Source organism: Aminobacter sp. AP02 (assembly GCF_003148805.1).
Taxonomy (GTDB): Bacteria; Pseudomonadota; Alphaproteobacteria; order Rhizobiales; family Rhizobiaceae; genus Aminobacter.
The window spans coordinates 1-114,592 of sequence record NZ_QGGX01000017.1; the positions used below are offsets into that span (position 1 = coordinate 1).

The window sequence follows — 114,592 nt, forward strand, 5'->3', positions numbered from 1 at the left end:
ACGAGCCCACTCGACAAGCTCGGCCTGTTCAAGCCGGCGGAGATCGCGCCCGATGGCTGAGGCGTGCGCGCCTCCATTGAGGTCGCCGACATCTTTCGTGCTGCCGGGCATTTGAGCCTGCAACAGCTCAAGGTCATGTCGGCGATCGAACAATGTCGCACCGCAGCCCTTGGCGGTCATGTCGAGGCCTGCACAGACTGCGGCCATTGGCGGATCGCCTATAACTCATGCCGCAACCGGCATTGTCCCAAGTGCCAAGGCGCGGCGGCACGGACATGGCTCGCGGAGCGAGAAGCCGACCTGCTGCCGGTCGGCTACTTCCACGTCGTCTTCACGCTGCCGGCCGAGGTCGCCGATATCGCCTTCCACAACAAGACGCTGGTCTACGACCTTCTGTTCAAGGCGGCGTCGGAGACGATGCTGACCATCGCCACGGATCCGAAGCACCTCGGCGCGCGCATCGGCATCACCGCCGTGCTCCACATGACCCGGCATGGGATGATCCAGCCTTCAGCCGCGGGCACTCAGCCTCCGGCAACGGACCCACGCGTATCCATGATGATTGCTGGCGTCGACAGGCGAATGGCCGGACCAGCGCCGGGCCGACAACACCGCGCGATGGAGCAACGAAGCGGCCTGTCCGCATCCACCTCGCGCTTCCCATCGGCGGCCGCGCCAACGCCGGCATCGGCCGCAGATCGAAATTTCCATAGCCGTTGACTGTGGCCCGCGGGTTCCTTCCTCGGGGACTTTCGTACGCCTCCCGGCGCCCGAAACTCTTCACGACTGCGGACTGACAACTATCGGCAGCGAATGTTCACAAGCGGACCTTCACGTTGACGTGGCCACGTCGTGAGTTGAATGCGGCCTTCCGCGCAACGTCGGACGTTTTGGCTATCGCGCGCGCTGATCTGAAGCGATGCTGAAAGTCGGAAAGTGGCGTGCTGAAATGATGCCCCTGACCGCTGACAGGGTCCCGGAGGCGGCATTTGAAATAATTTGGAAACTCCAACCGACCGGTCGCCACTCGCACTGGATGCACATGGGAACGAACTAAACGCCACGGGTGGGAGGTCCCGTGGCGCTTGTCTGCTTGGACGTGGTGGCCGTGCCGACTAGTTCGGCTTCAACACGGTGGTCACGCGGTCTCGTTCGCCGTTCAATTGGATCGATACCCTGTCGCCGGCCTGGAGTGGCGGCAAGGCGACGTCGCGCGGCACCGTAAAGCTCTTGCCGTTCTCGAGCGTGATGACCCGTACGTTGTGGTTGTATTTGGCAACAACGCCGTCACTGGAGGATGCGAGTGCTGCGCCCGCGAGGAAGATGAGCGGTGAAGCAACGAGGAGGATTTTCTTCATTTGGGTGTACCTTCTATTTTTGAACAATGGATGGGCGTTACCCGGCATCGCTGGATGCCTGGATTGTCCACGCCAGTGTTTTTGGTGAAGATCTGACTTCGGTCCGAGGACCGGTGATGCGGGCCTGCAGCCTTGCTGCAAGCCGTTCGATTATCAGTTGAGCATTTCCGTCTCCTGTCTGGTTGGCGGCTTTCGAGCCGTTTTTAAGGCTGTTCTTTCCAGTCACTAGAAAGTCAAGCGTTGTGATGGACGACTGTTTCTGATGGCTTTGCCGGCAGAAATCTCGTCACCGGCGTCATGCTGGAGCGTACAGGTAGCGGGCGCATGCTCGACGGAAACTCCCTGAAAATCGGCGGAAAGCATCCTCGATCTGGCCTTTCGTCGTGAGGGATCGGGCGTGAATGATTCGCTTCAGAAGGCGATTGACCTTCCAGTCACTGGAAAATCTAGCGTTGTCGGAAATCATCCAGCGGCGTCATCACAGACGTCGCGCATTTCACTCGGCGGGGCCGTTTCACATGACTAGGAAGATCAGAATAATAGTGGCCGCAGCGGCGCTGAGTGGCGCCTCATGGTTCGCTTATCCCGATGGCGTACCAACGTATGTTGGGCAGGTTTTGGCGTCGGGCGAGATGAATCAGACTGCACCGACGCCTGCGCCGCCACAGGTGCCTGTGGCTGAAGTGGTCACCCGCGTACTCGCGCCGTCGTCGGAGTTTACCGGCGTGGTGACAGCCGCGAAGACCGTCGAACTCCGCCCTCGTGTCGGCGGAACGATCGAAGCGGTCAGCGTTCCCGAGGGCGGGCTGGTCGAGCGCGGTCAGGTGCTTTTCCAGATCGACCCCAGGCCGTTCGAAATCGCGCTCCAGAATGCGGAGGCCCAGCTGCGGCGGGCCGAAGTTCTGCTAACGCAGGCCAACACCGATCTCGACCGATCGAAGCGCCTGGTCCCGAGCGGGGCGATTGCCGAAAAGACCTTTGACGATGACGCCGCGCGCAAGCGGGAGCGGGAGGCTCAGGTCCAGGAAGCGAGGGCTGCAGTCGCCGCAGCGAGGCTTGACCTCTCCTACACGCGTGTCACCGCGCCGATCTCGGGGCGCGTCGACCGCGTGCTGGTGTCCGAAGGCAACCTTGTCACCGGCGCGTCAGGAGCGGCGACACTGCTCACCACCATCGTCTCCGTTGATCCCGTCCACGTCTATTTCGACATCGATGAGGCGACCTATCTGGGGTTCGGGGGCCAAGGCAGGCCCGAGGCCAAGGGGCGACCTGCATCCCAATTTCCCGTCGCCGTGGGCCTCACTGCGGAGAGCGGTTTCCCCCATGTCGGCCGGCTGGATTTTCTCGGCAATCGCGTCGACCGCACCACGGGAACCATCAGGGCCCGCGCCGTCCTCGACGATCCCCAGGGACAGCTGACACCCGGGCTGTTCGCGCGAGTGAAGCTCGCCACGAGCGCGGCCCGCGAGACCGTACTCATCGACGACCAGGCCATCGGGACCGACCAGGGGCGCCGTTATGTGCTGGTGTTGGGTGCCGGCGACATGGTCGAGTACCGGCCGGTCGAGCTGGGCGCGATGATCGAGGGTCTTCGTGTCGTCGAACACGGTCTCAGCCGCGGCGACTCGATCGTCATCAAGGGGCTCGTGCGGCCGGGCATGCAGGTGACGCCGAACCGGATCGCGATGGCGCCCGATCCAGGCTCGGCCATCGGCGGCACCCAGGAGGCGCGTCGATGAGCCTGCCCCATTTCTTCATCAATCGCCCGATCTTTGCGATCGTGCTGTCAGCTCTCATGCTGATCGCCGGTGCGATGGCTCTGTTCCGGCTCTCTCTGAGCGAATACCCGTCAGTCACCCCGCCGACCGTGCAGGTGACCGCAAGTTATCCCGGCGCCAACCCGCAGGTGATCGCCGAGACCGTGGCCTCGCCACTCGAACAGTCGATCAATGGCGTCGAGGGCATGCTCTATATGAGTTCGCAGGCCGCGACCGACGGTCGGATGACGCTCACCGTCACCTTCGCTCAGGGCACGGATCCGGATATGGCCCAGATCCAGGTGCAGAACCGCGTGTCGCGCGCCCTGCCACGCCTGCCGGAGGAAGTTCAGCGCATCGGCGTCGTTACCCAAAAGACGTCGCCCGACATCCTGATGGTGGTGCACCTTGTATCGCCAGACAAGCGCTATGATCCGCTCTACATCTCCAACTTCGCGACCCTCCAAATTCGCGATACGCTGGCCCGTCTGCCGGGGGTCGGCGACGTCATCATATGGGGCGCTGGCGAGTACGCCATGCGCGTCTGGCTGGACCCCACCAAAGTTTCTGCGCTTGGTCTGACGGCAGGGGACGTCGTCGCTGCCATTCGCGAACAAAACGTCCAGGTCGCAGCCGGCTCGCTTGGCCAGCAGCCGTCGGAGGCAGCCAGCTATGAGGTCACCGTCAGCACGGTGGGGCGGCTCACAAGCGAGGAGCAATTCGGCGAGATCGTCATCAAGACAGGCGATCACGGGCAGATCGTGCGCCTGCGCGATGTTGCGCGGATCGGTCTCGGTGCCGATGCCTATGCCCTGCGAAGCCTCCTCGACGGCGAGCCGGCCGTCGCGATGCAGATCATTCAACGACCCGGTGCAAATGCGCTGGACGTCTCCAACGCCGTGCACGCCGAGATGGAGCAGTTGAAACAGGGCTTTCCAGACGGCCTGGAATACCGGATTGCCTACGATCCGACCGTCTTCGTGAGCGCGTCCCTTGCCGCCGTTATGACGACGTTGCTCGAAGCGATCGTCCTCGTCGTTCTCGTCGTCGTCCTGTTCCTGCAGACGTGGCGTGCTTCCATCATTCCGTTGGTTGCCGTGCCGATATCGCTCGTGGGCACGCTGGCGGTGATGTATCTGTTGGGCTTCTCGCTCAACACCCTTTCGTTGTTCGGCCTGGTGCTGTCGATCGGCATCGTGGTCGACGACGCCATCGTCGTCGTCGAGAATGTCGAGCGGCATATCGGGCTCGGCGAAACGCCGAAGGAAGCGGCCCGCAAGGCGATGGACGAGGTCACCGCACCGATCATCGCAATCACCTCCGTTCTCGCAGCCGTGTTCATCCCTTCCGCCTTCTTGTCCGGCCTCCAGGGCGAATTCTACCGGCAGTTCGCGGTGACGATCGCCATCTCGACAGTGCTTTCGGCGATCAACTCGCTGACGCTATCGCCGGCATTGGCCGCCATGCTCTTGAAGCCGCACAACGCGGGAGCCGGCCGCGATTGGCTGACCCGTGCCATCGACTTCATGTTCGGAAGGTTCTTCGGCCTGTTCAACCGCTTCTTCGACCGAGCGTCGAATGCCTATGTCGGAACCGCGCGCCGCGCCATCCGCGTCAGCGGCGTGGTCTTCGTCATCTATGCGGGGCTGCTGGGTGCGACGTATTTCGGCTTTCAAAGCATCCCGAGCGGCTTCGTGCCTGCGCAGGACAAATATTATCTCGTCGGCATCGCACAGTTGCCCTCCGGCGCCTCTCTCGACCGTACCGAAGCCGTCGTCAAGGAGATGTCCAGGATTGCGCTGGCCGAGCCCGGTGTCGAAAGCATCGTCGCTTTTCCCGGCCTCTCGGTGAATGGCTTTGTCAACCTGCCCAATGCCGCCGTGGTCTTCGCAATGCTCGACCCCTTCGATCAGCGCAAGGATCCGTCGCTCTCGGCCAACGCCATCGCCGGACGACTGATGGGCAAATACAGCCAGATCCCGGACGGCTTCGTGGGCATCTTCCCGCCGCCGCCCGTCCCTGGGCTCGGCACGACAGGCGGCTTCAAGCTACAGGTCGAGGATCGCGCCGGCTTGGGTCTCGAGGCATTGGCCAAGGTACAGGGCGAGATCATGGCCAAGGCGTCCGCGGCACCTGAACTCGCCGGCATGATGGCGAGCTTCCAGGTCAATGCGCCTCAGGTCCATGTCGACCTCGATCGGGTCAAGGCAAAGACGCAGGACGTTCCGCTGACGGGGATCTTCGAGACCCTTCAAGTCAATCTCGGCTCGCTCTACGCGAACGACTTCAACCGCTTCGGCCGCACCTATCGCGTCATCGTGCAGGCCGATGCTCCCTTCCGCGCCCAGGTGGACGATATCGCGCGCCTGAAGGTTCGCAACGGCGCCGGCGAAATGGTGCCACTTGCGGCACTTGCCACCATCGCAACCAGTTCAGGCCCCGACCGTGTGATGCACTACAACGGCTATCCGTCGGTTGACATTACAGGAGGGCCTGCCGCCGGCTATTCGTCCGGGCAGGCAACGGCCGCAATTGAACGGATCATGAGCGAGACGCTGCCAGCCGGAATGGCCTTCGAATGGACCGACCTGACCTTCCAGGAAAAGCAGGCCGGCAACACTGCCATGATCGTGTTCCCGCTCGCAGTCCTGTTGGCGTTCCTGATCCTGGCGGCACAATACAACAGCTGGTCCTTGCCCTTTGCCGTGCTGCTGATTGCCCCGCTGGCTCTGCTCTCGGCCATCGTCGGCGTCTGGCTCTCCGGCGGCGACAACAACATCTTCACGCAGATCGCGTTTGTCGTCCTGGTCGGGCTTGCAGCCAAGAACGCCATCCTCATCGTCGAGTTCGCCCATGAGGAGGAAAAGAAGGGGCGAGATCCCCTGGCGGCAGTGCTCGAAGCCGCGCTCTTGCGCCTGAGACCAATCCTGATGACGTCGCTTGCCTTTATTGCCGGCGTTGTGCCGCTGGTCATCGCCACTGGCGCTGGCGCAGAAATGCGGCAGGCCATGGGCATGGCAGTTTTCGCCGGCATGCTCGGCGTTACAGTGTTCGGATTGGTGCTGACGCCGGTCTTCTACGTCGTGATCAGGCGGCTCGTGCTGCGGCGCGAGCGCAAAATGGGGGCGACGATGGCCGCCTCAGACAGCGATCTCGTTCATTAGGCATCTGGCAGTCAGACGGATCGTCTATGCCGCAGAAATGCGGCTGACAAAAACAGCTGGAGCGGCGGAACTGCATTTGTCACAATGCCCGCCGCTCTAATTTAGATGCTCAGTCTGGGCATTGGCTTAGCAGGCAATGCGCAAGACGACGCTCTTCCCGAACTCCATCAACCTGCGACCAAGCTCTGCGCACTCGCACTGTTCCTGCTATGATTGTCGAGGATCTGCGTCTTCGCAACCATGCGTTGCGCGCCTAACAGCCAAGGCAAGCCCCGCTTGGAAGCCATGAACCCCTACGACTGGCAAAAGCGTGAGCTGGTCCGTCTACATTTCTCCGTCGTCCGACAACCGCGACCTCCGGCGAGTCGTCAGCGATGGTCTACAACCAGGCTTAGGGCGCGGCGATCGACATTTGCGGGGACTTCTCTATGAGGCCGCGGTGGTCATCCTGACACGCAGCTCGATCGACAGTAGCCTGCGCACTTGGGGCAGCTCCGGGAGAGCATCGGCTTCAAACGGGCTGCCGTTGCCGTGGCCCGCAAACTGGCGGTGATAATGCATTCGATGCTCAAGACCGGTGAGTTCTTTGATCGAAATGCAGGCGCGACAGCATGAAATCTCGTGAATAGCGCTCAGGGTCTGAGCGCGTGGGGCGTCCCTGCCGGGACGTGAGCCGAGGCATCCGTTGACGCGGTTGCACCGCTGTCTCAGCAAAGTGCGTCGTCCACATTGAAGGCTCGTTCGCGAAGCTCCATCATGCGGCGACCGATGTCGACCGCGAAGACAACCATGCACCCGGCAAACATGCCTCAGAGATCGAAAAAGGCTTGACCGCAACTCAGCGATTAGACAACCGCATCAAACGCGGACTGGCAGCTTCCAGCCCCAGATCTGTGATTGCGGACGTTAAGGTCGGCGTGGGCATCGTCGCGACCTGACAGGGAGCAGACGACTGGGATATTTTGGTTTGTACGGTAAAAATCAGAAGGGTTTCCTGCCGTTCGACCTGTCGATGTATCGAGCGCATTCATATGTCCATTCTTAACTCATTCGCCGACCAATTTAAAGCGAAGTCACGTCCACTCTTAAGCAAGTGACCGTCAATCTCCAGCCACACAGTCAACACGCTGCCGAATGTGCTCGTCCGTGACTTCCGCCTTGCGCTTGCCGCATCGGTAACAAAGACAAGCGCCGCCGAAAGTACGTTCAACGAGATGGATCAGGTTCAAAGAGCGGCATCGAGGGCGGAACAATAACGGGTGTATGTCGCCGACCGTCGATCCAGGCATCCACCATGTCCGACCATTCCTGCATCATATGGCGGCGCGCAACTCGTATTCGGCCTCGTTGTAGACGCCTCGTGAAGAACGGCCGTCCTCATGCGCGAGGCATTCTTCGATCCAATCGCTGTTGAAGCCCAGTTCATTGAGCAGCGTCGAACCAGTTCGCCTCAGATCGTGCACGGTGAAAGGCTCAAGGGGCATACCGTCCTTCTTCGCCTGCTCGACGACCAAGTAAGTGATCCGGTTAAACGTGGCCCGCGACATTGGCGCGCCAGCATCGTAGCGTGATGGCAGGACATAACGAGAGTTACCAGCGCAGGTCTTCAGCGCGATGAAAATGTCGAGCATTTGACGCGACAGGTAGACATTATGCGCCTTGGACCGTTTCATGCGCTCCTTCGGGATCGACCAGACGGCGTTTCCGAAATCTACCTCGTCCCAGGTCGCATCCTGAAGCTCGCTCTTTCGAACCATCGTGAGCAGAAAGAGCTTCATCCCCAGGCGGATGGTCGGAAGGGTTGCGATCTTCTCCAAGGTCTTCAACATCACACGGATCTCGGCCGGCGAAAGCGAGCGATCGCGTGGCACAAAATGGGCGATCGATGCGGGGCCGACATCGTCCGCGGGGTAGAAACCTTCTCCCCGTGCAGGATGGCAAAGCCAAAGATCTGTTTGAGGATATCGCGAACGTGGATTGCGGTTGCCGGCGCCCCGCGCTCGACGATTTTTGCACAATGCGCACGTAGGTCGTCGGGCGTGATTTCGGTGAGCAGGCGGTTTCGCCAGACCGGCAACAGGTCACGCTCGAAGGATGAGCGGCGCATCGTGCGTGTGCTCTCCGCCATGGGCGCACCTTCCAGCCACTTCGCGCCGAACTCGCCAAAGCTCTTCGCTTCCTCAAACTCATTTTTATTCAATGAGTTAGGTGTCTAAAAGTACCTCACGACCCTCATTGCCCGTGACGGTACTTTCGAAAATCGGGGAAATCAATATGGGGGAGGTCCGTCTGCCGCCCGTCGATTGCTATCGACAGGCGGTGACAGAATTTATTTTTTATTTCAATTAGTTAGATCGCATCGTTGCGTATTTTTGGATGCGCTCGGATGGGCCTGAATCATTCCCACTCGATCGTGCCCGGCGGCTTGGACGTAACGTCGTAGACGACACGGTTGATGCCGCGCACCTCGTTGATGATGCGGGTGGCGGCGGCGCCGAGGAAGTTCATGTCGTAGTGGTAGAAATCGGCGGTCATGCCGTCGACCGACGTCACTGCACGCAGCGCGCAGACGAATTCGTAAGTACGGCCGTCACCCATGACGCCGACCGTCTGCACCGGCAACAGAACGGCGAAGGCCTGCCAGATGGCATCGTAGAGGCCGGCCTTGCGGATCTCGTCGAGATAGATCGCATCGGCCTGGCGCAGGATGTCGAGCTTTTCGCGGGTCACGCCGCCCGGGCAGCGGATGGCGAGGCCCGGTCCGGGGAATGGATGGCGGCCGATGAAGCTGTCGGGCAGGCCGAGCTCCTTGCCAAGCACCCGCACCTCGTCCTTGAACAGCTCGCGCAACGGCTCGACCAGCTTCATGTTCATGCGGTCGGGCAGACCGCCGACATTGTGGTGCGACTTGATGGTGACCGAAGGACCGCCGGTGAAGGATACGCTTTCGATGACGTCGGGGTAGAGCGTGCCCTGGGCGAGGAAATCTGCGCCGCCGAGCTTCTTGGCCTCTTCCTCGAATACCTCGATGAAAAGGCGCCCAATGGTCTTGCGCTTGGTTTCCGGGTCAGCCTGGCCTTCGAGCGCATCGATGAAGCGGTCGGCGGCATCTACGAGGATCAGCGGCAGATTGTAGTGCTCGCGGAACATGGCGACGACATCGGCCGCCTCGTTCTGCCGCATCAGGCCGTGATCGACGAGGATGCAGGTGAGCTGGTCGCCGACAGCCTCGTGGATGAGCAGCGCCGCGACCGAGGAATCGACGCCGCCCGAAAGCGCGCAGATGACCTTCTTGTCGCCGACCTGCTTGCGGATCGCCTCGACGGCATGCTCACGATAGGCACGCATGGTCCAGTCGCTCTCGATGCCGGCGATCTTGTGGACGAAATTGCGCAGTAGTTTTGCGCCGTCGGGCGTGTGCACGACCTCGGGGTGGAACTGCACGGCGTAGAAATTGCGGGCTTCGTCCGCGATGGCAGCGAAAGGTGCGCCGTTGGAGGTGCCGATGACGCGGAAGCCAGCGGGAATTTGAGTGACGCGGTCGCCGTGGCTCATCCACACCTGGTGGCGGGTGCCCTTGGCCCAGACGCCGTCGAACAGCGGACTGTCGTCCTGGATTTCGAGATAGGCGCGGCCGAATTCGCGGTGGTGGCCAGCCTCGACCTTGCCGCCCAGCTGGGCGCACATGGTCTGCTCTCCATAGCAGATACCGAGCACCGGAACGCCGGCGCTGAAGACGGCTTCAGGGGCGCGCGGACTGCCGATGTCGACGGTGGAGTGAGGGCTGCCGGAGAGGATCACCGCCTTGGGGCTGATCCGCTTGAAGGCCTCGGCGGCCGACTGGAAGGGCACGATCTCGGAATAGACCCCGGCCTCGCGGACGCGACGCGCGATCAGCTGCGTCACCTGGCTGCCGAAGTCGATAATGAGGACGGTTTCAGGGTGCTCGGAGTTCTTCATGGCGGGCGTTTAAAGAAAGATTCGAGTCTGCGCAATGGGTTGGTGCGCATGGCTGCCTGTGCGAATTCGCATCTTCATGCAAGGCTGAGACGCTCGTCAACGATTTGAGCCGTCGCCGAGCCTGCGCAACGCTTGCATGAGAGCCTCGAAGCTACCCTGCCCCAGCCTTTCGCGGTAGCCACTTTCAATCTCGAGCTTGATGCGGTCGCCGTCGCGAAGTGCTGCCAATCCAAGTGCGGTGTAGTGCACAAGCTTGCCACGCTTGTCGTCTGGATCGGCCAGGCGTTCGATCACGCCTTCGGCTTCGAGGCCATCGAGAAGCTGCTGCACCGCCTGCTTGGAGATGCCGGCGCGCTCGATCAGGGCGGACTGGCGGGTGCCACGGCGCGGTATATGACCGAGCAGACCCGCGCGGCTTTCACTGAACCAGACGTGGCCGGCCGTCCGCATGGCCGCGGCAAACTCGGCCTGCCAGGCGCGACTTGCCTGCCAGAGTCGCCAGCCGAGATGGTCCGGCAAGGGCTCTTCCGTATTTTCGTCAAGCTGCTTGACCATTTTTCCATTCGCGCATAACGTCAAGATACTTGACGATCTTGATAGCGAATGGAGACGACGATGGCAATTCTCGATCAAGTTACCCTGGCGGTACTGATACCGGGCACAACCCATGTGCTCGACCGTAACGGCAAGGAGGCATACGTCTATTTCGAACAAGGCGAAACAGCGCACATGCTGCTCGAAGACGGCGAGACCCGGAAGGGCGTGTGGAAACTCGCGGACGGCGGATATGTGGTCGACTGGGACAATGGTGCGGTCGGGCGGTGGAAAATCGACCACGAGGCCGGTGCGGCCACCTATATCAACAGGGATCGCGACGTCAGGGTGAGGCTGATCGGCGTCCTGTTCGGCAACGCCAAGGACCTGCCGCGCGCGGCGCTGTAACAAAGGATGGTCGCCCAAGGGACAACCATCCTTTATTTCGTCAGGCGAGTTCTTCGTCGCGCTGGGCAACAAAGACCAGCACAAGCAGAATGGTGATGAAGAAACGGAAGGCGTCGGGAACGCCGTTCCATGTCTTCGACATCCACATGCCGAACCATTCGCCACCTACCGACATGAAGCCGACCTGCCAGACGAGGAAGCCGAGCGTCAGGCCGGCAATCGACAGCGTCTTGGAGGCATTGAAGCTGCGCGCATCATTGCGAAGGTTCGTGGCGAGGCGATACGCCCCGATCCAGCACAGGATGGCGGTCAAGGATTCGGCGGCGATGATCAGAAGGTAGAACAGGTTGTGAAGCGTTGGACTGGTGATCGCGCGGTACTTGATGGCCGCGTCGGGGAAGATCGTGTCCATGCTCATAACATGCTGCACGAAGGCGAAATTGGTGCCGTAGTCGGTCAGATTGCCGAAGGCGACAAGGGTGGAAAACAAGGCCGTGGCGGCAACCGCGGCCGTCTTGGATATGCGGATGATCATCATTTCGTAGGCTACTCCTGAAAAAGCGCGTGCACGCCTCGACGCTGCCACCCCCACGCGACCGAGCAGAATGCTCGGATCAAGCAAAGGCATCAGCGTCGATGAGCGTGCACGACCAGGCGCCGCATACATCAAACAACTTGGCAAAGCTCATGACAAAAGAGCGCAGTCGCAGCCGGAGCGGTTGCTAGAATGCTAGTTCGCCGCTGGTTATCGCCTGGCCCAGCAGGCGCACGGCATGCGCCAGCTTCTCATCGACGACATGGAGGTATTCTGTCCAGTCATCGACATGGCCGATGTCGGTGGCCCCATCGGAGATGCCGCGCAGCGCGATGAGCGGCACGGAAAACATCTGGCAGGCGCGCAGCACGGCAAAGGTCTCCATGTCGACCATGTCTTGTGCAATCGCGTCGTAGCCGGCGCCTGAGATGACAGCGCCGCCGGTCGACAGGCTTGCCTCTTTCACGCCAGGAATTTTCAACGGCAATGTCACGGTGACCGGCAAGTCGAGGAACGGTGTCGCACCTTTTTCGAAACCGAGCGCGGATGCGTCCATGTCGCGATAGCTGACCGAGACGGCCTGATAGACTTCCGTCTGTTCGAGCTTGCGGCTGCCGGCGGATCCAAGGCAGACAACGAGATCGGGCAGGTAGTTGGAGGCAGCGAGCAGCGCAAGTTCACCAGCGACCCTGACGCCTGCTTCAACCGGCCCGACACCCGTCATGACGGGGACGAACAGCTTTTGCAGGTGCGGTCCATATTCGGCATCGGCCGCCATGACAAACAGCACGTTGCGACCGGCGAACTGCGTAACGTCGGGCATGTTGTCAGCCCTCGATACCGTCGCGGCCGGCAATGGCCATCATGGTGCCGGTCATGGTGGCGATCAGCTTGGCCTCGCCGTCGGACGAAATCGCATAGGCCTGGCCGTCGGCGACAACGATGGTGCGGCCGGGCTTGGTGACCGAGCCGCGAAACAGGAATCGCTCGCCCTTGCCGGGCGCCAGAAGATTGACCTTGAACTCGATGGTAAGCACGCTCGAGCTTTCGGGCATGAGCGAAAACGCTGCATAGCCGCAGGCGGAATCAAGGGCCGTCGAAATGACGCCGGCATGCAGAAAACCGTGCTGCTGGGTCAGCTGGTCCGAATATGGCATCTCAATCTCGATGATGCCTGGTGTGACAAGGGTGAGTTCGGCACCAATGGTCCGCATCACGCTTTGGCGCGCGAAGGAAGCCCTGACACGCTCGTCATAATCAGGTGCGGGTACGATCTTGGCAGCCATTTGCAATGTCCTCTTGCCATTGCTTATCGCAAAGCCGGCAAATGCAGGCAATCGGAAATGCTGCAATGCAAAATCATATCAGTTGAGCCACCAGATCGAAGCATTGAGCAGCGTGGCAAAAGCGACCCAAGCCGCATAAGGCGCAAACAGCCAGGCAGCGACGCCATCGACTTTTCGCGCTGTCGCCATGAAACCCAAGATGGCAACGAGCAACGCGACAATGACCAGCAAAGCGAGACCTGTTTGCTGCAGGCCAAAAAAAGTCGGCGACCACAAGAAATTGAGCACAAGCTGGCCGATCCACACCCGCATGGCGACACCGCCGGCATCTGCCAGCCAGACGCGCCAACCGGCGACGGCGACGAGGATGTAAAGGACGGACCAGACCGGACCAAAGATCCAGTTTGGCGGGTTGAAGAAGGGCTTTGCGAGCCCGGCATACCATTCGCCCGGCAATGTCAGGTAGCCGATAAGCGACCCGCCGCCCAGAACGATCACGATGAAAGCAAGTAAAGCGACGTATCTATTCATCCACCCTCCAGCAATGCGAGCCCGATATGGACAACGCATCTGGAGGCAACTGGTTGCACATTTTGCTCCACACCAGATGGAGCAAAATCATCTACCGGCGGATTAGGCAGCCCGGCGCATGGCGGCGAAGTAAAAGCCGTCTGTACCGCTTCTGGCCGGCGTCAGCGACAGACCCTGTGCGCCAAAGCGCACCGCGCCCTCGCGTCCGGGGAACCTTGCCTGCCATAGCGCGCGATGATCGATCGCCGCAAAGCTCTTGTCGCGATCCAGGAACGCCGTGACCTGGTCAGCGTTTTCCTCGTCGAAAACCGAGCATGTGATGTAGACCATCAGGCCGCCCGGCTTCACATAGGCGCTGGCGGTATCGAGGATCGCCGACTGCTCGGCTTTGCGGACGTCGAGCTGCCTCTGAGTGAGACGCCATTTGGCGTCGGGCCGGCGGCGCCACGTGCCGCTGCCGGTGCAAGGCGCATCGATCAAGACGAGATCCATGTGACCGGTGAGTCCGGAAAGTTCCGATGGCTTGGTGACAACTTGGACATTGCGGTTATCCGACCGGCGCAGACGATCGAACATCGGCGCCAGGCGCGACTTTTCCGAATCGTGGGCGAATATCTGGCCGCGATTTTCCATCGACGCCGACAGAGCCAAAGTCTTGCCCCCGGCACCAGCGCAATAGTCGAGCACCTGCATGCCAGGTGTAGCGCCGGCGAGTTCGGCGGCAAGCTGCGACCCCTCGTCCTGGATCTCGAACCAGCCCTTCTGGAACGCCGGCTCGGCCTGGACATTGGGATGGCGGCCGCTGCCGTCGATCGGCGGAATACGCACGCCATGCGGGGCGAGCGCCATCGGCGCTGCCTGGGTGCCTTCGAGTTCGCCGATGACACGGGCGCGGTCGGCCTTGAGCGTATTGGCGCGGATATCCAGCGGCGGACGTGCTGCCAGAGCCGCACCTTCGGCCACCCAGTCGCTGCCGAAAGCGCGCTCGAGCAGCGGCGCGCACCAATCGGGCGAATCAGCGCGGACAACGTCAGGCGCATCGGTGAGCTTGCGTTCGGCGATGGCCTTGAGCTCTTCGGCACTCAGCGGCTCCGGCGCGAACTTGTCGCCTTCGAGCGTCTGGTTGAGTGCTTCGGCCGACTGATCCCACTCAAGCAGCAAGGCGCCGAAGCCGAGCGCACGTGACGTATCCTCGCCAACGAGCCAGGCAGCGGAGCGCTTGCGGCGCAGCGCGTCATAGACAATGTTGCCGATCGCGGCGCGGTCGCCTGCCCCGGCAAAGCGATGCGAAAGCCCCCAATCCTTGAGTGCATCCGCGGCGGGCCGATGCCGCCTCTCGATATCGTCGAGTACCTCGATGGCCGCAGCCAGTCTTCCGCCAAGTCGCATGTTCGGTGTTCCGTTTTCGGTTGACCCGTATCAGGCCTAGCTAAACAGCGAAGACGGTTTGCACAAGCACCGGCAGAAGCTTGCAGGGTAAAAACATCCCCCGAACGGGTCAGGCATGAAACAGGCGCGGATTGCTCCGCGCCTGCCTCGTTCGTTTGATTCCGAATTGTTATTCTGCCGCCTGCCACGTCTCGCCAAGGTCGAAGCGGTCAGCGTTCATCACCTTGGTCCACGCCGCCACGAAGTGCTTCACGAATTTTTCATTGGCGTCCGAGCTGCCGTAAACTTCAGCAAGAGCGCGCAGCTGCGAGTGCGAACCGAAGATCAGGTCAGCGCGCGTGGCGTACCACTTGACCTCGTTCGTTTTCCTGTCGCGTCCCTCGAACACGTCCCTGGCTTCCGAGACCGCCTTCCATTCCGTGCCCATGTCGAGCAGGTTGACGAAGAAGTCGTTGGTCAGGGTTTCGGGCTGCGTTGTGAAGACACCATGCGCGGACTCGTCAGTATTGGCACCAAGCACGCGCAGGCCGCCGACCAGCACCGTCATCTCGGGCGCCGTCAGCGTCAGCAGCTGCGCCCGATCCACCAAGGACTCCTCGGGCGACAAGCGCTGCCTGCCACTGAGATAATTGCGGAAACCATCAGCGGCCGGCTCGAGCGGGGCGAAGGAGTCGACATCGGTCTGCTCCTGCGAGGCGTCCATGCGGCCCGGCGTGAACGGCACCTTGACGTTTTGTCCCGCGTCATTCGCGGCCTTCTCGATCGCAGCGACGCCACCGAGAACGATCAGGTCGGCAAGCGAGACTTTCTTGTTGCCGGTCTGCGAAGCGTTGAACTCCTTCTGGATCGTTTCGAGTTTTGCGAGAACCGACGCCAGCTGGGCGGGCTGGTTTACTTCCCAGTCCTTTTGGGGGCTGAGACGAATGCGCGCGCCATTTGCACCGCCGCGCTTGTCGGAACCACGGAACGTCGAAGCCGAAGCCCAGGCCGTCGAGACCAGCTGCGACACCGAGGGCACCGCTGCGAGTATCTTGGCCTTCAGGGCCTCAACGTCCTGCTCATCGACCAGAACATGATCGACCGCAGGGATCGGGTCCTGCCACAGCAGCTCTTCCTTGGGCACGAGCGGGCCGAGATAGCGCGCGATCGGACCCATGTCGCGATGTGTGAGCTTGTACCATGCTCGCGCGAAGGCATCGGCGAACTGATCGGGGTTCTCGAAGAAGCGCCGCGAGATCTTTTCGTATGCAGGATCGGCCCGCAAGGCGATGTCGCTGGTAAGCATCGACGGTGCGTGACGCTTCGAGGGGTCATGCGCATCCGGCACGGTGCCGGCGCCCATGCCGTGCTTGGGTGTCCACTGATGGGCACCGGCCGGGCTCTTGGTCAGTTCCCACTCGTAGCCGAGCAGGTTCCAGAAGAAGTTGCCGCTCCATTTCGTCGGCGTCGTGGTCCAGGTGACTTCAAGACCGCTGCCGATCGTGTCGCCGCCCTTGCCGGTGCCAAAGCTGCTCTTCCAGCCGAGGCCCTGCTGCTCGATATCGGCGGCTTCAGGTTCCGCGCCGACCAGCGAGGCATCGCCGGCGCCGTGGGTCTTGCCGAAGGTGTGGCCACCAGCGATGAGGGCTACGGTCTCCTCGTCGTTCATCGCCATGCGCGCGAAGGTCTCGCGGATGTCGCGTGCGGATGCGAGCGGATCGGGGGTGCCGTTCGGCCCTTCAGGGTTGACGTAGATCAGGCCCATCTGGACTGCGGCGAGCGGGTTAGCGAGATCGCGGTCGCCGCTGTAGCGCTCGTCGGCCAGCCATTTGCCTTCCGAGCCCCAGTAGATGTCTTCTTCAGGCTCCCAGACATCCGCGCGCCCACCGGCGAAACCGAAGGTCTTGAAGCCCATCGATTCCAGCGCGACGTTGCCGGCGAGGATCATCAGGTCGGCCCATGAGATCTTGCGGCCGTACTTCTGCTTGATCGGCCACAACAGCCGGCGCGCCTTGTCGAGGTTGACGTTGTCTGGCCAGCTGTTGAGCGGCGCGAAACGCTGCTGTCCGGCTCCCGCACCGCCGCGGCCGTCGCCGATGCGATAGGTGCCCGCGCTGTGCCATGCCATGCGAATGAAAAGCGGCCCGTAGTGGCCGAAGTCGGCTGGCCACCAATCCTGCGAGTCCGTCATCAGGGCATGAAGATCCTGGATCACGGCATTCAGGTCGAGGCTCTCGAATTCCTTCGCGTAATCAAATGCTTCGCCCATCGGATCGGACAGGCCGGAATGCTGGTGCAGAACCTTCAGGTCCAGCTGGTTCGGCCACCAGTCACGATTGGTTCTACCGGCAGAGCCGTGCGCGACCGGGCATTTGCCCTCGCTCTTGTCAGTTGCGTCCATGTTCATCTCCGAACGTAGTAATGTCGATGTGATTGCGGTCTGTAGGCCAGATCCGGCCGGAGCAAGCAGCTCTACAGCCGGGCCGGGTAGCGCTCGCCAGCCGCGAGTGATTTGTGATCGTCCGGCGCACCTGCTCTGGTGGTCGTCGTCGGTTTTGTCATGGCTTGCGCCTCCCTCAAGGATCGTACTCGCTAGACCGTCCAGGCAGCAAAAAGGCTGCTGCCCGATTGGAACTATTCCAGTCTAGGACGCGATTATGATAAAGCCAAATTGCCTTTTCTGACAATCTTGATAACTTGTGATTATGATCCGCCTCACAATCCGACAGATGGAATATTTCGCAGCACTGGCCCAGACGCTGCATTTTGGCCGCGCGGCCGAATTCGCCGGTGTCAGCCAGCCGGCCCTATCGGCGCAGATCGCCGAGATGGAAGAGCGGCTGGGATGCACGCTGTTCGAACGTGGCGGCAAGGCGGTGCGCCTGACCGAAGATGCGTTGGAGCTGCAGCCACGGATCGAGAATATTCTGGCCGAAATTCGCGAGGTCGAATCGACCGCCCGGCGTGGCAGGGTGGCGATGGAGGGACGTCTGCGGCTCGGCATCATCCCGACGGTGGCACCTTACCTTTTGCCGCACGTCCTGCCGGCTCTGAAGCGCGAATACCCCAAGCTCAGGCTGGAGCTGCGCGAGGCCATCACGGGGTCGCTTGCCGAGGATGCGCTGAACGGCCGTATCGACGCCTTTGTCGCCGCCCTGCCCCTCGACTATCCCGGCCTGACGTCGCAGGAGCTGTTTTCGGATCGTTTCTATCTGGCGGTGCCCGCCGACGACCCGGATTTCGTCTCACCGCCGGTGCCGCCGGAAAGCCCCGCGCTGGAACGGCTGATGCTTCTCGAAGAAGGCCACTGCCTGCGCGAACAGGCGCTCGCCGTGTGTGGCAGTGTCAAGCCGGTGGCGATGGCCAACTATGGCGCGACCAGCCTGACTACTTTGCTGCAGATGGTGGCGCATGGGCTTGGCGTGACGTTGATACCGGAGATGGCGTCAGGGCCGGCTCATGACCAGCGCGACCTGAAGATCGTGCCGTTCGCCGAACCCGTGCCGGAGCGCCGCATCTGCCTTGCCTGGCGCCGCAACAGCCCCAGGCACAATGAGTGCATCGAGCTTGCGCGGATTATCCGCGGACTGCAGCCGCTATTGCGGCATTGAACTCGGACAGCACCGCATCATCGGCCGCGCTGCGGGTTTTGCGCGATTGCACCAGGCACGCCTGCGAGCGCAGGATGACGCCGTCCGACAGGATCTTCAGATGATTGGCGCGCAGCGTCGAGCCGGTCGAGGTAATGTCGACAATGACATCGGCCGAGCCGGCAGCCGGAGCGCCCTCGGTGGCGCCGAGGCTTTCGACGATGCGGTAGACCTGAATGCCGTGCATTTGGGAAAAGAACTGCTGGGTCAGCCGCCAGTATTTGGTGGCGATACGCAGGCGCCGACCGTGGCGCTGGCGGAAATCGGCCGCGACATCGTCGAGATCGGCCATGGTGTCGACGTCGAGCCAGATGTCGGGCACGGCAACAACGACATCGGCGTGGCCGAAGCCCAGTCGGGCGACGATCTCGGCCTTGCTCTCCCAATCGGCGAGGTTTTCGCGGATCAGGTCCTCGCCCGTGATGCCGAGATCGACATTGCCCTGGCCGATCTCGCCCGAGATTTCGGAGGCCGACAGAAAGGCGATCTCGATATCCGCCCTGCCCTCGATCGAGGCGCGGTAACGCCTGCTGTCATCGGGCAGGGTGACGGCGAAACCAGCCTTGGCCAACACGTCGAGCGCCTGCTCCTTGAGCCGGCCCTTGGAAGGGAGTGCGATCGATATCGCCATCAGTTGGTCTCCCTCAGGGCTTCGATACGGTCGAGCCAGACGGAGAAGCCGACGCCGGGAATGGGCTTTGCCGCGCCGAGCAACGTCAGCAGACGGTCGTAGCGGCCGCCACCGGCCAACGGGCGCTCGGCGTCAGGACCGGAAATCTCGAAGACGAGGCCGGTGTAATAGTCGAGCGGGCGACCGAAGGCCGCGTCATAGCGCACGGAGTTGGCGGCGAGGCCATGGTCGGCAACGGCCTTGGCCCGGGCAGCGAAATTGTCGATCGCAGAACCCAGCGTGAGCCCGGCGCCGGCGGCGAATTCCTTGAGCGCTGCGGGTGCCTCGTCGAGCGCAACGTCGATGGCAAGGAAGCGCTCGAGCGCCTCGAAGGCGTCGCTTGACAGACGTACACTGCGCAGCTCGGCCTTTTCGATGAGACGGCGGGCGATGTCATTGGGCGTGCGGCCGGCGGAAGGCGACAGGCCTGCCTGCTCCATGCCGGTAGCTATATGCGCTGCCAGGGCGTCGCGGTCGCCGTCCGCTACCAATGAAGCAACTGGTTCGCTCAAGGCCGAGGTGCGCGTGGGTGCTGCGAGATCGCCAAGTGCCGCAGCCAGAAGCTCAGCCGAGCCGAAGGCGCGGGCAAGGCGCATGCGCCAGCCGCGCGGCAGGCCAAGGGCCGCCAGCACCGCCTCGAAGATCGCCTGGTCGCCGAGCGTGACGGTGAGGTCATGGCCGGGCAGGCAAAGCGACAGCAGCGCGTACGCGTCGGCCACCGAACGCGCGTCGGCCACCGCCGTGTCGGTGTCGCCCAGATCCTCGACGCCGGCCTGGAAGAATTCGTTGCCGCCTTCGCGGCGCTGGCGGAATACCTCACCGAGATAGGAATAGCGGCGCGGCGTGCCGGACTGGGTGTGGATGTGGTCGAGACAGACCGGAATGGTGAATTCCGGCCGCAAGCAAAGCGACGCCCCCGTCTCACTTTCGGTCAGGAAGATGCGGCGGCGCAAATCCTCGCCGGCCATGTCGAGGAACGGGTCGGCCGGCTGCAGCACCGGCACGTCGACCGCATCGGCCCCGCGCGCGGCGAAGAGTTTCAGGATATCGGACGCGATGGCCGGGTAACGCGCGTTCATGGCCTAAGGAACTCCATGAAAGGGGTGCGCTGCCCCTCACCCTTACCCTCTCCCCGTAAACGGGGCGAGGGGGGCGTCAGCGTTCCAGCCATCCTCCTTCTCCCCGTTCCACGGGGAGAAGGTCCCGGCAGGGGGATGAGGGGCAGCGCGGACCGCTGCATGCATTCGCTAGCCACGGCCGCGCTCTTCTGCCTGAGCGGCCAGGATCTTCTTCACTTCATCAACGAGGCCTGCCTCGGGCACGGTGATTTGTGCCGGACGTGCGGCGCGCCACTCGGCATTATCAGTGATTTCGGCCGACAGGCGCGCGCCCTCGATCAGGTCCTTGATCTGGAGTTCGCCACGGGCGCGCTCGTCGCCGCCCTGGATGATGACCACAGGCGAGCCACGGCGGTCGGCATATTTGATCTGCGCCTTCATGCCGGCGCCGCCGAGATACATTTCGGCGCGGATTTTTGCCGCGCGCAACTCGGCGACCATCTTCTGATAGCGGCCGAGGCTTTCGGTGTCCTTGTCCATGACCAAAACGACGACCGGCGCGATGACATCAGAGGTGTCGAGCTTGCCGAGGTTCTTCAGCGCCGTCATCAGGCGCGAAACGCCGATGGAGAAGCCGGTAGCCGGCACGGGCTCGCCACGGAAACGCGAGACGAGGCCGTCATAACGGCCGCCGCCGCCAACCGAGCCAAAGCGCACGACCTGGCCGTCGTCATTGGGAATTTCAGCCAGCAGCTCGGCCTCGTAGACAGGCCCGGTGTAATATTCGAGCCCACGCACGACCGACGGGTCGATCTTGATGCGGCCATCGTCATAGCCTGCAGCTGCGACCAAAGAGCCGATCTGCGCCAGCTCGTCGACACCTTCGGTGCCACGAACATTGCCGGAAACGATGGCCTTGAGATTCGCAGCAGTGGAGTCGGAATTGGCAGCACCAGCTTCGGTAAAGGCGATGACGGTGTTGATCGCCGCGTCATCCAGCCCCGCACCCTTGGTAAAGTCGCCCTCGCCTTCAGCACCTCCGTCCCAGCGGCCCTTGCCGAGCAGGAGCTTAACGCCCTCGGGGCCGAACTTGTCGAGCTTGTCGATGGCGCGCAAAACAGTTAGGCGGCGGTTGGCGTTCTCGTCGCCGCCGAGGCCGATGGCCTCGAGCACGCCGTCGAGCACCTTGCGGTTGTTGACGCGGATGACATAGTCGCCGCGCTTGATGCCGAGCGCTTCCATGACGTCAGCCATCATCATGGTCATCTCGGCATCGGCCGCGACACCCGGTGTGCCAACAGTGTCGGCGTCGAACTGCATGAACTGGCGGAAGCGGCCGGGACCGGGCTTTTCGTTGCGGAAAACCCAGCCGGAGCGGTAGCTGCGATAGGGTTTGGGCAGCTTCTCGTAGTTTTCGGCGACGAAGCGCGCGGTCGGCGCGGTCAGGTCGTAGCGCAGCGACAGCCACTGCTCGTCGTCGTCCTGGAAGGAAAAGACGCCCTCGTTGGGGCGGTCCTGGTCGGGCAAGAACTTGCCGAGCGCATCGGTGTATTCGATCAGCGGCTGCTCGACCGGTTCGAAGCCGTATAGTTCATAGACCTCGCGGATCGCGACCATCATCTTCTCGACCGCACGGATGTCGTCCGCGCCACGGTCGACGAAGCCACGAGGCAGCCGCGCTTTCATCTTTTCCGATTTGTCGGCCATGGTCGAGATTCCGCTATTTTCCAGATGTTTTGGCCGCGATCACGGCGCGGCGTGTCGTAACCGAAATGGGATGGAGCGGCAAGCGTTTGGCGCGGTGAGCGGCTACTGGGCTGAAAACAAAGCTCGGTCGCAAAGCGTTACCCCCACCCCTAACCCCTCCCCACAAGGGGGAGGGGGACCCTTCAGTACGGCCTTCTCGCACCAACTTTCGAAGACTTTGATGTAGCGGCGGCGCTGGCATTCCCCTCCCCCTTGTGGGGAGGGGTTAGGGGTGGGGGTGCTTTTTTCTACTAACCCGGCCGCTTGAACGCCTTGCGTTCGGCCTCGACCTTGCTCCGGCACATGCAGCCTTCGATATGGTCGTTGACCAGCCCCATCGCCTGCATGAAGGCATAGACGGTCGTTGGTCCGACAAAGCTCCAGCCACGCTTCTTCAGTTCCTTGGAAATGCGCGTCGAGGTCGGCGTCGTCGGATTGGCGATCAGCGTGGGATAGTCGACCACCTCAGGCCGCTCCTGCTCACCCGGCTCGAACTTCCAGAACCAGGCAGCGAGCGAGCCAGCCTCATCGGCCAATGCGCGGGCGCGCCTGGCGTTGTTGATGGTCGAGACGATCTTGCCGCGATGGCGCACGATGCCAGGATTGCCCAGCAGCCGCTCGATGTCGGTCTCGCCGTATTCGGCGACACGGTCGAAGTCGAAGCCGGAAAACGCCTCGCGGAAATTGTCGCGCTTGCGCAAGATGGTCAGCCACGACAGGCCGGACTGGAAACCTTCAAGGCAAACCTTTTCGAACAGCCTGTTATCGTCCGCAACCGGCCGACCCCACTCATTATCGTGGTAGTGCAGATAGTCTGGCAGCACGCCCGGCCAGAAGCAGCGCGTCGCGCCGTCAGCCCCCAACATCAGCCCAGTCTTTTTCTCTTCCATCACAAATCCGTTCGTTAACAGCGACAAGCGCTGATTTACTGGTGCTTTACCAGACTCCTGAACCGGCCGGTAACCACACCAAAAGGTTTCCTGACAATCTCGCATTTTACGCAACCCGATTCACGTTTCGGTGGGTAGGCACAGACAACATGACCCCGAACCGGGGAGCGGGCAGTGCCCTGCCCTCGCGGCGACGATCGAGTTGAGAGTGCGTCCATGAACAGACCTCTGATCCTTCTGGCCTCGGTAGCCATGCTGGCCGAGTTGGTTTCGCCGGCAATGGCCTATGACCGCTACGCCGAGCGGCCCCCTGTGGTGGTGAGCCCCGACCTCTCGGCACCCTGGGTGCTGCAGCTCGGCCGCAAACCCGGCGAAGTGATGCCCAGTCAACAGCGCCAGCAACGCGCCCAGCAGCCGGTCAAGCCCGCCGCACCGCGCTCCGTCCAGCGGCGTCAGGCCCAGCCCGACCGCGTACAAACAGCCGCGCTGCGCGCGCCCGAAAAGCGCACGGTCAAGCCGCAGATCAATCCGATCTACCTGCCCCAGACGGTTGCCTACGAGGGCGGCGAAAAGCCGGGCACCATCATCATCGATACCAACGAGAACTTCCTCTATCACGTGCAGGAGGATGGCCAGGCGCGCCGCTACGGCGTCGGCACCGGCAAGCCGGGCTTCGAATGGTCCGGCACGCACAAGGTGACGTCGAAGCGCGAATGGCCGGATTGGCGTCCGCCGGCGGAGATGATCGCGCGCGAACGCGCCAAGGGCCGCGTGTTGCCTGCAATGATGACAGGCGGCCCGGATAACCCGCTCGGCGCCCGCGCGCTCTATCTAGGATCGACGCTCTACCGCATCCACGGCACCAACCAGCCCTGGACGATCGGCGGGGCCGTGTCATCGGGCTGCATCCGCATGCGAAACGAAGACGTCATGGAACTCTACGAAAAGGTCTCGGTCGGCACCAAGGTCGTCGTCAGGTAATCACGGTTACGGGGGCGGAACCTGTCCCTAGACATGGTTCCCAAGCAAAAGGGCAGCGTGGCGGAAGATCGCGCTGCCCTTTTCGCTTTTCCGGAAACACGAACCCGATCGCCCGGCTCGATCTCTTGGGAAAAATTGTTTAACATGGATGAAATTTGATCCAATCGACCCTTTTCATCCCACGCCTGCCGAAGTATCCGGGAGGCTGTCCCAGGTCGATGACCGCCGAAGGAAGACATATGCCGCCGCTCGACGACAACCGCTATCTCAAAGGCGGCCCCGTTGCCGCCCGTATCATCGCCGAAGTGCGCGCCGCCGCGCAAAAGGCGACCGACGAAGGCTTCCGCCCCAAGCTTGTATCGATCACCGTCGGCGATGTGGCCGCGGTGGACGTCTATGTCCGCAACCAGCGCGCCAAGGCCGAACTCGCAGGTATCGACTTCGAAGAACGGCGCTTTCCCGCCGAGCTGACGGCCGGTGAACTCGAAGCTGCCATTCACGGCATGAATGCCGATCCGCGCATCACCGGCATCATCATCCAGCGGCCGGTACCGGCGCACATTCCGATCAAGGCTATCCAGGCAGCGGTGCATCCGCTGAAGGATGTCGAAGGCATGCACCCGGCCTCGATCGGCAACATCGTCTACAACCAGCTCGACCTGGCGCCGTGTACGGCGGCTGCTTCGGTCGAATTGCTGAAAGCCACCGGGCTCGATCTCAAGGGGCTGGAAGTGGTGGTCGTCGGGCATTCGGAAATCGTCGGCAAGCCGATCGCCTTCCTCTTGATGAGCGAAGGCGCGACAGTGACGGTGTGCCATCACATGACACGTTCGCTCGCAGCCCATGCACGCCGCGCCGACGCGCTGTTCGTCGCCGTGGGCAAGCCGCGCCTGATCAAGGCCGACATGGTCAAGCCAGGTGCTGCCGTCATCGACATCGGCATCAATGCCGAGACCTTGCCGGACGGTTCGAGCCGCATCGTCGGCGACGTCGATACCGACAGCGTCAAGGAAGTAGCGTCGTGGATCACACCGGTGCCTGGCGGCGTCGGCCCGGTGACAGTGGCAATCCTCTTGCGCAATACGATGGTGGCGCTCAACCGCCAGCGCGCGGTCTATCGCGCCACCTTCGGCACTGCCGAAGAAACGCTGGCGGCCGAGTAACCGCGGCTCCTAGAGCCTGACAACGTCACCCGAGATTTGCGATGTTGCCGGCTGACCGCCGGCCGGCAGTCCGCTGGTGACGACGATCGGCGTGCCGTCGGCGACGCGCCCGTACAGGTCGATGATGTCCTGGTTGATCAATCGCACGCATCCAGACGACACCGACTTGCCGATCGATGCCCATTCGGGCGAACCATGCAGCCGGTAGAGCGTGTCCTTGCCGTTCTGGAAAATGTATAGCGCCCTGGCCCCGAGCGGGTTCTGGACGCCAGCCTCCATGCCACCTTCCCATTCGTTGGTACGAGGGATCTGGCGCGCGCGGTATTTTTCCAATTCAGGCTGGCGGTCGATCATTTCATTCGGCGGGAACCAGCGCGGCCACACCTGCTTCCACTCGATCACCCCGCGGCCCGCCCATTCGAAGCCCGCGCGGCCAAGCCCAACGCCATAGCGGATGGCTTCATCGGAATTGGCCACGAAATAGAGGAAATGGGCCGACGTATCGATGACGACCGTGCCTGCCTGCTCGCCCGTTGGGTTGGACACGACCTGGCGATAAAATCGCGGATCGATCTTCTGGTACGGAACGGCAGGAATGTCGTGGCCGTTGTCGGAAACAGCCGCATACATGATGCTCGGGTTGCCGAAGGACGGATCGTTGCTGAGCGACGGCGGCTGAGGAAATGCTGTCCCGGAATAGCCCGACCGTTCGCTGCGTGTCGTGGAGCAGGCCGAAAGGGCAGCAGAGGCGATGCCTGTTGCGCCCAATGCCAGAAGACTGCGTCGGCTGATTCTTGACATTGGGTCCTTTAAGCGCGTTTCGAAACCCAGCAACGCTCGAAACAATCGCATGTTCCACCAGCAGTGTTCAATCCGTGAAGGCAGCAACGACCGAAACTAATTCTCGTTGTGGTCGCTGCGCAACGGCTGCCACATGGAAATGTCTCGTGGCGTGGCCAGAAGCTCCTCAAGGGCAGCATGCCACGCCGCGCGGTACGGCCGCTTGAGCTGCACCACGAGCACGTCCTGGTGATCGGCCCAGGTTTCATGCAGCAGGAAATGGTTGGCGTCGCTTGGATCGCCGTGCAGCGTCGCGCTGACGAACATGTCTTCATGGCGCATCGCATCGAGCACGCCGTTGAGCAGCTTGAGGAAACGGCCGCGCTGCTCCGGGCGGACGGTGAAGCCGATCAGGTAGGTAACGCTCAATTCATTGTCCTCGAAATCGTTGGGCCGACCAGCGACCGCGTGACGAGGAAAATGAATTGAGCGTCTGCCGGTTTCAACGACCCCCGAGGTAATAGAACGACATCATGCTCGGCATTCGCGCTTGCTCAAGTGATGTCCGGAACACCCGCCGGCTTGTCTCCGCCATAGGCCCAGTCGAGCAGCTTGACCGTATGGACCACCGGCAAGCTGGCGCCGGAGGCGATCTGGGTGATGCAACCGATGTTGCCGGTGGCAACGAGTGCCGCACCCGTCGCCTCGATGTTCTTGACCTTGCGGTCGCGCAAGCGAGCCGAAATCTCCGGCTGCATGATGTTGTAGGTGCCAGCCGAGCCGCAGCACAGATGGCCCTCGCGCGGTTCCTTGACGACGAAACCTGCGCGGGAAAGCAAATCCTTGGGTTGGCGGGTGATCTTCTGGCCGTGCTGCATAGAGCACGCCGAATGATAGGCAACCGTCAGGCCTGGCTTTCGCTTGGGTTCCGGCAGATCGAGCGTGGCAAGATATTCGGTGACGTCCTTGGCGAGCGCCGACACCCGCGCTGCCTTTTCGGCATAGGCCGGGTCAAGCCTGAGCATGAAGCCGTAGTCCTTGATCGTCGTGCCGCAGCCCGAGGCAGTGATGACGATAGCGTCGAGGCCGCCATTGTCGAGTTCACGTGTCCAGGCGTCGACATTCTGCCGAGCCGAGGCAAGCGCTGCTTCCTCGCGCCCCATGTGATGGACCAACGCGCCGCAGCAGCCCTCGCCCTTCGGCACCACGACCTCGATGCCAAGCCGGTTGAGCAGCGACACCGTCGCCTCGTTGATGCCGGGCTCGAGCACCGGTTGGGCGCATCCGGTGAGGATAGCGACGCGTCCGAGTTTCGTGCCCTTGGCGGCATGAGCGCCGGGCGAAGCCATTCTGGACGCCGCCGGAATCGAGGCCGGCGCCAGCCTGAGCATCGCCGCAAATGGCTTCAGCGCCGGCACAGCATCGAAAGCCCGGGCAAAAGGCCGGCCGAGCTTTGCGAGCTTCAGCGCCGCGCGGAACCGTGCGGGATAGGGCAACACCGCAGCCAGCACGCCGCGCGTAAAGCGGTTCATCAGCGGCCGGCGATAGGTCCTTTCGATATGGGCGCGGGCATGGTCGACAAGGTGCATGTAGTTCACGCCCGAGGGGCAAGTCGTCATGCACGCAAGGCAAGACAGGCAGCGGTCGATATGTGTGACGATTTCCTTGTCGGCCGGCCGGCCGTTTTCGAGCATGTCCTTGATCAGATAGATGCGGCCGCGCGGCGAATCGAGTTCGTTGCCGAGCGTCACATAGGTCGGACAGGTGGCCGTGCAGAAACCGCAATGCACGCATTTGCGCAGGATCTTCTCCGATTCCGCGACATGCGGATCGGCGAGCTGGGCGGGGGTGAAATTGGTCTGCACGGCGTTTTGGGCTTTCTCAGATAAGCCAGCTGTCAGGGTTCTTGATCGGCTCGCCGCGACCAAGCGCCTGCAGGCCAAGGATGCAACGAACGATGAACCAGACGGCCACGGCGAACATCAGCAGGAAGCCGACGAACAGGAACATCAGGACAAAAGAGACCAGCGCATAGAGCAGGCCGATCCAGAAGGTGCGGATCAGCCAGGTATAGTGCGTCTCGAGGAAACCGCCGGCCTTGCCGCGGTTCATATAGGCAAGGACGATTCCGACCAAACCGCTGATGCCGATGACCAGGCCAGCGAGATAGAGGATGTAGATGACCTGGACATTGGTCTGGCCTGGATCGAGCCAGCGGTCGGTCTGGCGCGGGGTGAAGTTCGGCTGATTGTCGCTCACGGTGTAGCTCCCTCTGATACACCCGCCACGGTAGCAGAGTCGGACGAATGCACCATCCGGCCGGGATTGAGGATGTTCTTCGGATCGAATTCGGCCTTGAGGCGCGCCGAGAGCGCCGCCAGCGCGGCCGGCTGCGGCTCGAAGACCGGGATCGCGGCGCGCCAGGCGGGTGCAGCACGAACCAGCGTGGCGTGGCCGCCGCCGAATTTCCGGATCAGCGCGCGCAGCAGTTCGGCCTCGGGCTCGCCCTCCATGCGCAGCCAGACGAGGCCACCTTGCCAATCGTAGAATGCATCGGCGGCCGCTTGCATGCGCAAAGCCAGCACCATGTGGTGGGCGTCCGCTGGCGGCATCGAAACGCGCCAGACCGGCTTGTCGGTTCCGTCGGCAAAGGGCCTGACATCGCGCACGTCGCGCCAAAGCGTCTTCGACGCCTCGCCCGCGATCTCCTCGATCGGGCCGGCGTTGCCGAGCAAATCGCTGAGATGGGCAACGCGATAGGCAACGGAAGGCCCAAACCCTTCGACGCGGAGAAGCGTGGCGGGATCGCCGCCCAGCTTGCCATCAAGCACGCGCGCGGCCATGCGCTCTGGCAGGTGGGCTGCCGACGACACCTCGCCGCTGGACCCCATGGCCATCGCCATTGCTGCGGCTGCGCTGTCGTCGAGCAGGCCACGTATGGCGAGCGTGGTTTCGGTTTCGGCCGACGGCAGCACCTTGAAGGTGACGTCGGTCAGCACGGCGAGTGTACCCCACGAGCCGGCCATCGCCTTGGAGAGGTCGTAGCCAGTGACGTTCTTGACGACGCGGCCGCCCGACTTGAAGGCCTCGCCACGCCCGGAAACCGCATGGATGCCGAGGATATGGTCACGCGCTGCACCTGCCTTGAGACGGCGCGGGCCTGCGAGATTGGCTGCCAGCACGCCGCCGAGCGTTCCCTTGCCTGTCTCGCCGCCCAGCAGCGGACCGTAGTCCATCGGCTCGAAGGCAAGCTGCTGACCGTTTTCAGCAAGCAGTTGTTCGATCTCAACCAGAGGCGTGCCAGCCTTTGCCGACACCACCAGCTCCGCCGGCTCGTACAATGTGACGCCCGACAGGCCCGACAGATCAAGCGTGTGCTCGGTTTGCAGCGGACGGCCGATACCGCGCTTGGAACCATGGCCGAGGATTTCGAGCGGCGTTTCATCAGCCGTTGCCCATTGGACTGCGGACAGAACTTCAGCGGCGGAGGTGGGCGTGAAGGTGGTCATAGCCGGTGCTCCCGCAGCTTTTCGAGTGCGGCTTCGCCGCGCGGCGACACGCGATAGCCGACATCGAGGCTTTCGGTCAGACCGAGTTCCTTGAGCTTGCGCACGTCCTGCTTGAATTTCAGTTTCTCGACACCGAGGTCTTGGGCAAGCACGGCGGCCGGCGTCGCGGCATGCTTGGCAATCGAGCTCAGGATCGAAGCGAAATAGCCCGGTGCCGTCTTGTCCCAACGTGCGAAACGCGCGGCGAGCTCGTGCCAATCGGCGTCGGACAGCGCCGAGCTGTTGCGCAAGCCAATCCTTGGGTCAGCCTCGATGCCATCGAATACGATCCTGTACAGCGCCGTGTCGCCATCGGCGCGCAGATCGGAGATCAGTGCCGCGCGATCGGTGTAACCGGCAGCGATCGCGTCGGCGTCGGACAGCTCGGCCTCGTCGACCGCCTCCACCTTGCCGATCCGGACGATGCCGGCCGCCGCGCGCAGGCCGGTCCCAGCCTTGACTGTCGGCCGCCGCCAGCGCCGGAAGGCAAGCGTGACGTCGCCGCGCGCGATACCGTCGAGGATGGATTGCTTGAGCAGCATCGCTCAAAACCTCGGAATGTCGGGAAAAGCCATCTGGCCACGATGGACGTGCATGCGGCCAAGTTCTGCGCAGCGGCGGAGTTGGGGAAACACCTTGCCCGGATTGAGCAAATGGTTCGGATCGAATGCACATTTGACCCGCATCTGCTGGTCAAGATCGATCTCGTTGAACATTTCAGGCATCAGGTCGCGTTTTTCGACGCCGACGCCATGTTCGCCAGTGAGCACGCCGCCGACCTTGACGCACAGGCGCAAAATGTCTGCGCCGAAGGCCTCGGCCTTTTCAAGATCGCCGGGCACATTGGCATCGTAGAGGATCAGCGGGTGCAGGTTGCCGTCGCCGGCATGAAAGACGTTGGCGACGCCAAGACGATATTGCCCTGACAATTCGCGCATGCCGGCGAGAACGCGCGGCAGTTCCTTGCGCGGGATGGTGCCGTCCATGCAGTAGTAATCGGGCGATATGCGCCCCACCGCTGGAAACGCCGCCTTGCGTCCGGCCCAGAAGGTCAGCCGCTCCTGTTCGGACTGCGACATGCGGCAGGTGGTGGCGCCGTTCTTGTAGGCGATTGCCTCGACGAGGCCGATCAAATGGTCGACCTCGACACCCGGCCCGTCCAGTTCGACGATCAGCAATGCTTCGACATCGAGCGGATAACCGGCATGGACAAAATCCTCGGCCGCGTGAATAGCCGGGCGGTCCATCATCTCCATGCCGCCGGGAATGATGCCCGCGCCGATGATGTCGGCGACGCACTGGCCGCCCTCCTCGCTGGTCGGGAAGCCGATCAGCAGCGCCCGCGCCGTTTCCGGCTTCTTGAGGATGCGGACCGCAACCTCCGTGACGACGCCCAAGAGACCCTCGGAGCCGGTCATGACGCCCAGCAGGTCATAGCCTTCGGCTTCGAGATGCTTGCCGCCCAGGCGCACGACTTCGCCATTCATCAGCACCATTTCAATGCCGAGCACGTTGTTGGCGGTGAGCCCGTATTTCAAGCAGTGCACGCCGCCTGAATTTTCAGCGACATTGCCGCCTATCGAGCAGGCGATCTGCGAGGACGGGTCGGGCGCGTAATAGAAGCCGTCCTGCTCGACTGCGGTGGTGATACCGAGATTGGTGACACCCGGCTGGGCGACGACGACGCGGTTGGGGTAATCGATCTCGATGATTCGGTTGAAGCGGCTCATCACCAGAAGCACCGCATCCTCGAGCGGCAGCGCGCCGCCCGACAGCGAGGTCCCCGAACCGCGCGGCACGACGCGAATGTTGCGCTCGTTGCAATATTTGAGCAGGCGCGAGACCTGCGCCACCGTTTCCGGCAGGACCACGACCATCGGCAATTGGCGGTAAGCGGTCAGGCCATCGCTTTCGAATGCGCGCATCTCGTTGACGGCATCGACCACACCTTCACCCGGCACGATGATGCGCATGTCGGCAACAATTTCGTCGCGCCGGCTCAGCGTCGCTGCATCTGGTTTGGGCATCAATATGCCGGACATGGATCACCTGCATCGATCAACTGGTAAAAAGCTTTTACCAGTAGTGCCGGCATCCTGTAAACCGCACGCTTTCTCGACGCAGGATGACACCCAAACGAGGTTCACGCAGCGTCAATCTGACGCTGGTGGGATCGGCCCGCCCATTCGGGCAGGCCAGTTCCTGCCGATTACTCGCCGGCAGCCGTTTTGGGCTCTTCGTGGGCGCGACGAACCCGGCGCACGCCCCACCAGACGAGCAGGATCGCGATCGGCACCGAGGCAGCCGTAACGATCTCGGGAGCGAAGAAATGATCCACGGTCGATGCCCCCTTGGCGACATAGCCGATGAGGCCGACGACATAGTAGGACACGGCGGCGACCGACAGACCTTCGACGGTCTGCTGCAGCCGCAGTTGCAGGCGGGCACGGTTGTTCATCGAGGCAAGCAGGTCGCGATTCTGCTTTTCAACCTCGACATCGACCCAGGTGCGCAGAAGCGTGGTGGCGCGGGTCAGCTTGCGTGAAAGATTGGCCTGGCGTTCCTCGACAGAGCGGCAGGTGCGCATGGCCGGCGCCACGCGGCGCTTCAGAAAGCCGGCCCAGGTATCGTAGCCCGGGACAACTTCTTCCTCGAGCGCCTCGAGGCGCTCGCGGACGATGCCGTCATAGGCGCGGCTGGCGCCGAAGCGGTATAGGCTCGACGCGGCGTCCGCCTCGAGTTCGGCTGCAAGCTCGGTGAGATCGGCGAGCAAGGCCTGGCTGTCGCGGGTTTCAGTCGCCTTCATCTCGCGTGTGGCCAAGGCAAGCCGGTCCTCGATGCGGCGAACCCGGCTAGACAGCGACAGCGCCATCGGCAGGCCGAGCATGGCGAGCGTGCGGTAAGTCTCGATATCGATCAGCCGTTGCGACAACGCGCCGGTTCGGGCGGGCGTGAGGCCGCGGTCGAGGATCAGGATGCGAGTGAGCCCATCGCCGTCCTGGCGGAAGTCGGTGACGATGCCGGCAGCGCCGTTCTCGACGAGGGAATAGCACAGGCTGGTCGGGTCGAATCCGGCGATCAGCTTTTCGTTGTCGGCCGTCCACTTGCGGATCTCCAGCCTGATGCCCGATATGACTGTGCCGGGCGGGCTGAAGCCGTTGCCAAACGGAGAATCCTCCTGGGAACGGCCATTGTCGGAAAGTGGCCCTTCCCAGAGATAGGTCGAGAATTCGGTGTGCCGTTCCCAACGCAGCGACCCCTGCCCCCATTTCATGGCGTGATGGCGGGCGTGGCGATCGGGCGATGCTATACCGAGCCGACGCGACAATTCGGAAAGCACCGCGTGATCGACGCTGGAGCCACCCTCGGTCATGAATGAAAGCTGGACCAGCACGCGCGGGGTTTCGACAAGTGGATGCGGCCTGGAATGCACCTCGCCAAGTGCGCCTGGACGGCCCTCATGCGCCGGGAAGCCCATGACGCTGCCAGTGGCGCGGGGAAGGAATTCGAGAGAGGATGGGTCGAGTGTCACCAATGGCTCCATCTGTGCCCGGAATTTTCTGGCTCTAGGTAAATTCGATGCAACAGGCAAACGCCAACTTTAGCGCTGACTGATAAGCAGGCATCGTCGAAAGCCGGCTCCATTCGGCCTGATTGGATAAATAATTTGACCAGTTGCCGAGGCGGCTCCTATCTTCGGCCTCACCGCAGAGGCTTCGGATACGACCTTGAACGACATCTTTTCCCGGATCGAACATTCGCGCACCGCTGACGAGGTGGTGCAGCAGATCGAGAGCCTGATCCTCGAAGGCGTGCTGCGCGCCGGCGACCGATTGCCTGGCGAACGCGAGATGGCCAAGCAATTCGAGGTGTCCCGGCCAATCCTGCGCGAAGCGCTGAAAGTGCTCGAGGGGCGAGGACTGATGGTGACGCGCCATGGTGGCGGCACCCATGTCGCCGATGTCATCGGACAGGTGTTTTCCAAGCCGGTGATGGAGCTGATCGTCCACCACCGCAAGGCTGCGGCCGACTATCTCGAGTATCGCCGTGAAATCGAAGGGCTGGCGGCTGAATATGCCGCGCGGCGCGCAACTCCCGAGGATCTCGCATTGCTCGACGGCATCATGGCGCGGATGGAAGCAGCGCACGCACGCGCCGATTTCGCCGAGGAAGCTGAAATCGACGTCGAGTTCCACCATGCCGTCGGCGAATGCGCCCACAACATCATCCTGCTGCACACGCTGCGCTCCTGCTACCGGCTGCTGTCCGACGGCGTTTTCCAGAACCGGTTGGTAGTGTTTGCCCTGCCCGCCGCCCGTGAGGCACTGCTTGAACAGCACAAGGCGATCCACCGCGCGGTGGCGTCAGGCGACACTGAGGGCGCGCGCAAGGCCGCCATGGCCCACATCACCTATCTCGAACGCGCCATGACCGAAGCGGAGCGAAGCGGCGACTGGCAACGCATCTCGCGATTGAGGCTGCGGCAGCGTACGGACATCAGCGACACGGGTCGCAAGCTATGACAGGCATGCACTATCTCGACGCCAGGGGGCCGGACGGCATCCGGATCTACGCCATCGGCGACGTGCATGGCCACCTCGAACTCCTGACGGAGATGCATGCACGTATCGCCGCAGAGATCATGCGCGACAGACCTGAGGACTGGCGCATCGTCCACCTCGGCGATCTCGTCGACCGAGGGCCGGACTCCAGGGGCGTGATCGAATATTTGATGGCCGCGACCGCCCGCGACAGCCGCAACATCGTTTTGACAGGCAATCACGACGTTGGTTTTCTGGATTTTCTCGCTGCGCCCGATCCTGACGGGCTGTTTGTCCGGCATGGCGGGTCGGAAACCGCCTGGTCATACGGCGTGGTGCTGCGGACAAACGATGCCGGAGGCCTGCGTGCCAGCCACAGCGAGTTGGCGCGTGCCGTGCCTGACAGCCACCGTCAATTCCTGCGCGCGCTGCCCTATTCAGTTTCGTTCGGCGATTTCTTCTTCTGTCACGCCGGCATAAGGCCGGGCGTCGCACTCGACGAGCAGGACCCGCAGGATCTCATCTGGATCCGCAAAGAGTTCCTGAATTATCCGGGACTGCACCCAAAAGTGGTGGTGCACGGCCACACGCCGCAGGCCGAGCCCGAAGTGCTGGCCAACCGCGTCAATGTCGATACCGGAGTGTTCTATTCAGGCGCGCTTACGGCGCTCGCCATCGACGGCACCGAAAAACGGCTGATCTCGGTGCAAATACCTTGGCTTAGCGGGCAGCGGTGACGCCGTAACCATCAACCACGCGATGGTCGGCCGCGGCATCCGCGGCGTAAATCCCAAATCCGCCGAGCACGATTGCCGACAGCATGGCGAAGGACAGGAGCGCTGCTTTCAAGGGAGTCATCTCAGGTTGAGCTTCCTGCATTCTGCATGAGCAGAGTTACGAATAAGTTTCCGAAATGTTTAATCGACACCGTCGACGCGCGGCATCACCGCCGTGCTTCTAGTCTCGTTCTGTATCGGGCTTGTGCCGCGCCGCACTCAGTGGTGGTTCATTCGCGATACCATCACCAGCTGGCGCGGGCTGTCCTTAGAAAGGCTTTCGGGCACAATCCAGCCGCCAAATGGCTATGCACAGCGGATTTTTTTCGACGTGCCAAAAATGTCACGGAACCGCCGGTTGGCTGCTCAGATCGCCGCCACCCAGGCGCGTGCCAGCGCCATACCTACAGCATCGGCCTCCGGGCCGTGGCGGGCAGCCTCGCTATCGTGACGCGCCGGCCAATCGGGATGGCGCTGGGCAATCACTTCCGCGAACGCCTCGTTCCATTGGCGCACCATTGGCCGGTCGGCCTCGAAGTGGAACTGGATGCCATAGCCGGCACGGCCGATGCGAAAGGCCTGGTTGCCGGTGACGGAGCTGCCGGCAAGCCGCACGGCGTCCTCGGGCAAGGTGAAAGTGTCATCGTGCCACTGGAAGATCGGGAAGCGCTGGGGCAGGTCGCTGAAGACCAGATCGTCCTGGGCTTCATCGGTCAAGGTGATGCCATGCCAGCCGAATTCGGTCGAACCGCCGATGCGGTTGTGGCCACCGTATGCGCGCGCCAAGAGTTGGCCGCCGAGGCAGATGCCGAGCACTGCCTTGTCCTTTTCGACAAAGTCGCGGGCGAGCTCCAAAAGGGCGGGGAAATACGGCGAATGCGCATCGTCGCGGGCGTTCTGGCCGCCGCCAAGCATGATCATCGCGTCATGGCCGTCGGCATCGGCAGGCAGCGCGTCGCCGAGATAGGCGTTGCACTGATCGATGACTGCCTCCACTTCGGCGAGGGCGGAACCGACCTGGCCAAGGCCGGTATCGGCAAAATTCTGGACGATCAGAACGCGCATTTCGGCCCTTCCGCAGCAGCGTGACAAAGTTGCGGCGAGCCCTATCATGCGCCGCGCGACGCAGCCAAGAAGGAACAGCTATGCCACTGCAGAACAGGGTCGACCCTTTCGGCGAGATCCATGCCGACCCCGCGCGTGGCATGTTTACCGGCAACCGCGGCATCATCCACGATCCCGAGACCAAACAACTGCTGAAAAGGCGCTGGGCGAGCAAGGCCTGGATCACCTGTGCCTTGGACTACAAGGGCGCGAAACGAGAGCCGATGGGCCGGAACCGTGCCGGCGCCAAGCCAGGCTGGACAGAGCTGTTCTTTCTCGACGAGGTGACCGCTCTCGCAGCCGGACACCGCCCCTGCTTCTACTGCCGGCGCGAAAGGGCACAAGCCTTCAGTGCAGCCTATGCCTGCGCCTTTGAGGCTGAAGATCCGAAAGTTGGCGAAATAGATGCCCGGCTGCATGAGGAGCGACTCGCGTCCGGCGGCAAGGCAATCGAAGTCGACCGGCACGGACTGACGCTCTTGCCCGAGGGCGCTATGGTCTCGGACGGAGAAGCCGACTACGCCATTCGCAACGGACGTGCCCTGCGCTGGTCGTTCTCCGGCTATGGGCCGAGCCTTGGCTTCGACGAATTCGGCGCAACCGAGATGTGCTTGGTTACGCCAGCAACAACCCTTGCGATATTGCGCCAAGGCTATCTACCAACGTGGCATCCGAGCGCCGCGCCAGCATAGATCGCCGGCTCTGCCCTCAAACCAGCGGAATCGATGCCGCGCAGGCGCGGGGCTTGACCGCCGACGTGGCCTGCCGCATTCCTCGCCGATGCGCGCAAACTACAAGATGCAACGGCTTTTCGTGCCTGATGACCTGACCCACGGTGCGGGCTTCGACGCCAGCCCGCAACAAAGCCACTATCTCGGCAACGTGCTTCGCCTCGGCGAGGGCGCGGAGATTCTGCTGTTCAACGGCCGCGACGGGGAATGGTCGGCCAAGATAGCGGCGAAAACCAAGAAGGCTGTGCGGCTCGAAGTGCTGGAACAGCAGCGGCCGCAGCCCGATCACCCTGATCTCGTCTACTGCTTTGCCCCGTTGAAGGTGGGCCGGCTCGACTATCTCGTGCAAAAAGCCGTCGAGATGGGCGCAGGCACGCTGGTGCCCGTCATCACCCAGCATACGCAATTGGCCAGGCCCAGCATCGAGAGGCTGCGCGCCAACGCGGTGGAAGCCGCCGAGCAGTGCGGCATCCTCGCCATTCCGGAAGTGCGAGAAACCGAAAAACTCGAACGGCTGCTCGGCAACTGGGACAAGGAGCGGCGGCTGATCTTTTGCGACGAGGACGCGTCGACCAACAATCCGACGTCCGCGCTGCAAGGTGTCAAGGAACGAAAACTTGCCCTGCTTGTCGGACCTGAGGGCGGTTTTTCCGACGAAGAGCGGCGCATGCTGCGCGCTTTGCCCTTCGTTACTGCCATACCGCTTGGCCCACGCATCCTGCGCGCCGATACGGCGGCCGTAGCGGCTCTCGCTGTGATCCAGGCTGCAATCGGCGACTGGTAGAACGACCGGCGGAGGCGTATTGCTTCCTGTAAATTGACCAAGAAGTGGAATGGGCAGTCCGCAACGGGACAATTCCAAGCATCAACATTTCAATACCGGCTGCGGAATCGATCAATTCCTGTTGACGAAGGCTCAGGATTTTTCGCTTGATCGGCGAGCGCTCGATCGTTCATCAAGCGCCCGCGGTCCTTCCGCCTTCAGGAGAAGCATACATGGCGCGCGACACCACTGATTACCGGCCGATCGAGGGGATGGACGAGCTCGTCGACTATCTCGCCGCCGGCAACAAATCGCGCGACAAGTGGCGGATCGGCACCGAGCACGAGAAGTTCCCATTCTACGTCGATGGCAACGCACCGGTTCCATATGGCGGCGAGCGAGGCATCCGCGCCCTTCTGGAAGGCATGCAGAAGACACTTGGCTGGGACCCCATCGTCGACGCCGGGCGCATCATCGGCCTCGTCGAGCCGACCGGCCAGGGCGCGATTTCGCTGGAGCCGGGCGGGCAGTTCGAGCTTTCGGGCGCGCCTCTCGAAACGATCCACCAGACCTGTCGTGAGGGCAACGCACATCTGGCGCAGCTGCGCGAGATCGCCGAGCCGCTCGGCATCCGCTTCCTCGGCCTCGGCGGCAGCCCGAAATGGACGCTGGCAGAGACGCCGCGCATGCCGAAATCGCGCTACGACATCATGAGTGCCTACATGCCCAAGGTCGGCACCAAGGGCCTGGACATGATGTACCGCACCTGCACCATCCAGGTGAATCTCGACTTCGAAAGCGAAGCCGACATGCGCCGCAAGATGCAGGTTTCGCTCAAGCTGCAGCCCCTTTCTACAGCGCTCTTTGCCAACTCGCCCTTCACCGACGGCAAGCCCAACGGCATGCAAAGCTGGCGCGGCGACATCTGGCGCGACACCGACAACCAGCGCTCGGGCCTGCTCGAATTCTGCTTCTCGCCGGAATTCGGCTTTGCCGATTATGTCGAGTGGGCGCTCGACGTGCCGATGTATTTCGTCATCCGCGACGAGCAGTACCGCAACATGACCCACATCACCTTCCACCAGTTCATGGCGGGTGCGGCGCGCAACGAAATTCCCGACGGCATGCCGACGATGGGCGACTGGGCCAATCACCTGTCGACGCTATTTCCCGATGTGCGGCTCAAGCGTTTTCTTGAAATGCGCGGTGCCGACGGCGGCCCGTGGCGCCGCATCTGCGCGCTGCCAGCCTTCTGGGTCGGCCTGCTCTATGATCCGGCAGCCCTCGACGCCGCCGAGGAATTCACCAGAAACTGGACCTATGCGGAAGTGCTGGCGATGCGCGACGCGGTGCCCGAGCAGGGCATTACAGCGCCGTTCCGCAACACCACGCTGCGAGAGATCGGCCGCGAGGCGCTCGCCATTTCGCGCCAGGGCCTGGTCAACCGCGCCCGCAAGAATCGCGAAGGCTTCGACGAGTCCGGTTTCCTCAACACGCTCGACGAGGTCGTGGCGCGCGGTACCACCAGTGCCGAGGAAATGCTCAACGCCTACCATACGCGCTGGGGCGGTTCGATCGAGCCAGCGTTCCTGGAATACGCATACTAGGGGCTCCGAAAGCCCCTTCAACCGCTTGCCAAAACGCACTACGCTCCTCCTCGGCGAATGACCCGAGGAGGAAGAAATGCTGCCACTGTTCGAGATGCTGGCCAATGCCCAGAACGGCAATGGCATGGAAGCGCTGTCGCGCCAGTTCGGGCTGAGCCAGCAGCAAACGCAATCGGCTGTCGAAGCGCTGATGCCCGCGTTCAGCCAGGGACTCAAGCGCAACGCGTCCGACCCCTACGGCGTGGGGTCGTTCCTGCAGGCCATGGCGAGCGGCCAGCATGCGAAATATTTCGACGACGCTTCGCGCGCCTTCTCGCCACAAGGCGTCGATGAAGGCAATGGTATTCTGGGTCATTTGTTTGGCTCGAAGGACCTGTCGCGAGCGGTTGCCGGCCAAGCGGCACAGGCGACCGGCATCGGCCAGGACGTGCTCAAGCAGATGTTGCCGGTCATCGCCTCGATGATCATGGGCGGGCTGTTCAAGCAGTCGACCGGGCAGATGCAGGCGGCCAGCGGTTTCGGCGGCGGCAACAATCCGCTCGGCGACATCATCGAGCAGATGATGCGGCAATCTGGCGGGATGATGGGCGGAGGAACAGCGCCCCAACAGGCACCGCAGCAAACGCAAGCTCCCGATCCGTTCGACAACCCTTTCGGCAAGGTCTTGAAGGATATGTTCGGCGGCGGCCAGGCGCAGCCTCAGCCTACGCAACGTCAGCAAGCGCCGACGCAAAGCCCTTACGGCGACAATCCGCTTGGCAAGATCTTCGAAGAGATGCTTGGCGCCGGCAGCCAGACCGCGGCGCCGGAACCGCAGGCGCGCCAACAGGCACAGGAACAGGCGAACCCCAGCGGCCGGCCGAAGAACCCCTATGACGACCTATTCGGCAAGATGTTCGAGACGGGCCGGCAGCAGCGCGACGACTACCAAAAAGGCGTCGAGTCGATCTTCGACCAGTTCAACAAGGGTTTGGACCGATATCGCTAGGGGAGCAAGGGAGCAGGGCAATCAAAGCCCAACCTACTGCCCTACTGCCCAAAAAAATGCCCGGTCCTTGGGAGAACCGGGCAAACGTGCAGGCAAGGCCGGCGGGGACCGGCTGGGAGTGGGGAGCCTGCAAAACTCAAGCGACGCGGCGGGCCATGGCCTCGACATTTTCGCTGCGCGATTGCCTGATCGAGCGCAACCGGACGGTCGGATCGCTGGCGAACGGCAGGTCGACGGCGACGTGCAGGTCGCCACGGGTGAGGCCGACATCGGCCAATTCGGCGTCGGTCATCTCGCCGAGGCGATAGAAGGCGCGTCGATTTTTCCAGGCACGCAAGAGATCTGCGGCATAATTGACGATACGCATCGCATTCACCGGCCGAGCCGCGGAACGCGTCGTCTCAGTTGAATGGTCGAGCGTAGTCATTACGATCTCCTCTCAGATCGGGGACAAACGGGTCCCGTTCCGGTCGACGCTCCTTTTGCCGCCGCACCGGTTCCGATTCACATGCCTCATGTGGACGGTGCGAGAATGTCACCGGCGTATTGATTAATCCAACGAATGTTTCTAATCTTTACCATCAATGTTCATGATGGAAACGACGATGGCCGCTCCGCTCGATCTTGACCAGCTTCATACCTTCATCTCGATCGTCGATACCGGCAGCTTCACGCGCGCCGCAGACGAGGTGCACCGCACACAGTCGGCGGTGTCGATGCAGATGCGCCGCCTCGAGGACCGCATCGGCAAGGCCCTTTTCGAGAAGGACGGGCGAATGAACAAGCTGACCGAGGATGGCGAGCGCCTGTTGACCTACGCCAGGAGGCTTTTGCACCTTAACCGCGAAACTCTTGCCGCCTTCGACGACCGCGCTTTGGAAGGCACGATCCGGATCGGCGTGCCGGACGATTATGCCGACCGTTTCCTGCCCGAGATCATGGCGCGGTTCTCGCGCTCCAACCCGCGCGTCGAACTTTCGGTGCTGTGCGAACCCACGGTCAATCTTGCCGACCAGATCCGGCGCGGCAATCTCGACATCGCACTGGTGACCCAATGCGAAGAGACCAGGCCTGCCGAGATCGTGCGCAACGAACCGCTTCTCTGGGTCTCATCGGCGAGTCACATGGTGCATGAGGAAGAAATCCTGCCCATGGCCTTCGGCCGGCCGAACTGCCAGTGGCGGCGGACCGCGACCGAGACTCTCGACGCATCGGGGCGGCAATACCGGGTGTTGTTCACCAGCTGGTCGGCGACGGTCATTGCCGCGGCCGTACTTTCGGGACTCGCCGTTTCGGTGCTGGCCGAATGCGCATTGCGGCCCGGCATGCGCGTGCTGGGCGAAGCCGACGGCTTCAGCCCCCTGCCCGATTGCCGAATCGGCATAATGCGCGGCCATACCAGCCGGCCGGACATCGTCGATGCGCTTGCCCGCCATATCTCGGAAAGCCTCGACAACATTTCGGTGCCGACAACCGAAGAGACCGGCACGTTCGATTTCGCCGCCCTTGCAGCCGCACGTGGCCGCAGGCTGAGACCGAGCCACATCATGCCGGGATGGTAGCCATCAACTGATCGGCAAAGCTTGACGAGGAGTGCCCCCCGGCCCTCAATCGCGCCATGAACGAACTTGCCACCGAATCACGAACCAACGCTGCCGAATATACCGTCAGCGAAATCTCCGGCGCGCTGAAGCGCACTGTCGAAGACGCTTTCGGAAATGTCCGGGTTCGTGGCGAAATTTCCGGCTACCGTGGACCGCATTCCTCCGGCCATGCCTACTTCTCGCTGAAGGACGACCGCTCACGCATCGAAGCGGTGGTGTGGAAAGGCACGATGAGCCGGCTGAAATTCCGTCCCGAAGAAGGGATGGAGGTGATCGCCACCGGCAAGCTGACGACCTATCCCGGCTCTTCGAAATACCAGATCGTCATCGACGGCCTGGAACCGGCCGGCGCCGGCGCGCTGATGGCGCTGCTCGAGGAGCGCAAGCGCAAGCTCGCCGCCGAAGGCCTGTTCGACGACAGCCGCAAGCGACCTCTGCCGTTCATGCCGCTGGTCATCGGCGTGGTGACATCGCCGACGGGTGCGGTCATCCGCGACATCATCCACCGCATCAAGGATCGCTTTCCGCTGCACGTGCTGGTCTGGCCGGTACGCGTGCAGGGCGAGACCTCGGGTGGAGAAGTCGCTGGTGCCGTCAACGGCTTCAATGCACTCGCCGATGACGGATTGATCGCACGGCCCGACCTGTTGATCGTGGCGCGCGGCGGCGGCAGTCTTGAAGACCTGTGGGGTTTCAACGACGAGGCGCTGATCCGCGCGGTTGCCGCTTCGCACATCCCGGTCATTTCGGCCGTTGGCCATGAGACCGACTGGACGCTCATCGACCTCGCAGCCGACAGGCGCGCGCCCACGCCTACCGGCGCGGCAGAGCTCGCGGTGCCCGTCAAAGCCGAGCTTGAGGCGACACTCGCCAATCTTGGCGCGAGGTTGCGCGGCGCCGTTTCTCGGATGATCGACAGGCGCAGCCAGGCCGTACGCGCAGCGGCACGGGCGTTGCCCACGCCCGACCAGTTGCTGGCGCTGCCACGCCGACGCTTTGACGAGGCGACGAGCCGCCTTGGCCGAGCGCTGACGGTTGCCACCGAGCGCAAGCGCGCGCGCCTTTCGGCAGTGCGGCTGTCGCCCGCGACGCTGTCGCGGCGGATCGGCGAAACGCGGCGTCATCTCGACCGTGACATGTTGCGGGCGGACGCGGCACTGCGGGCCATGGTGCGCGAAAGGCGCATCCGCTTTGATCGCACCCAAGGCCGTCTGTCGCCGGAACCTCTGGTTCGCCGCCAGGAGGCCTATGGCCATCAACTCGTGGCACTGGAGCGGCGCGGCACGCTGGCGATCGGGCGCAGGCTCGAACGGGCAAGGACTGGACTATCCCAGGCAGACCGGCTGTTGGCGACGCTGTCGCACAAGGCGGTGCTGGCGCGCGGTTTTGCGCTGGTGCGCGATAGCGACGGTGCCGTACTCAAGCGTGCGGCCGACTTGGCCACGGGCGCCTCGCTGTCGATCGAATTCGCTGACGGTACGGCAAATGCCATCGCCACCAGTGGCGACGCCAAGCCCAGGCAGGTGGCCAAGCCCGCTGCCAAAATCAAGGAACCCGGCAACCAGGGCAGCCTTTTCTAGTCACCTACTGGCTTGGAAAGTACCGGCGCGACGAGCGGCGAAACGAACGGCGCACTCCACGAGCCACCGACGAAGAAGGCTGTAGACTTTGGTGCCGGCGCGGTTGCGGTCGTCGGATCCCTGGCTTCGATGGCCCCCGACAAGGCCAGCCCGCGACCGACATAAGGCACGATGCCTGTCAGCCAGATGCGGTTGGTGGCGGTGCGTGCCTCGGCCTTGTCGATCTTGGCAACACCATTGGCGATCGTCGCCTTAAGCTCCACGCCGTCAACTGGCACCGTGCCGCCTGACACTTCGCCGAGAGAGAAGAAGCCCCCCTGTGAGGTGCGTTTCAAGAACGCCTGAAGATCGAGACCGGCTATGGCGCCGACGCCGAACGTGGCCGCCACAGAACCGTTGGCATTCTCAAGCAGAGCATTCCAGCTCACGCCAGGCCCGTTGAGGATGACAGACACGGTTCCGCGGCCGATAGGCACGATATGGCTCATGCCGGCGGCGGCACCAAAGGCACCACCATCGATGTCGGATGCCAGAAGCCGCATCTCGGCCTGCGTGCCACCGGCCTTGCGGTCAAAGCGAATGCTGGCCTGGACATTGCCGCCGAAGGCTTCGGCGTCGGAAATGTCGAATGCGGCCAACCCACCCTTTACCTGTGCGGTGGCCGCGACCTCGGCAAGAGCGATGGACCCGGCGGTTGCCTTCGTGGCCGAAAGCCGAAGATCGAGATTGACGCGGTCGGCGAAGCTTGTGTCGATCTGGGGCGCGCTGGAGCCATTGGCGGGAACCATTGGCGTAAAGGACGACGCAAAGGTCATGAGGTCGAGCGTGTCGAATGCAAGTGTGCCCGAGACCGACGGTACAGGACCAGCCAGCGACAGATCGAGGACCCCCATGCCCGGGTTTCCGTCGAGCGTGACCTGAGCGTTCTCGACCTTGAGACGCGAAAGGTCTCCAGTCACCTTTGAAGCGACAGAAATAGACCCGATTGGACTGCCCGGCAGGACGCCGGGCTGCGACCATTCCAGCATCCGCCGCAGTGAAGGTGCCGACAGCTTGACCTGACCTTCGACATGCTTGTCAGCCATCAGGCTGGCCGAGCCGTCGAATGAGGCCTCCACCGGCGCTGACTTGACCGAAGCGACGATGGGGGCCGTCCCTCCTGCGAAAAGCACCAGCGGGCGCGGCGAGGAGAGCTCGAGCGCCACCTGTTCGCCGCGCCAGACGCCGGTGGCGGTCAGCTTCCCGGCCTTGTTGAGCGCTGGCAGGCTGGCCTTGCCGGTGAGATCGCTCAGCACTTCGTCCTCGCCCTTGTCCGAGACCGAGACGACACGACCGTCGATGAATTCGACCGTGCCGAACTGGTCGGATGGCAAGCTGCTCAGATCCGGGTCGGCGGGATTTGCCGCAACGGCGGTCTGGGCGCGTTCGATTGCCCGGCTCAGTCGTCCGCCGCGCGAATGGGGCAATTCAAGGCCGCCATCGGCCAGGCGCTTGAGGCGCAGTGTCGGCCTGACGAAATGTGCATCTGAGAAATCGACGTTGCCGCTCAAGGCCGAGAGTGCCGACAGTTCGATCTCGACACGTTCGGCCTCGATGACCGGCGGGCCGCCGGCGTCTTCCCAGTCCGTCAACGTCACGTCGGTGAGGGTTGCCCGGAAGACCGGCCAGATCTCGATATCGGGCGTGCCGTCGATGGAAACGCGAAAGCCGCTCCACGCACTCATCTCGAAGGCGATGCGGTCCTTGACGATCTGGGTTGAAGCGACGAATGGCACGGCCGCAAGAACGATGGCGATCAAGACGGCTATGCCGACGATCGCCCAAATGCTGCGCCTGAACAGTGGTGATGGCATGTTGCCCTTATGCTGCCCGTGCTGCGCCGTTGTGGGAACCGGGTGTAACCGAGCTACACCGCATTTCAAGCCTTTGTGACCTTGCGATGACGTTTGCGCACAGCGCAATGGCGCAATTCGACATTTCCTTGATCTGCTGCAGTGCGACATGCATAACCATGCACGGTTCTGGGAGAGATGCCGATGACTGTTGAAACGCCGCTTTGGGTGCCGTCTGCGGAGCAGATCGCGGAGGCGCCGCTGACGGCGTTCATGACTGAGGCCAGCGAGCGTGCCGGGCAGGAGTTCTCGAGCTATGGCGACCTGCACGCCTGGTCGATCGAAGATCGCGAGGCTTTCTGGGACCTGGTGTGGGACTTCTGCGGGGTGACCGGCGACAAGGGCGGCCGCGTTCTGGTCGATGGCGACAAGATGCCCGGCGCTTCGTTCTTTGCCGATGCGACACTGAATTTCGCCGAAAATCTGCTGCGCCGCTCGGGCAACGCTGAGGCGATCGTCTTTCGCGGCGAAGACAAGGTCGAGCGCCGGCTGTCATGGGACGAGCTTGCGGCCTTGGTGTCGCGGCTGCAGCAGCTGTTTGTCTCGCTCGGCATCAGCAAGGGCGACCGGATCGCTGCGATGATGCCCAACATGCCCGAGACGGTGGCTGCCATGCTGGCCACGGCGTCGATCGGGGCGGTGTGGTCGTCATGCTCGCCGGATTTCGGCGAACAGGGCGTGCTTGACCGGTTCGGCCAGATCGAGCCGAAGATATTCATCGCCCCTGACGGTTACTGGTATGGCGGCAAGCACATCGAGGTCGGCCAAAAGATCGCGGCCGTTGCCGACAAGCTGCCCAGCGTGGCGAAGGTTCTGGTCGTCGACTATCTCGGCACGTCAGGCGATGTCGCAGCCGGCATCGCCAAGGCCGACGCACTCGAGGAGGCTCTGGCTCCGTTCGTGGCCAAGCCCGTCACTTTCGAGCAGCTGCCGTTTTCGCATCCACTCTACATCCTGTTTTCGTCCGGTACGACCGGCATTCCCAAATGCATCGTGCACTCGGCCGGCGGGGCGCTCCTCCAGCATCTCAAGGAGCATCGCCTGCATTCGGGACTGAAGGCGGGCGACCGCTTCTTCTATTTCACCACCTGCGGCTGGATGATGTGGAACTGGCTGGTCTCGGGTCTGGCTTCGGAAGCCACGCTCCTGCTTTATGACGGCTCACCCTTCCATCCCGATGGCAATGTTCTGTTCGACTTCGCCCAAGCCGAGGGCATGACCTATTTCGGCACCTCGGCGAAGTTCATCGATTCCGTGCGCAAAGCTGGCTTGCGGCCAATCGCCAGCCATGATCTGTCCACCGTGCGCACGATTTCGTCGACAGGCTCGCCGCTTTCGCCTGAGGATTTCCAGTTCGTCTACGACGGTATCAAGCGTGACATCCACCTCGCCTCGATATCCGGCGGCACCGACATCATGGGCTGCTTCGTACTCGGCGTGCCAACCGAGCCGGTCTGGGTCGGCGAGATACAGGGCCCCGGCCTCGGAATGGCGGTCGACGTCTGGGACGACAACGGCCACCCGGTGCGCGGCGAAAAGGGCGAACTCGTCTGCACCAAGGCGTTCCCGACCATGCCGATCGGCTTCTGGAACGACGCGGACGGGAAAAAGTACCACGCCGCCTATTTCGAGCGTTTCGACAACATCTGGTGCCATGGCGACTTCGCGGAGTGGACAGCCCATGGCGGCATGGTCATCCATGGCCGCTCGGACGCGACGCTCAACCCCGGCGGGGTGCGCATCGGCACCGCCGAGATCTACAACCAGGTCGAGCAGATGCCCGAGATCCTCGAAGCCATCTGCATCGGCCAGGACTGGGACGACGACGTGCGCGTGGTGTTGTTCGTGCGTCTGGCCACCGACATCGTTCTCGACGAGGAGTTGGAAAAGCGCATTCGCACCAAGATCCGCACTGGCGCGAGCCCGCGCCACGTACCGGCGCGCATCGTCGCTATCACCGACATTCCGCGCACCAAATCCGGCAAGATCACCGAACTTGCGGTCCGCGACATCGTCCATCACCGCGCCGTCAAGAACAAGGAAGCGCTCGCCAACCCCGAAGCGCTGGAGCTTTATCGCGACATCCCGGCGCTGCAGAAATGAGCACGGGACGGCGACATGCTTAATGAAAGATGAAGTGTAAATTTACCTAGACTTCAGGAGTGGTACACTTTCGTAAATTTTTCATTATCGCGGTAAGGAGCTGTTAATGTTCGGCGCCGATATTCGTGGCTAACTTGAGGGAGAAATCCCTTTCCTCGTCTCCGAGGTCAGCTCCTCAGCTCAAGTCCCCGTTGTAAACAGCATCTCCTTAAAGGCGCCCGTTCCGGCGCCTTTTCTTTTTGGGAAGGTGCTTAGAGCGAGGCCTCGGCGTCGCGTACAAGCGCGCCGGAAAGCAGCACCACCGGCACCATGGCCGTAATGATGATGACTATCGCCGCGACAGCCCCCTCCTCCGGCACGCCGCGCGAGGCGTTTTCATAGACATGGGTGGCAAGGGTGCTGAAGCCGAAGGGCCTGAGCAGGATCGTCGCCGACAACTCCTTGACGGTATCGACAAAGACCAGCACCGCAGCCGTCATGATGGCTGGCTTGAGCAGCGGCAGCAGCACGCTCGTGGCACTTTGCGCCGGCGTCTTGCCCAGGCTCCGCGCTGCTTCGTCGAGGCTTGCGGGCAGCTTTTCCATGCCCGAGCGAACAGCACCTTCGGCGAGCGCGACAAAGCGGATGGTGCAGGCAAGGATAACGGCTGCGGCCGAACCGGTGAGCAAGAGTCCGGTTGAAAAGCCAAGATAGGCGCGCGCGAAAGCGTCGACCGAATTGTCAAAGCGCGCGAGCACAAAAAGCAGACCGAGACCGAGAATGCCGCCGGGCAAGGCATAGCCCACGGAGGCCAACCGCACCGTGGCGGCCATGGCGCGGGTTTTCGACAGGCGCTGGGCGTTGAGCAGGAACAGTGCGATGGCGACGGTCAGCGTTGCCGTCAGCGAGGCCGTCATCAGGCTGTTGCCGAAGGCGCGCCCGACATCAGGCGAGGCGAACTGCTCAAGGCGGCGCGAGGCATATTGGCCGAATATTGTGATCGGCACGCCGAAGCCGCTGAGAATCGGCAATGCCACGGCAACTGGCATGGCGAAGCGCGTCCAGCCCTTCAGCGCCACCCGTGGCGGGTGAACCTTGAGATGGGTGCCGCGGCCGGCGTGAAAGCGCTGGCGCCGGCGTGCCCACTGCTCGGCGACGAGCAACAGCACCACGAGAACGAGCATAAGAAGCGCGATCTGCGCCCCGCCTTCCAGGCTGCCGCGGTTGAGCCAGGTGGTGTAGACCGCGACCGTCAGCGTGCGGACGCCGAAATATTCGGCAGCACCAATGTCGTTGATCGTCTCCATCAGCACCAGCGCCACGCCGGCAACGATGGCCGGACGTGCGACCGGCAGAAGTACGCGCCAGAACACCCGGCGCGGCCGCGCACCGAGCGTGCGCGCGACATCGGCGATGTTGCGGCCCTGCATGAGGAAAACGATGCGCGTGGTGAGATAGACGTAGGGATAGAGCACCGAGGCGAGCACGAAGGCGGTGCCCCAGGTCGAGCGGATGTCGGGGAACCAGTAGTCGCGGATTGTCTGGAAGCCGAAAATCGTCCGCACCAGGCTCTGAACCGGCCCCTGGTAGTGGAAGAATTCACCGAAGGCGTAGGCGGCGAGATAAGGCGGCACGGCAAGCGGCAGCACCAGCGCCCATGACAGGATACGACGGCAGGGGAAATCATAGGCAACGACAGCCCAGGCGCAGGCAACGCCCGCGACCGAGGTGAGCGCGGCAACCATGGCAAGAAGTGCAAGCGTCGTGCGCATTGCGCCCGGCAGGACGTTTGCAATCAGATGCGGCCAGTCCTCGCCGGTGCCGGAAAGCGCAACGAAGACAAGCGAAATGACCGGCAGGATGACAACGATTCCGACAGCAAGCGCCAGCGCGCCGATCAGGGGATGGCGCAGGCGCTTGACGGGCAAGGCTCGGGCGTTCGCGGCAAATGCCGTGTCTGAAACTCCACCTGCTCCGCCCGTTGTCGGCACGGCAAATCCCCTGTAACGCGGAAAAGCCGGGCCGATTGCCCGGCCCGGCTCTTCCTCAGTTCATGACCCGGCCTATCAGCTGCTCGGGCCGTCGTCGAGACCGACGCGGTCAACCATTTCGGACGCCGCCTTGCGGCCCTTGGCGATGTCGACCAGCGGCAGCGTGTCTGCCTTGAGCGTGCCGAACGCCTTGACCGTCTCGGACGGCTCCAGGCCCGGCTCGACCGGATACTCGTAGTTCTTCTCGGCGTAGACCTGCTGTGCTTCATGGCTGGCCAGGAAGCGGATCAGCTTTACGGCGTTGTCGCGGTTCGGCGCGTTCTTGGCGAGCGCGGCACCCGAGATGTTGACGTGGGTCAGGCCGTTCTCGAAGGTCGGGAAGAGGACGTTGATGGCGTTGCCCCATTCCTTTTCCTTCGGATCCTTCTCGTTGTTGCGCATCAGGCCGACATAGTAGGTGTTGCCAATGGCGATGTCGCATTCGCCGGCGGCAATTGCGCCAGCCTGCGGACGGTCGCCACCGTCCGGCTTCTTGGCCAGATTAGCCTTGAGACCCTTCATCCACTCTTCGGTCTTTTCCGGACCCCAATGCGCGATCGCGGCGGAGAAGAGCGCGAGATTGTAGTCGTGCTGGCCCGAGCGAATACAGATCTTGCCCTTCCACTTGGGATCGGCGAGGTCGGCATAGGTGATGGCGGTGTCCTTGACGCGGTCCTTCGAGGCATAGACGACGCGTGCGCGCTTGGTCACGCCGAACCAGTTGCCTTCAGGATCGCGATACTCGGCGGGCAGCAGCTTGTTGATCTCTTCATCGACCAGCGGCTGGGTGACGCCCTTTTCCTTGGCCGAGGTGAGACGGGCGATGTCGACGGTCATGATGACGTCGGCAGGCGAATTCTGCCCCTCAGCCTGGATGCGCTCCTCAAGACCCTTGTCGAGGAACAGCACTTCGGTCTTGATACCGGTGTCGGCCGTGAAGGCATCGAGAACCGGCTTGATCAGGTCGGGCTGACGATAGGTGTAGATGTTGACGACACCATCGGCGAGCGCCGACGTGGTGAAGAGCGCCGCAACCGCAAAAGCGTAGCCGGCAATCGCCGAGCGGGCGTTGTTGATCTTCATTTCTCTCTCCTGGCCAAAGGGGTCAAATTCCCTCGAGGAATAAGTCAAAGCCTCAGTTTGGAGGCTGCTTCCCCTATGGTCATTGTGAGGTATCCAGTCAAGTTTAAAGGTCAACCTTTTCAATAGTTTAGAACCGTTCTAAACTGGAATGTTTCGCACCGGATTCAATGACTTGTTCAACAAATGCTAACACAGCCGGGACCCGTTCACGCTATTGTGCGCAAAATGTCGCACCCGCCGGCAAACTGCTACTCGGCGAGAACCCGCGTCGAAGGGAATGTCACCTCCACCAGAGTGCCCTCGCCCGGCGTCGAAGCGATGGCAAAACGGGCGCGATTGGCCTCTACCATGGCCTTGGTCAGAGGCAGGCCGAGACCGGTTCCGTCGCCACGGGTGCGCTTGAGCGAATTGATCTGCTTGAACGGCTTCAGCGCCTGCTCGATCTCCGCCTGGCTCATGCCGATGCCGGTGTCGCGCACGCGCATGACGATATCACCAGAAGTCTCGTAGGCGGTGGAGACGATGACCTGGCCGCCAGCCTGGGTATAGCGCACCGCATTGGACAGGATGTTGAGCGCGATCTGGCGAATGCTGCGCCGGTCTGCAACGATCTCGGGAAGGCGCGAGGCGAAGCTTGAGCGGATGATAACACGTTCCCGGTTGGCCTGGGGCTGCATCATGGCCACGGTTTCGGCCAGCGTGTCGTTGAGTGACACTGCCTCGTAGTCCATCTCCTGCTGGCCAGCCTCGATCTTGGAAATGTCTAGCAGGTCGTTGACCAGATCGAGCACGTGGTTGCCCGAGCGGTTGATGTCGCGGAGATAGTCGCGGTAGCGGTCGTTGGCGACTGGGCCGAACTTCTCGTCGACCATCAATTCGGAAAAACCAATGATCGCGTTAAGCGGCGTGCGGATTTCGTGGCTGATGCGGGCAAGGAAGTCGGTCTTCTGCGACGACGAGCGCTCGGCCACGGCGCGCGCCTGGGTCAGTTCCTCCTCGGCCCGCTTCCATTGGGTGATGTCGCGAACCACCGCGCAAAAGCCGCTGTCGTTGGGCAGGCGGCCAATGGTCATGAACAGCGGTATGAAGCGCCCTTGCGCCTCGCGGCCGATGACCTCGCGGCCGTCGTTTAGCACGCTTGCGACGCCGTGTTCGGAAAGGCCAACAAGATAATCGCGCGCGGCGCGTTGGCTTTCGATGGCGAAAAGCGAATGGAACGGCTTGCCGGTGACCTCGTCGCTGTCGAAGCCGAACAGGGCTTCCGCTGGACGGCTGATCGAGCGGATTCCGCCGTCACGGTCGATCAACACGACGCCGTCAGTTGCCGTGTCGATGATGGTGCGCATTTCGGCAAGACGTTCTTCGAGTTCCGCGATCTGTTCGGAAGCATCCTCGACATCGTCATCAGCACTGATGCGACGCACGACCAGCATCAGCGCCTTGCCATCCTGCCACGGCACGGAACGCAGCACCGCCTCGATCGGAAATTCCTCGCCGGCGCGGGTCTTCAATCTGAGGTCATGATCGGAGCCCGGCTCGTCGCCGTAGCTTTCGGCAAACAACGCGTCGAGGCCACCGGCCTTTTCCAACTCGTCGACCGATTCGTAGCCGGTCAGGTCGAGAAACTCGGCGTTGGCATAATGCAGCACATCACCGGCATGAATGAGTACCGGCACGGGCAATTGTTCGAGAATTGGCGCGTCGACAGGCGTATCGCGACCGGCGGCGAAGGAAGGGATGACGTCTTCGGCACGCAACGGCGGCTTCTCGGGCTCGTCGCGTTCAACATCGGCTAGCTCGACGGTGGGACCGACCGGACGTATTGATGACAGCGCCACGACCTCGGCGGTCTCCAGTTTTTCTGCCGGCATCGCCCCACTGGAGCCTGGTGCCACGGTGGCGGCCGGCTCAGCTATCGCGTCATGGGCCTCGGACTCAGCGGACACATGCTCGGCGATCTCAGCCGCGGCGGCTTCCGAATAAGCTGCGATCTCGGCTGATGCCGCTTCGCCGTTGTTCTCTGCGATGGGCTCCTCAGCAGCATCGACATCAGTGGGCACTGACTGTTGCCTGGCGGCGACGATCTCGCTCGCGCGCTTCAACTTCTCGCCGATTTCGCGGAATGCGCTGCGCTCGACGCTGGAAAGCCCCTTGCCGTTGGCAGGCTCCTCGGCAGCGGCTGGCCGATGCTCGGCAAGCCGGATCACCTTGTCTGAATAGCGGCGGTCGTGCGTAGGCCCAACCTCTAGAGCAGGCACTTCCCCGGCGAAAGGATCGGTCTGAGGCTCGGTCCCGGCGGGAAGCTCCTCGGCAGGCTGTTGCGGAACTTCAGGCTGACTTGTTTCGAGTTGCTTGGCCTCAGGCTGTGCGACATCAGGCGGGCTGGCTTCTGTGACGGGCGATTCGGTCGCTACTGGCACAACCGAAGCAGGCTGCTCAGCGGTGCCCTCGCCTTTCGGCTCGGCCTCTTCGGGATGCTTGCCGTTGGGCACCAGCGCCAGGCCGATACGCTCATGGTCAAGCACGGCTTCGCCGGGGCGCGCCACCCCAAAGCCGCGGAACCCTTCAAAGCTGCGGTCCCGGCCATAGACAGGCAAAGCTGCCAGGTCGACGGGAATACGCTTGTCGGATCCAGCGACTGGCCAAAGCACCGAGCGACCCGACCAGGTGTCGCGCCGTTGAAGCAGGCCTGCTATTTCGCCGGATGGGTCGAGTTCGAACGTGTTCGACACGTCCTGGAAGCGGCGTCCGACGACATCGGCGGCATGTTCGCCAACGACTGCGCCAAATTCCGGGGAAATCGCGCTGAAGCGGCCTTCGGCGTCGGTGCGCCAGACGAAGCGCACCGGAGCGGTGGAGCGCTCAAGCGCCGGCGCGGCTTGTGCCGGCTGGGCTTGCGCCGGCGAGGACTCGACAGGCTCAACTACGGTTGCCGGCACTTCGACCGGCTCCGGCGCAGCAACCAGTTCCGCAATCGGCTCTGCGTCAGAAGCCCGCTCGTCGGCCGGCGCCCCTGTCAGTGCTGAATTGACAGGTGTTTCGGCCTGCTTTGCAGCCATCGCCCGAATGGTCGCACCGGCCTGGCTTTCGCGCTCTTCGGGGCTGAAGTACCAATGATCGTGATCACCATCATCCTGAGGACGTGGCGTTTTTGGCGACGGCGCTTCGTCGCGTGGGCGTTCCGAGGCCGGCAGGGCTGGCGGGGTCGGGGTGATGGCTGCAGGCGCGACGATCTCTTGATCGGTTTCTTCAAACGCGTCGAGGCGCTCGTCGACGACCACCAGCAGATGCCGCGCCGGATCGTCAGCCAGCCGCGCCAGCCCGGCCGGCAGGTAGCCGCCGGTTGCGGGGATGGCCCGTTTGATGATGCGGTCTTGCTCGCGAGCGACGGCGGAAACCAGTCCGGCTAGCGTCGACGTGGCAATGCCGAGCTGGTCAAAGCCTTCGGTCGCGGCCTCGACCTCGCCGCCGCCATCTACGAAAGCGAGAAAGTGTCCCGGCTCGGTGAAGCCGCTGATGGCGTTCGCGGCAATGTTCTTGGTCCCGTGCAGGCCGGCTTGAGCTGCGGGAACGGCAAGCATGATCGCCGTTTCGCTGTCCGGCAGCCGGACCGCGCTCGCCACGAAGGCGACGGCGCTGCTGGTCATGCCCGAGGCAACGCGCACCATTATCGAGCGGTCGCGGCCAATGTCGGGGAATCCAGACGTGGCGGCAATCTGGCGGCGCGCAGCCATGCCCAGGCGCGACGGCGCACCGATCACCGCATCGATGTCGTCATAGCCAAGCACGGCAGCGCCGGGGCCATTGGCCCACAGCACCTGCTCGAGATCGACGGACAGCACGACGATAGCGTCACCGGCAGCGAAACGCTGCCTGACACGATCGACGACCGCGACGTCGATGAAGGAATAGGCTGCTGACGGCATTCACATAACCCGCAAGGCACGCATTCTCACAATTAATGCTTTGTTAATAAAAGCCGTCATCGCCAAGGTCTAGCAAACAGGTGGGTCCTAGCGGCATTATTCTCGCCACGTGGTTAACCCCATCGGATTAAAATGGTGCACTGCAACATTGATATTGCAATGCAGCATAATATGCCCTATATCGAGGATGCGAATAAACGAGACGGGTGACAACACCCCGTCCAGTCCACAGGGTGAGACAATGTCCAAGACCAAGACCGCAGAATTCGCAGATACCATTGAATTGCCGAGCTTTGACGTTTCCAAGGCAACCGACCAGTTCCGCGTCTTCGCCGAGAAGGGCGTCGAGCAGTCCAAGGAAGCCTACACCAAGCTCAAGTCTGGTGCCGAAGAGGCTCAGAAGACCCTCGAGAGCAGCTACGAGACCGCCCGCAGCGTGACCAACGAGTTGTCGCTCAAGGCTATTGCTGCGCTCCGCACCAATGCCGAGGCTGGTTTCTCCCATCTTGAAGCCCTGGCCGGCGCCAAGACGCTGTCGGAGATCGTCGAATTGCAGACCTCTTATCTGCGCAGCCGAGTCGAGCAGACCGTCGAGCAGGCCAAGGAATTCCAGGCAGTTGCCTCGAAGGCCGCCGAAGACGTTTCGAAGCCGGTCAAGACCGCTTTCGAAAAGGCACTGAAAGATCTCAAGGCCGCTTGATAGCGCCTGAACAGATACCCGGCGGGCGGTTCCTCCTCCCTCTGCCTGTCGGGCGAAGCGGCCAGCACCTCCTCCCGCTGGTCATCACAGGAAAAGGCCGGCTCCTCCCGCCGGCCTTTTTCTTTTTCCACGGCCGATTTCATCAGGCTGAAAGGCCCTGTAATCAAGGACTTCGCGACCCAGGCATAAATCGCCGCAGTGGAATATGCGCAAAGCTCTTGAAATGGGATGGAATTGTCCGTATGGACGCGGCATCAAAGCAAGGCACGCGGTTGTAGCTCAGTTGGTTAGAGCGCCGGATTGTGGATCCGGAGGTCGGTGGTTCGAGCCCACCCAACCGTACCATTTCTTCTCCAAATAGAATCAGCACCTGAGAGCGACGTCATGTGCCTGCAGTAGGCTCGTCGTGTCGAATTCATGTTGCAAGCCGATTCCCTTGGTTTCCAAGGGTTCCCGCAAGGCGACGGCTAATCCATGCGACATGGACGCAACATGGAACGTGCCGGCGGGAAAATGTTCCAGGCAGAGACAAAATAGCCTGAGCCGTGATTCGCCGTTGGCGTTGCCATACGAAAAGCCATCATACTAAAACGCAGAAAAAGCCCCGCCACTTTTGGGCAGCGGGGCGATCGCATGGCGGTAAGGCGGCACATTCCCTAGACCTTGAGCCAATATGCAGCTGCTGATACCGTTTCCAGCGCGGCCGCATTCTGTCCGCAGGCCGGCGCAGCTTTGGAAGACTCAGCCGGGAGGCGCCGGCCAAGTTGGGAGCCTTGGATGCAAGATCGCACCCCATCTGCCAGATTGATCGTCGTGGCGGCGTTCAATCGAGATACCGAAGGCGACCTTCAGCCTGCGTTCGATACCCGAAAAATGCAGAGCGAAGATGCCGCTGTGCGCTTGGCCAAGATGGTCGAAAGCGAGCATGCCGGCGTCATCGCCTAGTCTCGCGATGCCTGACATGGAACAAGGTTGCCTCGAAACGTATCCCGGTGTCCCGGCGACGCTCAGTTTCCCGTTCAAAGTCGCCCGGTTTCCAGCTGGTGTGGCGAGCGCCAGCGCGACTGCGATCGCAGAGATCGATGTTCAAAGCATACAAATTTCCTTTGCTGCAAATAGTGTCTCTGACCAGGGAATGGTTTGGTCGTCGGGACGTGAACCGGTCAGGTCCCGACGGCCATTTCTGAGCTACTGGATTTTTTCCAGGTCGCCGGGCTTCCAGCTCTGGTCAAAGAACGGTTCCTTCGGCCCATAAAGCCGGAGGATGGCGAAGAAGCCTTCGCCCGGCACCGTCTTCAGCCAGTTCTTTTCGTGTCCCTTGGGCGCTTCGGGTCCGAAATACATGTCGATCGAACCGTCGGCATTGGCCTCGGGCTTGTCCATCGTGTTGATCGAGGGGAACGCCTGCCCGTTCGCGAGGCCAGATGCCGTCTCGGGCCGATAGACGGTGACCGACCAGAAAATCCCGGCTGGAATATCCTTGGGCAAATGCAGCTTGTAGGCCTTGCTGCCCGACAGGGGATCACCGTCCGCATCGGTGAAGGCGACGGGGTATTTCGCACCCATGCCCGCCATGTTGACGGCCATCGCGGGACTTGCCGAATAGGCCAAGGCGAAGAAACCGGTCCGCAGATCAAGGTACTTGAACGACGGTCCAGTGAACTCGGTGTTTGCGGGGAACGGGTTCACCCACTGCCTGTCGCTGTACCAGCGCGTGTTCGGCACGATCTTGGGGGGATCGTAGGCAATGGCGCGGCCGATGCGGAACGCTGTCTTGCCGGCCTTGTCGAGGATTTCACGCGTATGTGCGTCGGGATTGAAAGGCTGGCCCTTGATGATACCGATGCTGGCAAGCATGCCGCGCATGTCGGCATCCACGGGGTCGGCATATTCGCTGTCGATGAAGCGCGATAGCATGTCGAACGCGCTGCCGTCGGTCGGATATAGCATGTTGGGCGACGCCTTGGACCCGTCGGGAAACTCCATGGGCTTGGCGCTGTCTTTTTTGCCCAGCGGATAGATCTTGGTCTTGGTGACGAGGTCGACAGGCTCGGACAGGTTTGCCGGATCCTTGAAAAATGCGCGCCAGAAGACGAAGACGTTATAGGTCCGCGACTTGTAGACGATGAAATCTTTCGGGATTTCACCCGTGTAGTCGGGCGGAATGATGAGATAGTTGGCACCTTTGCCCTTGTCCGGGCCGGGCAATCCCACATCGCCGCACCAGATGTCCTTGGAATAGGGCTCCGGATACCAGGTCTTCTCGGCCACGGGCTCGGGATTGCAGATCGGCCGCTGGAAGAAATCGTCGAGAATGCCCTGAAGGCCGGGCGGCACCTCAAGCACCATGGGCCCATCCTGCTTCAGGTCGAGATAGCCCATGGCGTAGATGACGTCGGAATTCGGGGTGGTGACTTGCGTATTGGCGTTGAGGCGCTCCTTCCACACCGGCAAGACATTGTAACCCTTGCCGAAGAGTTTTTCGGACCCTTCCTTCATGGCATAGATGTTTAGCGCCGGCTGCGCCCAGAGGTAGCTCTGGACCGCCCGCTGAAACAGCAACTCATCCTTGAGCTTGGCATTGTCTTCTTTCGAAAGATAACCTTCCGTCAGCGGAATCTTCGACAGGTCGTCGTATCTTGACGACTGTGCGTGCGCGGCTGCACTGGCACCGATCGCCACCAAGGCGAAAACCGCCCCCCGCAAGGCTTTGAACATATTGGCTTCCATACCTCATCTCCTGCTGCACCCCTAGGAGTGTCAGAGTAGATGGAGGCGCGCAACAACGACAAGCCAGTTACGGTTACACAGGGGTTATCGATAGACATTCATGATTTGCTCTTGCACGCCCGCTGGCCGACAAGCGAAGAGGGCGAATCGATTCGCCCTCTTCGCCACTCGCGCCCTTATTGCGGCATCAGCCGCTCAAGTTCGCCAAGTCGTTTCATTGCAGCCTGCTGCTGCAACCAGCCATAATTGATACCGCTGGCATTCAGCGTGCTGCCCGCCTGGAACGGGAACTTGTCGAAGTCGGTGAAGAAGTCCTTGATCTTGCCCTGAATGGGCACCAGCAGCCAGATGTTGCGCGCCAGGAATTCGGTGGCGCCGCCACCTTCGTCCATGCCTCGCTCGTAGGGATCCATGCGCAGATTGGCGATCAGGGCCCAACTCGGCACCTCACGCGTCGCCGTGGCAATGTTGCCGTGGCTGGCGATCGCGAAACTCAGTTTCCAGTCGTTCCAGCGGATAGCGTTGAGATTGCCGCCCTGGTCGAAATAATAGACGGTATCCCGCGGCGGCTCCTTCGCCTCGCCTTTCAGCAGAGCGGTCAAGTCATAGCCGTCGAGGTGGACCTTGAATGTCTTGCTCCCGGACTGGAAGCCCGTCTTCATCTGCTCCTTGATATCGGTGACGCCGACTGCCGTCGCAAAGGTCGGCATCCAGTCCATCAGTGTCACAGGTTCGTTGATCTCAGTACCCGGCTTCACCACGCCCGGCCAGCGCACCATCATCGGGATGCGGAAGCCGCCTTCCCAGGTCGTGCCCTTTTCGCCGTGGAACATCGTCTGCGCGCCGTCGGGCCACAGTGCGAGTTCGGCGCCGTTGTCAGTGGTGTAGAGCACGATCGTGTCGTCGGCGATGCCGAGGTCGTCAAGTTGCTGGAGGAGTTGGCCGACGTGCCCGTCATGCTCGACCATGCCATCGGCGTGGATGCCCTTCCCCGTTTTGCCAAGCGACTCCGGCTTCAGATGGGTGAAGACGTGCATTCGGGTCGAGTTGAACCATACAAAGAACGGTTTCTCGGCCTTGTGCTGACGGTCGATGAAATCCTTGGCGGCGGCGAGGAATTCTTCGTCTACGGTTTCCATGCGTTTGGTGTTGAGCGGCCCCGTATCTTCGATCTTTCCATCCGCGCTGGACTTGATGACTCCGCGGGGACCGAATTTCTTCAGAAATTCCGGGTCTTTCGGATAGAAGTAACCCTCCGGCTCCTCTTCGGCATTCAAGTGGTAGAGGTTGCCGAAAAACTCGTCGAAGCCGTGATTGGTCGGCAGGTGCTCGTCATGGTCACCGAGATGGTTCTTGCCGAACTGGCCCGTGGCATAGCCTTTGGACTTCATGACATCTGCAATGGTCGGCATCCACTCCTGGATACCGTGCGGATCGCCCGGCATGCCGATCGTCAAGAGGCCGGTACGGAACGGTTCCTGCCCGAGAATGAAGGAGGCACGTCCGGCTGTGCAGCTCTGCTGACCGTAAGAATCGGTGAAGATCGCACCTTCCTTGGCGATGCGGTCGATGTTGGGCGTGCGGTAGCCCATCAAACCCATCGTATAGGCACTGATTTGGGGGATACCGATGTCGTCGCCGAAGATGACGAGAATGTTCGGCGGCTTGCCGCTGGGGGTCGAACCCTGTTGTTGAGCCTGTGCTTTGGTCGTGGAGGCCATCGACCCCATGGCGCCGGCTGCCGCCAGTACGGTTCCCCCAAGTAGCACGCTGCGGCGGCTTACAGCTGCTGCGGCAGTTTCATCTTTTTCGGTAGAAACATCGTTGCGAAACACGCTCATCTTCTACTCCTGCATAATTGCAAATTTCGAATGCACGTGAACAACGCATCCCCCTATCCAGTATCGGCAATCGGGAGTTGCTTCCCCAACGTAAACATTACGGCGGCGTCGGCAAGCGCAGGTTTGCCCAACCGCAAAAAGCCCCCTCTCGGCAGCGGCCTGCTACCGGGTGCCAAAATGCAAAACGGCGCGCTTCGAGCGAAGCGCGCCGTTTTTTGTCCCAAGGGACAACAGGTCAGAATTGGCGGGGTTTTATTACCGGCAAGCAGCCTGGAACGTTACCGGGTTGCCGTTGCGGTCGTACATCGGACGGCCGCGGCTGTCCTGCTGGTGATACTGGCATTGGCCCGGGGCGGTGCCGGCACCGATCATGGCACCTGCGAGACCGCCGATGACCGCACCTGCAACGGTCGCGCCGGTGTTGCCGCCGATGGCCTGGCCGACGAGTGCGCCGCCCGCTGCGCCGACGGCGCCGCCGCCCAAGGCACGTTCCTGCGGGGTGTTACAGGCCGTTGCGGCCAGTGCGACGAAAGACAAAGCTGCGGCCGTAGCCATAAAACGCGTCATGAACCCTACTCCTCAAGATTATCGCCATGACGCTAACATGGCGACTTTGGCTTATCCAGTGGCATATCCTTGGAAAGCCTGACCTTTTCAGCCCTCCAAAATCGTTGCATTTGGTTCGCATCACCTGCGGCCCACCGTTGCTAGCGACAAGCCAGGCGTGCCCGATCATCCCCGCTGCGCGGCCTGCTCGTCGCGCAGCCGCTGCACCTCGCGCTGCTTGTTGACCAGCGACGCAGCAATGACGCCGACCGCGACGATACCGATCAGGATAGTACAGGCAGCGTTGATCTCGGGCGTCACACCAAGGCGGACCTGGCTGTAGATCTTCATCGGCAACGTTGTCGCGCCCGGGCCAGAAGTGAAGCTCGAGATAACCAGATCATCGATGGACAGCGTGAAGGCCAGCATCCAGCCGGAGATGATCGCCGGCAGGATCACCGGCAACGTGATCTGGAAGAAGGTTTTGACCGGCGGAGCCCCCAGATCCATCGCCGCCTCTTCGAGCGAGCGGTCGAAGGTGACCAGGCGCGACTGCACCACCACCGCGACAAAGCACATGGAAAAGGTGATGTGGGCGAGTGTCAGCGTGACGAAACCACGGTCGAGCCCGACCGCGACGAACAGCAACAGCAGCGACAGGCCGGTGATGACCTCGGGCATGACCAGCGGCGCAAATACCATGCCTGAAAACAATACCCTGCCGCGGAATCGTGTGTAGCGGGTAAGCGCCAAGGCGGCGAGCGTACCCAGTATAGTGGCGAGCGTTGCCGAGATCAGGCCGACGCGGATGGTCACCCATGCCGCATCCATCAGGCCCTGGTTGTGGAACAGCGAGACGTACCATTTGGTCGAGAACCCGCCCCAGACGGTGACGAGCTTCGATTCGTTGAAGGAAAAGATGACCAGCAAGACGATGGGCAGATAGAGGAAGGCAAAGCCCAAAACGATGGCCGTGATGTTGAAGCGACTCCAGCTCGAATTCATCTCAGCGCCCCTGTTCCTGGGCGCGTGCCTGCGCCTGCTGGAAGAACATGATCGGCACGACAAGCAGCAGAAGCAGGATGACAGCCACAGCCGATGAAACCGGCCAGTCGCGATTGGCGAAGAACTCGTTCCACAATGTCTTGCCGATCATCAATGTCTGCGAGCCACCGAGCAGGTCGGGAATAACGAACTCACCGACGGCCGGGATGAAGACCAAAAGGCAGCCGGCGATCACACCGGGTAGCGACAGCGGGAAGGTGACTTTCCAGAATGCGGAGATAGGCGTGCAGCCGAGGTCCTGCGCCGCCTCGATCAGCGAATAGTCCATCTTCTCGAGCGCCGAATAGAGCGGCAGGATCATGAACGGCAGATAGGAATAGACGATGCCGATGAAGATCGCCGTATGCGTGTTCAGGATCACCAGCGGCTGGTCGATGAGCCCGGTGGCGAGCAGGAACTGGTTGAGCAACCCTTCGGGCTTCAGGATGCCGATCCAGGCATAGACTCGGATCAGGAAACTGGTCCAGAACGGCAGGATGACCAGCATCAGCAGCGTCGGCCGGATGGTCGCCGGCGCGCGCGCCATGCCATAGGCGATGGGATAACCAACCAGCAGCGCAAGGAATGTCGATATCGCAGCGATGACGACGCTGGAGACATAGGCGTTGAAGTAGAGTGCGTCCTGCGTCAGCCAGATATAGTTGTCGAAGCTGAACTCGCCGAGCTGCGACATGAGGGCGGCAACGCCGTCGGAAAGGCTAAGGACCGGCGTATAAGGCGGCATGGCGATTGCCGTCGTCGACAGGGAAATCTTGAAGACGATGAAAAACGGGATGAGGAAGAAAAACAGCAGCCAGAGGTAAGGAATGATGATGACGAGGCGATCGGTGACGGCTGAGAGGGGGCGTTTCATCTCTCCACCTATCGCGTGAGAACGACGCCGGCGTCGTTGCGGAAGGAAATCCACGCCTTGTCGTCCCAGCTCAGCGGATCTTCGGTGGCGCGCGTCGCATTGAGCGAGCTCGCCTTGACCACCTGGCCGTTGCCGAGCTGGACATGGAAGATGGTCATGTCGCCGAGATAGGCGATGTCGTAAATTTCGCCTTCCATGACATTGTCGCCGCTCTCGGGCTTCTTCGACGAAACCTTGATCTTCTCCGGCCTGATGGCGAAGGCTACCTCGGTGCCCGCCGCGGCGTCGCCGGCGTTGGCAGTGCGGATGGTCAGGCCATTGGCGCCGGCGATGGTCGCGGCCGCACCGTTTCGGTCGGCGACCTTGCCTTCGAACATGTTGATGTTGCCAACGAAGTCGGCGACGAAACGCGAACCTGGCGCCTCGTAGACCTCGGCCGGCGTCGCCACCTGCATCACCTCGCCCTTGTCGAGGATGGCGATACGGTCAGCCATGGTCATGGCCTCTTCCTGGTCGTGGGTGACGACAACGAAAGTAAGGCCAAGCGTCTGCTGCAGGTCCATCAGCTCGAACTGGGTTTCCTCGCGCAGCTTCTTGTCGAGCGCGCCGAGTGGTTCATCAAGCAAAAGCACCTTCGGGCGCTTGGCAACCGCACGGGCAAGGGCAACGCGCTGGCGCTGGCCGCCCGACAGCTGGTGCGGCTTTCGCTTAGCGAACTGGCCAAGCTTGACCAGCTTGAGCATGTCGGCGACACGCTGTTCGATCTCGGCCTTGGGCATTCCGTCCTGCTTGAGGCCAAAGGCAATGTTCTGCTCGACCGTCATATGCGGGAACAGAGCGTAGGACTGGAACATCATGTTGACCGGCCGCCGGTAGGGCGGAATGCCGCGAAGATCCTGGCCATCGAGCAGGATCTGGCCTTCGGTCGGCTCTTCGAAACCCGCGAGCATGCGCAGCAGCGTCGACTTCCCGCAACCCGAGGCGCCAAGCAGCGCGAAGAACTCGCGCTCGTAGATCGACAGGGAGAGGTTGTTGACGGCGGTGAAGTCACCGAACCGCTTGGTAATGTTCTTGAATTGAATGTAGGGCTTGGCGTCAGGCTGGTTCCAGGGCGCAAAGTCCCTGCGGATATTGCCGAGCGATTTCATGTCCCCTCCGTCCTGCCCCGGGTGAAAAAATCCCGGCGCCGATGGCGCCGGGACGATCCCCAATAACTACTGCCCCGTGACGACCTTGGTCCAGCTGCGGGTCACCGCGCGCTGTGTCTTGGGATCGTAGGGCGCCACGGTGAAGAGTTTCGCCAGCATCGCCTCATCGGGGAAGATCGCCGGATCGCCAGCGATATCCTTGTCGATGAACGGCAGCGACGCCTTGTTGCCGTTGGCATAGAAGATGTAGTTGGACGCCTTGGCCGCGACTTCCGGCTTCATCATGTAGTTGATGAACTCGTGCGCTTCGGCAACGTGCTTGGCGTCGGCCGGGATCGCCATCTGGTCGAACCACATCTCCGCACCTTCCTTGGGGATGACGTAGTTGACCACAACACCCTGGTCTGCTTCCGCTGCGCGGTCGCGCGCCTGGAAGATGTCGCCGGACCAGCCGACGGCTAGGCAGATGTCACCATTGGCGAGCGCGTTGATGTATTCCGAGGAGTGGAACTTGCGGATCGACGGACGGATCTGGAGCAGTGCTTCTTCCGCCTTCGACAGGTCGTCGAGCGCGGTCGACTGCGGCTTGAGCCCGAGATAGTTCAGAGTGGTCGGGAAAATGTCGGTTGGAGAATCCAGGACATAGACGCCGCACTCGGCAAGCTTGGCGATCTGCTCGGGCTTGAAGACGACATCCCAGCTGTCGATCTTGTCGATGCCGAGCGCTTCCTTGACCTTCTTTTCATTGTAGCCGATGCCGACCGTGCCCCACATGTAGTTGACCGAGTACTCGTTGCCTGGGTCGTAGGCGGCAGTGCGCTCGCTGACCACGTCCCACATGTTGGTGAGATTGGGCAGCTTGGACTTGTCGAGCTTCTGGTAGACGCCCGCCTGGATCTGACGCGCCAGGAAGGGGCTGGCCGTCGGCACCACCACATCGTAGCCACTGCCGCCGGCGAGCAGCTTGGTTTCGAGAATCTCATTGGAATCGTAGACGTCGTAGACGACCTTGATGCCCGTTTCCTTGGTGAAGTCTTCGATGATCGAGGAGTCGATGTAGTCCGACCAGTTGTAGACGTTGACGACGCGCTCCTGGGCTGCGGCCGGGGTTGCGACAACGGCAATGAGGGCTGACGCAGCTGTCAGCCAAAGCGCTCTACGGTTCATGACATTCTCCTTTCGCGGACGCACCAATCCCGGCAGCATCCTGATCCCTGTGCAAATCTTGTGATGAAGGTAGCGCGCTTTCGCCGGCTTGCCACGCGGCGCAAAACGTTTTGGCGAATTACATCTGCGGACACCGAAGCCCCGGCAGTGGAACCTGGCAAGATACGCCTGTGTTGTTGTTACCCTCGGGTCGCAGCCTGCCCGCCCGACCGCCGCATTGTCAATGGTAAACAATACATTGATCAATCAGGGATAGGCATGCCCGTCACGCCCGGCCTCTGGGGCCTTGCCTGGCGTCTGAATTCGAGTGACAGGTGCACCAGCAAGGCCGTGAAAATGACCGCGCCGCCAACGATGGTGCGGACTGACGGCACTTCGCCATGGATGAGCCAAACCCATATCGGACCAAGCAGCGGCTCGAATGTACCGATCAGGGCGGCAACGGCGGCCGGGATGAGCCGCGCGCCGGTAGCGAAACAAGCGAGGCCGAGGCCGAGATTGACCACGCCGAACGCAACCAGATATCCCATGTCGCGCGGCGACACGGCCAGCATCGTGGCTTGCGACGCAGCAAAAGTCGCGGCGATCAAGGTGCCAAGGCATGTGGCGGGCGTCATGCGCACATGAGCGAACCGGCGCGTGATGACGGTGGCAATGGAAAAGACCACGGCGATCAGCAAGGCGAGCCCGTCGCCGACCGGTGAGACCTGGCCGCTGAACGATTCGGAAACCATGATGGCGACGCCCGAGATGACGGCGAAAATCGCCACCCATGTTGCGACAGCCACGCGCTCACGAAACAACACCCAGGCAAACAACGCCGCCAGCAACGGCACGCCGGCCTGCATCAAGAGAATGTTGGCAACGGTCGTGTAGGAAAGGGCGACGACGAAAGAGGTCGAGGCGGTGGCGAAACAGATCGCCACCAGCAGGCCAGGCAAGCCCATGTCGCGGAATAGTTTCAGCATTCCGCGCAGACCGTCGCGCCAGACCATGAAAGCCAGCAGGAAGGCGGCTGCCCAGACCGAGCGCCAGAACACCACCGTCCAGCTGTCCGCCACCTCGATGAAGCGGGCAATGGCGCCGCCCAGGCTCCACATCAGCGCCGACATGAACACCAGGAACACGCCGAGGCGCTCCTCGCGCCGCGAGACGTGCGGCGTGGCACCTCTTGGTGACTGCGAAGCGGCGAGATCTGTCATGGCGCTAATCTCGACGACTTGCGAGCGGCACGATGCGCTCGGAACGACTGGGACTTGCGCGTTCGCGTAAAGCAAAGTGACCTGTGCGAGGAGGTCCAGCGCTCCGATCCCATTGTGGCACAAGGCGGGCAGCCTTGCCTGTTCGCATGCCAGAGGCCCTTTCCAACAACTCAAATAACTGCTTGACCTCAATCTTAGTTGAGGTTTTAAAGACGTGGCTCCACACAAGCATGAAACGGAGCTACCCCAAAAAATGCCTCAGAAAATCAAGCTGGCCCTGATCTATGGCAGCGCCCGCGAAGGTCGTTTCTGCGACACCGTCGTAGATTGGGCAGCAACCGAGATCCGTGGGCACCAGCAGTTCGACATCCGATTGATCGATCCACGGGAGCTTGCCAGCAATCGAGCCGATGTCACGCGCCGGCTAGGCGAGGCCGATGCATTCATTGTGGTGACGCCCGAATACAATCATGGCTACACCGCCGATCTCAAAGCCCTGATCGATGCCCACAGCAAAGAGTGGCAAGCCAAACCGCTGGCATTCGTGTCGTATGGCGGCATCTCAGGCGGCCTGCGCGCCGTCGAGCAGTTGCGGCTGGTCTTTGCCGAACTTCATGTCGTGGCGATTCGCGACACCGTGAGCTTTGCCTTCGCCTCAAGGCGGTTCGACGCCTCGGGCGCGCTGATCGAACCACGCGACGCGCGCAAGGCGATGTCGCTTCTGTTGGCTCGCCTGCAATGGTGGGCGATCACCCTGCGCGAGGCTCGCACCAACTCGCCCTTTCTCGAGGTGGCGGCATGACCGTCGCACATCAGGTTCAACTCGTGCCGGCGACTCCGTTCCCCGAGAACCATGCCCGGCGTAATGCGACGCTGCTGCTTATCAGCACACTGACGATCATGTCGGGCGCGACCATCTCGCCCTCGCTGCCGGCGATCGAAAGCCATTTCGCCGGCAGCGACAACGTCGAAATCCTGACCCGGCTCGTGCTGACGCTGCCGGCATTGTTCATCGTCATTTGCGCACCCTTCGCCGGTGGGCTGGCAGACCGCTTCGGGCGCAGGCCGCTGCTTATCGCGGGCGCCCTGCTATACGGGCTGAGCGGCATGTCGGGCCTGCTTGCTGACAGTCTGGCTGGACTTCTTGTCGGACGCGAGCTGCTCGGTATCGCCGTTGCCGGCGTCATGACCACCGCGACAGCGCTTGTCGGCGACTATTTCGCAGGATCGGAACGTGACCGGTTCATGGGCTATCAGTCGGCTTTCGTAGGCATTGGCGGGCTGATCTTCTTGACCGGCGGCGGCATGCTGGCCGAACTGCACTGGCGCGCGCCGTTTGCAGTATACGGCCTGTCGCTGTTGCTGATCCCTGCCGTTCTGGCTTTCATCAATGAGCCTTGGCGCAACAATCCACCAATTGCCCGCGCTCCCGAGCTAACAGGCAAGACGATCTGGGTTGCGGTCTTTGCCGTCTACATGGCGGCCGTTCTCAATAGCGTCGCCTTCTACCTGCTTCCAACGCAGTTGCCGTTCTACCTCAATGCCATGGGCATCGGCTCACCAACCGTGGCCGGGCTTGCGATCGGCCTGGGCAACATGATCGGGGCAGTTGTCGCGCTGTTTTACGCCAGCCTGCGCGCCAGGCTGGGAGTGACCGGCGTGTTCGCCCTCGCATTTGGCTTGATGGCCATCGGATACGGCCTGCTGGGAGTGACCGATACGCTGGTGACAGTGCTGGCGGCGGCGGGCGTTGTCGGGCTGGGGCTCGGAATGATCATGCCCAATATTGCCGCTGCGGCGATGGCAGCCGCGGCGCCCAAAATGCGTGGCCGCGTTGCTGGCGGCATGACTGCGAGTATCTTTGCCGGCCACTTCATATCGCCCTTCGTCAGTCAGCCGATGATCGCGGCGTTCGGGTTTGCGAGAACCTTCCTGTATGCCGGCCTCGTCACAGCCTGTGTCGCAATCCTTGTCGGGGCAGCGACAATGATTCATGCGCGCCGTGGCCACGCGATCGAGCCGGGCTTCTGAACCCCAAGGGGCCAGTCTTGGCCCCTACTTGCCCTGTTTCGCCATCCTCAGAACTTCCGACATGACAGCATCATCGCCGGCGGCGTAGCTGGCGAAGGTCTGGGCAACGGGAACCTCAGGCAGCAGGGAGCCTGCAGCCGTGCCGTAGAAATAGTTCAGGAAGAAGCAGGTCCCGATCTGCAAGAGACTGCAGCCCTTCTCCCAGTCGTGGTAGGCCGTGGTATATCGGAACGCGATCTTCGAGTTGGGCATGATCGTCGTGCCGCCTTCGCCCCACATCTGGCCGGCGTCACCCATCTCCTCCCCGACCAGCACCGCCCGACCGCCCGAATAGTATTTCAGCCGCGACGCGATGCTGATCGCCGCCGAGAAGGTGTTGCCACTGGTCAGGATGAATATCCGGCCATTGGGTACCGCTTCGGGCAGCAGCCGCGAAAAATCGGTCGCAAGCATGTAATTGCCACCGGGGCTGTACCTGAGATCGACGATGGCATGCTTGACCTTCCGCTTGCCGGCTTCGGCGAGCAAGTCGGATAGATAGTCCGACATCGGACGTGCTTCCTGATCGCGGAAACGGTTGATCTGTACGTAAAGAATGTCGTCCGTTTCGAGATAGGAGTGCCAAAAGTTCTCATCTGGGCGTGACAGGTGGCGCGGCGCTTCAACGCCATCCAGGACATGGACCCACCCGGTGTCGCTACCTATTGGGGGAACAGGGCTCAGGTCCCGCTTTGGCCAGACGGTTCTAGCCGAAGGTTCACCCTTGTCCGACGATGCCTCAAGCATGCGCTTGACCTCGGAGCCATCGGCCTTTCGCAAGCGGAATTCGCCTTCGTCCGGCTTACCCGCCAGCGTGGCCGCGTGGAGGAGCTCAGGCGAGATCATGAAATTCGGTGCAAGCTCCCGTGCATATTGGTCGGTGCCGCCGACATATGGACGTAGCGCTTCGACCAGGCGTTCGGGCGACTGGCCGTTCACGGCCAGGACTTGCGCGCCCAAGAGATCACTATGCTCGGCAATGGCGCGGACGACAAAAGACCGTCGGCAAACCAGCCGAGACGCAGAGGAACGGCGTTGAAGCCTTGTCCGCCGGCCAGACCAAGAACGTTGGTATGCCCATTTTGCGCAAGTGCGACCGCCTTGGCTGCTCCCATCGCCAATTCAGGCCGATCGAGTTCGGAGGCCCGGGCGGCAAGCTCGTCGAGCGCTTGGCCAAACGCTTCGCTGAATTGGGCCGTAAAGCTTCGTTCGATCTGCTGCATATTGCGAAGGTGCGCCAAATCCCCGGCATTGTTGCCGGCCAATGAGCCTCCGGTGGATGAAACCGCTGCCGGATAGGGCTTGAAGACTGGATACAAGATCAAGGTGAGTGGCAGCACAAGGATAATCAGCAACGCAAATACGGCAAGCGCTCCGCGCTTCAGCCACCGCCTCCACCTATGTCCGTCACCAGGATTACTCATAGCCCGCTCCCAAAAACTGCTCAATTTGGAACAGCACATGGGTGGCGAGCATGCGGCGTTCAATTACCCGGCAAGTCAACTGCGTATGCTGCCCGAGGGTCAGGAAACGAATCGGCAAGGTTTGCCGCCGATAACGTGGGCAAACTATTAGAATCTGTGCATCCGCCGGCTGGAAGCGAACCAAACTTTTCGAACCGATGCACTGGAGACCGCCATGCTGACCGTACTCAACTGCCTCGTCACCGAACATGACTACCGCTTTGTCGCGGCAGCATTGGCGATATGTGCCCTCGGCTGCGTGGTGTCGATGCGATTGTTCGCGCGTGCCCGCAACGTCAGGCGCGCCAAGCACGCAGCCTTCATCGTCATGGCTGGCGTCGCTGGCGGCATGACCATCTGGACGACGCATTTCCTGGCAATGCTCGGCTTCATCCCCGATGTCGAACACGGCTTCGAGCCCAATTTCACCTTGCTTTCCCTGGGCTTCGCCATAGCCACGTCGATGGCTGGCTTTCTGATCGCCGCCAGTCGCGAACGCGCCTGGATGGTCGAGGCGGGTGGCATCATCATCGGCACAGGAATTGCGCTGATGCATTTTACCGGGATGCGCGGTTTCGTCGTTGCCGGTACCGTTTCCTACGATCCTGCTTTCGTTGCCTTTTCGATCGTGGCCGGGGCGGCGCTCGGCATGCTGGCGACCAATCGCGTGGCTCGGGGAACTACAGGCCGCAGCCAGTATGTCGGCATGGGTGCGCTTATCCTCGGAATCGGCATGATGCACTTCACCGCCATGGGTGCGGTACAGATCACGCCTGACCCGCGCGTAGCCGTTCCCGGTCAACTCATGTCGGACAGCGTGCTGGCAATCCTGGTCGTCGCGGTCACCGGGCTTGTCGTGCTGCTCGGCGCCGTTACTCACCTAGCCGAGGAACAGGGCCAGCAGGATACCGTCGCGCATTACAGGCATCTTGCCATGCATGACCCGCTGACCGGCCTGCCCAATCGTGCCGCGGTTCGCGACGAACTTCCGGTGCGCCTGAAGCAGGCCGGTGGCACGTCGCTGGCAATCATTGCCATCGACCTCAACCGCTTCAAGGAAATCAACGACGTCTACGGCCATGCCGCGGGTGATGCTGTGTTGATCCAGACCACCGCGCGAATAAAGACGTCGTTGATCGAGGGCGAGTTCTTCGCCCGTCTCGGCGGTGACGAATTCATTGCCGTGAAGCCGTTCACCCGAGAAAACGAAGTCGAAGAATTCGCCGCTCGCATCAGCGACGCCTTTTCACGGCCCAACGAGCTTGGCAACGGGCGCTTTTCCACCAGCGCCAGCATCGGCATCGCCGTCTACCCCAAGGACGGCGACAATGTCGACGAGCTAACAATGCGCGCCGACCTTGCCATGTACCGGTCGAAAAAGGTGTCCGACGGAAACTGGTGCTGGTTCGACGCCGATGCCGACGAAGACGGCCGCCGGCGGGGACAGATCGCGATCGGCCTGCGCAGTGCTGTTGCCGAAGGTTCATTGCGCCTAGTGTTCCAGCCACAGATATCGATGAAGAAACGCGAGTTGCTCGGCTTCGAGGCCCTGCTGCGCTGGACCAGCAGCGCACTCGGCGAGGTTTCTCCTTCAGACTTCATTCCTGTTGCCGAGCAGACCGGCATGATCGTCGAGATCGGCGACTGGGTTCTCATGCAGGCCTGCCGCGAGGCGAGCCAATGGCCGGCACCACTCAGCATCGCCGTCAACGTGTCGCCGATCCAGCTGATGCGGCCGAACTTCGCCGAGAGGCTCAAGGAGATCTTGACAGAGACCGGCTTGGCCGCCACCCGGCTTGAGATCGAGATCACCGAAACAACGCTCATCGACAATCCCGGCCAGGCGCTGCTGATCCTGCGCCAGATCAAGGCGCTGGGCGTCCGGGTTGCGATGGACGACTTCGGCACCGGCTATTCGTCGCTGTCGACGCTGTTCTCCTTCCCCTTCGACAAGATAAAGGTCGACCGCAGCTTCCTCAACGCGCTCGGCCGGCAGGCGCAGGCGACCAGCGTCATCGAGATGGTTATCGAACTGGGCCACAAGCTGTCGATCCCCGTACTGGCCGAAGGCGTCGAGAACGATTTCCAGGCAGCTTTCCTCAAGGATCGCCGCTGCGACGAAGCGCAAGGCTTCTTGTATGGGCGCCCCCTCGATTCCGGCACGGCACGCACCCTGGCCCATACCGGCCTGAGCCCCGATGAGGCGACCCCCAGGCTAATTGCCTGATCTTTATTGGAAATCGAAAGCCGACAGGCCCGTCACCATTTCGTCGAGACCAAGCGGGCGGGTGATCGGCGGCTCTGCCCGAGACAGACAACCTGAGCGCTCGCAAAGACGGCAGGCAGGGCCGACGGGTGTTGCGGCCACAGCGCCCGGCTTGGCGCCGACAGCAGGCGCGGGCAAGGCCGCGCCATAGACGATCTCGTCACGAAAGGCGATGTCGCAGCCAAGCAGGATCGCGGTACGCCGCGGCCGCTCGCTGAAGGCGCCCTGCGGACCTTCCAGGGTGCGGGCGACACACAGGAATTCGGCACCATCGGGCATCTCCACCGCCTCGACGAAAATCTGGCCGGGCTGGGTAAAGGCGGCATGGACTGGAAGCTTCGGGCAGCCGCCGCCAAAACGGCTTTGCGGGAACCCTTGCGCACCGGCCTTGCGGAAGCGGTTGCCGGCATTGTCGACCTCAAGCATGAAAAACGGCACCGATGAGGTGCCCTGGCGTTGCAGCATGGTCAGCCGGTTGGCCGCTTGTTCGAACGACACGCCGAAGCGCGAGCGCAACACGTCGACATCGTAGCGGGCGCGCTGGGCCGCCGAGTGGAACGCCTGGTAAGGCATCATCAGCGCGTGCGCCGCGTAGCGGCCAAGTTCGAAACGGGCGAGCCGTCGCGCCTCGTCCGAGGTGAGTTTCAGCGACTGCAGCTCGGCCGCGACCGCCACCTGCATGCGGATCAGGCTCGCTTCCATCGCCACCTCGCGCAGTTGGTCGAACGGCGACAGGCGCTCGGACAGGAACAGGCGTTGCGAGTGCCGGTCGTAGCGGCGGCGCCAGTTGGGCATGGTGGCGACCGGCAGCACTTTCACGACAATGCCGTGCTCGCGCCTGAGCCAGCCCTTCAACGCCCCGAACAGGTCGTCGCCGGGATCGAGCAACGAGGTGAAGGCTTCGGCTTCCTCCTCCAGTGAATTGAAGTGGTTGGGCCGGCGCTCGAACACCTCGTGGACTTCGTCGATGGGCAGGCGGGCACCCGACAGCGCCGTGGTGTGCCCCTCGCGCGCCAATAGCTCGGTTAGGTCGGACAAGCGCTCAGCCTGCTCGCGATAGGCGCGGAACAGCTTTATCACGGCCGCTGCCGCGTTGGGTGCGGCCTCTGCGATCTCCACCAGTTCCTGGTCGCCAGGCAGTTCGCCGGACAGAAGCGGATCGGCGAAGACCTCGCGAAGAGCCGCGATCGAACCGCGCGCCTCCCCCTGCAACTCGTCGGGGTCGACCTTATAGACCGAGGCGAGCTTGAGAATGAGCTGGACGGTTAGCGGCCGCTGGTTGCGTTCGATGAGGTTGAGATAGGACGGCGAAATGCCGAGCCCCTCCGCCATGGCCGTCTGGGTCAGCCCCTTCTGGTTGCGGATGCGCCGGATGCGCGGCCCGGCGAAGATTTTCTGTTCGGCCATGGCATTTACACCATTTTTACAACGAAAGTAGGGGATTTACCCTACCCGTCCTTTTACATTCTTTACAAATTTACAGCGACGTTCTGTCAAACGCAACACAGGTTTTCCCTATTGTATGGCCCAGTTTGTTGAATTTTCTGGCTGCTTTGGCGCCGCAATGTCAAACAAGTCACATAGAAATCGCCGCAACAAACCCAAGACGCGGTGCCGCCCCCCAAGACCAAAATGACCCGACGGAGTCGACAATGACTGATTTTTACAACCTCGTCCCTTCAGCCCCGGAAGGCCGCTTCGACGGCATCGAGCGCCCCTACTCGCCGGAGGACGTGAAGCGGCTGCGCGGCTCCGTCCAGATCAAGCAGACCCTGGCCGAAATGGGCGCCAATCGCCTGTGGAAGCTGATCCACGAGGAGAACTTCGTCAACGCGCTCGGCGCCATGTCCGGCAACCAGGCAATGCAGCAGGTCCGCGCCGGCCTCAAGGCGATCTACCTCTCGGGCTGGCAGGTTGCAGCCGATGCCAACACGGCTTCCGCCATGTATCCGGATCAGTCGCTCTATCCGGCCAACGCCGCGCCCGAGCTGGTCAAGCGCATCAACCGGACCCTGCAGCGCGCCGACCAGATCGAGACCTCGGAAGGCAAGGGCCTGTCGGTCGACACCTGGTTCGCCCCGATCGTGGCTGACGCTGAAGCCGGCTTCGGCGGCCCGCTCAACGCCTTCGAGATCATGAAGGCGTTCATCGAGGCGGGTGCCGCCGGCGTTCACTTCGAAGACCAGCTCGCTTCGGAAAAGAAATGCGGCCATCTCGGCGGCAAGGTTCTGATCCCAACCGCAGCACACATCCGCAACCTTAACGCGGCGCGTCTCGCTGCCGACGTGATGGGCACCTCGACGCTGATCGTCGCCCGTACCGACGCCGAGGCCGCGAAGCTTCTGACGTCCGACATCGACGAGCGCGACCAGCCCTTCGTCGACTACGATGCCGGCCGAACCGTGGAAGGCTTCTATCAGGTGCGCAACGGCATCGACCCGTGCATTGCGCGTGCCATCGCCTACGCTCCGTTCTGCGACCTGATCTGGATGGAGACCGGCAAGCCTGACCTTGCCCAGGCGAAGAAGTTCGCCGAGGCAGTGCACAAGGCGCATCCTGGCAAGAAGCTGGCCTACAACTGCTCGCCGTCGTTCAACTGGAAGAAGAACCTCGACGACGCGACGATTGCCAAGTTCCAGCGCGAGCTGGGCGCAATGGGCTACAAGTTCCAGTTCATCACGTTGGCTGGCTTCCACCAACTCAACTTCGGCATGTTCGAGTTGGCCCGCGGCTACAAGGATCGCCAGATGGCTGCCTATTCGGAGCTGCAGGAGGCGGAATTCGCCGCCGAGGTCAACGGCTACACCGCGACCAAGCACCAGCGCGAGGTCGGCACCGGTTACTTCGATGCCGTGTCTATGGCGATCACTGGCGGCAAGTCGTCGACTACAGCGATGCATGAATCGACCGAACACGAACAGTTCCGCCCGGCCGCCGAATAAGCCTGGCGACAGACGACAGCTCCGGAGGCGATCGTGCCTCCGGACAGAGCAAGGCAACACTCCGAGGAGAACCACAATGGCACCGCGCACCCGCGTCAAGGAACGAGCCGAAGAACAGGCCACGACCATGAGTGCTGACCAGCAGGCCGTGATCCGCATCGTCGCCAACGACCTGCACCGACTCAACCAATCGGTCATGAAGGCCGTCGAGGCAGGCGTGTCGGTCGAACTGGTCCGCTCGGCCCGTCATCACGGTGGCGACGGCAACTGGGGCGACCTGCTGATCCCTGTCATCGTGACCCAGCAGCCGCACGGCTAACAGTCAACCCATTCCCCTGCCCTGCCCCCCGGACCCCGTTCGCAGCCTCGGCTGCGGGCGGGGTTTGTCTTTACGTCGTCGTCGTTGGACTTTGATTAGCAAAGAGAAATGCTGTCGCCCGCGACTAAAGTCGTATGCCATTTTCAGCGTATTACTTGACACTTCTCGCAGTTGACGCGAACGTAAGGAACCGAACGCAACCACGCATTGAAACAGACGCCCCCCAGCTGTCGGCTAAGCCAAATGAACCGGAATGACCTAGCTTCGGGCCAAGACCTGGATGCAAACGCGCGCACTCCCGATCGCCCTATTGCCGACCTTGCAAAGGTGCTCGTCGTCGGCCGCTCGCAGATCAACCGCGTCGTCGTCGCCAAGATCGTCGAGCGCTCTGGCCTCAAGACGATATCGGAATCACCCGACACAGCCATGGCCATGCTGCGCAAGATGGCGCCAGGAACCATCATCCTGGACGGGGGTAGCGACAACAAGGACTGCGATGCGCTGATGGCGCCGATCATGTCGCTGAGGCAAGCCTCGGGCACCAATCTGCCGTCGGTGATCCTGCTCTCCAACCGTCCGGGGACACCGGAAAGCCTGTCCCTGTCGAGCGCCGTAGACATCGTGGTGGCCAAGCCGATCACACCGGAACGATTGCAGCCAGTCGTCGACAAGCTCGTCGGACGAGCCTGACTTCAGCCAAGCGCCTTCAAAAGTTCCGCGAGTTCGCCGAGATGCGGCAACTTGCGGAAGCGCTCGGCCGTTGTCGGCTCATCCACATGTTCATAAGCCCAGGTCAGATCGTGAGGAATGTAGACACCCCAACTGCCGGCCTCGATCGCAGGCACGACGTCCGATTTCAGGGAATTGCCGATCATCATGCTTCGGGCCGGGCCGTCGCCATGGCGAGCGAAGATGCGCTCGTAGGTCGGGCGCGACTTGTCGCTTACGATCTCGACCGCGTCGAAGAAATCGCCGAGGCCCGATTGGGCCAGCTTGCGCTCCTGGTCGAACAGGTCACCCTTGGTGATCAGCACCAGGCGATAGCGGCCGGCGAGCGCTTCGAGCGTGTCATGGACATGCGGCAGAGTCTCGATAGGGTGGCTCAGCATCTCGCGGCCAGCGGCCAGGATCTTTTCGATCACCGGAGCCGGCACCTGGCCATCCGTGACCTCGATCGCGGTTTCGATCATCGACAAGGTGAAGCCCTTGATGCCGAAACCATAGGTGCCAAGGTTGCGCTTTTCCGCATCGAGCAGTCTCGCCATCAAATGCTCCTGCTCGCCATGCTCGGCGAGCAGTTCGGCAAAATGCTTTTCCGTCATGCGGAAGAATTGTTCATTCTGCCACAGCGTGTCGTCGGCATCGAAGCCGATCGTGGATAGTTGGGTCGAATTGGAGCTCATGGCGATCATCTAGGTCACAAACTGGCTCGAAACCAGCTGCTTGGACCTATCAGTTCGCCGGAATCGCCTGCCAGCCCCCCTTTTCTTCCTTCGCGGGCCACGGCTATACTCGGCAATCTGCAACGACAATCTGGTGATTGATGCCGCCTGCAAAGAAGGAAGTCCGTCCGTCCAACCGGGGGGGACGAGCCCGCACGCCCGCATTTGTGAAGAACAAGCGCGGCGTGAAGAACTGGAAGGAAGCCTCCGAGTGGCTCGAGTGGCGCGGCATCGAAGACATAGAGTGCATCACGCCTGACCAGGCTGGCGTGGCCCGCGGCAAGATGATGCCGTCAAGCAAGTTCACCTCCAACACCTCGCTGGCGCTGCCGTCCGCACCGTTCATGATGACGATCTCGGGTGACTATCCGGAGGACGGCAACGGATTTCAGTATCCGGAGGACGATGGCGACCTGAAGCTGGTGCCTGATCTGTCGACGCTGTCGGTGGTGCCGTGGGAAGACGACCCGACAGCGCAGGTGATCTGCGACCTTGTCCATCAGGACGGCCGCAACGTCGAGTTCACCCCGCGCAACGTTCTGAAGCGCGTGGTGGCGGCCTACGACAAGCTCGGCCTCAGGCCCGTGGTGGCGCCAGAAATCGAGTTCTACCTCGTCCGCAAGAACCCCGACCCCGACTATCCGCTGACCCCGCCCGTGGGACGCTCGGGCCGCCCCATCGGCGGCGGTGCCGGCTATTCGATCGCCGGCGTCAATGAGTTCGACGAACTCATCGACGACATCTACCACTTCTCCGAGGCTCAAGGGCTCGAGATCGACACGCTGATCCACGAAGAGGGCGCTGGCCAGCTCGAGATCAACCTGCGTCATGGCGACCCGATCGAACTGGCCGACCAGGTGTTCCTGTTCAAGCGCACGATCCGCGAGGCAGCGCTGAAGCACGATACCTACGCCACCTTCATGGCCAAGCCGATCCAGGGCCAGCCGGGCTCGGCGATGCATATCCACCAGTCGATTCTCGACAAGAAGACCGCCAAGAACATCTTCACCGCCGAAGACGGCTCGGAAACCGAAGCATTCTTCCACTTCATTGGAGGCATGCAGAAGCATGTGCCCAACGCGCTGGTGATGCTTGCGCCTTATGTGAATTCGTATCGCCGGTTGACGCAGGCTGCTTCCGCACCGGTCAACAACAAGTGGGGCTACGACAACCGTACCACCGCCTTCCGTGTGCCTCGTTCCGATCCTGGTGGGCGCCGTGTCGAAAACCGCATCCCGTCCTCGGACGCCAACCCATATCTTGCGCTGGCGGCATCGCTGGCCTGCGGATTGATCGGGCTGACCAACAAGCTGCCGTCCGAACCGCCAGTGCTGACCACCGCCAACGAGGACGAGATCGATCTGCCGCGAGGGCTGCTGGAAGCGGTCGACCTGTTTGAAGGCGACGAGGAACTGGCAACGATGCTTGGGCGGTCGTTTGCTTCTACCTACGCGGCGATCAAGCGGGCTGAATTCGAGACCTTCATGGAGGTCATCAGCCCGTGGGAGCGAGAGTATCTGCTGCTGAATGTTTGAAGGGTGAGGCGGTAGGGCAGTAGGGCAATAGGGCAGTAAGGCAGTAGTGCGGCAGCGAGGGGGTTCAGCGTGCCGAGCGAGATCAACTCGTATCAAGACCTTGTCGTCTGGCCGCAGGCGATGGAGTTGGCGCCTGCCATCTACAGTTCGACCAAAACGTGGCCGAAAGAGGAGCAATACGGACTGACCAGCCAAGTTAGACGCGCTGCCGTCTCTGTTCCGGCTAACATTGCCGAGGGCTACGGTCGTGAAAACCGTGGCTCCTACCAACAATTCCTAAGGATTGCGCAAGGATCGCTCAAGGAGATGGAGACGCACCTGCTGATAGCCGAGCGTGTCGGGATCACCACCCCCGATGTAGTTCGGCAAGCGATGATAATGAGCGAAAGCGTCGGCAAGCTTCTGCGCCTGCTAATCCGCAAGCTATCGAACGAATGACCCTACTGCCCTACTGCCCTACTGCCCTACTGCCCTGCTGCCCTGCTGCCCTGCTGCCCTACTGCCCTACTGCCCTGCTGCCCTGCTGCCCTGCTGCCCTACTGCCCTACTGCCCTACTGCCCTGCTGCCCTGCTGCCCTGCTGCCCTACTGAAAGCGCACCATGCCTTACCTTTCTCCGATCTCTCCTGGCCTTTCCTGGTACGAAGACACTGCGGGCCCGCGTCCGGAGTATCCGGCCCTTGACGGCGACAGGCAGGCGGATGTCGTCGTCATTGGCGGCGGTTTTACCGGGCTCTCGGCAGCAGCCCATCTCGCCAAGTCCGGCACCAATGTCGTGCTGATCGAGGCGCATCGCTTTGGCGACGGCGCATCGGGCCGCAATGGCGGCCAACTCGGTACGGGCCAGCGCGCGTGGGCGGAGGAACTTGAGGGCGAATACGGCTTCACCCGCGCCAAGGCGCTGTTTGATCTCGCCGAGGAAGCCAAGGCGCATCTGTTCGATTTCGCTTCAACCCATGGCATCGACATCGACTATATGCCGGGGCAGATGTCGGTGGCGCACAAGCCGCGCTTTGTCGACGACTACAAGGCCCATGCCGAGATCATGGCGAGCCGCTTCAACTACCCGCATGTCAAGTTCATGGACGCTCGGGAGACCGCCGAGCGGCTGGGTTCGACGCACTATTACGGCGGCACGCGCGACACCGGCACCGGGCATATCCACCCGCTCAAACTGGTGATCGGCACGGCACGGGTTGCTGCCGAGGCCGGCGCGCGGCTGTTCGAGAACACCCAGTCGATCGGCATTACCTCACAAGGCGGAAAGGTACGCGTGACAACGCCGCGCGGCACGATCACCGCGCAAAAATGCCTGATCGCCGTCAACGCCTATGGCGGTAATCTGGAACCGATAAGTGCGTCTCACATCATGCCGATCGGGTCGTTCATCGGCGCCACTGTGCCGCTGGGTGCCGACTCCAAGGTGATCCCCGGCGGCGAGTCGGTCGACGATTCCCGCTTCGTGGTGCGCTATTTCCGCAAGTCGCCCGACGGCCGACTATTGTTCGGCGGACGTGAAATCTACGGCGTCAACGACCCCAAGGACATCCATATCCACATCCGCAAGCAGATCGCCGAGATTTACCCGGCGCTCAAGGGTGTGGAAATCACCCATGGCTGGGGCGGCTATGTCGGCATCACGATGCCGCGCAAACCTTTCGTGCGCGAGGTGATGCCCAATGTCATCTCGGCCGGCGGCTATTCCGGCCATGGCGTGATGCTGTCCAATTTCTTCGGCAAGCTCTATGCCGAGACGGTGGCCGGCAACCGCGACAGGCTCAAGCTGATCGAGGATCTAAAGATACCGCCATTCCCCGGTGGCCGGCGTTTTCGCGCGCCGCTGCTGTTCCTTGCGCTCAACTGGTTTGCCCTGAGGGATAGGATCTAGCTTCCGCAGGCATAGTCTTTGCTTCAATGAGCGGCAGACGCAGCCTGATGCGTGCCCCGCGCCACGGGCCGCTCAGGATTTCTACGCTACCGCCATGCAGGCGGGCTATCTCGCGCGCAAGATTAAGCCCAAGGCCGGCACCGCTGCTGCGCGGACGCAGGCGATAAAAGGGCTGAAATACACGTTCGTGTTCTTCGCAAGGTATGCCGGGACCTTCATCCTGGACTTCCAGGCTTCCACTCGCATGGACCAGTATCGTGATGGTCCCTTCGCCACCGCCATGGTCGATGGCGTTGCGCAACAGATTGGTGACGGCTTGCTGGACCTGCGAGGGTTGGATGCTGACGAGGACGCTCGAAGCTGCTGGCTCGAAGGAAAATTCATAGCCTGCCGACAAGGCGAGCGGCGCAAAATCGGCGGCAAGATGCCGTGCGAACTCGACAAGATCGACGACCTCGCGCGCACCGGCGGAGTGGTCGAGCACCTGCCGGTCGAGCAGTTGCTGCGCCAGATGCGACAGACGTTCGATGTCTTTGAGCAGGCGCGTGCTTTCGGGATCCTCGCGCAATAATTCGGCGCGGGTGCGCAGGATGGCGATCGGCGTGCGCAATTCGTGCGCCGCGTCGGTGAGGAAGCGGTTGCGCTGTTCGTAGCCTTGCCCAAGGCGCGAAAGCGCGTTGTTGAAGGCCTGCACCAGCGGCCCGATCTCCGCCGGCACATCGACGGTCGGCAGTTGGACTCCACGGTTGTCGATATCGATCTGCTTGGCCTGACTGGCGGTGGCGACAAGGCCGGCGAGCGAACGGCGGACGACCGCAGGTGTGGCAACGAGGGTCGTCCCGCCCATGACGATGAAGAAGGGCGCCACGAAGGCCACGATGATCAGCGCGATGGCGGGACCGATCTTCATCCAGTCGATCTGGCCCGTCGCGTAGCGCGTGCCGTCGAGGCTGAGCTGGAATACAACGTCGACGCCGTTCGTCTCCATGCGTGAAAGGATTGTCGAGGTGAGTATCTGAACCCGTCCGGCGGCGGTCGGGCGATTGGCGAGGATCGCATCAGGACGGAGATCGTGGATTGGAAAGCGCAAGAACGCGTAGTCGATCGCCCATGGCAACCCGATATGTCCATCTTCATAAGCGTCAGGTACCTTCCCCTCCCGCAGCGACTTGCCAGCCTGGTCTCGCACGACCAGCCACAGGTTCGGATAGTTCTGGCGTGCCCAGCGCATGTCTTCAGTGTCGCGCACGACGAGGTTGCCGCTGGCATCGCGGCTCAAGGCTGTGGCAACTGCCTCGACCGCAGTTTCGTTGTCGCTAAGCAGCCGGGGCTCGAGCAGGAACAGCACGAACCAGATGAGACCGACAAAGGCGAACAAGGTTGCCGCCTGAAGCAGGATGAGCTTGCGCACAAGCTGCCATTGGAGCGAAGTGGGGCGCGGCTTCTTCATGCCACGGCGCGCAGGAGGTAGCCAAGGTTGCGTATCGCCCTGATTTCCACGCCGGCTTTGACATCGTCGAGCTTGCGGCGCAGGCGAGAGACATGGGAATCGAGGGCATTGGAGCCGATCTCGTCGTCCATGGCATAGACCGACTCCTCGAGCGTCGCCCGCAAAACCGTGCGACCGGGACGGCGGAGCAGCGCTTCCAGAGCCAGTTGCTCGCGGCGCAACAGCTCAAGCGGTTGGCTTCCGACGCTCGCCTCGCGGTGATGGAAATCATAGGTGAGACGGCCGACGACCGTCTGCTCGGATCGCAGGGCGACGGGGCGGCGGTGCAGCGCCCGCAATCGCGCCATCAGCTCTTCCATCGCAAACGGCTTGACCAGGTAGTCGTCGGCGCCGGCATCAAGGCCAGTGACACGATCATTGAGGCCGCCGAGTGCGGTCAGCATCAGGACCGGCGCATCGACACGCAGCGCCCGTAGTTTCGGGATCAAGTCGAGCCCCTCGCCATCAGGCACGCGGCGGTCGAGCACGACCGCATCATAGGGCCCGAATTCTGCCGCAGCCTCGGCGTCAGCAAGAGTAGCGACATGGTCGACGATCACATTGCGGCGTGCGAGCGCGGACTTCAGCACCGAAGCCATTTCCGGCTCGTCCTCAAGCAGCAGAATACGCATGGGAGGCTACCCCTTCAACAAGGCCTGGCAACGACAATCGCAAGGCCGGCTGGCGCGGATTGCATAATATCTAAATGTCTACAAGTGGACAGTGTCACTCGCATTCGAACTTTGGCTTGCGGAAGTTGGTGATGTACCAGCGGCCGCCTGAAATACTGGCGTAGTAAGTGTAGAAACACTCTCTTTCTTCGACATAGCCTGGCATCGTCGTCTCTTCGTAACGTCTTCCGCGCCGAGTGTCCGTGACTTCGCCACTTGTCGAACCAGAGACTACGTTCGTCGAAATCTTGCGCCATTGGTATGCGCGTTCGCCACGGCCGAGTTCAAGCACCGCCACCGGCGGACCATAGTCCATGACGACCGACTCCACCGGCTGGCCAATGTAGGTTCTCATCGTATCGGACATGCAGCCTGAAAGAAAAACGCTGGCAGCGGCAACGAAGGCGCCGACAGCGCAGTTGGCAATGCTGGAAGACATGTCTGACCCTGGTTCTAAACGATATGCCAGCAGCTACGCAGCAAAGATTGCACCTACATTACAGGCCCTTGCCGCCACCATTTCCGGGAACTTTTTTGCCAACGCCGCATCCAATGGTTCGGAGCCGCCGCGTCATGCGGGGCGTTCACAGGGAGATGCTCCAATGAAAATGGTTTCCGCCGCACTCGCTCTCATGCTCGCCGGCACCTGGCCCACACTCGCCCAAGAGGTGGCGAAGGCTCCACCCCCAGGCGCGTTCAAGGCGGTGAGCAGCCTAGTCAAGCTGCCGGACTTCCTGCCCGGCATGGGTCAGCTCTTCGTCGATCCGGCAACCCTGCCAGCCGGCCCGTTCCTCGCCTACGACCATGACGGCAAGCTGGTCAGCACCATCTACATGCTGCCGATCAAGGACCTCAATCCCAACAAGCGCTTCGACGATCTCGCCTCGCCGGGCGGCAATGTCGATCACGTAAGCGTCTACTACAATGCCGGCCATCCCGGGGTAGAGGAGCCGCATGTCCATGTCGTGCTGTGGCATGTGGCCAAGGCCGACGAGGCGCGGGTAGCGAAATGATCGCGACCCGCCGACAGACAATCGAAGCCGGCGGGGGCTTTTCCTCGCCGTGCTTTTCTTCCCGCAGGCGCGCGCCACAGGCAACGACATCATCGACGTCGAGATGCATGGCAAGGACGATGGCGCCCATGTCTGGTTCGACCCTGCCGGCATTCATGTCGAGCCGGGACAGACGGTGCGCTGGACAAATCGCGACCCGGGCAACTCGCACACGGTGACGTCATATCATCCTGATGTCTTCGACCGGCCACTGCGCATCCCGGCAAACGCCAAGCCCTGGAATTCCGACTATCTGCTGCCGGGCCAATCCTTCTCGGTGACGCTGACCGTGCCGGGGGTGTATGACTATTACTGCGTGCCGCATGAGCACGCCGGCATGGTCGGGCGCATCGTGGTCGGCACGCCGCAGCCGGTGGCGCCCAGTGCAGTGGACCCCTCGCTCACGCCGCTGCCCGATGTGGCGCTGAACGGGTTTCCGCCGGTCGACGAGATCATCGCCAAGGGCATCGTGCGCCGCGTCTGAACGGCGACGGCAAATGGAGGCGATAGCATGCAACTGGCAATCTTGCGGCAACAGGTCGATCTCGACGGACGCCGCGACGAGGAACTGGTGGCACTCGCGCGCCAAGGCGGCGAGAACGCCATCCGCGCGCTCATCAAACGTAACAACCAGCGGCTTTTTCGCGTCGCCCGCGCCGTCATGCGAAACGACGCGGACGCCGAGGACGTGGTGCAGGAGGCCTATGTCAGGGCTTTCACGAGGCTCGACAGCTTCAAGGGCGATGCGAACTTTTCGACATGGCTCACACGGATCGCGCTCAACGAGGCGCTCACGCGTATCCGCAAGCGGCGGCCTGTGGCCGAGCTGGACGAACTGGATATCGCGGCCAACGGAGGCCAGGTGATCATGTTCCCGACATCGCTGACACCACCGAGTGCGGATGCCGAGTTTGGCCGCAGGCAGGTGCGCGCTCTGCTCGAACAGGCGATCGACGAGCTGCCGGCGGCCTTTCGCATCGTCTTCATTCTGCGCGACGTCGAGGAGATGAGCATCGACGAGACCGCAACGCAGCTCGCGCTCAAGCCGGAGACGGTCAAGACGCGGCTGCACCGCGCCCGCAAACTGATGCGGGCGGCAATCGAAAAACGTCTTTCGAACGGCTTTGCCGAGCTGTTCCCGTTCAACGGGGCGCGCTGCGAGCGCATGGCCGATCGGGTGGTCGAGCGGCTGCGCGGGCTTTAGCGACCGGTCACATCTTCCTGACGATGACGCTACCCGCCGAGTAGCCCGCCCCAAAAGAGCAGATCACGCCCAGGCTACCCACAGGCAGGTCGTCGGAGAATTTCGAAAACGCGATGATCGAGCCGGCCGACGAGGTGTTGGCATAGTCCTGCAGCACGTTGGGCTGCTCAGCGCGTGTCGCCTCGTGGCCCAGGACGCGGGAGCCGATCAGGTCGTTCATGGCCTTGTTGGCCTGGTGCAGCCACAGCCGCGACAGGCTGGCCGGCTCTATGCCCTGGTCGGACAAATGACCGAGCATCAGTTCGGCCACCATCGGCACCACCTGCTTGAACACCTTGCGGCCTTCCTGGTGGAACTGCATGTCGCGGCGGTCGGCCATGTGGCCTTCACGCGTGCGCCTGAGGAAGCCGTTGTTGTTGCGGATGTTGTTGGAGAATTCGGTCAGGCAACGGGTGGCCAGCACCTCGTAGGCGTTGTCGGCCTTCACATCGTCGGCGCGCTGCAGGACAACCGCCGTGCAGACATCGCCGAAGATGAAGTGGCAGTCGCGATCCCGCCATTCCTGATGGCCGGAGGTGATCTCGGGATTGACCATCAAAATCGCGCGGGCCGAGCCGGTGCGGATCATGTCGGTGGCAAGCTGGATGCCGAAGGTCGCCGAGGAGCAGGCGACGTTCATGTCGAAGGCAAAGCCCTTGATGCCGAGCGCCTGCTGCACCTCGATGGCAATCGCCGGATAGGCGCGCTCATGGTTGGAGGCAGCGCAGATGACGGCGTCGATATCCGCGGCGGTCAGCCCCGCCTTCTTCATCGCCTCGTCGGCTGCTTTGACCGAAATCTCGGCCATCAGCGACAGCTCGTCCTCGGCTCGTTCGGGCAGTACGGGATGCATGATGCCCGGATCGAGGATGCCGAATTTGGAGATGACGTGACGGCGCTCGATGCCCGACGCCTTGACGATGAACTCTTCCGACGACATCGCCATCGGCTCGCGCTCGCCGGCCTCGATGGCGTCGGCGTGAAGCTTGTTTTGGCGGTGGGCATATTCGTTGTAGGCGGCCACCAACTCGGCGTTGGTGATGACTTCCTCCGGCGTGAAGATGCCGGTTCCGCTGATCGCGACCCTATGCATGGCGTTTCCTGCTCGTTTTGACCCATTGGAATAGGGTTCCGGCATCGCCGGTCAAGCGCAAACGCCGCAATTCAGGCTCGGAAAAGCGGTTACCTCAGGGAACAATCACTTAAATGCAGCGGCCACCGTCGACTTCCATCGCCACGCCGGTGATCAGCGAAGCCTCGTCGGAGACGAGGAACAGTGCTGCGTTGGCGATGTCGAGCGGCGTCGAGAACCGGCCGAGCGGGATCGAGGCTTTGAACTTCTCACGGATTTCAGGAGTGTCCTTGCCCATGAATTTCTCCAGCATGCCGGTTTCACCGGCCACCGGGCAGAGGCAGTTGACGCGGATGTTCTTCGGCGCCAGTTCGACCGCCATCGACTTGGTTGCGGTGATCGCCCAGCCTTTCGACGCATTGTACCAGGTGAGGCCGGGACGCGGCCTGAGGCCCGCGGTCGATGCGGTCGTGAGGATCGAACCGCCGCCCTGGCGCTCCATGATCGGCACCACGGCACGGGCCGCATGGTAGATCGCCTTCATATTGACGGCGGTGATAAGGTCGAAGACGTCTTCTTCGACATCGACCAGGTCACCGTTGCGGTGAGTGTAACCGGCATTATTGACAATGATGTCGATGCGGCCGAATGCACTCTTGGCGGCATAGACGAGTTCGTCGAATTCGGAGCGCAGCGACACGTCCGTAGTGACAGCGATCGCGTCCTTGCCGATCTGGGCCACCACACGCTCGGCTTCCTTGGCATTCAGGTCGGCGACGACCACCTTGGCGCCCTCTTCGGCAAAGCGCTTGGCCATGCCCTCGCCGAAACCGGCCGCAGCCCCCGTGATGATCGCTACCTTGTCCTTGAGACGCATGATCTTTTCCCGCCCTGTCGATTTGCTTCCTGATCGATCTAGCCGCCGCCACAGTCCACCGCAATGCTCGTAGCGGCGTGGAGCTGGCGATGTTTAGGGCCCAGCGGCTTCTGCTTGGATTTCCAAACGCCGAAGCCTTATGTTGGGTTGGTATAATCGCTGTGTCGAAAACGAAACTGTGACACCGAGGCACTGGCGTTTTTAAATCGATTAGCATATATCGGGCGGCGACACGACGACCGTCTTGGAAACGGATAAAACATGACCAGCCAGATCATCCCTGTCGATCCCTTCGACTTCATCATTTTCGGGGGCACCGGCGATCTGTCGGAACGCAAATTGCTGCCGGCGCTCTATCACCGCCAGCGCGACCACCAGTTTTCCGAGCCGACGCGCATCATCGGCGCATCGCGCACCAAGATGGAAGACAAGGAATTCCGCGCCTTCGCCAAGAAGGCGATCTCGGATCACGTCAAGCCGGAATACATCGAAGAAGCCGAGCTCAAGAAATTTCTCGACCGCCTGAGCTACGTCGCGATCGACGCCAAGTCGGGTGATGGCTTTGCCGAGTTGAAGAAGTCGGTGGCCGACAGCAAGCGCATCCGGGTCTTCTACCTCGCCGTGGCACCCAGCCTGTTCGGCGACATCTCTGACCATCTCAAGGAACACAAGCTCGTCACCGCGGATTCGCGCATTGTCGTGGAGAAGCCGATCGGCCGTGACCTTGAGTCGGCCAAGGCGCTCAACGACATCATCGGCGACGATTTTGGCGAGCACCAGATTTTCCGCATCGACCACTATCTCGGCAAGGAGACGGTGCAGAACCTGATGGCGCTGCGCTTTGCCAACGCGCTTTACGAGCCGCTGTGGAACTCGGCCAACATCGACCACGTCCAGATCACCGTCGCCGAGACCGTCGGCCTCGAGGATCGTGTCACCTATTACGACAAGGCAGGCGCGCTGCGCGACATGGTGCAAAACCACATGCTGCAGCTGCTCTGCCTCGTTGCCATGGAGGCGCCCGCCTCGATGGAGGCGAATGCGGTGCGCGACGAAAAGCTGAAGGTTCTGAACGCACTGAAGCGTGTCAACGGCAATGAGGCGCCCAAGCATACCGTGCGCGGCCAGTACCGCGCCGGGGCTTCCGCCGGCGGACCGGTCAAGGGTTACATCGAGGAACTCGGTTCGGAGAGCACCACCGAGACCTTCGTCGCCATCAAGGCCGAGATCGCCAACTGGCGTTGGGCTGGTGTGCCGTTCTACCTGCGCACCGGCAAGCGGCTGGCGTCGCGCGTCTCCGAGATCGTCATCGAATTCAAGCCGATCCCACATTCGATCTTCGGCGAGAGCGCCGGGCCGATCTTCAACAACCAGCTGGTCATCCGCCTGCAACCCGACGAAGGCGTCAAGCAATTCATCATGATCAAGGATCCGGGCCCGGGCGGCATGCGCCTGCGCCAGATCCCGCTCGACATGAGCTTTGCCCAGTCCTTCGACGGTCGTGCGCCTGATGCCTATGAGCGCCTGATCATGGATGTCGTGCGCGGCAACCAGACGCTGTTCATGCGCCGCGACGAGGTCGAGGCGGCGTGGAAATGGATCGACCCGATCCAGCACGCCTGGGAAGCCAGCCGCCAGGAGGCCCAAGGATACACTGCCGGCACGTGGGGCCCATCGGCGTCGATCGCATTGATCGAGCGCGACGGCCGCACCTGGCACGAGAGCAATTGAACGCCATGGCCCTGCCCCGCTGGAACGAATTTGCAACACGCGAGGAACTGGCGGCAGCACTTGCCGCCAAGGTCGCCGATGCGCTTCGGACAGCGATTGCGCAGCGCGGCGAGGCCTTCCTCGCAGTGTCCGGCGGCACCACTCCGGGCCGCTTCATGGCGGCATTGTCGCGGGAAGAGCTCGACTGGAACAAGGTCACGGTGACGTTGGTCGACGAGCGCTTCGTTCCTGAGTCTTCGCCGCGTTCCAACGCCTCGCTCGCCAAGGCGAACCTGCTTCAACACAACGCGGCGGCCGCCCGTTTCGCACCGCTCTATCACGAGGCCGCCACCGTCGAAGAGGCGGCGGCTCGCGCCGACACCGGATTTCGCGCCCTGCCCTGGCCGCTTGATGCCGCCGTCCTGGGCATGGGCGGTGACGGACACACGGCATCGTTTTTCCCCGACGCACAAGGCCTCGATGCCCTGCTCGACCCGGCTTCCGCGCGCATTGTCATGCCCGTGCATGCCGAGAGCGCAGGCGAGCCGCGACTGACGCTTACGACCGCACCCCTGATCAATGCCAGGTTGTTGGCCGTGCATATCGAAGGTGCAGAAAAGCGTGCCGTTCTTGAAGCCGCGATGGCGGCGGAGAAGGCCCTGCCGATCCGCACCGTTCTGGACCGATCGCCACGCGCCGCCGAAATCTACTGGGCGCCCTGAGCAGGACGTCCTAACGTGCCCTCAGGGCACTGTAGACTTTGAATTCGTGCCTGACCCTGTTTGAAAGTCGCTCCTGATTTTCATGGTCATGCACCGGCCCGAAGCATCCTCCCAAGCTTCGGGCGCCGAGTTGAAAGGACTGAGGCCCATGACCGCCAGGAACGACATCCAAGCCATCACCGAGCGCATTCGCGAGCGCTCGAAGGTCAGCCGCGAGATCTATCTCGGACGCATTGGCGACGCCGCCGGCAAGACAGCCAACCGAGGCGTGCTCTCCTGCGGCAACCTCGCCCATGGATTTGCCGTGTGCAGCCCCTCTGAGAAGGTGGCGCTCGGCGGCGACAAGGTCGCCAATATCGGCATCATCACTTCCTACAACGACATGCTGTCGGCGCATCAGCCGTTCGAAACCTATCCGCAACTGATCAAGGACGCGGCGCGCGAAGCCGGCGGCATCGCCCAGGTGGCGGGCGGCGTGCCAGCGATGTGCGACGGCGTCACCCAGGGACAGCCCGGCATGGAGCTGTCGCTGTTTTCGCGCGACGTGATCGCAATGGCAGCAGCGGTCGGGCTCAGCCACAACATGTTCGACGCGGCAGTCTATCTCGGTGTCTGCGACAAGATCGTTCCGGGGCTGGTGATATCAGCACTGACATTTGGCCATCTGCCGGCGATCTTCATTCCCGCCGGGCCGATGACCTCGGGCCTGCCCAATGACGAGAAGGCCAAGATCCGCCAGCTCTACGCCGAGGGCAAGGTCGGCCGCGCGGAACTGCTCGAAGCAGAGTCGAAGTCGTATCACGGCCCTGGAACCTGCACCTTCTACGGCACGGCCAATTCCAACCAGATGCTGATGGAGATCATGGGCCTGCACACTCCGGGCGCCTCTTTCGTCAATCCCGGCACGCCACTGCGCGACGCGTTGACGCGCGAAGCCGCCAAGCGCGCGCTGGCGATTACTGCACTGGGGAATGAATACATGCCGGTCGGGCGCATGATCGACGAGCGCTCGGTGGTCAATGGCGTCGTCGGCCTTCACGCCACCGGTGGTTCGACCAACCACACCATCCACCTGATTGCCATGGCGGCGGCCGCCGGCATTCGACTGACCTGGCAGGACATTTCAGACCTGTCCGACGCTGTGCCACTACTGGCCAGAGTTTACCCGAACGGCCTTGCCGACGTGAACCATTTCCAGGCCGCGGGCGGCATGGGCTTCCTGATCCGCGAGTTGCTCGACGCCGGCCTACTGCACGAGGACGTGCAGACGGTGTGGGGCGAAGGCCTGCGTCCATATGCAGTCGAAGCCAAGCTGGGCGCCGATGGATCTGTGGTGCGCGAGGCCGCCCCAAAGATCAGCGGCGACGAAAAAGTGCTGGCGCCCGCATCCAAGGCGTTCCAGCCGAGCGGCGGGCTCAAGGTGCTGGGCGGCAATCTCGGCCACGCGATCATCAAGACTTCGGCGGTAAAGCCCGAGCGACGCATCATCGAGGCGCCGGCTGTGGTGTTCGACAGCCAGCAAGGCCTCAACGATGCCTTCAAAGCAGGCCTGCTCGACCGGGACTTCATTGCCATCGTCCGCTTCCAGGGCCCAAAAGCCAACGGCATGCCGGAACTGCACAAGCTGACCACCGTGCTCGGCATCCTGCAGGACCGCGGCCACAAGGTCGCGCTGGTCACCGACGGGCGCATGTCGGGCGCGTCGGGCAAGGTGCCGGCGGCAATCCACGTCACGCCAGAAGCGCTCGAAGGCGGGCCGATCGGCCGTGTGCATGACGGCGACATCGTCCGGCTCGATGCTGAGGCCGGCACGCTGGAAGTCCTGGTTCCAGCAGGCGAACTCGCCGCACGGCCGAAGCCGGTCTGCGACCTCTCGGAGAACGAGTACGGCATGGGCCGCGAACTGTTTGCCGGCTTCCGCCAGATGGCAGGCCGTGCCGACCACGGCGCCAGCGTGTTCGGAACCGCCTAGCCAGCCTTCGTGCAGGAATGCAAGGGCGGGGCATCCTCGCCCTCGGTCAGGTCGTAAAGGTCGGCGTTGTCGCCCTTGGTCCACCAGACATATTGCTGTCCGGCGTATTTGGCGCCGGAACCGCTTAGCACAGTCACGGCAACGACGGTCTCGTCGCCCATGGTGAGCACTGCGAGAGAGTTGCTGCCGGCATTGATGTATTCGGCCTTGATGTCGCGGTCGCCGCACTTGTAGCTGACGGCCTGGCGGTCGACCGCAGCGTTGCCAGGCAATTCCAAAGTGATGGTTGACGCCAAAGCCGAGCCTGCGGCCGATGCCAGCAAGATTGCTGTCAGAAACAAGCGCATTTCGGTCTCCATCGGCTCCGGTTTGCAACGATAGCATGGGGCAAAGGCCTGCCGAAACCCCGGCAAGCCTTTGCGCATCGGGGCTACGCTCCGTTTGTGGCCACGTCGGCGAAGAATGCGTCGGGACTCTCGACCTCAACCAGACGCTTCTTCTCGATCTGCCAGAACCGGTTGCCGACGGAGCGAACGAAGCTGCGGTCGTGCGATACCAGCAAGCAACTTGCCTCGTGCTTCAGCAGTTCGGTTTCCAGCGCTTCCTGCCCATCGATGTCGAGATGGTTTGTCGGTTCGTCGAGCAGATAGAAGTTCGGGTTGGTCAGCCTGAGCACCAACATGCCGAGCCGCGCCTTTTGTCCACCGGACAAACGGCTGATCTGGCTCGTCTGCATGTCAACGCTCATGCCGGCACCGGCAAGCAAGGTGCGAGCACGCTGCTCGCCCAGCTCGAAGCGCCGGGTCAGAACGGCGAGTGGTGCGTCACTGTCCTTGAGATCGGAGAGACCCTGATCGCCATAGCCAAGCACCAGTGACGGCGTCGCCTTGACGCCGTCGACAGCAACATCCGGCTGGGCAATGGCACGCCTGAGCATGTTGACGAGGCGCGTCTTGCCGGTTCCGTTGCGACCCAGCAGCACGACACGGTCGCCCTGGCGAATCCAAAGCCTGCCGGTTTTGAACAGCAGCGAGCCGTCCGGCGCTGTGACTGGTGCATCTTCCAGCGTCACCAGCACCTTGGCGTGCGTGCCACGATTGGCGAGCCTGATTGAACCGGCCGAACGTTCCTGATGGGCGGGACGAGCGGCATCCTCCAGCTTCTCGGCTCGTTCCTTGAGCTGCTTGGTCTTCACCACCAACAGGTCGCTACCCGAATTGATGCCGATATTGTTGAGCTTGGCCGCCTGGCGCCGCAATTGCTGTGCCGTCTTCATGTCCTTCTGGAACCGGCGCTCGTCGGACGCGTCGATCTCATCGAGTGCCGACCGTGCCCTGGAATAGGGCAGCGAAAAGACCTGCGAATTCTCAGGGCGCAGGAACAGCGTCTTGTTGGTCACGGCGTCGAGGAAGGCCCGGTCGTGACTGCAGATCACCACCGGTACGTCGCGCGGCAGCGCGTTCAGCCACCCTTCGAGCTGGCTGATCCGGGCAAGATCGAGGTGGTTGGTCGGCTCGTCCAGCAGCAGCATGTCGGGCTCGGTTACCCACACACGGGCGAGCATGGCCAGCCGCTGCCAGCCGCCGCTCAGTTGCGAAAGCGGTCGTTCACGCATGACCTCCGGCACATCCAGCTCGTCGAGCACGATGTCGACGCGCCAGCTTTCGCTTTCGGCCTGTTCGGCCGGCAGTGCCCGAAGCACCGCCTCATAGAATGCCATATCTCTCAGGCCTGGCGGCACGTCCTGCTCGACATGGCCGACGCGCAAACCACGCGCGCGGGTGATGTCGCCGATCGTTGGCTCAAAAGTCCCCGCGACCGAGCGCAACAGCGTGGACTTGCCACGGCCGTTGGCTGCAACGATGCCGAGGCGGTCGCCCGGCTCTACGGAAAGGTTGAGATTGGAAAAAAGCGGGGAGCCAAGGGTTACGCCGAGGGACCTCAGATTGATCAAAGCCATAGTCGTTTCTCTGGTCTGTCCGGACCGTCGTCCCGCATCCGGTCATGGGATGCATATGGGGAGATTGGGCCCGGTGGATTGTCACGGTGCAGGCACGAGCTCAATGCTCAGCGCTGCATCACCACGAAGGGCAGACCAATAAAGAGATACGCTTTGGCGATCGTCTGTGGTCAGCCCTGCAAACGTATTTGCAGGGCGTGGACGGGGCCGCGCTGACGATGGTGACGAAAAAACGTGTACACGCAGCCCTCCTTTGTTTGTTTGACGAGTTGCGCTGTCTAAATAACCGCGCTTGCACCAAGTTGCAATCCTACTGGATGGTTACTTCGCTGCGCTCGCCGGCATGGACTGTGGCAATGCCTTCCTTCTTGCCGCCATTGGCCTCGCGATCGACTTCCACGACATAGTCGCCGGCAGGCAAGGTCACCTGGTGCTTCTCGTCGTAGCCTAACCCGAAGTCCTTTCGCTGGCCCTGGATGTCCTTCTTGGCCGAAAACACCTTGATCGTCTTGGCGCCCGGAGCGCTGACCGCCAAAACGCCAGCATCGAGAACCGCCGTCACGTCGCCGCGCTCGCCCACTCGTACGTTGAAGGGTTGCTCGACTTCGGCCTGGTCCATTTTGACCACGGCGACATAGGCGCCGGCCGAAAGGTCAAACTTGGCGTCGGGTCCAAAGGCGTAGGTGACCTGTTCGCGCGTGCCATCGATCCTCTTGTCGGCCTTGTAGATCTTCACGTCGAGACCCGAGGCATCGACCTTCTCGCCACCATCGGCGTAGAGCGCATTGACCAGCACGTGGCCGACGCCGACGACGACGTCCTTTTCTATGGTCTGGCCAGCGGCAATCTGGATCGCCTCGCTCGCTTCGCCTTCTCCTATCTTGACCGTCAGCTTCTGCTCGCCGGCGGGCAGCACGATCTTTGTCTGCCCGTAATTGGTGCTGGGACCAGTGCCGCCGGGATACTCGACGACGACGGTTGCGCCATCGTTGACCTCAGCACCTTCACTCGGGCGCGGGCGGACTATCAGCGTGCCGGCGTTGAGGACATAAAGCGGCTTGTAGACCTGGCCGGCTTCGACCTTCAGCGGCTGTTCGGCGGCTGCCTCGCCAAGCGTGGCGCGGACGATGTAATTGCCGGGTTCGAGCGAGCCCTTGTAATTGTTGTACTCGGTAGTGACGCGCTCACCTTTGGTGCCGTCGGCACCGGCTTTGTAGATTTCCCATGCGTTTCCGGCATCCTTGAGCGGTTCGCCCCCGGCGGCCATCGTCACTTCAGGCACGAAATTGAACCCGGGCTTGGCCGGCTCGACTGCCGGAACTGGGGCGGGCGCGGGTGCAACAACCGTCTGCACCAATGCCTCCTCCAGCGCCTTGGCGTCGGAGGCCTGGATGTATTTGCCGCCGGTGTTTTCAGCGAGGCAGGCAACCTGTCGACCTTCTTCCGCGGTCAGGCCGAATCCGACGACATGCGCGGTGAAGTCGACGCCCGATTGCTTGAGCTCCCTACCGAGCGCGCAAGGGTCGGCGTTGCATGTCTCCAAACCGTCCGTGATGAGGATGACGGTCGCCTTCTCCTCGGTGTATTTGAGGTCTTCGGCAGCCAGCTTGACGGCGGCGGATAGCGGCGTCTTGCCGAGGAACCTCATGCCGTCGGCGGCAGCGGTGATCGCACTTGCCGAGCCGGACGCGGGAGGCACGACAAGTTCGATATCGGTGCAGCTGCCCTTTTCGCGGTGACCATAAGCCATCAAGCCCAGCTCGGAGTCGGCCGGCACCGTCTTCAGCACAGTGCGCAGCGCCTCGCGCGCAATCTCAAGCTTGGGCTTGCCGTCGATCTGGCCCCACATCGAACCCGAAGCGTCCAGCACGATAATGGTTCGGTCGGCGGCATCGGCTGCCGCCATTGCCGACATCATGAAGACTGACGCAAGGATGCCTCGTGTAACCGCCTTCATGCCGTCCCTCGCCGATTCAGGTTGATGGCGGCGAGGCTAGACAAGGGGGCACTGGCTGACAACCCCGATGCGTCCGATCAATAGGTGGTGCGGCGCTCTTCGCTCGGTGGACGGCCAAACTGCAGCCGGTAGCTCTGGGCAAAGTAGGAGTGCGACGTGAAGCCCGTTGCAATCGCCACGTCAAGGATCGGCATGTTCGTTTGCCGCAAGAGCTCGCGGGCGCGTTCGAGCCTGAGGCGCATGTAATAGCGCCCAGGCGTGACGTTGAGATGGCGCAGGAACAGGCGTTCGACCTGGCGTACTGAGAGCCCGGCGGTCTTGGCGAGCTGTACCGCCGACAATGGCTCGTCGAGATGGTCGGCCATCAGTTCGACGATACGCTTGAGCTTGTCGGACTTACCGGTGAGGTCGCGTTCGGGCCCGACGCGCTGGCGGTCGCCTGCCGAACGGATACGCTCGTGCTGGAACTGGTTGGCGACTTCGTTGGCGAGGTTTGTTCCGAAATCGCGTTTGATGATTTCGAGCATCAGGTCGATCGATGTCGTCACACCAGCACAAGTGTAACGCTTGCGATCGATCTCGAAGACATTGTTGGTACATTCTATGTCCGGGAACTTCTCGATGAAACCGGCACGGTTTTCCCAGTGGATGGTGCAGCGGTAGCCGTCGAGCTGGCCGGCCTCGGCCAGCAGGTAAGACCCGACCGAAAGTGCGCCGAGTGCCGCGCCGCGACGACCCCATGAACGCAGCGCGCCGAGCACCTTGCTCTTGCCCGGAAACTCAGTGGCGACACCGACGCAAACGAACATGATGTCGACCGCGGGCACATCGGCCACGGAGTAGTCAACCTTGAGCGGCAGCCCGTTGGACGCGATCACCGCCTCTCCGTCAGCGGAGACCGTAGTCCAGCCATAGACATCGCGGCCGAGCAACCGGTTGGCCGACCGACAGGTGTCGATCGCGGCAACCAGCGAGAACATCGAGAACTTGTCGACCAACAGGAAAGCGAACTGGCGACCTTCGGGATGAGGCTCTGACATGGTGGCCAAATCTACAGAAAGCGCAGGCTTGGGCAAGGAAGCGGCGCCGGTATCAACAACGCCGCTTGCATTCAGAGCCCCCGATATTCGAGGCCGGCATGGCGATAGGCCGAAACTAGCGTATTGGCCATCAGCATCGCGATTGTCATCGGGCCGACACCGCCCGGCACCGGAGTGATGGCGCCGGCGTTTTCGGCAGCCGAGGCAAACTCGACGTCGCCGACCAGGCGCGACTTGCCTTCGCCCTTTTCAGGTGTGGCAATGCGATTGATGCCGACGTCGATGACGGTCGCCCCTGGCTTGACCCAGTCGCCCTTGACCATTTCGGGCCGACCGACGGCGGCAACAAGAATGTCGGCGGTGCGGCAGAGCGCCGGCAGGTCCTTGGTGCGGCTATGGGCGATGGTGACCGTGGCGTTTGCGGCAAGCAGGAGATTGGCCATCGGCTTGCCAACGATGTTGGAGCGGCCGACCACGACGGCGTTGAGACCGGAAAGATCCTTGCCGTGCTTGCGCTCGATCAGCAGCATCGATCCAAACGGCGTGCAGGGCACCAGCGCCGTGTCGAGTTCGCCAGTGGCGAGCTTGCCGACATTGATGAAATGGAAGCCGTCGACATCCTTGTCGGGCGCGATCGTCTGGATGATCTTGCCGGCGTCGATATGGCCGGGCAGCGGCAACTGCACGAGAATGCCGTGGATTTCAGGGTCGGCATTGAGCGCCTCGACGAGCGCCACCAGATCGGCCTCCGAGGTTTCCGCGGAGAGCGTGTGCTGGACCGAATGAAAACCGCATTCCTTGGCGGTGCGCGACTTGTTGGCGACATAGACCTGGCTGGCCGGATCCTCGCCGACAATGACCACCGCCAGACCAGGCTTCACCCCGTGTCCGGCCAACGCTGACGCCGACTTCTTGACGCCTTCGACGACCTCGGCCGCGACACGCTTTCCGTCAATGATTTCAGCCATGGCTCACTCCGTCTGCTGCATCGTTCGAGGCGGCATTGTCATCAAATTTCCGACCCGCAATCTCGCCATTGCGGCGTCCGGTGCCGTAAACTCGAAACCGCTGGGAGAATTTCAGAAGTAGCGACGTGTACGCCGCTCCCTGAGCTGGTTCAATTCCTTGCGAACCTCGCGCAGGCTCTCGCTGATCTCGTCAATCTGGCTTTGAGGCGCGGGCGCTTCGGCATGCGGCCGCCTGGTTGGGTACGCCGGTGGGTAGGGATACGGCGCTGCGTAACCTGCAGGGGGTACCGCAGGCCCATAGCCCGCTTGCTGAGGCACTGTTGGGCCGTAGGCTGCCTGCGAATAGGGCGGGTATGGTGACATGATACCGCCCTCGGGAGGGTTTGGACCACCCATCGGCTGCATTGGCTGCGGCTGGACCGGTGGTGCAGGCGCTGCCTGTTCGAAAGCGGGATCCTGTGGCGCGCTGGCGATTGGCGGAGTTGCTCCCGCCACAGGCGCAGATGCTTTGGGCTCGCTATCAGCCGCCTTTTCGGGTCTACGGCGCTGCGCGGACGTGGCACGGCGGTTGGCGGTATCGCGCAGGCTGTCGAGCGCGCCGCGCAAGGCACCGATGCCGACGCCGGAGGCAAAGCCAAGCAGCATGCCGGCGATCGAGATCATGGCGCGTGACGGTCCGGTCGATTGAAGCGGCGGAGAGGCTGTGGAAATGACCGTCACGTTGGCCGAGTTGATGTCTTTTTGCTCGCCCGTTTCACGCGCTCTGAGCAGGAACGCCTCGTAGACGGCGCGCTTGGCGGCAACGTCACGTTCGAGTTCACGCAGCGTGACGAGTTCATCGCCGACGTTGCCCTGGCGCACCTTCAACTGGGCGAGTCGGGCGGCAAGCTCCTGTTCCATCTGGACAGCCCGCTTGAGCTCGACCTGGATGGAAGCAGCGACACGGCGCAGCTCGGTTGCGATACGCGCGCGGGCACCGGTCAACTGGGCCTCGACGGCCAGACGTTCGGGGTGGCGAGGACCAAGCCTCACCGCCACCCGATCGGCCTCCTGGGTGAGTGCTGCGTACTGCGCCCGCAATTCATTGATCGTGGGAGAGCTGATCGCCTCCGGCAAGGTGCCGCTTAACACCGCGTCGACGCCGAGATTGCGTGTCGACGCGGCCCGTGCATTGAGTTCCAAGGTACGTGTCCGCGCAGCGGTAAGCTGGTCGTTGACGCGCTGGATTTCGTCGTCGGTGATCAGCCTGCCTTGCGGATCGATGAGCTCATTTTCGGCCTTGAAGGCCTCGACCTTGCGCTCGGCGGCCTCGACAGACTTACGCATTTCATCAAGTCGGGCGTTGAGTTCGCCGGTCGCGCGCGCTGCTGTCCCCGACTGCAGCTCGCCAAAGGTCTGCATGAAGACTTCCGTCATCGTGTTGGCGATGAGCGCCGACTTTTCGGCATCCTCAGTCTTTGCGCCAATCGAAACGACGAACGTATTCGAGCTACGCTCGATCGTCAGTGCCTCATAGAGGTGCGCTGTTGCGAGCGTGTGCCTGCGGGAAGCCGATGCGCCGTCAGCATCGTCGCGCGAGACGAGCGAACGCAGGAAGGAGCGCAGGCTGAAACCACCGCCTGCGGTGCCATTGAACTCCGGATCTTCAGCAAGGTTGAGCTTGTCCACGACCTTGGTCAGCACCGACCCCGATGTCAGCACGCGCACCTGGTTTTCGACGATGGCAAGCGTCGCGTCCGAAGGCAGGTTGCCAACGGTCAGCTCTTGGTCGGAGAGCTTGAGGTTGCGCGGATCGACGATCATCTCGGTCCACGCCTGGTACATCTTGGGCGTAGACAGCGCGATCGCCACGCCCATGAGTGCGCCAACCAGCGTCGTCGAGGCGATCAGCAGCTTGGAACGGCTGATGCCGCCGACGACTTTCATCGGATCGATCAGCGGCTTCCAGCGGACATCATCGAGATCGCCTTGATCCTGGTATGATGCTACATCCGGGCCCTCGGGCTGCGCCACGGCAACAGGGGCGGCTGGCCCATGCAAGCGGTCACGCCAACCACCGAGCATCGACGACGAAGCCGGCACGGCGCTTTCACTTGGCGATACCGATTCGTTGTTTGGTTGCAGGTCCGCAGCGGGCTGGCCCCCGCCGGCTGCGTCATTGTCAGTACGTTCGGCTTCACGCCGCAGGCGGGCCATGCGATGGCGGGTAGCCGGGTGCTGTGCCCTGGCCTGCTCGTGTTCGTCGACAGAAATCGAGAGAAGCGAGGCCCCCTTGGACTTTGGCGTAGCGTCGTCCTGGTCCAGCGCGAGCAGCGAGCGCTTGCGCCTCCAGTCGTCGCGATTTCCGGGTTCGGCCATATTTGGGCAGCTTCCAACAGAATGCGCCGGATCAATGTCCGGTCGTTAACCCAAGCTAAACAGGCATGGGAAACAAAAGGTTAACAATCGGCTTCCCTGGCTGTTTGCACCCTGTCGCGGAACGGCACATTAAGCTTTGAACCCTATCTTCCGCCCAGATCATGACCCAGGCAAATGACATACCGCGCATGTCGCTGCGCAAGCGTATCGGCAGCTTCCTATCAGCTCGGCGCACGGTCCTGCGCGACTATTTCTCTGCGGTCAGCGGTTCAGCGGGACGACTGGTCTTTTCGCTGATCTATTTCGTAGCGCTCGCGAACACATTGACCATCGCCGATTTCGGTCTATTCGCGACTGCCTCGGCAGCCGGCGTGATGCTGTCGCGCACCCTCGCCTTCGGCTTCATCTCGGCCCTTTACCGCACCGCGACGATCCGTCCCCGGCTAATCGGCAGGTACACCGCAGGCTTCTTGATGCTGGCCCTGCTATCGCTGCCGCTGCTGGCGGCTGCCTCAGCGCTGACCTGGTTCCTGTTTTTCAAAAGCACATTGTCCGCCGGGATTTTCGCCACCGTCATCTTTGCAGAAGCCCTGCTTTGGCGGCCAATCGAAGTGGCGATGATCGTCAACAACGGCCTCGGACGCTTTGGCAAGGCGGCGCTTCTGGCGATTCTGACGTCAGCCATCAAAGCCGCGGCAGCCGCACTGTTCATCCTGTGGCCGACACATACGATCGAGGCATGGGCCGGTTTCTACGTCGCCTGCAATCTCGTCTCGCTCGCCTTGGCCTTCGGCATGTTCTATCCGCGCCAGCGGCTCAGGCTGACGCCGGATCTCTACTGGCGCAGGCTGTCGGATTCGGTCTATGTCGCCGGCGCCGAGGTGCTTTTTTATCTGCAGATGGAGTTCGACAAGTTGCTGGTGCTGGCCATGGGCGGGCCGCATCTCGCCGGCATCTATGCAATTGTCATGCGGCTGGTCGACCTTACGGCCATCCCGATCCGCACCTTCTCGATGATGCTTGTGCAACGCATAATGCGGGCGCCGCAGATGCTGGCCAGGCTGAAAGTCAAGATCGGCATCGAAGCCGGCATCCTGATCGTTTCCACCTCGGCCCTGCTGTTTCTTGCGGTCGTGCTGTACTTCTATCCCAATTTCCTTGGCCGCAATGTCTCGGAGGCTGCGCCGCTGGTCGGGCTGGCGCTGTTCGTGCCGGCCTTGCGCAATCTCGTCGAGTACCACGCCGAGCTCTTGTTCGCGCGCGGCCAGACGTTGATCCGCGCCGGCAACCTGGCGCTTCTCGCTGGATTGAAAGCAGCTCTGCTGTCGATGCTGCTGCTCCGCGTCACCGATACCGAGACGCTGGTGTGGTCGCTGAACGGAATGTTCGCGCTGCTGTACCTCGCATCGGCAGCGGTGACCTATGCGGCGCTGCGTCGGCCGGTGCGGGCGATCTGAGCGTCAGGCGGCGACCAGCCTGCGGATACGGCCTAGATCGGTGCCGATGAAGGATTGCATCCCGATCGCAACTTGTTCAGGCGACATATCAGCCACGAAAGCTTCGAACTGCGCATCCGAAAGCGCTTTTCCCGTCCAGTGGACCCGGCAGAATTCTTCCGAGCCGTGGTAGTGCCCTGCACCTGCGGCAACCTCATCGACGAAGCGGCCGTAAATCATGCATTCGGAGAACTTCCGCCGCGCGCACACCGCTTCGACCCAATGCCGGCCGCTGATCTCTTCGATATGGGCGAGCATGTCGCGCGTGCTCGAGCGGCGCCAGGCGATCAATGTCGAGATGTAGTCGTGCGGGGAAACTTCAGGCGCAGCGATGCCGAGCACGGCCGCCCCGTTCGCAGACCAGACACGATGGTTGTCATGGCCCGGAGCAAGCAGGGCATCGTCTCGGCGAAACAGGCGCAGCTTGCCGTCGCGCCAAAACCGCGCGCAGTGGAACGGCCTCAGGAACGCTACGTCGGAATCGACGTAGACAAGCGTCTCCTGTTCGATCCTTTCGGCGATGGCCATACGCCGCAACTGCTGAACGTGCCAACCACGCAGCGGCGGCGCCTTGAAGCTTAACCAGATCCGGCGCCTAAACAGGCTTGTCGGGTCGGGCATGTCGCGCAGCCACGATGGCAAAAGCTCGCGCTCGTCGATTACCGTGCGGCGGCTACCTTCCAGCTGCCTGAAAAGTGCCACGTCGCGGTGTTCGACCAGAAGGTAGTGATGTGAGGCGCCTGAGACATGGCAGTCAACCGTCTCGCACAGCAGGCGGCAGCGCTCGAAATCGGCGGCATAGCTTGCCGTCACCAGGGCTGCGTCAGGAGCCACCGACGTGCCTGAAACGTTCAAGGGCGGTCCTCCCCACCATGCCCGCCAAGCTTTTGGCGCAGCACACGGAACAGGAAGAGCGGGTTGCCGATGATATAGCGCCGCCACAGCCGACTCGGTTCAATCAGCAAGCGGAACAGCCATTCGAGACGAAGCCGGCGCATCCACTCTGGCGCGCGCGGCAGCGCGCCGCTTAGGAAGTCGAGCAGCGCGCCGACGGCGATCGGCATAGTGCAATGCTCCGGTCCCAGGTTGCGCTCGATCCACATTTCCTGGCGTGGGACCCCCATGGCAACGAGCAGGATATCCGGGCGCAGCGCGCCAACATCCGCGACGACCCTGGGCTCGTCTGCAGCACTGAAAAAGCCGTCATTGATGACAACGAAACGATGCTGCGGTGCAATCTTCGCCAGCTGTTTCGCAGCCCTTTCGACATTCACGCGCTTTGCGCCGAGCAGAGCGACGGTCAGCGGTGTCCTGGTAGCCTTGATCAAGGCCGGTACGAAATCGGTGCCGTTGAGATTGTCGGGAAAAGGCGCGCCATAAAGCCAGCGCGCGGCGATATCGACACCGACGCCGTCAGCGAGAACCAGGAAGTCGTCAAGTGCCTCGGCAAACTCCTTGTCGGAACAGGCGACGTTGGCGCTATGGGCATTCAGGAATGTTACCTTGGTGAAAGTCCTGTCCTGGAGCGCCCGAGACAGATGAGCGATCGCCGCGCCGTGCCGCAGACTGGCGACCCGTACGCCGAGGATACCCCGGACCGGGATCGCCGCGCTGGCAACAGTGACGTTCACGCCGCCACCTCTTGCGCGCCGGCCCCTAGTCTTGCGACCCCAAGCGCTACCGCGCGGTCAAGTGCCGCGATCTGCCGGCGATGGAAATCACTGCCATCGACGTCGGCGACCCGCTGATCAACTGTTTGCTCGAGTGCCTTGGCGAAGGCTTGGGGATCGTCGGTCATGATGCAATTCTGAGGTTTGTGGGCAATGCCGCGCAGCGAATGCGCAGTTGCCACTGAAGGCAGGCCAAGTTCGAAGGTCTCGATGGTTTTGAGCTGGACGCCGCTGCCCGAAGTGCTGATGAGCGGGATGACGGCGGCGCTGCGAACAAATGCGCGGGCATCCGGCACCCGGCCCACGAACTTGACACCAGGATGCGGCGACGACACGCCCGCAGGGACGCTGCCGGCGATATGGATGCGAAAATCTTTGCGCAGGTGTGGAACAACCTTGCCGAGGAACCAGTCGAGGCCGATGCGATTGGGCTCCCAGGTCCAGGTGCCGATCAGGGCCGCGTCGCATTCGATCTTTCGTTTGCAATGCGCGGTTGAAATCTCCGAACGAGTGACCAGCGGAAGCGCCACGGAACGCGTGTCGGAGGCAACGCCTAGCTCGGCGCGATCTTCCTCGGCCAGCGTGAAGACGAAGCGCGCATTGCGGCACAAACGCTTCTCGATCACTTCGAGCAGTCTTGATTCCCGCCGGAACAATGCACGTTGAATCGCGCCGCTGGCGGCTTGCGCGTTCTGCGCCGCCGATCGGAACTCGACATTGTGTGCAACGAAGATCGAAGGCCTGTTCTGAAAGACCTTTTCGAACGCCGCCGCCATCTGGACCGAATTGAGGATGTAACCGTCGAACGGTCCCGCTGCGTCAATCGCATGGCGTACCGAATCATCAGAAACGACGCGCAGCTTGGCCGAGGCGAAAGTCAGCCCTGAGGCTACCGCGTTCGCAAGCCAGGCCAGTTTTCGCGGCAAGGGGGCCGCGTCGGTGCGCACATCGATCGAACCGAGGAGAATGGTGTTTTCGGGATCGGACGGCGCTTTGCCCGGCCAGCCAAAACCGAGCACGGTTACGCGCACTCCAGCACGGCGCAGCGCTTCGATGATCGCTCGATTGGCGATTTCGTAGCCCGAAGAAAGCGCTCCGTCAGGCACGATGGATGTGGCAAACAGCAGATGCATCTAACTTATTCCTGCCTATGCCGTAGCAGCGTGCGGTGAAGTCTTCTTTAAGGAATTCGGTCCAGCTGCGGAACCCGACAGTCGAATGGCACTCGCCGGTTGTTTAACTGACCGTTATCGTGCCGGTGTTAGGCAGGGGCATCAAAAGTCGGCGCGCCCTTTCAATGAATTCTCTTCCACCACTCAGATCCGTGACCATTGCAGGCATGTCGCCCGCATTGGCGGTGGACGATGTGGAAGTGGTGGTCACGCTGCCGACTTTTCGCCGGCCACAGCAGTTGCTGGCAGCGCTCGATTCGCTTGCCAAGCAAAAGACCGCACGCCGATTCGCAGTCATCGTCATGGAGAACGACGACGAAGGCAAAGAGGGAATGCGCGCGGCATTGCCTGTGTTTGAAAGCGGGCGGATGTCAGGGCTGGTCATCGTCGCGCACGAGCGTGGCAACTGCAGCGCCTACAATGCCGGCTGGCACACGGCACTCCTCCGCTTTCCGAACTTCACCAGGCTTCTTGTGATCGACGACGACGAGCTGGCCGATCCGCTTTGGCTGGAAACGATGTGCAAAGCTGCCGATAGCCTTGGCGTCGACATCGTCGGTGGCCCCCAGCAGCCCGTCTTTGCCGATCCAGCACACCAAGCGTGGGCCACGCATCCCGTTTTCGCGCCGCCCTACTCCACCACCGGGCCGGTCGCAGCACTCTACTCGTCCGGCAATCTTCTCGTCAGCCGCCACGTGCTCCTGACGATGGGCCCGCCCTTCCTCGACCTGCGCTTCAATTTCATGGGTGGTGGCGACTCGGATTTCCTCAGCCGAGCTGGGCAAAAGGGTTTCAAGCTCGGCTGGTGCGCGGAAGCAAAACTGTTCGAGACGGTGCCGGCGCGGCGACTCGAACCCGACTGGATTCGGGCCCGGTCGTTGCGGAATGGCGTCATTTCCACACTGGTTGCCAAGAAGAAATATGCAGGCACGGCATTTGCCAATACGCGCGTGTTCTTCAAAAGCCTCGCACTACTTGCAGCGTCGCCGCTACGTGCCTTGCTGCGCCTGCTCGTCACCGGCTCGCCCTCGGTGGCAATCTATCCGATCCATGTGGCGCTCGGTCGCGTGATGGCCGATTTCGGTTATGCCAATGAGCAATACCGCCAGCCTGAAAAGAACTGACACGGCGCCGCTTTCGGCGGCGTTCACACCCGCGGGCATCGCCACGGCGGTCGCTTCGGTCGTGCTGACCGTCGTCATCGTATCGTTCCGGCCGTTCCAGCCGGCGAGCGCCAATCTCGATGGCGGCGGCGATATCGTCAACCAGCTCGGCTTCGGATCGCTCGGCGCGTTTGCCATGTTCTCGCTGCTGACACTTGCCGGTCCTGGCAGGCTGCGCGCGCTGGCGAGCCTGCCCTGGCTGCTGCTTTTGTTTTTCTTCATGATTTCGGTTGCCAACGCCATCGATCCCAATGCAGCGTTCCGGGCCGCGGTATTCACCCTCATCGGCATCATTGCCATGGCTACCGTGCTGGCGCTGCCGCGTGACGGCGAGGCTTATTCGACCGTGCTGGCCTTTGCCGGCTTCGTCGTCGTCGGGTTAAGCTATGGCGGCGTCATTTTCTACCCGAGCGTTGCCATCCATGGCACCGGCGGCTTCGAGCCCGAACATTCCGGGCTTTGGCGCGGCGCGTTCTCCCACAAGAACATCGCAGCGCCCGTCATGGCCGGATTCAGCTTCGCCGCCATCTATCTGTTCCGCCGCGGCTGGCGCTGGTCGGGCGTGATCCTGTTTCTGCTGGCCATGGTCTTCATGGCGCATACGGGATCGAAGACTACGGCGGGCCTTGTCCCGCTGTCGATCCTGCTGGTGCTCGTGCCCGGAATGATCGGAATGCGGCTTGGTGTGCCCTTGGTGTTTGCGCTTGCCGTGACCGGCACCGCGCTTGCCACGCTCGGCATCGTCTTCATCGACCCTCTCAAGCAGCTTGCGGCTCACCTGTTTCCAGACCTCACCTATACCGGACGCACGACGATCTGGGAGTTTGCGGGCAAGATGATCGCCAAACAGCCTTGGCTCGGCTACGGCTATGAAAGCTTCTGGGGCACGCCCATCGTCACCCGGATCGACCAGACCTTCGACCAGGGCTGGGACATCAGCGGGATCGTGCATGGTCACAATGGCTACATCGATCTCTCGGTGGCCATGGGACTTCCGGCACTCGTCGTGGCGGTCTACGTTTTCCTGATCGCGCCGATGCGCGACTACATGCGTATCCCGCTCTACAAGGAAAACGTCTTCCTCGGCGACTTCTTCATGATGGTGGTGCTGTTCACCTCCCTCAACGCCTTCCTCGAAAGCTTCTTCTTCCGTCGCACCGACCCGGTGTGGATGTTCTTTGTCTTCGGCGTGCTCGGGCTCAGGCTGGTGTCACGGACAGTCATCCACAAATCGAGCGCCTGAGCCGCGCTCTTGATCCTGCGCGGCGAGCGAGACATTCTCGCGCCATGATGAGGGCAGTTTCCAGACGCCAGATGCTGGCCCAGACGCTGGGCATCGGCCTCGCCTCGTTGCTCAAGGTGCCGGCGGCACGCAGTGCCAGCTGGCCGAAGATCGATGCGACCTTCCTGTTTTCCGCCGATATCCATGCCTGCCGCATGGCCAGCGGTCTCAGCCCCGACTGCCAGGCCGAAGGCAAGACTGACGAAAACCTGCGCCGGCATATCGCCGCATTGAACAAGGTCGGCGAATTCGAATGGCCGCGCGAGGTCGGCGGAGCGCAGAGCGGATTGGCAGGCGCAGGTCAATGGATCGGCCGTTCGCTCGGCCTGGTCATCGGCGGCGATGCTACCGATGACGGCGGCGGCCAAGTAACGCAGCCGCATGAAGGCACCCAGCTTCTGCAATTCAGCCAGCGCTACCAGCAGCGCAACGGCTCCGACCGTGTGCATGTACCTGTCTATGTCGGACTCGGCAATCACGACCTCGACCAGGACGGCCCGCCGCCGCATGTCGACTGGTACCGGCGCGAGATGCGCGACTATGTCGAAATCAATCATCGTCCAAGCGTGTTCTTCAAGCCGCCGGTGCCGGCCACCAACTACGATGCGCCATCCGACTGCTATTCATGGGACTGGGGCGGCCTGCATCTGGTCCAGTCCCACAGGTTCGCCGGCGATACCGCCAAGGGCGCGATCAGCGGCCTTGAATGGCTCAAGCAGGACCTGAAGACGTTTGCCGGCGACGGGCGTCCGGTGATCCTGTTCCAGCACTATGGTTGGGATCCGTTCTCGATCGAGCGATGGGACGCGGATGCCCACACATTCAATGACACCGGCAGCGGCAAGCCGCACTGGTGGAGCGATGACGACCGGCGCGCGCTGTTGGGAGCGATCGAAGGTTACAATGTCGTCGGTGTATTCCACGGCCACCAGCACGAGACCGCCATGATCTACCGGCGCGACGGGCTCGACCTGTTCAAGCCCAAGGCCGCCTTTATGGGCGGTTTTGCCGTGGTGCGAGTGACCGACACCTCGATGGACGTCGTTTTGGCGGAAGCCGGCCCGCGAGGAAGCGTCACCTTCACCAACGCTTTCAGCAAGGTGCTGGACGACACACGCTGACATTGCGGTGTACCCTTCCGCCGGGCCCCAAGAAGGGTTATGTGAGGTGCCTCGGAGGGCTTTGCATGACCATCAGACTGATCCTCGCCGGCTGCGGCAACATGGGCTACGCCATGCTCACGGGCTGGCTCCATTCGGGCAAGCTCGCGCCGGAGGAAACCTTCGTGGTCGAGCCCAATGCCGAACTGCGGACGCGCGCCGCTGCCCTTGGCAGCCGGGTCGCCTCTGAGGTCGCCGGCATTCCTGCCGATGCAGATCCCGAAATTGTGGTCATCGCTGTCAAGCCGCAGGTCATTCGCGAGGTCACCGCAGGATACCGCCGCTTCGGCAACGGTCGCACGACCTTCGTCAGCGTTGCAGCCGGTACGCCCGTCACCACTTTCGCCGAAATCCTCGGCAGCCAAACGCCCATCGCGCGCTGCATGCCCAACACGCCAGCTGCCATCGGCAAAGGCATGATGGTGGTCTATTCTAACGAACACGTCACCGAAAAGACCAAGGCCGTCGTAGGCGACCTGTTGTCGGCCAGCGGCGAAGTCGCGACTATCGCCGACGAAGGGCTGATGGATGCGGTGACGGCGGTTTCCGGATCCGGACCGGCCTACATCTTCCATTTCATCGAATGCCTGACGGCAGCGGCGGAGAATGCCGGTCTTCCCTCGAAAACGGCGTCGCTCCTGGCGATGCAGACGGTCTACGGGGCAGCGAGCCTTGCTGCGGAAAGCCGCGAAGACCCAGCGGTGTTGCGCCGGCAGGTGACCAGCCCCAATGGCACCACCGCCGCGGCGCTTGGCGTATTGATGGGCGAGGACCGCCTCAAAAACTTGTTGTCCGAGGCCGTCGAGGCAGCCCGGCTGCGCTCGATAGAACTCGGCAAGTAGCTATTTGGCGTCAGCCTCGGCTTGCAGCGCCTCGATGTGAGGTGCAGCAGCCTCATTGACCGCGCGCTCCATGTCGCGGAACTGGCGTACGACCTCTTCGCCGACAGTCGTAAGTTCGGCGCCGCCGCCATGCTTGCCGCCGGTCTTGGCGGCGACCAATGGCTTGCCGAACATGTCCTTCATCTCTTCGACCAGGTCCCAGGCGCGCTTGTAGGACATTTCCATGGCGCGAGCCGCCGCCGAAATCGAGCCGGTGGCAGCAATCTGTTCGAGAAGCTCAACCTTGCCCGGTCCCAGGCGGCCCTTCGGGTCGAGATACAAGCGCAAGGTCAGAGACGGCATCGGCTACTCCAGTCAGTCGCTGGTTAGCACAAGCGGCGCCCCTGGAGAAAGATTGGCGCGATCGAATGCAACGGTCTTGATGACGGCAAAGACGTCGCGGCCGACACGGAGCTGAAGTGTCTCCAGCGACTGGCGGGTGATCCGCGAGACGAGCATGTCGCCGTGGCAGTCGAGCCGAAGGTCTATCTGCGCACCGTTGACCTTGCCTATCTCGGCGATGCGGCCGGGCAGGATGTTGAGCGCGCTTAACCCCTGCGGCCGTTCGGTTGCGATCATCACGTCGCGCGCCCTCACCCGGACGCGAACGGTCGTGCCTTCGGCCAGCCCGATGCGCGGTACACGCATTTCGCCAGCTGCAGCGCCAAGGACGGTCATGCCAAAAATTTCGTCATGGTGCAGGACTTTCATGTCGAGCACGGCACCACCCTCGCCCACCTCTTCGGGCGGCAACAGGTCTAGGCGCTGCATGATCTCGATTGTCGGCCCGGACGCCGCAACCTTGCCCTCGGCCATCACCACGATGTCGGTAGCAAGCCGCGCCACCTCCGCAATGGAGTGGCTGACATAAACGATCGGAATCCTGGTCTCGTCGCGCAAGCGCTCGAGATACGGCATGATCTCGGCCTTGCGGGCATCGTCGAGCGACGCCAGCGGCTCGTCCATCAAAAGCAATCTCGGGCTCGCCAGCAACGCGCGGCCAATGGCGACACGTTGCTTTTCGCCACCCGAAAGCAGTGCCGGTCGCCGCGCCAGCAAATGACCGATGCCGAGCATGTCGACGACACGCTCGAACTCCGCGTAGCGTTCGCTGCGCGGCGTGAACCAGCGACCGTACAGCAAGTTGGAACGCACGTTGAGGTGCGGGAACAGCCGCGCGTCCTGGAAAACGACGCCGACCCGGCGCCTGTGCGCAGGTACGAACTTTCGAGCCGCCGTATCGACCAGCGTCCTATCGCCGATGACGATGCGGCCGGCATCGGGGCGAATCAGGCCCGCAATGATGTTGATGAGCGAGGTTTTCCCCGAGCCGGATGGGCCGAACAATGCGGTCAGATGGCCCGCACTTTCGAAACTGGCTTCCAGGTTCAGCGCGCCGAGGCGGTGGCGGACATCGACGAGCAGGGTCATCCGACGTCCACGCGTTGGCCGATGCGGCGCGCGAAGATCTCGGAGACGATCAGCGCGATCATCGAAATGGCGATCGAAATGAGCGTCAGCCGCATGGCGCCGGCGTCGCCACCGGGCACCTGGGTGAAGGTATAGATTGCCGACGGCAGCGTCTGGGTCTCGCCGGGAATGTTGGACACGAAGGTAATGGTGGCGCCGAACTCGCCCATCGCCTTGGCAAAGGACAGGATCATGCCGGCGACGACGCCTGGCAGGATCAACGGCAGCGTCACGGTCAAAAACACCCACAGCGGGCTTGCGCCGAGCGTACCTGCCGCCGACTCAAGGCGCCGATCGACCGCCTCGATGGACAAGCGGATGGCTCGCACCATCAGCGGAAACCCCATGACCGCGCAGGCAAGGGCGGCACCGGTCCAGCGGAACGAAAAAACGATGCCGAAATGCTCGTCGAGGAATGATCCGATTGGCCCGCGTCGACCGAAGCTCAAGAGCAAAAGATAGCCTGTGACGACGGGGGGGAGGACGAGCGGCAAATGGACAACGCCATTGAGCAGCGACTTGCCCCAGAATTTGCCACGCGCCAGCAACAGGGCAATCGCAATGCCGAAAGGTAGGCTGGCGGCCATCGCCCACAGCCCAACCTTGATCGACAGGTGGACCGCATTCCATTCGTCAGGAGTGAGGTCCAGCCATGTCATGCGTCAGTCTGAATGCCTTTAGTTGGAAGCGACGGGCGCAAGCATAGTGAAACCTTGCGCTTCGAACAGCTCCTTGGCCTTGGCGGACTGAAGATGTTTCACGTACGCAGCTGCGTCAGCGCTCTTCGAACCCGCCGTCACGCCAACCGGATAGACGATGGGAGGATGCGAGTCTTCCGGGAAAATGCCAACGATCTTCACGCCAGGCTCGGCGGCCGCGTCGGTCTGGTAAACGATGCCGAGCGGGGCTTCGCCGGTCGAGACCAGCTTGAGGGCCGCGCGCACGTTTTCAGCCTGGGCGATCTTGCCTTCGACCGACGACCAGACGCCGAGCTTTTCCAGCGCCGCCTTGCCGTATTTGCCGGCGGGCACCGCCTTGACGTCGCCCATGGCGAGACGGCCGTCGCCAAGAAGTGCTGCGAGGTCGAAATTCGGGGCGATCTCGGCCTTGGCGGCGGAATCCTTCGGCGCAACCAGCACGATGCGGTTGCCGAGCAGCTTCACTTCGGAGCCATCCTTGATGAGTTTCTTGTCGGAGAGATACTTCATCCAGTCGAGGTCAGCGGAGATGAACACGTCGGCCGGGGCGCCCTCTTCGATCTGCTTGGCGAGCGCGGAGCTGGCGGCATAAGAGGCGGTGGCGGACTTGCCACCTTCGGCCTTCCAGGCAGCATCGACGGCATCAAGCGCGTTCTTGAGGCTGGCTGCGGCGAACACGACGACGTCGCCATCGGCGCGCGCTGCCGGCAGGCCGAGCGACAGCACGGCTGCAAGGCCACCCACCATCGCGGCAAGCCGCACCCCAAATCCCCTACGCGTGAACATCGTCAGTCCTCCATGACTATTCTGGCTGCGGTATAGCAGCCGGTTCGTTATATTCTTATGGATATAACACATTTCAAGCAACCACCCATCGGGGTGGTTTTCAGCGAAACTGCTACGATGTTTTGACGGCCAATCGACCCGGAGCCTGGCTTGGCATTCAGGGGGAGACTGACAGGATGCTTCGTGCCATATGTGGCGCCGCTAACCTAGGGGGAGGCCGAAGGACGCGCCGCGCCCTGCAGACCCAGCCCCTCATCACTATCGCATGAGTTTCCCAGACATGGCCGGCATATCGACGTATGAAATCATCTGGCTCGCCATCGCATTGCTGAGTGCAGGCGCAGTCACCGGCCTTCTGGCCGGCGTGTTCGGCGTCGGCGGTGGCACCGTCATCGTGCCGGTACTGTACGAACTGTTCCAGGCTGTCGGCGTGCCGGAAGAAGTGCGCATGCCGCTCTGCGTCGGCACCTCGCTCGCCATCATCATTCCGACCTCGATACGTTCCTTCAAGGCCCACCACGCCAAAGGCGCAGTCGATATGGCAATTCTGAAGCAATGGGCGGTGCCGGTTGTGGTGGGCGTAGCCATGGGCAGCGTGATCGCGCGCTACGCACCCGCCGACCTTTTCAAGGCGGTGTTCGTCATCGTCGCCGGCTTCTCGGCGATCCGTCTTCTGTTCGGCAAGGATTCATGGAGGCTCGGGCTGGACATGCCAGGCAAGCTCATCATGAACATCTACGGCTGGATCATCGGCGTGCTGTCGAGCCTGATGGGGATCGGCGGCGGCCAGCTTTCCAACCTGTTCATGACCTTCTACGGCCGGCCGATCCATCAGGCGGTGGCGACGTCGTCAGGCCTGGGCGTGCTGATCTCCATCCCCGGAGCGCTCGGCTACATCTATGCCGGCTGGCCGCGTGCGGCCGAGTATCCCGACGTCGCCGCACTGCAGTTCCCGCTCTCGCTGGGCTATGTCTCGCTCGTCGGCCTGATCCTGTTCGTTCCTACGAGCGTGCTCACGGCCCCTTTGGGCGCACGGCTCGCGCATTCCCTGTCGAAACGAAAGCTCGAAGTCGCCTTCGGCATCTTCCTGCTCTTGATCAGCCTACGCTTCCTCTTCAGCCTGATCGGCTAGTTCCAACAACGGCGCGACGCTGACAAGAAAACGCCCGGCAACTACCGGGCGTTTCGATGATCGGCAGATGGAAAGGCCTGGCTCACGCTCTTTCGAGCGCGATCGCAATGCCCTGTCCGACACCGATGCACATGGTGGCAAGCGCCAGCTTGCCACCGCGCAGGCCGAGCTCCAGCGCCGCGGTACCGGCGATGCGGGCGCCCGACATGCCCAGCGGGTGGCCCAGTGCGATGGCCCCGCCATTCGGGTTCACGTGCTCCGCGTCCTCGGCAATGCCAAGGTCACGGAGCACGGCAATGCCTTGGGAGGCGAATGCTTCATTGAGTTCGATGACGTCGAAATCGGAAGGCTGAATGCCCAACCGGGCGCACAGCTTCTTCGTCGCTGGTGCCGGACCGATGCCCATGATGCGAGGCGCAACGCCGGCAGCCGCACCGCCGAGCACACGCGCGATCGGCGTCAGGCCATACTTCTTCACCGCTGCTTCAGAAGCAACGATCAGTGCCGCCGCACCGTCATTGACGCCCGAAGCGTTGCCTGCCGTCACCGTGCCGCCCTGGCGGAACGGCGTCGGCAGCTTGGCCAAAGTCTCGATAGTGGTACCGGCACGCGGATGCTCGTCCTTGGCAACGACGATGGCATCGCCCTTGCGCTGCGGGATAGTCACCGGCGTGATCTCCTTGCCGAGACGTCCATTCTCCTGGGCAGCAACGGCCTTGTTTTGGCTGCGAACCGCGAACGCGTCCTGATCGGCCCGGGATACGGCAAAGTCTTCCGCCACGTTCTCGCCCGTCTCGGGCATCGAATCTATCCCGTACTGCTTCTTCATCAGTGGATTGATGAAGCGCCAGCCGATGGTGGTGTCATGGATCTCGGCATGGCGCGAAAACGCGGCATCCGCCTTTGGCATGACGAAGGGCGCGCGGCTCATGCTTTCGACGCCGCCTGCAATCATCAGCTCGGCCTCGCCGGCCTTGATGGCGCGGGCAGCTGCAATCAGCGCGTCCATGCCCGAACCGCAGAGCCGGTTGATTGTCGTGCCCGACACGTCCTGCGGCAGTCCGGCCAGCAGCAGCGACATGCGCGCGACGTTGCGGTTGTCCTCGCCGGCCTGGTTGGCGCAGCCGAAGATGACGTCGTCGACCGCCGCCCAGTCGACCGAGGCATTGCGCTCTATCAGCGCCTTGAGCGGCACAGCACCAAGGTCGTCGGCGCGAACCGATGACAAGGAACCGCCGAAGCGGCCGATCGGCGTACGGATATAGTCGCAGATATAGGCCTCAGCCATCCTTGGATCCTCTCTTTGCGCCAACCGCCTCGCCCTTGTGGGCGGCATCGGTGCGTGCCTTGAGATCACGCAGCGTATTCAGTTCCAGTTCGGTCGGCGCAGGCGTTTCCTCAAGCGTGTCGGCAAACTTGACGGTCCAGCCGCAGGTCTCTTGCACCTTGTCGCGGGTGACACCCGGATGCAGCGAAACGACGGTGAACTCCTTGGTCTCAGGGTCAGGCTTCCAGATCGCCAGATCGGTGATCAAGAGCGTCGGGCCCTTGGTGTCGATGCCGAGACGCTGGCGATGATCGCCGCCCTCGCCGTGACCGAAGGAGGTGTAGAAGTCGATCTTTTCGACCATGCCGCGCTTGGTCTGCGCCATGGTGATGTAGATTTCCTTCGACGAGGTCGCGATCTCCGGCGCGCCGCCGCCACCCGGCAGGCGGGTCTTGGGGTGGGCGTAGTCGCCGATGACCGTCGTGTTGATGTTGCCGAACTTGTCGAGTTGCGCAGCACCGAGGAAGCCAATCGAAATACGACCGCCCTGCAGCCAGTAGCGGAACATCTCGGGTACCGAGACGGTGGTGACGGCAGTGTCGCAGAGCTCGCCGTCGCCGATCGACAGCGGCAGCACGTCGGGTGCGGTGCCAATGGTGCCCGATTCGTAGATCAGAGTGATGTCGGGCGCATGCGTCAGCCGCGCGACATTGCAGGCGGCCGAAGGCGCGCCGATGCCGACGAAGCAGACGTCGTCGCCCTTGAGCGCGCGCGAGGCGGCAATCGTCATCATCTCATTGGGGGTGAAGCCGAGTTCGCTCATGCGACGTTCCTCAGGTGTTCGACGCGGGCCGCGAAATCGTCGGCGCTCTTTTCGATGACGTTCTCTTGCATCCACTCACGGAAGCGATCGCGGTCGGCAGCGATCTCATCCCATTCGAGATAAGAAGCATTGTCGCGGATGTAATAGCCATGCGCGTAAGATGGGTGCGCCCCGCCCGGCACGACGGAAATGGCCGTCACCGACCAGTTGGGCAGCACTGTCAGGTTCGGGTGCAGGTCGTCGAAATTGTCGACCACCTCCTCGACCGTGACCACGGCGCGCTTCGCGGCAAGGGCTGCTTCCTTCTGGATGCCGATGATACCTTCGACCAGCACGTCGCCCTTCTTGTTGGCCTTCTGGGCGTGGATGAAAGTGACGTCAGGACGAACCGAAGGAACGGCCGCCAGCACCTCGCCGGTGAACGGGCAGGTCACCGACTTGATGTTCGGGTTGACCTGGGCGAGTTCGGCGCCGCGATAGCCACGGAAGATCGCGCAAGGCAGGCCGGCGGCTCCCGCCTCATAGGCGTTGGCCATGGCGGCGTGGCTGTGCTCCTCGATCTCCAGCGCATGCGGAAAACCGTTCTCGACGGCGTCGCGCAGGCGGCGCAGCAGGCCAACGCCGGGATTGCCGGCGTAGGAGAACACCGCCTTCCTGGCCATGCCCATGCCGATCATCTGGTCGTAGATCAGGTCAGGCGTCATGCGGACCAGCGTCAGGTCCTTGAAACCCTGGCGGATCGCCTCATGCGCGGCAGCAGTTGGAATGAGGTGCGTGAACCCTTCGAAGGCCACGGTGTCGCCGTTATTGAGATTGTCGGCGACCGCCTGCGACAGGGGGAGAAATTTGGTCATCGCGTTTCGTCCCGTTTATCCAAAGTTCGCTCGAAAGTTCGTATTGCGAACATTTGTTTTCTATGCGATACATTTTTGAGCCAAGATCACGCTGGAGTCAATGAGATGACTTCGCTGCACAGCTATTTCCTGAGGAATGCCGCATGAGCGACGCAGAAACCGGCCGAGATCATGTCACTTCGCTTGAGCGCGGCCTCGCCGTCCTGGAAATCCTGGCCGCCAATCCTGCCGGACTGACGCTCACCGAAACCGCCGAAAAGGCAGGCCTCACCCGCGCGGGCGCCCGGCGATTCCTGCTGACGCTGGTTGCAACGGGCTATGCCGTGCAGGCAGGCCGCAACTTTTCGCTGTCACCCAGGCTCTTGGCGCAAGCCCGC

Annotated in this window: 99 protein-coding genes, 1 tRNA gene and 4 pseudogenes (1 of these 104 cut by a window edge); 42 read left to right on the top strand and 62 right to left on the bottom strand. The window is 62.3% G+C overall.

Going from position 1 to position 114,592, the window contains the following annotated elements; all coding sequences use genetic code 11:
* Positions 1–63 precede the first annotated feature (63 nt).
* Positions 64–483: pseudogene (locus C8K44_RS20170) on the top strand (transposase zinc-binding domain-containing protein); the annotation flags it as partial.
* Positions 484–1,115: 632 nt separating this feature from the next.
* Here the strand turns inward: C8K44_RS20170 and C8K44_RS20175 are convergent.
* On the bottom strand, positions 1,116–1,358 hold the full coding sequence (locus C8K44_RS20175) for a DUF1344 domain-containing protein (protein ID WP_109577571.1): 243 nt from the start codon (positions 1,356–1,358) through the stop codon (positions 1,116–1,118).
* A gap of 518 nt (positions 1,359–1,876) precedes the next feature.
* On the opposite strand from C8K44_RS20175, the gene C8K44_RS20180 reads away from it, so the two are divergent.
* The 3 genes and pseudogenes from C8K44_RS20180 to C8K44_RS20190 form a co-directional block, all read left to right on the top strand.
* Positions 1,877–3,097 carry an efflux RND transporter periplasmic adaptor subunit gene (locus C8K44_RS20180; protein WP_109577572.1) on the top strand — a complete coding sequence of 407 codons (1,221 nt, stop codon included), beginning with the start codon at positions 1,877–1,879 and terminating at the stop codon, positions 3,095–3,097.
* A complete protein-coding gene (locus tag C8K44_RS20185) occupies positions 3,094–6,279 on the top strand; it encodes an efflux RND transporter permease subunit (protein ID WP_109577573.1) in 3,186 nt (1,061 codons plus the stop codon). Before C8K44_RS20180 ends, C8K44_RS20185 begins: the two co-directional genes overlap by 4 nt.
* Before the next feature lie 397 nt (positions 6,280–6,676).
* Positions 6,677–6,894 (top strand): annotated as a pseudogene (locus C8K44_RS20190) (IS110 family transposase); the annotation flags it as partial.
* A 591-nt stretch (positions 6,895–7,485) separates the two neighbouring features.
* Here C8K44_RS20190 and C8K44_RS20195 read toward each other — a convergent pair.
* The 3 genes and pseudogenes from C8K44_RS20195 to C8K44_RS20205 all read right to left on the bottom strand — a co-directional run.
* A pseudogene (locus C8K44_RS20195) lies at positions 7,486–8,461 on the bottom strand (site-specific integrase); the annotation flags it as partial.
* A gap of 215 nt (positions 8,462–8,676) precedes the next feature.
* The gene (gene guaA, locus C8K44_RS20200; protein WP_109577574.1) at positions 8,677–10,239 is read right to left on the bottom strand and encodes a glutamine-hydrolyzing GMP synthase; all 1,563 of its coding nucleotides are present in this window, start codon (positions 10,237–10,239) and stop codon (positions 8,677–8,679) included.
* Positions 10,240–10,335: 96 nt separating this feature from the next.
* Positions 10,336–10,794, bottom strand: a complete 459-nt coding sequence (locus C8K44_RS20205) for a MarR family winged helix-turn-helix transcriptional regulator (protein ID WP_109577575.1) — start codon at positions 10,792–10,794, stop codon at positions 10,336–10,338.
* A gap of 60 nt (positions 10,795–10,854) precedes the next feature.
* Between C8K44_RS20205 and C8K44_RS20210 the strand changes: the two genes are divergently transcribed.
* Positions 10,855–11,181, top strand: a complete 327-nt coding sequence (locus tag C8K44_RS20210) for a hypothetical protein (RefSeq protein ID WP_109577667.1) — start codon at positions 10,855–10,857, stop codon at positions 11,179–11,181.
* A 40-nt stretch (positions 11,182–11,221) separates the two neighbouring features.
* On the opposite strand, the gene C8K44_RS20215 is transcribed toward C8K44_RS20210, so the two are convergent.
* From C8K44_RS20215 to katG, 6 genes are all read right to left on the bottom strand, one after another.
* Positions 11,222–11,719, bottom strand: a complete 498-nt coding sequence (locus tag C8K44_RS20215) for a DUF2165 domain-containing protein (RefSeq protein WP_109577668.1) — start codon at positions 11,717–11,719, stop codon at positions 11,222–11,224.
* A 184-nt stretch (positions 11,720–11,903) separates the two neighbouring features.
* Positions 11,904–12,539: a 5'-methylthioadenosine/S-adenosylhomocysteine nucleosidase gene (locus C8K44_RS20220; RefSeq protein WP_109577576.1), complete on the bottom strand. Its 636-nt coding sequence runs from the start codon at positions 12,537–12,539 to the stop codon at positions 11,904–11,906.
* A gap of 4 nt (positions 12,540–12,543) precedes the next feature.
* Positions 12,544–13,002: a PaaI family thioesterase gene (locus tag C8K44_RS20225; protein ID WP_109577577.1), complete on the bottom strand. Its 459-nt coding sequence runs from the start codon at positions 13,000–13,002 to the stop codon at positions 12,544–12,546.
* Between the two features lie 78 nt (positions 13,003–13,080).
* Positions 13,081–13,533, bottom strand: a complete 453-nt coding sequence (locus C8K44_RS20230) for a TspO/MBR family protein (RefSeq protein ID WP_109577578.1) — start codon at positions 13,531–13,533, stop codon at positions 13,081–13,083.
* A 102-nt stretch (positions 13,534–13,635) separates the two neighbouring features.
* The gene (locus C8K44_RS20235; protein WP_109577579.1) at positions 13,636–14,922 is read right to left on the bottom strand and encodes an RsmB/NOP family class I SAM-dependent RNA methyltransferase; all 1,287 of its coding nucleotides are present in this window, start codon (positions 14,920–14,922) and stop codon (positions 13,636–13,638) included.
* A gap of 169 nt (positions 14,923–15,091) precedes the next feature.
* Positions 15,092–17,302, bottom strand: coding sequence for a catalase/peroxidase HPI (gene katG, locus C8K44_RS20240; protein WP_109577669.1), 2,211 nt, complete (start codon positions 17,300–17,302; stop codon positions 15,092–15,094).
* Between the two features lie 304 nt (positions 17,303–17,606).
* Here katG and C8K44_RS20245 point away from each other — a divergent pair, with 304 nt between their 5' ends.
* Positions 17,607–18,512 carry a hydrogen peroxide-inducible genes activator gene (locus tag C8K44_RS20245; RefSeq protein ID WP_109577580.1) on the top strand — a complete coding sequence of 302 codons (906 nt, stop codon included), beginning with the start codon at positions 17,607–17,609 and terminating at the stop codon, positions 18,510–18,512.
* Here C8K44_RS20245 and hisG read toward each other — a convergent pair.
* The 4 genes from hisG to C8K44_RS20265 all read right to left on the bottom strand — a co-directional run bounded on the left by hisG (position 18,478) and on the right by C8K44_RS20265 (position 22,915).
* Positions 18,478–19,182, bottom strand: a complete 705-nt coding sequence (gene hisG, locus C8K44_RS20250; RefSeq protein ID WP_109577581.1) for an ATP phosphoribosyltransferase — start codon at positions 19,180–19,182, stop codon at positions 18,478–18,480. The genes C8K44_RS20245 and hisG overlap by 35 nt on opposite strands.
* Positions 19,182–20,300: an ATP phosphoribosyltransferase regulatory subunit gene (locus tag C8K44_RS20255; protein ID WP_109577582.1), complete on the bottom strand. Its 1,119-nt coding sequence runs from the start codon at positions 20,298–20,300 to the stop codon at positions 19,182–19,184. The genes hisG and C8K44_RS20255 overlap by 1 nt, the downstream gene beginning before the upstream one ends.
* A 168-nt stretch (positions 20,301–20,468) precedes the next feature.
* On the bottom strand, positions 20,469–21,986 hold the full coding sequence (hisS, locus tag C8K44_RS20260; protein WP_109577583.1) for a histidine--tRNA ligase: 1,518 nt from the start codon (positions 21,984–21,986) through the stop codon (positions 20,469–20,471).
* Between the two features lie 290 nt (positions 21,987–22,276).
* Positions 22,277–22,915, bottom strand: coding sequence for a DNA-3-methyladenine glycosylase I (locus C8K44_RS20265; RefSeq protein ID WP_109577584.1), 639 nt, complete (start codon positions 22,913–22,915; stop codon positions 22,277–22,279).
* A gap of 216 nt (positions 22,916–23,131) precedes the next feature.
* Here C8K44_RS20265 and C8K44_RS20270 point away from each other — a divergent pair, with 216 nt between their 5' ends.
* Entirely contained in the window at positions 23,132–23,896 is a 765-nt protein-coding gene (locus tag C8K44_RS20270; protein ID WP_109577585.1) for a L,D-transpeptidase, read from the top strand.
* 239 nt (positions 23,897–24,135) lie between these two features.
* Positions 24,136–25,059 carry a bifunctional 5,10-methylenetetrahydrofolate dehydrogenase/5,10-methenyltetrahydrofolate cyclohydrolase gene (locus C8K44_RS20275; protein WP_109577670.1) on the top strand — a complete coding sequence of 308 codons (924 nt, stop codon included), beginning with the start codon at positions 24,136–24,138 and terminating at the stop codon, positions 25,057–25,059.
* 9 nt (positions 25,060–25,068) lie between these two features.
* On the opposite strand, the gene C8K44_RS20280 is transcribed toward C8K44_RS20275, so the two are convergent.
* The 8 genes from C8K44_RS20280 to C8K44_RS20315 all read right to left on the bottom strand — a co-directional run bounded on the left by C8K44_RS20280 (position 25,069) and on the right by C8K44_RS20315 (position 32,919).
* The gene (locus C8K44_RS20280; protein WP_109577586.1) at positions 25,069–25,860 is read right to left on the bottom strand and encodes a L,D-transpeptidase; all 792 of its coding nucleotides are present in this window, start codon (positions 25,858–25,860) and stop codon (positions 25,069–25,071) included.
* A gap of 96 nt (positions 25,861–25,956) precedes the next feature.
* On the bottom strand, positions 25,957–26,268 hold the full coding sequence (locus C8K44_RS20285) for a putative quinol monooxygenase (RefSeq protein WP_109577587.1): 312 nt from the start codon (positions 26,266–26,268) through the stop codon (positions 25,957–25,959).
* 125 nt (positions 26,269–26,393) lie between these two features.
* Positions 26,394–27,704 (bottom strand): glycolate oxidase subunit GlcF, encoded by a 1,311-nt coding sequence (glcF, locus tag C8K44_RS20290; RefSeq protein ID WP_109577588.1) that lies wholly within the window; start codon positions 27,702–27,704, stop codon positions 26,394–26,396.
* A 16-nt stretch (positions 27,705–27,720) separates the two neighbouring features.
* Positions 27,721–28,098, bottom strand: coding sequence for a hypothetical protein (locus C8K44_RS20295; RefSeq protein ID WP_109577589.1), 378 nt, complete (start codon positions 28,096–28,098; stop codon positions 27,721–27,723).
* The gene (gene glcE / locus C8K44_RS20300) at positions 28,095–29,348 is read right to left on the bottom strand and encodes a glycolate oxidase subunit GlcE (protein WP_109577590.1); all 1,254 of its coding nucleotides are present in this window, start codon (positions 29,346–29,348) and stop codon (positions 28,095–28,097) included. Before glcE ends, C8K44_RS20295 begins: the two co-directional genes overlap by 4 nt.
* Entirely contained in the window at positions 29,345–29,929 is a 585-nt protein-coding gene (locus C8K44_RS20305; protein WP_109577591.1) for a hypothetical protein, read from the bottom strand. Before C8K44_RS20305 ends, glcE begins: the two co-directional genes overlap by 4 nt.
* Positions 29,930–29,932: 3 nt before the next feature.
* Complete coding sequence (locus C8K44_RS20310) at positions 29,933–31,429, bottom strand: FAD-linked oxidase C-terminal domain-containing protein (protein ID WP_109577592.1); 1,497 nt, start codon at positions 31,427–31,429, stop codon at positions 29,933–29,935.
* Between the two features lie 167 nt (positions 31,430–31,596).
* Complete coding sequence (locus tag C8K44_RS20315; RefSeq protein WP_109577671.1) at positions 31,597–32,919, bottom strand: DUF3422 family protein; 1,323 nt, start codon at positions 32,917–32,919, stop codon at positions 31,597–31,599.
* A 196-nt stretch (positions 32,920–33,115) separates the two neighbouring features.
* On the opposite strand from C8K44_RS20315, the gene C8K44_RS20320 reads away from it, so the two are divergent.
* Together C8K44_RS20320 and C8K44_RS20325 are read left to right on the top strand one after the other, a co-directional pair.
* On the top strand, positions 33,116–33,910 hold the full coding sequence (locus C8K44_RS20320; protein ID WP_109577593.1) for an FCD domain-containing protein: 795 nt from the start codon (positions 33,116–33,118) through the stop codon (positions 33,908–33,910).
* Positions 33,907–34,665 carry a metallophosphoesterase family protein gene (locus C8K44_RS20325; protein WP_109577594.1) on the top strand — a complete coding sequence of 253 codons (759 nt, stop codon included), beginning with the start codon at positions 33,907–33,909 and terminating at the stop codon, positions 34,663–34,665. The genes C8K44_RS20320 and C8K44_RS20325 overlap by 4 nt, the downstream gene beginning before the upstream one ends.
* Here the strand turns inward: C8K44_RS20325 and C8K44_RS20330 are convergent.
* Positions 34,649–34,786: a hypothetical protein gene (locus C8K44_RS20330; protein WP_199227156.1), complete on the bottom strand. Its 138-nt coding sequence runs from the start codon at positions 34,784–34,786 to the stop codon at positions 34,649–34,651. The genes C8K44_RS20325 and C8K44_RS20330 overlap by 17 nt on opposite strands.
* A gap of 284 nt (positions 34,787–35,070) precedes the next feature.
* Complete coding sequence (locus tag C8K44_RS20335) at positions 35,071–35,769, bottom strand: type 1 glutamine amidotransferase (RefSeq protein ID WP_109577596.1); 699 nt, start codon at positions 35,767–35,769, stop codon at positions 35,071–35,073.
* Between the two features lie 80 nt (positions 35,770–35,849).
* Here C8K44_RS20335 and C8K44_RS20340 point away from each other — a divergent pair, with 80 nt between their 5' ends.
* From C8K44_RS20340 to C8K44_RS20355, 4 genes are all read left to right on the top strand, one after another.
* On the top strand, positions 35,850–36,500 hold the full coding sequence (locus C8K44_RS20340) for a hypothetical protein (RefSeq protein WP_109577597.1): 651 nt from the start codon (positions 35,850–35,852) through the stop codon (positions 36,498–36,500).
* An 88-nt stretch (positions 36,501–36,588) separates the two neighbouring features.
* Positions 36,589–37,323 (top strand): 16S rRNA (uracil(1498)-N(3))-methyltransferase, encoded by a 735-nt coding sequence (locus C8K44_RS20345; protein ID WP_109577598.1) that lies wholly within the window; start codon positions 36,589–36,591, stop codon positions 37,321–37,323.
* 212 nt (positions 37,324–37,535) lie between these two features.
* Positions 37,536–38,909 (top strand): glutamate--cysteine ligase, encoded by a 1,374-nt coding sequence (locus C8K44_RS20350; RefSeq protein WP_109577672.1) that lies wholly within the window; start codon positions 37,536–37,538, stop codon positions 38,907–38,909.
* A 76-nt stretch (positions 38,910–38,985) separates the two neighbouring features.
* A complete protein-coding gene (locus tag C8K44_RS20355; RefSeq protein WP_109577599.1) occupies positions 38,986–39,897 on the top strand; it encodes a DUF937 domain-containing protein in 912 nt (303 codons plus the stop codon).
* Between the two features lie 136 nt (positions 39,898–40,033).
* On the opposite strand, the gene C8K44_RS20360 is transcribed toward C8K44_RS20355, so the two are convergent.
* Positions 40,034–40,324, bottom strand: a complete 291-nt coding sequence (locus C8K44_RS20360; RefSeq protein ID WP_109577600.1) for a DUF1127 domain-containing protein — start codon at positions 40,322–40,324, stop codon at positions 40,034–40,036.
* Between the two features lie 178 nt (positions 40,325–40,502).
* Between C8K44_RS20360 and C8K44_RS20365 the strand changes: the two genes are divergently transcribed.
* Both C8K44_RS20365 and xseA read left to right on the top strand, forming a co-directional pair.
* The gene (locus tag C8K44_RS20365) at positions 40,503–41,459 is read left to right on the top strand and encodes a LysR substrate-binding domain-containing protein (RefSeq protein WP_109577673.1); all 957 of its coding nucleotides are present in this window, start codon (positions 40,503–40,505) and stop codon (positions 41,457–41,459) included.
* 56 nt (positions 41,460–41,515) lie between these two features.
* Positions 41,516–43,081, top strand: a complete 1,566-nt coding sequence (gene xseA / locus C8K44_RS20370) for an exodeoxyribonuclease VII large subunit (protein WP_109577601.1) — start codon at positions 41,516–41,518, stop codon at positions 43,079–43,081.
* Here the strand turns inward: xseA and C8K44_RS20375 are convergent.
* Positions 43,078–44,934 (bottom strand): AsmA family protein, encoded by a 1,857-nt coding sequence (locus C8K44_RS20375; protein ID WP_109577602.1) that lies wholly within the window; start codon positions 44,932–44,934, stop codon positions 43,078–43,080. The genes xseA and C8K44_RS20375 overlap by 4 nt on opposite strands.
* Positions 44,935–45,117: 183 nt before the next feature.
* Between C8K44_RS20375 and C8K44_RS20380 the strand changes: the two genes are divergently transcribed.
* Positions 45,118–47,076 (top strand): acetoacetate--CoA ligase, encoded by a 1,959-nt coding sequence (locus C8K44_RS20380; RefSeq protein WP_109577674.1) that lies wholly within the window; start codon positions 45,118–45,120, stop codon positions 47,074–47,076.
* A 251-nt stretch (positions 47,077–47,327) separates the two neighbouring features.
* On the opposite strand, the gene C8K44_RS20385 is transcribed toward C8K44_RS20380, so the two are convergent.
* From C8K44_RS20385 to C8K44_RS20395, 3 genes are all read right to left on the bottom strand, one after another.
* Positions 47,328–49,046: an iron ABC transporter permease gene (locus C8K44_RS20385; RefSeq protein WP_109577603.1), complete on the bottom strand. Its 1,719-nt coding sequence runs from the start codon at positions 49,044–49,046 to the stop codon at positions 47,328–47,330.
* 75 nt (positions 49,047–49,121) lie between these two features.
* Positions 49,122–50,168, bottom strand: coding sequence for a Fe(3+) ABC transporter substrate-binding protein (locus C8K44_RS20390; protein ID WP_109577604.1), 1,047 nt, complete (start codon positions 50,166–50,168; stop codon positions 49,122–49,124).
* A gap of 248 nt (positions 50,169–50,416) precedes the next feature.
* Complete coding sequence (locus C8K44_RS20395; RefSeq protein ID WP_109577605.1) at positions 50,417–54,094, bottom strand: PAS domain S-box protein; 3,678 nt, start codon at positions 54,092–54,094, stop codon at positions 50,417–50,419.
* A 241-nt stretch (positions 54,095–54,335) separates the two neighbouring features.
* On the opposite strand from C8K44_RS20395, the gene C8K44_RS20400 reads away from it, so the two are divergent.
* The 3 genes from C8K44_RS20400 to C8K44_RS27570 all read left to right on the top strand — a co-directional run bounded on the left by C8K44_RS20400 (position 54,336) and on the right by C8K44_RS27570 (position 55,739).
* A complete protein-coding gene (locus tag C8K44_RS20400; protein ID WP_109577606.1) occupies positions 54,336–54,794 on the top strand; it encodes a phasin in 459 nt (152 codons plus the stop codon).
* Between the two features lie 268 nt (positions 54,795–55,062).
* A tRNA-His gene (locus C8K44_RS20405) sits at positions 55,063–55,139 on the top strand.
* 432 nt (positions 55,140–55,571) lie between these two features.
* Positions 55,572–55,739, top strand: a complete 168-nt coding sequence (locus tag C8K44_RS27570) for a hypothetical protein (protein ID WP_158282769.1) — start codon at positions 55,572–55,574, stop codon at positions 55,737–55,739.
* 243 nt (positions 55,740–55,982) lie between these two features.
* Here C8K44_RS27570 and C8K44_RS20410 read toward each other — a convergent pair whose 3' ends face one another.
* The 8 genes from C8K44_RS20410 to C8K44_RS20445 all read right to left on the bottom strand — a co-directional run bounded on the left by C8K44_RS20410 (position 55,983) and on the right by C8K44_RS20445 (position 65,346).
* Complete coding sequence (locus tag C8K44_RS20410) at positions 55,983–57,524, bottom strand: DUF1254 domain-containing protein (RefSeq protein ID WP_245417569.1); 1,542 nt, start codon at positions 57,522–57,524, stop codon at positions 55,983–55,985.
* A 176-nt stretch (positions 57,525–57,700) separates the two neighbouring features.
* Positions 57,701–59,365, bottom strand: coding sequence for an arylsulfatase (locus C8K44_RS20415; protein ID WP_109577607.1), 1,665 nt, complete (start codon positions 59,363–59,365; stop codon positions 57,701–57,703).
* Between the two features lie 255 nt (positions 59,366–59,620).
* Complete coding sequence (locus C8K44_RS20420; RefSeq protein ID WP_109577608.1) at positions 59,621–59,932, bottom strand: hypothetical protein; 312 nt, start codon at positions 59,930–59,932, stop codon at positions 59,621–59,623.
* Between the two features lie 165 nt (positions 59,933–60,097).
* Entirely contained in the window at positions 60,098–60,916 is an 819-nt protein-coding gene (locus C8K44_RS20425) for an ABC transporter permease subunit (RefSeq protein WP_109577609.1), read from the bottom strand.
* Between the two features lies 1 nt (position 60,917).
* Positions 60,918–61,829, bottom strand: a complete 912-nt coding sequence (locus C8K44_RS20430; RefSeq protein ID WP_109577610.1) for an ABC transporter permease subunit — start codon at positions 61,827–61,829, stop codon at positions 60,918–60,920.
* Between the two features lie 8 nt (positions 61,830–61,837).
* Positions 61,838–62,977, bottom strand: coding sequence for an ABC transporter ATP-binding protein (locus C8K44_RS20435; protein ID WP_109577611.1), 1,140 nt, complete (start codon positions 62,975–62,977; stop codon positions 61,838–61,840).
* A 66-nt stretch (positions 62,978–63,043) separates the two neighbouring features.
* Positions 63,044–64,144 (bottom strand): polyamine ABC transporter substrate-binding protein, encoded by a 1,101-nt coding sequence (locus tag C8K44_RS20440; protein WP_109577676.1) that lies wholly within the window; start codon positions 64,142–64,144, stop codon positions 63,044–63,046.
* Between the two features lie 242 nt (positions 64,145–64,386).
* Positions 64,387–65,346: a DMT family transporter gene (locus C8K44_RS20445; protein ID WP_109577612.1), complete on the bottom strand. Its 960-nt coding sequence runs from the start codon at positions 65,344–65,346 to the stop codon at positions 64,387–64,389.
* A gap of 253 nt (positions 65,347–65,599) precedes the next feature.
* Between C8K44_RS20445 and C8K44_RS20450 the strand changes: the two are divergent.
* Both C8K44_RS20450 and C8K44_RS20455 read left to right on the top strand, forming a co-directional pair.
* Positions 65,600–66,212: pseudogene (locus tag C8K44_RS20450) on the top strand (NAD(P)H-dependent oxidoreductase).
* The gene (locus C8K44_RS20455) at positions 66,172–67,377 is read left to right on the top strand and encodes an MFS transporter (protein ID WP_281063004.1); all 1,206 of its coding nucleotides are present in this window, start codon (positions 66,172–66,174) and stop codon (positions 67,375–67,377) included. Before C8K44_RS20450 ends, C8K44_RS20455 begins: the two are co-directional and overlap by 41 nt.
* A 24-nt stretch (positions 67,378–67,401) precedes the next feature.
* On the opposite strand, the gene C8K44_RS20460 is transcribed toward C8K44_RS20455, so the two are convergent.
* Positions 67,402–68,376 (bottom strand): S41 family peptidase, encoded by a 975-nt coding sequence (locus C8K44_RS20460; RefSeq protein ID WP_109577615.1) that lies wholly within the window; start codon positions 68,374–68,376, stop codon positions 67,402–67,404.
* Positions 68,352–68,864, bottom strand: a complete 513-nt coding sequence (locus tag C8K44_RS20465; RefSeq protein WP_146203974.1) for a hypothetical protein — start codon at positions 68,862–68,864, stop codon at positions 68,352–68,354. The genes C8K44_RS20460 and C8K44_RS20465 overlap by 25 nt, the downstream gene beginning before the upstream one ends.
* Positions 68,865–69,054: 190 nt before the next feature.
* Between C8K44_RS20465 and C8K44_RS20470 the strand changes: the two genes are divergently transcribed.
* Positions 69,055–71,106, top strand: coding sequence for an EAL domain-containing protein (locus C8K44_RS20470; protein ID WP_109577617.1), 2,052 nt, complete (start codon positions 69,055–69,057; stop codon positions 71,104–71,106).
* A gap of 3 nt (positions 71,107–71,109) precedes the next feature.
* Here the strand turns inward: C8K44_RS20470 and C8K44_RS20475 are convergent, their stop codons facing one another.
* Positions 71,110–72,552, bottom strand: a complete 1,443-nt coding sequence (locus C8K44_RS20475; protein ID WP_109577618.1) for a helix-turn-helix domain-containing protein — start codon at positions 72,550–72,552, stop codon at positions 71,110–71,112.
* Between the two features lie 245 nt (positions 72,553–72,797).
* Here C8K44_RS20475 and aceA point away from each other — a divergent pair, with 245 nt between their 5' ends.
* The 3 genes from aceA (at position 72,798) to C8K44_RS20490 (ending at position 75,096) form a co-directional block, all read left to right on the top strand.
* On the top strand, positions 72,798–74,087 hold the full coding sequence (aceA, locus tag C8K44_RS20480) for an isocitrate lyase (RefSeq protein WP_109577619.1): 1,290 nt from the start codon (positions 72,798–72,800) through the stop codon (positions 74,085–74,087).
* 76 nt (positions 74,088–74,163) lie between these two features.
* A complete protein-coding gene (locus tag C8K44_RS20485) occupies positions 74,164–74,406 on the top strand; it encodes a hypothetical protein (RefSeq protein WP_067965227.1) in 243 nt (80 codons plus the stop codon).
* Positions 74,407–74,649: 243 nt separating this feature from the next.
* Positions 74,650–75,096, top strand: coding sequence for a response regulator (locus C8K44_RS20490; RefSeq protein WP_245417570.1), 447 nt, complete (start codon positions 74,650–74,652; stop codon positions 75,094–75,096).
* A gap of 2 nt (positions 75,097–75,098) precedes the next feature.
* Here C8K44_RS20490 and C8K44_RS20495 read toward each other — a convergent pair whose 3' ends face one another.
* Complete coding sequence (locus C8K44_RS20495; protein ID WP_109577620.1) at positions 75,099–75,818, bottom strand: HAD family hydrolase; 720 nt, start codon at positions 75,816–75,818, stop codon at positions 75,099–75,101.
* Between the two features lie 131 nt (positions 75,819–75,949).
* Between C8K44_RS20495 and C8K44_RS20500 the strand changes: the two genes are divergently transcribed.
* The 3 genes from C8K44_RS20500 (at position 75,950) to C8K44_RS20510 (ending at position 79,270) form a co-directional block, all read left to right on the top strand.
* On the top strand, positions 75,950–77,383 hold the full coding sequence (locus C8K44_RS20500) for a glutamine synthetase family protein (RefSeq protein WP_109577621.1): 1,434 nt from the start codon (positions 75,950–75,952) through the stop codon (positions 77,381–77,383).
* A 69-nt stretch (positions 77,384–77,452) separates the two neighbouring features.
* Positions 77,453–77,821 carry a four helix bundle protein gene (locus tag C8K44_RS20505; RefSeq protein ID WP_109577622.1) on the top strand — a complete coding sequence of 123 codons (369 nt, stop codon included), beginning with the start codon at positions 77,453–77,455 and terminating at the stop codon, positions 77,819–77,821.
* Between the two features lie 162 nt (positions 77,822–77,983).
* Positions 77,984–79,270, top strand: coding sequence for an FAD-binding oxidoreductase (locus C8K44_RS20510; protein ID WP_109577623.1), 1,287 nt, complete (start codon positions 77,984–77,986; stop codon positions 79,268–79,270).
* Here the strand turns inward: C8K44_RS20510 and C8K44_RS20515 are convergent.
* The 3 genes from C8K44_RS20515 to C8K44_RS20525 form a co-directional block, all read right to left on the bottom strand.
* Positions 79,239–80,720 (bottom strand): HAMP domain-containing sensor histidine kinase, encoded by a 1,482-nt coding sequence (locus C8K44_RS20515; RefSeq protein ID WP_109577624.1) that lies wholly within the window; start codon positions 80,718–80,720, stop codon positions 79,239–79,241. The genes C8K44_RS20510 and C8K44_RS20515 overlap by 32 nt on opposite strands.
* A complete protein-coding gene (locus C8K44_RS20520) occupies positions 80,717–81,391 on the bottom strand; it encodes a response regulator transcription factor (RefSeq protein ID WP_109577625.1) in 675 nt (224 codons plus the stop codon). Before C8K44_RS20520 ends, C8K44_RS20515 begins: the two co-directional genes overlap by 4 nt.
* Positions 81,392–81,485: 94 nt before the next feature.
* Positions 81,486–81,869, bottom strand: a complete 384-nt coding sequence (locus C8K44_RS20525) for a hypothetical protein (protein ID WP_109577626.1) — start codon at positions 81,867–81,869, stop codon at positions 81,486–81,488.
* A gap of 163 nt (positions 81,870–82,032) precedes the next feature.
* Here C8K44_RS20525 and C8K44_RS20530 point away from each other — a divergent pair, with 163 nt between their 5' ends.
* The 3 genes from C8K44_RS20530 to C8K44_RS20540 are packed head-to-tail and all read left to right on the top strand — an operon-like array spanning position 82,033 to position 83,686.
* On the top strand, positions 82,033–82,443 hold the full coding sequence (locus C8K44_RS20530; protein WP_109577627.1) for a DUF5602 domain-containing protein: 411 nt from the start codon (positions 82,033–82,035) through the stop codon (positions 82,441–82,443).
* A 49-nt stretch (positions 82,444–82,492) separates the two neighbouring features.
* Positions 82,493–82,966 (top strand): plastocyanin/azurin family copper-binding protein, encoded by a 474-nt coding sequence (locus C8K44_RS20535; RefSeq protein WP_245417571.1) that lies wholly within the window; start codon positions 82,493–82,495, stop codon positions 82,964–82,966.
* A gap of 27 nt (positions 82,967–82,993) precedes the next feature.
* A complete protein-coding gene (locus tag C8K44_RS20540) occupies positions 82,994–83,686 on the top strand; it encodes an RNA polymerase sigma factor (protein WP_109577628.1) in 693 nt (230 codons plus the stop codon).
* A gap of 7 nt (positions 83,687–83,693) precedes the next feature.
* On the opposite strand, the gene C8K44_RS20545 is transcribed toward C8K44_RS20540, so the two are convergent.
* Both C8K44_RS20545 and C8K44_RS20550 read right to left on the bottom strand, forming a co-directional pair.
* Entirely contained in the window at positions 83,694–84,818 is a 1,125-nt protein-coding gene (locus C8K44_RS20545; protein WP_109577629.1) for a beta-ketoacyl-ACP synthase III, read from the bottom strand.
* Between the two features lie 109 nt (positions 84,819–84,927).
* Positions 84,928–85,674: an SDR family oxidoreductase gene (locus tag C8K44_RS20550; RefSeq protein WP_109577630.1), complete on the bottom strand. Its 747-nt coding sequence runs from the start codon at positions 85,672–85,674 to the stop codon at positions 84,928–84,930.
* Positions 85,675–85,935: 261 nt separating this feature from the next.
* Here C8K44_RS20550 and zwf point away from each other — a divergent pair, with 261 nt between their 5' ends.
* The 3 genes from zwf to edd all read left to right on the top strand — a co-directional run bounded on the left by zwf (position 85,936) and on the right by edd (position 90,078).
* Positions 85,936–87,405, top strand: a complete 1,470-nt coding sequence (gene zwf / locus C8K44_RS20555) for a glucose-6-phosphate dehydrogenase (RefSeq protein WP_109577631.1) — start codon at positions 85,936–85,938, stop codon at positions 87,403–87,405.
* 5 nt (positions 87,406–87,410) lie between these two features.
* Positions 87,411–88,106, top strand: a complete 696-nt coding sequence (gene pgl, locus C8K44_RS20560; protein WP_109577632.1) for a 6-phosphogluconolactonase — start codon at positions 87,411–87,413, stop codon at positions 88,104–88,106.
* Positions 88,107–88,254: 148 nt separating this feature from the next.
* Positions 88,255–90,078, top strand: a complete 1,824-nt coding sequence (gene edd, locus C8K44_RS20565) for a phosphogluconate dehydratase (protein WP_109577679.1) — start codon at positions 88,255–88,257, stop codon at positions 90,076–90,078.
* On the opposite strand, the gene C8K44_RS20570 is transcribed toward edd, so the two are convergent.
* The 6 genes from C8K44_RS20570 to C8K44_RS20595 all read right to left on the bottom strand — a co-directional run bounded on the left by C8K44_RS20570 (position 90,075) and on the right by C8K44_RS20595 (position 98,361).
* Positions 90,075–90,425, bottom strand: coding sequence for an MliC family protein (locus tag C8K44_RS20570; protein WP_109577680.1), 351 nt, complete (start codon positions 90,423–90,425; stop codon positions 90,075–90,077). The genes edd and C8K44_RS20570 overlap by 4 nt on opposite strands.
* A gap of 83 nt (positions 90,426–90,508) precedes the next feature.
* Positions 90,509–92,038: an ABC-F family ATP-binding cassette domain-containing protein gene (locus tag C8K44_RS20575; RefSeq protein ID WP_109577633.1), complete on the bottom strand. Its 1,530-nt coding sequence runs from the start codon at positions 92,036–92,038 to the stop codon at positions 90,509–90,511.
* A 310-nt stretch (positions 92,039–92,348) separates the two neighbouring features.
* The gene (locus tag C8K44_RS20580; RefSeq protein ID WP_109577634.1) at positions 92,349–93,995 is read right to left on the bottom strand and encodes a VWA domain-containing protein; all 1,647 of its coding nucleotides are present in this window, start codon (positions 93,993–93,995) and stop codon (positions 92,349–92,351) included.
* Positions 93,996–94,072: 77 nt separating this feature from the next.
* Positions 94,073–95,035: a GlxA family transcriptional regulator gene (locus C8K44_RS20585; RefSeq protein WP_109577635.1), complete on the bottom strand. Its 963-nt coding sequence runs from the start codon at positions 95,033–95,035 to the stop codon at positions 94,073–94,075.
* 71 nt (positions 95,036–95,106) lie between these two features.
* Positions 95,107–96,003, bottom strand: coding sequence for a bifunctional methylenetetrahydrofolate dehydrogenase/methenyltetrahydrofolate cyclohydrolase FolD (folD, locus tag C8K44_RS20590; protein WP_109577636.1), 897 nt, complete (start codon positions 96,001–96,003; stop codon positions 95,107–95,109).
* Between the two features lie 111 nt (positions 96,004–96,114).
* A complete protein-coding gene (locus C8K44_RS20595; RefSeq protein ID WP_109577637.1) occupies positions 96,115–98,361 on the bottom strand; it encodes a GumC family protein in 2,247 nt (748 codons plus the stop codon).
* Positions 98,362–98,522: 161 nt separating this feature from the next.
* Here C8K44_RS20595 and C8K44_RS20600 point away from each other — a divergent pair, with 161 nt between their 5' ends.
* Complete coding sequence (locus C8K44_RS20600; RefSeq protein WP_109577638.1) at positions 98,523–99,818, top strand: lipopolysaccharide biosynthesis protein; 1,296 nt, start codon at positions 98,523–98,525, stop codon at positions 99,816–99,818.
* A gap of 3 nt (positions 99,819–99,821) precedes the next feature.
* Here the strand turns inward: C8K44_RS20600 and C8K44_RS20605 are convergent, their stop codons facing one another.
* From C8K44_RS20605 to C8K44_RS20615, 3 genes are read right to left on the bottom strand one after another with little or no spacing between them, the layout of a single operon-like run.
* Positions 99,822–100,712 carry a DUF6492 family protein gene (locus C8K44_RS20605; protein ID WP_199227154.1) on the bottom strand — a complete coding sequence of 297 codons (891 nt, stop codon included), beginning with the start codon at positions 100,710–100,712 and terminating at the stop codon, positions 99,822–99,824.
* A complete protein-coding gene (locus C8K44_RS20610; protein WP_109577639.1) occupies positions 100,709–101,488 on the bottom strand; it encodes a WecB/TagA/CpsF family glycosyltransferase in 780 nt (259 codons plus the stop codon). The genes C8K44_RS20605 and C8K44_RS20610 overlap by 4 nt, the downstream gene beginning before the upstream one ends.
* On the bottom strand, positions 101,485–102,660 hold the full coding sequence (locus C8K44_RS20615; RefSeq protein ID WP_109577640.1) for a glycosyltransferase family 4 protein: 1,176 nt from the start codon (positions 102,658–102,660) through the stop codon (positions 101,485–101,487). Before C8K44_RS20615 ends, C8K44_RS20610 begins: the two co-directional genes overlap by 4 nt.
* 164 nt (positions 102,661–102,824) lie before the next feature.
* Between C8K44_RS20615 and C8K44_RS20620 the strand changes: the two genes are divergently transcribed.
* From C8K44_RS20620 to proC, 4 genes are all read left to right on the top strand, one after another.
* On the top strand, positions 102,825–103,823 hold the full coding sequence (locus tag C8K44_RS20620; RefSeq protein WP_109577641.1) for a glycosyltransferase: 999 nt from the start codon (positions 102,825–102,827) through the stop codon (positions 103,821–103,823).
* Positions 103,792–105,105, top strand: a complete 1,314-nt coding sequence (locus C8K44_RS20625) for an O-antigen ligase (protein WP_109577642.1) — start codon at positions 103,792–103,794, stop codon at positions 105,103–105,105. Before C8K44_RS20620 ends, C8K44_RS20625 begins: the two co-directional genes overlap by 32 nt.
* Positions 105,106–105,149: 44 nt before the next feature.
* Positions 105,150–106,265, top strand: coding sequence for a metallophosphoesterase (locus C8K44_RS20630; RefSeq protein WP_109577643.1), 1,116 nt, complete (start codon positions 105,150–105,152; stop codon positions 106,263–106,265).
* Between the two features lie 65 nt (positions 106,266–106,330).
* The gene (gene proC, locus C8K44_RS20635; RefSeq protein ID WP_109577644.1) at positions 106,331–107,146 is read left to right on the top strand and encodes a pyrroline-5-carboxylate reductase; all 816 of its coding nucleotides are present in this window, start codon (positions 106,331–106,333) and stop codon (positions 107,144–107,146) included.
* On the opposite strand, the gene C8K44_RS20640 is transcribed toward proC, so the two are convergent.
* The 4 genes from C8K44_RS20640 to modA are packed head-to-tail and all read right to left on the bottom strand — an operon-like array spanning position 107,147 to position 110,139.
* Entirely contained in the window at positions 107,147–107,488 is a 342-nt protein-coding gene (locus C8K44_RS20640; RefSeq protein ID WP_109577645.1) for a winged helix-turn-helix domain-containing protein, read from the bottom strand.
* Between the two features lie 12 nt (positions 107,489–107,500).
* On the bottom strand, positions 107,501–108,616 hold the full coding sequence (gene modC, locus C8K44_RS20645) for a molybdenum ABC transporter ATP-binding protein (RefSeq protein WP_109577646.1): 1,116 nt from the start codon (positions 108,614–108,616) through the stop codon (positions 107,501–107,503).
* Positions 108,613–109,314, bottom strand: coding sequence for a molybdate ABC transporter permease subunit (gene modB / locus C8K44_RS20650; RefSeq protein WP_109577647.1), 702 nt, complete (start codon positions 109,312–109,314; stop codon positions 108,613–108,615). Before modB ends, modC begins: the two co-directional genes overlap by 4 nt.
* 18 nt (positions 109,315–109,332) lie before the next feature.
* The gene (gene modA / locus C8K44_RS20655) at positions 109,333–110,139 is read right to left on the bottom strand and encodes a molybdate ABC transporter substrate-binding protein (RefSeq protein WP_199227155.1); all 807 of its coding nucleotides are present in this window, start codon (positions 110,137–110,139) and stop codon (positions 109,333–109,335) included.
* Between the two features lie 280 nt (positions 110,140–110,419).
* On the opposite strand from modA, the gene C8K44_RS20660 reads away from it, so the two are divergent.
* Entirely contained in the window at positions 110,420–111,271 is an 852-nt protein-coding gene (locus C8K44_RS20660; protein WP_109577649.1) for a sulfite exporter TauE/SafE family protein, read from the top strand.
* 82 nt (positions 111,272–111,353) lie between these two features.
* On the opposite strand, the gene pcaF is transcribed toward C8K44_RS20660, so the two are convergent.
* Genes pcaF through C8K44_RS20675 form a run of 3 tightly spaced genes read right to left on the bottom strand, consistent with a single transcriptional unit; the run spans position 111,354 to position 114,215 of the window.
* Positions 111,354–112,559 carry a 3-oxoadipyl-CoA thiolase gene (gene pcaF / locus C8K44_RS20665; RefSeq protein ID WP_109577650.1) on the bottom strand — a complete coding sequence of 402 codons (1,206 nt, stop codon included), beginning with the start codon at positions 112,557–112,559 and terminating at the stop codon, positions 111,354–111,356.
* Complete coding sequence (locus C8K44_RS20670; protein WP_109577651.1) at positions 112,552–113,361, bottom strand: CoA-transferase subunit beta; 810 nt, start codon at positions 113,359–113,361, stop codon at positions 112,552–112,554. Before C8K44_RS20670 ends, pcaF begins: the two co-directional genes overlap by 8 nt.
* Positions 113,358–114,215 (bottom strand): CoA transferase subunit A, encoded by an 858-nt coding sequence (locus C8K44_RS20675; RefSeq protein WP_109577652.1) that lies wholly within the window; start codon positions 114,213–114,215, stop codon positions 113,358–113,360. The genes C8K44_RS20670 and C8K44_RS20675 overlap by 4 nt, the downstream gene beginning before the upstream one ends.
* A gap of 143 nt (positions 114,216–114,358) precedes the next feature.
* Here C8K44_RS20675 and C8K44_RS20680 point away from each other — a divergent pair, with 143 nt between their 5' ends.
* Positions 114,359–114,592: the beginning of an IclR family transcriptional regulator C-terminal domain-containing protein gene (locus C8K44_RS20680; RefSeq protein WP_109577653.1), read on the top strand. 540 nt of this gene lie beyond the right edge of the window; 234 of the gene's 774 nt are visible here — the first part of the coding sequence; the start codon lies at positions 114,359–114,361; its stop codon lies beyond the right edge, outside the window.

What these genes read in the sequence shown, in the direction of transcription:
- C8K44_RS20620 (WP_109577641.1), top strand. Translation starts at nt 102,825, where the DNA reads ATGAATTCTCTTCCACCACTCAGATCCGTGACCATTGCAGGCATGTCG.
- C8K44_RS20575 (WP_109577633.1), bottom strand. Translation starts at nt 92,038, where the DNA reads ATGGCTTTGATCAATCTGAGGTCCCTCGGCGTAACCCTTGGCTCCCCG.
- modA (WP_199227155.1), bottom strand. Translation starts at nt 110,139, where the DNA reads ATGTTCACGCGTAGGGGATTTGGGGTGCGGCTTGCCGCGATGGTGGGT.
- C8K44_RS20420 (WP_109577608.1), bottom strand. Translation starts at nt 59,932, where the DNA reads ATGACGCGTTTTATGGCTACGGCCGCAGCTTTGTCTTTCGTCGCACTG.
- C8K44_RS20275 (WP_109577670.1), top strand. Translation starts at nt 24,136, where the DNA reads ATGCCGCCGCTCGACGACAACCGCTATCTCAAAGGCGGCCCCGTTGCC.
- hisG (WP_109577581.1), bottom strand. Translation starts at nt 19,182, where the DNA reads ATGGCGATATCGATCGCACTCCCTTCCAAGGGCCGGCTCAAGGAGCAG.
- C8K44_RS20415 (WP_109577607.1), bottom strand. Translation starts at nt 59,365, where the DNA reads ATGAGCGTGTTTCGCAACGATGTTTCTACCGAAAAAGATGAAACTGCC.
- C8K44_RS20345 (WP_109577598.1), top strand. Translation starts at nt 36,589, where the DNA reads ATGCGCGCAAACTACAAGATGCAACGGCTTTTCGTGCCTGATGACCTG.
- edd (WP_109577679.1), top strand. Translation starts at nt 88,255, where the DNA reads ATGACCGCCAGGAACGACATCCAAGCCATCACCGAGCGCATTCGCGAG.
- C8K44_RS20330 (WP_199227156.1), bottom strand. Translation starts at nt 34,786, where the DNA reads ATGACTCCCTTGAAAGCAGCGCTCCTGTCCTTCGCCATGCTGTCGGCA.
- C8K44_RS20660 (WP_109577649.1), top strand. Translation starts at nt 110,420, where the DNA reads ATGGCCGGCATATCGACGTATGAAATCATCTGGCTCGCCATCGCATTG.
- C8K44_RS20270 (WP_109577585.1), top strand. Translation starts at nt 23,132, where the DNA reads ATGAACAGACCTCTGATCCTTCTGGCCTCGGTAGCCATGCTGGCCGAG.
- C8K44_RS20440 (WP_109577676.1), bottom strand. Translation starts at nt 64,144, where the DNA reads ATGAACCGTAGAGCGCTTTGGCTGACAGCTGCGTCAGCCCTCATTGCC.
- C8K44_RS20495 (WP_109577620.1), bottom strand. Translation starts at nt 75,818, where the DNA reads ATGATCGCCATGAGCTCCAATTCGACCCAACTATCCACGATCGGCTTC.
- katG (WP_109577669.1), bottom strand. Translation starts at nt 17,302, where the DNA reads ATGGACGCAACTGACAAGAGCGAGGGCAAATGCCCGGTCGCGCACGGC.
- C8K44_RS20445 (WP_109577612.1), bottom strand. Translation starts at nt 65,346, where the DNA reads ATGACAGATCTCGCCGCTTCGCAGTCACCAAGAGGTGCCACGCCGCAC.
- C8K44_RS20485 (WP_067965227.1), top strand. Translation starts at nt 74,164, where the DNA reads ATGGCACCGCGCACCCGCGTCAAGGAACGAGCCGAAGAACAGGCCACG.
- C8K44_RS20255 (WP_109577582.1), bottom strand. Translation starts at nt 20,300, where the DNA reads ATGAACGCGCGTTACCCGGCCATCGCGTCCGATATCCTGAAACTCTTC.
- modC (WP_109577646.1), bottom strand. Translation starts at nt 108,616, where the DNA reads ATGACCCTGCTCGTCGATGTCCGCCACCGCCTCGGCGCGCTGAACCTG.
- glcE (WP_109577590.1), bottom strand. Translation starts at nt 29,348, where the DNA reads ATGACCACCTTCACGCCCACCTCCGCCGCTGAAGTTCTGTCCGCAGTC.
- C8K44_RS20470 (WP_109577617.1), top strand. Translation starts at nt 69,055, where the DNA reads ATGCTGACCGTACTCAACTGCCTCGTCACCGAACATGACTACCGCTTT.
- C8K44_RS20280 (WP_109577586.1), bottom strand. Translation starts at nt 25,860, where the DNA reads ATGTCAAGAATCAGCCGACGCAGTCTTCTGGCATTGGGCGCAACAGGC.
- C8K44_RS20210 (WP_109577667.1), top strand. Translation starts at nt 10,855, where the DNA reads ATGGCAATTCTCGATCAAGTTACCCTGGCGGTACTGATACCGGGCACA.
- C8K44_RS20310 (WP_109577592.1), bottom strand. Translation starts at nt 31,429, where the DNA reads ATGTCCGGCATATTGATGCCCAAACCAGATGCAGCGACGCTGAGCCGG.
- hisS (WP_109577583.1), bottom strand. Translation starts at nt 21,986, where the DNA reads ATGGCCGACAAATCGGAAAAGATGAAAGCGCGGCTGCCTCGTGGCTTC.
- C8K44_RS20670 (WP_109577651.1), bottom strand. Translation starts at nt 113,361, where the DNA reads ATGAGCGAACTCGGCTTCACCCCCAATGAGATGATGACGATTGCCGCC.
- modB (WP_109577647.1), bottom strand. Translation starts at nt 109,314, where the DNA reads ATGACATGGCTGGACCTCACTCCTGACGAATGGAATGCGGTCCACCTG.
- C8K44_RS20215 (WP_109577668.1), bottom strand. Translation starts at nt 11,719, where the DNA reads ATGATGATCATCCGCATATCCAAGACGGCCGCGGTTGCCGCCACGGCC.
- pgl (WP_109577632.1), top strand. Translation starts at nt 87,411, where the DNA reads ATGGCCCTGCCCCGCTGGAACGAATTTGCAACACGCGAGGAACTGGCG.
- C8K44_RS20380 (WP_109577674.1), top strand. Translation starts at nt 45,118, where the DNA reads ATGACTGTTGAAACGCCGCTTTGGGTGCCGTCTGCGGAGCAGATCGCG.
- C8K44_RS20390 (WP_109577604.1), bottom strand. Translation starts at nt 50,168, where the DNA reads ATGAAGATCAACAACGCCCGCTCGGCGATTGCCGGCTACGCTTTTGCG.
- C8K44_RS20235 (WP_109577579.1), bottom strand. Translation starts at nt 14,922, where the DNA reads ATGCGACTTGGCGGAAGACTGGCTGCGGCCATCGAGGTACTCGACGAT.
- C8K44_RS20580 (WP_109577634.1), bottom strand. Translation starts at nt 93,995, where the DNA reads ATGAAGGCGGTTACACGAGGCATCCTTGCGTCAGTCTTCATGATGTCG.
- C8K44_RS20230 (WP_109577578.1), bottom strand. Translation starts at nt 13,533, where the DNA reads ATGAATAGATACGTCGCTTTACTTGCTTTCATCGTGATCGTTCTGGGC.
- C8K44_RS20220 (WP_109577576.1), bottom strand. Translation starts at nt 12,539, where the DNA reads ATGCCCGACGTTACGCAGTTCGCCGGTCGCAACGTGCTGTTTGTCATG.
- C8K44_RS20525 (WP_109577626.1), bottom strand. Translation starts at nt 81,869, where the DNA reads ATGTCTTCCAGCATTGCCAACTGCGCTGTCGGCGCCTTCGTTGCCGCT.
- C8K44_RS20335 (WP_109577596.1), bottom strand. Translation starts at nt 35,769, where the DNA reads ATGCGCGTTCTGATCGTCCAGAATTTTGCCGATACCGGCCTTGGCCAG.
- C8K44_RS20675 (WP_109577652.1), bottom strand. Translation starts at nt 114,215, where the DNA reads ATGACCAAATTTCTCCCCCTGTCGCAGGCGGTCGCCGACAATCTCAAT.
- C8K44_RS20515 (WP_109577624.1), bottom strand. Translation starts at nt 80,720, where the DNA reads ATGAAGAAGCCGCGCCCCACTTCGCTCCAATGGCAGCTTGTGCGCAAG.
- C8K44_RS20510 (WP_109577623.1), top strand. Translation starts at nt 77,984, where the DNA reads ATGCCTTACCTTTCTCCGATCTCTCCTGGCCTTTCCTGGTACGAAGAC.
- C8K44_RS20355 (WP_109577599.1), top strand. Translation starts at nt 38,986, where the DNA reads ATGCTGCCACTGTTCGAGATGCTGGCCAATGCCCAGAACGGCAATGGC.
- C8K44_RS20410 (WP_245417569.1), bottom strand. Translation starts at nt 57,524, where the DNA reads ATGGAAGCCAATATGTTCAAAGCCTTGCGGGGGGCGGTTTTCGCCTTG.
- C8K44_RS20265 (WP_109577584.1), bottom strand. Translation starts at nt 22,915, where the DNA reads ATGGAAGAGAAAAAGACTGGGCTGATGTTGGGGGCTGACGGCGCGACG.
- C8K44_RS20425 (WP_109577609.1), bottom strand. Translation starts at nt 60,916, where the DNA reads ATGAATTCGAGCTGGAGTCGCTTCAACATCACGGCCATCGTTTTGGGC.
- C8K44_RS20360 (WP_109577600.1), bottom strand. Translation starts at nt 40,324, where the DNA reads ATGACTACGCTCGACCATTCAACTGAGACGACGCGTTCCGCGGCTCGG.
- C8K44_RS20175 (WP_109577571.1), bottom strand. Translation starts at nt 1,358, where the DNA reads ATGAAGAAAATCCTCCTCGTTGCTTCACCGCTCATCTTCCTCGCGGGC.
- C8K44_RS20595 (WP_109577637.1), bottom strand. Translation starts at nt 98,361, where the DNA reads ATGGCCGAACCCGGAAATCGCGACGACTGGAGGCGCAAGCGCTCGCTG.
- C8K44_RS20430 (WP_109577610.1), bottom strand. Translation starts at nt 61,829, where the DNA reads ATGAAACGCCCCCTCTCAGCCGTCACCGATCGCCTCGTCATCATCATT.
- xseA (WP_109577601.1), top strand. Translation starts at nt 41,516, where the DNA reads ATGAACGAACTTGCCACCGAATCACGAACCAACGCTGCCGAATATACC.
- C8K44_RS20185 (WP_109577573.1), top strand. Translation starts at nt 3,094, where the DNA reads ATGAGCCTGCCCCATTTCTTCATCAATCGCCCGATCTTTGCGATCGTG.
- C8K44_RS20585 (WP_109577635.1), bottom strand. Translation starts at nt 95,035, where the DNA reads ATGTCAGAGCCTCATCCCGAAGGTCGCCAGTTCGCTTTCCTGTTGGTC.
- C8K44_RS20350 (WP_109577672.1), top strand. Translation starts at nt 37,536, where the DNA reads ATGGCGCGCGACACCACTGATTACCGGCCGATCGAGGGGATGGACGAG.
- C8K44_RS20640 (WP_109577645.1), bottom strand. Translation starts at nt 107,488, where the DNA reads ATGCCGTCTCTGACCTTGCGCTTGTATCTCGACCCGAAGGGCCGCCTG.
- C8K44_RS27570 (WP_158282769.1), top strand. Translation starts at nt 55,572, where the DNA reads ATGCAAGATCGCACCCCATCTGCCAGATTGATCGTCGTGGCGGCGTTC.
- aceA (WP_109577619.1), top strand. Translation starts at nt 72,798, where the DNA reads ATGACTGATTTTTACAACCTCGTCCCTTCAGCCCCGGAAGGCCGCTTC.
- C8K44_RS20540 (WP_109577628.1), top strand. Translation starts at nt 82,994, where the DNA reads ATGCAACTGGCAATCTTGCGGCAACAGGTCGATCTCGACGGACGCCGC.
- C8K44_RS20365 (WP_109577673.1), top strand. Translation starts at nt 40,503, where the DNA reads ATGGCCGCTCCGCTCGATCTTGACCAGCTTCATACCTTCATCTCGATC.
- C8K44_RS20475 (WP_109577618.1), bottom strand. Translation starts at nt 72,552, where the DNA reads ATGGCCGAACAGAAAATCTTCGCCGGGCCGCGCATCCGGCGCATCCGC.
- zwf (WP_109577631.1), top strand. Translation starts at nt 85,936, where the DNA reads ATGACCAGCCAGATCATCCCTGTCGATCCCTTCGACTTCATCATTTTC.
- C8K44_RS20225 (WP_109577577.1), bottom strand. Translation starts at nt 13,002, where the DNA reads ATGGCTGCCAAGATCGTACCCGCACCTGATTATGACGAGCGTGTCAGG.
- C8K44_RS20435 (WP_109577611.1), bottom strand. Translation starts at nt 62,977, where the DNA reads ATGAAATCGCTCGGCAATATCCGCAGGGACTTTGCGCCCTGGAACCAG.
- C8K44_RS20180 (WP_109577572.1), top strand. Translation starts at nt 1,877, where the DNA reads ATGACTAGGAAGATCAGAATAATAGTGGCCGCAGCGGCGCTGAGTGGC.
- C8K44_RS20325 (WP_109577594.1), top strand. Translation starts at nt 33,907, where the DNA reads ATGACAGGCATGCACTATCTCGACGCCAGGGGGCCGGACGGCATCCGG.
- C8K44_RS20400 (WP_109577606.1), top strand. Translation starts at nt 54,336, where the DNA reads ATGTCCAAGACCAAGACCGCAGAATTCGCAGATACCATTGAATTGCCG.
- C8K44_RS20615 (WP_109577640.1), bottom strand. Translation starts at nt 102,660, where the DNA reads ATGCATCTGCTGTTTGCCACATCCATCGTGCCTGACGGAGCGCTTTCT.
- C8K44_RS20530 (WP_109577627.1), top strand. Translation starts at nt 82,033, where the DNA reads ATGAAAATGGTTTCCGCCGCACTCGCTCTCATGCTCGCCGGCACCTGG.
- C8K44_RS20375 (WP_109577602.1), bottom strand. Translation starts at nt 44,934, where the DNA reads ATGCCATCACCACTGTTCAGGCGCAGCATTTGGGCGATCGTCGGCATA.
- C8K44_RS20500 (WP_109577621.1), top strand. Translation starts at nt 75,950, where the DNA reads ATGCCGCCTGCAAAGAAGGAAGTCCGTCCGTCCAACCGGGGGGGACGA.
- folD (WP_109577636.1), bottom strand. Translation starts at nt 96,003, where the DNA reads ATGGCTGAAATCATTGACGGAAAGCGTGTCGCGGCCGAGGTCGTCGAA.
- C8K44_RS20245 (WP_109577580.1), top strand. Translation starts at nt 17,607, where the DNA reads ATGATCCGCCTCACAATCCGACAGATGGAATATTTCGCAGCACTGGCC.
- guaA (WP_109577574.1), bottom strand. Translation starts at nt 10,239, where the DNA reads ATGAAGAACTCCGAGCACCCTGAAACCGTCCTCATTATCGACTTCGGC.
- C8K44_RS20520 (WP_109577625.1), bottom strand. Translation starts at nt 81,391, where the DNA reads ATGCGTATTCTGCTGCTTGAGGACGAGCCGGAAATGGCTTCGGTGCTG.
- C8K44_RS20630 (WP_109577643.1), top strand. Translation starts at nt 105,150, where the DNA reads ATGATGAGGGCAGTTTCCAGACGCCAGATGCTGGCCCAGACGCTGGGC.
- C8K44_RS20340 (WP_109577597.1), top strand. Translation starts at nt 35,850, where the DNA reads ATGCCACTGCAGAACAGGGTCGACCCTTTCGGCGAGATCCATGCCGAC.
- C8K44_RS20305 (WP_109577591.1), bottom strand. Translation starts at nt 29,929, where the DNA reads ATGCTGCTCAAGCAATCCATCCTCGACGGTATCGCGCGCGGCGACGTC.
- C8K44_RS20570 (WP_109577680.1), bottom strand. Translation starts at nt 90,425, where the DNA reads ATGCGCTTGTTTCTGACAGCAATCTTGCTGGCATCGGCCGCAGGCTCG.
- proC (WP_109577644.1), top strand. Translation starts at nt 106,331, where the DNA reads ATGACCATCAGACTGATCCTCGCCGGCTGCGGCAACATGGGCTACGCC.
- C8K44_RS20600 (WP_109577638.1), top strand. Translation starts at nt 98,523, where the DNA reads ATGACCCAGGCAAATGACATACCGCGCATGTCGCTGCGCAAGCGTATC.
- C8K44_RS20395 (WP_109577605.1), bottom strand. Translation starts at nt 54,094, where the DNA reads ATGCCGTCAGCAGCCTATTCCTTCATCGACGTCGCGGTCGTCGATCGT.
- pcaF (WP_109577650.1), bottom strand. Translation starts at nt 112,559, where the DNA reads ATGGCTGAGGCCTATATCTGCGACTATATCCGTACGCCGATCGGCCGC.
- C8K44_RS20490 (WP_245417570.1), top strand. Translation starts at nt 74,650, where the DNA reads ATGAACCGGAATGACCTAGCTTCGGGCCAAGACCTGGATGCAAACGCG.
- C8K44_RS20205 (WP_109577575.1), bottom strand. Translation starts at nt 10,794, where the DNA reads ATGGTCAAGCAGCTTGACGAAAATACGGAAGAGCCCTTGCCGGACCAT.
- C8K44_RS20550 (WP_109577630.1), bottom strand. Translation starts at nt 85,674, where the DNA reads ATGCGTCTCAAGGACAAGGTAGCGATCATCACGGGGGCTGCGGCCGGT.
- C8K44_RS20625 (WP_109577642.1), top strand. Translation starts at nt 103,792, where the DNA reads ATGAGCAATACCGCCAGCCTGAAAAGAACTGACACGGCGCCGCTTTCG.
- C8K44_RS20545 (WP_109577629.1), bottom strand. Translation starts at nt 84,818, where the DNA reads ATGCATAGGGTCGCGATCAGCGGAACCGGCATCTTCACGCCGGAGGAA.